We start from the raw sequence: 115,343 nt of genomic DNA on the forward strand, positions 1-115,343 counted from the left end.
CCGACAACGGCAAGATTGTGTTGGCCTCTGAGCGCCCTTACGGCGCTATCCGAGGTATCGAGACCCTGCTTCAGTTGGTTGAAACCGACAGCACGGGCTATTTTGTGCCGGAAGTGACGATTGAAGATGCGCCGCGTTTCCCGTGGCGTGGTGTGTCCTACGATACCTCGCGTCACTTTGTTGAAATTGATGTGATTAAGCGCCAGCTCGATGCGATGGCATCAGCCAAGATGAACATTTTCCACTGGCATATCTGGGATGATCAGGCGATCCGTATTCAGTTGGACAGCTATCCGAAGCTATGGCAGATGACGTCTGACGGTGACTACTACACCAAAGATGAAATCCGTGGTGTGGTCGACTATGCCCGCAACCTCGGTATTCGGGTGATACCGGAAATTTCATTGCCGGGACACGCCTCAGCGGTGGCTCACGCCTATCCAGAGCTGATGTCTGGCGGCGAAGGACAAAGCTACCCGCACCAGCGCGAGTGGGGGGTCTTTGTCCCACTGATGGATCCGACTAACCCTGAGCTGTACACCTTCTTGGGTAAAGTGTTTGACGAGGTAGTTGAGCTCTTCCCGGATGAGTATTTCCACATTGGTGGTGATGAGCCCAATTACTCCCAGTGGACAGAAAACGAGGACATCCAGGCCTATATCAAAGAGAAAGGCCTAGACGGTAACCACGGTCTGCAATCTTACCTCAATGCCCGCGTTGAGAAGATGCTTGATGAGCGTGGTAAGAAGATGATTGGCTGGGATGAAATCTGGCATAAAGATCTGCCGACATCGATTGTGATCCAGAGTTGGCGTGGCCATGACAGTATTGGCCGTGCGGCCCAGGAAGGCTACCAGGGGATCCTATCTACGGGCTACTACCTTGATCAGCCACAGCCAACCAGCTACCACTACCGCAACGACCCGATGCCAACCGGTATCACGGTTGACGACAACCTGCATGATGGGGAAAAGTTTGCTACCTACGAGTGGGAAAAACCACGTACTAAGGGGGGCCCGCGTAAAGGCCTGATCACTATCATTGAAGACAAGGACGGTAACTTCCGCGCCTTTACCGACTATAACGGCAAGTCACGTGAAGAGGTGTACATCCTTGAGTATGTACCGGGCAAAGTGTTCCGTGGTCACTTCGACAACTTCATGTCGTACACCGAATTCAACTTGGTTTTCGCTGGCACTGAGCTGGCTGAAACGAGCTATCAGCTTATTGGTAATGTCCGCTGGCCGACCACAGGCAAGCTGATCGCAGGAACTGCAATCGAAGGCTCAGTGATCCCCGAGCCAAACGGCGGCTACCCGGCGGAGTTAACCGAGGAGCAGCAGAAACTGATCCTGGGCGGAGAAATTACCGCATGGGCTGAAAACTATGATTCACTGACGGTTGAAAACCGCCTATGGCCACGTAGCTATGCGATTGCCGAGCGTTTCTGGTCGCCTGCTGAACTGACGGACGAAGACAGCATGTACAAGCGAATGGCAGCAATCGATCACTGGTCTGAAATTTCGGTAGGCCTTCAGCACCACAACAAGGCCATGATGATGTACAAGCGCTTGGCAAACGGTAAAGATGTCCAGCCGCTGGTGGCACTGGCCGAATACACCGAGCCGGCACAATACTATGCCCGTAACTGGGAAAAGTGGATCCAAACTCCGAACCATGGCGACCTTTACAACCAGTACGAGCGCCTGAACCGCTTCGTTGATGCGCTGCCTGTCGAAAGCCATGCGGTGTATGAAATGGAAAAACTGGTTGGCGAGTATGCTGACGGCAACAATGATGCGCTGGCTGAATTGAAGGCTCACTACGCGAAGGTATTGAATGCGGCACAAGCCGCCAAACCAATCTTGGCTGCCAATGTGGCATCGGTAGATAGCGTTGTGATTGCTGAGAAGACCATAGCTGTAGCGGAAATTGGCCTGGCTGTGGTGGCCAAGCTTGAGCAGGGTGAGACACTTAGCACAACAGAGCGAAATGCATACCTAGTAACATTGAGCGATACAGCAAGAATTTATGACGAGGCGATCGTCGCAATTGTCAAACCGACGGAAAACTTGGTCGTAATGAAGAAATAGCTCCATATAGTTTTATTAATACAAAAGCTTGAGCGCACCTAATGGGTGCGCTTTTTTTATTGCAGCAACAAGTAGTAACATTTTTTCTTGGTTGATAACTCTACGCAAGTGGCAATTCAGCAAAATGAGATTGACTTTGTATGCAGTATTTACGATATTTTATTCTTCATTTTTAAGAAGTAGATGAAGAATAATAATGAGCGATACAACATCGGACGTTGTCCAAATCAAAACCTGGAAAATGCCAGATACTCTGGTACTGATCTTTTTCATTGGTCTGCTGGCGACAGCACTGACCTATGTCGTACCGGCAGGTATGTTTGAAACCCAAGCCATTTCCTATATTGCTGACGGTGCCGAGAAGACCCGTACCGTACTCGACCCAGAATCGTTTACATACGCGACGGATGAGCATGGCGAGTTGGTCTATAACAGTGTCGGGCTGTTTGCCAGCGGAGGTGGTATTGGCCTGATGAACTTCGTGTTCGAAGGGCTGGTTTCCGGCTCGAAATGGGGTTCGGCTATCGGCGTTATCATGTTTATGCTGGTGATTGGCGGCGCGTTTGGCATCGTGATGCGTACCGGTACGATTGATAATGGTATCCTGCGCCTGATTGACCGTACCAAGGGCAGTGAGTCCCTGTTTATTCCGGTGCTGTTTTCCTTATTTTCTCTTGGCGGTGCAGTATTCGGAATGGGCGAAGAGGCCGTTGCGTTCGCGATTATTATCGCCCCGCTGATGGTCAGAATTGGCTATGACGGCATTACCACCGTGATGGTTACCTACGTCGCGACCCAGATTGGCTTCGCTGCTTCATGGATGAACCCGTTTTCGGTCGCAGTCGCCCAGGGGATCGCTGGCGTGCCGGTACTATCTGGTGCTTCGGTGCGTATTGGCCTGTGGATTATGTTCACCATTATCGGTATCGCATTTACCATGTGGTACGCCAACGGGGTGAAAAAAGATCCGTCCAAGTCTTTCAGTATCAAAGGCGATATCCACTTCAAAACACAGGAGGCCTCGGTAACGGCATCGCGCTGGAACCTGGGCGATACCCTGGTCATGCTGACCGTGGTTGCCACAATGGTATGGGTGATCTGGGGGGTAGTTGCCCATGCTTGGTACATTCCTGAAATAGCCTCGCAGTTCTTTACCATGGGCTTTGTCGCGGGCTTGATTGGTGTAGCTTTCCGCCTCAACGGCATGACCGTCAATGATATGGCTGATGCGTTTAAAGACGGTGCGAGCATCATGCTAGCACCGGCGCTGTTGGTCGGTAGTGCCAAGGGGATCCTATTGATCCTAGGTGGTGGCGGTGATGCCACCGAAGCCAGTGTATTGAACTCGATCCTCAGCAGTGCGGGTAACGTAATCGGCTCACTGCCGGAAGTGATGGCTGCATGGTTGATGTACGTTTTCCAGTCGGTGTTTAACTTCTTTGTGACGTCGGGCTCGGGACAAGCGGCACTGACCATGCCTTTGATGGCCCCGCTGGCTGACTTGGCCGGTGTCACTCGTCAGGTTGCGGTACTGGCGTTCCAGCTGGGGGATGGCTTTACTAATATCATCGTGCCAACTTCGGCATCACTGATGGCAACACTGGGCGTGTGCCGCATCGACTGGGGGGACTGGGCAAAGTTCTGCTGGCGCTTCATCGCTCTGTTGTTTGTGTTGTCGAGTGTGATTGTAGTAATTGCTCACATAACAGGCTTTGCGTAAGCGCAGAAAAATCGATTAGAGTGAATGGGCAGGAAACTGCCCATTTTTTTTGCAGACTATCAATTTCATAGACATAGGGATGGATGCGTATGGCGGAAATGAAAACCCGATATACCGATGACGTTTTGCAGGGACATCAGGTGATCACCCGGTTGGATGTCGATGAGCTGCCCGTGGGCTGCCACCGGTTTTGGTTTCGTCCCCAAGAAAATGGCATCGGGCAGAGCTGGCACTTGCCGGTGGTGGTCTACCGCGGCGAGCAGGGCGGCAATGCCCCAAAAGTGATGATCACGGCAGGCGTGCATGGTGACGAGCTGAATGGCGTGGTCACGGCTCAGAAAGTTATCCAATATCTTGCCGAACAGGCCGTGGCAGGCACGGTGGTCATTGTGCCGACGGTCAATGTGTCTGGCATGTTGATGCACACCCGGGATTTCATCATGTCAGACCCTGACGCCTCGCCGACCAATCTCAACCGGATTTTCCCGGGCAACCCGGAGGGAGACGCCGCCCAGCGTTATATTGCGTCAATATGGTACGATCTGCTTGCGCACAATGCCGATATCGCGGTCGATTTGCATACCCAGACTCGCGGTGCAGCTTACCCGCTGTATGTGTTTGCGGATTATCGTATTCCCCAAACCGTAAAAATGGCCCGGCTGATGAATCCGGATTGTATTTTCGATGATCCGGGCGATGAGGGGGTGCTGGAAACGGTTTGGAACCGCAGCGGTATTCCATCGATTACCGTTGAGGTTGGTGCCGGTAAGGTCTTGCAGCCGGATATGATTGCACGCTCTGTCGATGGGGTACTCAATATCCTTAAAGCTGAAGGGGTATTGGAGGGGGAGGTTAGCCAGCCCCAGCACGAGTGCTACGAAGGCAAGCAGATCTTCACCGTGCGAGCGACACTTGGTGGCTTTGCCCTGCCGCAGGTGGAGATTGGTGAGCGGGTTGAAATCGGCCAGTTGCTAGCGGTGCAGTACGACAGTTTCGGCGATGAGATACAGCGCTACCATGCGCCGACCCGTGGTTATGTGCTGAGTGTGAATCTCGATCCGATGCGCGAGCCCGGAACCCTGCTGGTGCGTTTGATTAAGTAAATGTTCCGATGCTCCTCTGTACAATAGCAAAACGCCACTGAACGATTCGGTGGCGTTTTGCTGTCGAGTCTTAGATGGCAAAAGGTTGCAATCGCAGTTGATGGATATGGCTATGCTGAACGTTGATTATCAGAGCCTTAAATGAATCTATCAGCAGCTGCAATGAGGTTAGCAGCCGGTAACTGGCATCAACATCATCGGCACTCAGCGAGAACTGCAATATTGACTCCCGGTCTAGTCCGATCAGGTAGCGTTGCAGCTCGAACAGTAACCTATCAAGTTGATACTGGTGCTCAGTAAGCGTCGGATTGACCGTAGATTCCTCCAGAATTGCGACTAGCGATTGAGTGATTTTCGCTATCAGTGCCTCAATGGCTCGGTGTTGCGATGCAGTTTGCCAATGGCGGTAGTTATCTTCGAAAGCACGATAGAGCAGGCAGGCCTTGTACGCACCGGTGATCACTGTGCCGACTTTTGCCGGTTCCAGCTCAGGGTAAGCCTGCCAGTTAATCCTGCTGATTGCGGTTTCTGCCATAGCGACAGAGCGCAGCGGATCTTGTCTTTTCAAGACGATGCTATGGCCAGCTTGCTGGTGCTTCGGCTTGGTAAATTGCTGCAGGTCGAGTTTGAGCCCGGTCCGCAAACGCCCCAATTCACGCAAGAATACAGATTCCGGCGTACCCGAAAAGACAGTGTGGTTCACCCAGAAGATGATCAGCATGACGATACCGATCAGCATAAGCTGCAGCAAGGCGGACTGAATATCGTAGACCGGCGTCAGCTGCATCGCACCACTTGTCATCATTATCAATAGTTGGGTACCCAGCATTCTTTGCAGTGCCTGCTGGGGCCGGCAGAACACATACCAGATCCCAAACGCATTGATAAAATAAAACGCCGACAGTTGCCAGATCTCGGTCAGCATCGGCATCAGCAAAACATACTGAGCCAGGACGAACAGTGACCAACCGAACATGGAAAATGACAATGCTTTTACGCTGGCAAATGGCAGTGACAAGACGACGCAGCTGAAAATGGCCCCGAGCAGTACGATCATTGCACCACCAGGCATGGGGACATAAAGCCATAATGCGATACATACCCAGATCACCAGGCAGGCTTTCAACGCCGCTACAGCGCTATCCGGGCGAAATGCCCATCTTGCGGTGAATGAACCTGGCGCTGAGACCGCTTGGTGGGGTTGATTGTATTTGGCGTTACCTTGATGACTTTGAGCAGTCAGCTCAGACAGGGTCGCCACGAGGTCATATTGCAGCTGATCAATCTTAGTCAGCAGTGAGCCTAACATCATCGTTGCGCCATGGTGGTCATCAATACTGCCAGCTTTTTCGTTATCTAATGGCTTTGATGGGAGTAGGGCAACGTTTTGCGGTAGGCGGCTTCGACCGTCGATGACGGCTCTCCCCTCAAGCAATGCTAGGGCATCTTGCGCCCGGCTGCTGAGCCGCTCCAGCAAGGAGGCAATAACTGCACATTGCTCTGGTGCCATTTTTTCACTGGTTAGGGCGCTGGCTTCTGCCAGATGGCCGCACAGCAGTGCCCACCGGTTGAGTTGGCTGAGCAATGTTTGCCACTTTGGGTAGTCATGGGCGATATGGTAACTGTCTGCGCTGGCCGCGTAGATGAGATCTTCCAACCGGGTTAACTGCTTCAAGCTATCACTTAAGGTGAGCGCTTTGGTGAAGGTGTTGTGGTCATTGAGTTCAGCCATGGCAATCTGTAGCTGCTTTGACTGATTATCAAAGTACAGCTTTAGGGTGGCAATGACGGTACGATGGCTGGATGTTGGCCATAACAAGCTAAATACCAGCGTAAAGCAGACAATTCCCAGCACGGTCTCCTGGAGCCGTAAAACGGCCACTGAGAAGGTCTGCTCCGGTAGCAGTTTGCCCATGACGACCACCAACGAGCAGACCATCAGGCAGATAGTCCACATATAGCCATTGCGTGGATTGCCCTGCAGATAGACGCAAAGTGCAGCAAAAAGGCTGTAGCAAGCAAGGAAAGGCAATGGCTGTTGGGCAAAAAGCCCAACCAGCAGGAAAGCCGCTAATACGCCTAGCAAGGTGCCGACAAGTCGATGACGGCCTTTTTTCAGCGAATGTCCCGACGTTTCGGTTGCAGCCATGACAACCACGGCAAAGCCAGCCCAATACGGACGTTCCCAGCCCAGCCATAGCGCACTGACAATGGCCAGGGTCAGGGCTAAGGCCACCTTCAGTGGCAAGATACAGCGCTGATTGAGCATAGAAGATCCTTACAGGGCAGCGTTTGGCTGGGATTTGTTGATCATTATCGATGCCGTCGTCCCGGCGCGGAGCTGGAGAGAGGCAGGCAAGTTATCGAGTGCAATCCGGACCGGTATTCGTTGGGCCAGGCGGATCCACTGGAAGTTGGGGTTGACGTTGGGCAGAAGCGAAACCCCTGTACTGCCATCTTGGTGGGCAATGCCGTATCCGATACTTTCAACCCGGCCACTGAGTGGCTGGTCATGATAGGCCATCAGGGTGACGACAGCGTGTTCACCGATGGTGACATCCTGAATGTCTGTTTCCTTGAAGAACCCTTCAACCCAGAAGCTGTTTTTATCAACCAGGGCGACAACCGGTTGATTCGCGACCACTTGGCTTCCCATTCTCAGGGTCAGGTTGGTGATAAAGCCATCCACCGGGGCGGTGACCTTGGTGAAGCTGAGGTTTAGCTTGGCTTCATCACAAGCGGCTCGGGCGACCATGACACCCGCTTGCGCAGACTCAACCGCATTGTTGAGCTGATTGAGTGACAATTGTGAAATTGAGCCTGGCTGGCGGCGTGACAGGGAACGCCCGCGCTTTGCTTCATCTTGCGCTTTTTTGAGCAGGGCTTGCGCTTGAACCAAGCTTGCTTCTGTCTTGGCCAGGGCTGCTTGGTAGGTACGGGGGTCTATTTCAAACAACACGTCGCCGGCTTTGACTTCACTGTTATCACGAATAGGCAATGCAATGATAGGCCCTGTTACTCGAGGGGTAACCTGGATCACCTGAGCGCGAATTTGGCCATCTCGGGTCCAGGGATTTTGTAGATACTGTTGGTATTTCCAGCCTATCGCGGCGATAGCCAATAGGAGTAAGCAAAGGGTGACGCTGAAACGTTTGATCAAAATAGGCTCCGTATTCGATTAAGAAGGAAAAACAAAGGTGCCGACAACGACGGTATATATGATGGTTAGTGAAAGCTCGACCAAGGGGGGGCTGGCAACGTGGCGAAACCAGCGCAGCCGGTTTAGCAAACGAACGGTAAGGGAAGTACAAATCAACCCGATCAGGGCTGCAACCAGCAGCGGGGGAAGGTAGAGATCACCAAAAGCGATTTCATGGGGAACGGCAAACGACACTGTTTTTACTCTTGATACTAGGACGCGAGGGTGCATGTTATGGCTAATGCTGCTGGTGATAAACCTACTTAGAAGGAATACAATCGAAACTCTTGGTTTCTAATTATGGTTAAAATAGAATCTAATGATTGCTAATCATGGAGTATGCTGTTGGACCGCTTAACCAGTATTGAAATTTTTGTGCGGGCTGTGGAGCTGGGCTCATTTGCGGCCGTGGCTGAAGAGCGAGGGATCAGTGCCCAGATGGTGGGTAAGCACGTGAGAGGGTTGGAGGCGTCAATCGGTGCGAAGCTGTTGGCCAAGTCTACCCGTTTTCAGAGCCTGACTGCGGTAGGTGACCAGTATTACCGGCGCTGTCTGGTCGTCCTCGGGGAGCTGAAAGCTGCTCAGGAGGACATTTACCGTAATATGAGCGAGCCCAGTGGCAGCCTGAAGATTGCTGCCGGGGTGAATTTTGGCATTAAGGCTTTGGCACCCATGCTGGCACAGTTTCAACAGCAGTACCCTCAGCTCGATATCGATCTTACCTTGGATAATAGCCCGCCCGATATGAAGAAAGAGGGCTACGATATTATCTTTCGAGAGCAGTTGGTCGGGTACGAATACCTGGTGGCGACGAAGCTGCGCAGCTATAAGATGATTGCCTGTGCTTCTCCTGCCTATTTGCAGCGATTTGGTACGCCGACCCACCCCGACGAGCTGGAGCGGCATCAATGTTTGCTGAGTAACCTGCCGCAGGCACCGCATAAATGGCGGTTCTATGATGGCCAAAAAGTCAGCACGCCAAAGGTGAGCTCGCGATTTACTATGAATAGCGGGCAGGCCATGATGGCAGCGGCCTTGGAAGGGGCCGGTATTACGTTACAGCCCATGTTTCAGGTTAGCGATGCCCTGTCCGAAGGCGCTTTAATGCCCATTTTGCAGGACTATACACTGCCTGAGGTTGAACTTTATATGATGTACCGGCCGTCGTTGCGTAATACCGCAAGGCTGACGGCTCTGCAGGAGTTTATCCGCCAGGCGTTCGTACAGGATTCATTGCACAACGATGGAGGCCGGGGTTTTAAATAGCTGCTCAGGGATGACAGATAGCCAACCGTTACAGCGGGCATATTCAATCAGTGAAGCTCGGTTGCTCACACCGACATCGGAGAAGCGACTGATTAAATTAGCGATTTGCTTTTCGACTGCCTTGGGTGTTCTATGGATCAACTGGGCAATCTGCTTGGTCTGACGGCCGCGCAATAACCAGAACAGCACGATTTCCTGAGAAGGCGTGAGCCTCATGCATTCCGGTTTGATGGTGCTAAATGAATTGTTGGTACTGTCAAGTGCCATGATTTCGGCAAAAGAAGCCAAGTTGACCAATTCCCTTAAGTTGGTCGCGCTAAATTGGATACCCCATGGTTCACCATTGATGATGACAGGACGTTTCTCGAAAGTGTAAGCATCAAAGCCGTGTGCGTATTTATGCACATCAATGGTTACAACTGTCTTGTTTTCCAATATCGCTTGTCTATCTTGCTGTACAAAATAAGATGCAAATTGGGCTGTGTCACATGGTAGATCACTATCTGTGAGGCCTTCTATATCACAAGGTGCATTGACTAAGTCACGGTATGCTTTGTTGGCAAAGGCGAAAATGCCATCCTTAGACTTTAATCCTGCTGGATGAGGGCTGTGTTCTAGCATGTGAATCAGAACGGATAAATATGTATGTTGGTCTATCTTCACCCGCGCATTCTATCACTCCGATCAAGGAAAGGAAGTAGGATAAATCCCCCTTTTTGAGTAGATTGTCACTAGTGGCAATTACCAGCTTCTATAACCGCAGGTATCTATATGGAAGCGAACGCCGCTGTAGAGCCCGAGTCCCATTTTGTTTTCTCGCCCAACCGAGTTGTAAATACTGTTGAGAATGTTATGCAGCTCAGTTCGAGATATATTTCGGGTAGGGACCAAATCTAGTGCGCAGAAATCGAGGTGCGAACTTCTCGGTGCACCACCTGCGTGCTGGTTATATTCTTTGCTTCGGTCACCGGAGACAGGGATCAGCAAGCCGGTTTTAGGCATGACATGCTGCTGAATAAACAGCAGGGTACGAACCATGTTATCCCAGTTTTTCTTGTCAGGCAGGTTGAAAACCGTGGTGTTGCTCAACCGCCAATCGGTGCCTTGTAATAGCACTAGATGCAGAGGTATGCCTTCTTTGACACCTCTGTCGAGAAAATACTTATATCCCTCCTGAATATCGGCTTGCTTCTTGTTCATCAATACCCAGCCTCGAAAGGCTGCCAGGGTTGGTACCTTGAATCCTTGCACCTCAATGACGAGATCGCTGTAGTCAAAGTCTGTATGTACTTCATAAAGTTTCGACAGATCAACGGCTTCTGCTTTGCCATAGCACGAAAAAAACAGAGAAAGTGACAACACAATCAACTTTGTCATGTGCTTCATAACATTACCTGAAGAATATGCGTCGAAATATACGATTAAGTGTAGGTGATTTGACTGTTCGGGTTTTGGTCCTTTCTTAAGCCCATATTTGTAATTTTCTATGAAAATCTGTCTGAATTGATGAGATGTAAAAATTCTTTCTGATTAATCTGTTAAAATTATCAAGGTGAGCCCGTCGTAAAAAAGTCGTGTTTTGCTAATGCATATGATCAAAAAAATACTTTTAATTTTGTTTTTTTCTTCCATTGCCCAGGCTGGAAGCCTCGATGATAACATTGAGGATCTTGCCCGCGAGGTGTATTCCGCGGCCTCATTAGATGGGGTGATGGACTATTCGTTGCTGAAAGAAGGGGTCGAAGCGTATATGACCGAAGGTACTGGGGCTAACCCTAACCTAGTGCTCATTGACTATCGCCGTCCTTCTAACGAAAAGCGATTTTATGTCATTAATTTGGCCGATAAGAAATTGAAATACCATACTTATACCACCCATGGTATTGAAAGCGGAGGTGCCTATGCCAGACGCTTTTCAAATACGCTCAATTCCAAGCAGACCTCTGTTGGCGTGTTCAAAACGGCCGAGACGTATTACGGAAAATATGGCTATTCACTTCGCCTAGATGGGTTGTCCGCCGGCGTCAATGACAATGCCCGCCGCCGCCATATCGTGATCCACGGTGCAAAATATGCCTCCCCGGATTTTCTCGCAACCAATAACTTCATCGGTTGGAGCTGGGGGTGCCCGGCTTTACCGCCTGAGAAGAACCGTGAAATCATCGACTTGATCAAAGGGGGAAGCATAATCCTGGCAGCCAATGACGAGATGGTAGGGCAGGACTCCTCCCCATCCTTGCTGGCATCCGCGCAATTTCAGGAATCGGTGGAAGGCGAAAACCGCATGGTGATCAGGCGCTAATCAGCCTGTAGATAATCATTTTTCAGTGATGAAAAGCCGGTGATATGGTCACCGGCTTTTTTATGCTGGTAGCAACTGCGTAGTTATTCGTGACCTTTCGTATTTTATGCCTTGTTAAAGATTTCTGAATAAAGGATTCAGGACAATCAACTAGACGGTCTGACTGAAAGTCTGGATATTCTAGCCATAGGCAACAGCACAGCAGTGAAGATAAACACTGTATAAATTATATTACTAAACAGAGAGATACGAATATGGCTTTTAATCTACGCCACCGCAATTTCCTTCGCTTACTGGATTTCACCGGTAAAGAGATTGAGCATTTGATCGGCCTTGCCCAGGATCTAAAAAAGGCGAAATATACCGGTACCGAGCAACCAAGACTCAAAGGCAAAAATATTGCGCTGATCTTTGAAAAAACCTCTACCCGTACCCGCTGCGCGTTTGAGGTGGCCGCCCATGACCAAGGCGCACACGTCACCTATATTGGTGGTGGCTCGCAGATGGGCCACAAGGAAAGTGTCAAAGACACCGCCAGGGTTCTTGGACGATTCTACGACGGTATCGAGTTCAGGGGCTTTGATCAGAAGGTGGTTGAAACCCTTGGTGAGTTTGCAGGGGTACCGGTATGGAACGGCCTGACCGATCAGTGGCACCCTACCCAAATCATTGCTGACTGGATGACGATGATTGAGCACGGCAACGGTAAGCGTCTCAATGAAATGAAACTGGCCTATATGGGCGACGCCAAGAACAACATGGGGAACTCGCTGCTGGTAGGGGCTGCAAAGGTCGGTATGGAAATCCGCCTGGTTGGCCCGAAAGAGTATTGGCCAGAGCCGGAGTTAGTTGCCGAGTGCCATGAGCTGTGTGAGATCTCAGGCGGTAAGATTGTTATTACTGACGACGTCCAAGAAGGGGTGGCTGGTGTCGACTTCATCTACGGCGATGTGTGGGTATCGATGGGTGAGCCGGCGGAGATCTGGGCACAACGCGTTCACGACCTATCGCCGTATCAGGTCAACATGGACGTGATCAAGATGACCAATAACCCCGAGGTGAAGTACATGCACTGCTTGCCAGCCTTCCACAACAGCGAAACTAAGGTGGGTAAAGAAATCTCAGAGCGCTTCTATCTTGAAGGTTTGGAAGTGACAGAAGAGGTCTTCGAATCACCGTATAATATTTGTTTTGATGAGGCTGAAAACCGTATGCACGCGATAAAAGCCATCATGGTCGCGACTCTAGGCGACTAATAACAGTAAGGGAGGCGTGTTGCCTCCCTTTTTTATTAAGCAATGACTTACAGGGCCGCTTCCAGAATGGCGCGGCTGTCTTTGATGGTAATATTGCCGCGCTCGCCCAGCGCTTTCATGCCATGTTTTTCAAGGCTGGCGACCAGGGTATCGATATCGGCAGTGCCGAGCTCAACATCGCTCAAGCTTGTCGGTACTTCCATCTGCTTGAAGAAAGCAATGGTCTTTGCAATTGCTTGGTCGATACGTTCGTCACTTGAACCTTCATTGATACCAAATACGCGCTCTGCATACTGCAGCAACTTCCCTTCCTTGTCAGCTCGGCGCTCTTTCATTACCGCAGGTAGAACAATACTTAGGGTGCGTGCGTGATCGATACCGTAGTTGCCGGTTAGCTCATGGCCGATCATGTGGGTGGTCCAGTCTTGTGGGACACCGACACCAATCAAACCGTTGAGTGCCTGGGTCGCCGTCCACATGATGTTGGCTCGAACATCGAGGTCATCAGGAGTCGCGAGGGCTTTGGGTCCCTCTTCGATAAGGTTCAGCAGCAGGCCTTCTGCAAAGCGGTCCTGAACCTTGGCGTTGGCCGGGAAGGTCAGGTACTGCTCCATCACGTGAACATAGGCATCCACAACCCCGTTGGCTACCTGGCGAGGGGACAGGCTCAGCGTGGTCGTAGGGTCCAGTACCGCGAACAATGGCTGCACTTTGGGGGACATGAACGCCAGTTTGTCTTTGCCGCGAGAAACGACCGAGCCCATGTTGCTCTCTGAGCCAGTTGCCGGCAGTGTCAGCACACACGCCAGTGGCAGGGCACTTTCTACCGGGTGCTGCTGAGCCAGAATATTCCATGGGTCTTCGCCCTGGTAAGCGGCTGCCGCAGCAATGAATTTCGTGCCGTCGATCACCGAACCGCCACCGACGGCAAGCAAGAAATCAAACCCTTCGGCTTTGATTTTTTCTACTGCTTTCATCAGCGTGTCGTACTGAGGGTTAGGCTCTACACCGGCAAACTCACCCCAGTTATGTTCGCTCAGGGCTGCCTCTACTTGCTCATATACACCGTTTTTCTTGATAGAACCGCCGCCGTAAATCACCAAGACTTTTTTATCTTGTGGAATATCGCTGGCAATGGCTGCGATCTGGCCTTCGCCAAAATGAATACGGGTAGGGTTCTGGTAAGTGAACTTGTCCATGAAGTATCTCCAGTGTGTGTCGTATTATGTCGTTAGGGAATACGCACAGTCTATGCTAATGCTTCTCAAACTGGCGTGCTCAAAACTGTTTAATGCTTGCCTAAAACTACTTTTTTATCAGGGGCGGAAAGGTAACCATTGTGGGAGTAGCCAAGATTGCCATGTTTCTTGCCAACTGGTTTTTTTGTCAAAGCTGTGGTTTGATCTAACGGTTCAGGTGCACAGAGCACGTAATTGGCGAGGTGAGGGTAATGGATTCTGTTGCAGGTTCTGTCTCTAAAAGGTGTCTAGAAAGAGGCGAAGAGCTGTGTGATTACTATGGCTTAGGAGCAGACTCAGGCATTGTCGAGCTGGAGGTTCCAGGGATCAGGCTGTTTAGGATCAACCAGTATCACAAGATGACACCACAAATGTACCAGCAGGGAGTAGTCGTCATCTTGCAGGGCAATAAAATTGGTCACTTGAATGATTACCGCTTTGAGTATGACACTGACCATTGCCTGATTGTGGCAACGCCATATCCTATTGCCTGCGAAACTTTTGCCTCGCCCGAAGCGCCGTTAATCGGTTTGGATATTGATTTTGATCTCACCATTATTCAAGAGCTTGTCGATGCACTCGAGCAGCACCAGCATAGCGAAATGCCAAAAGCTCAGGATAATGGCCGCGGTGTAGCGGTGACGAAAATCACCCCTGAAATTCGAGATTGCCTGTGTCGCCTTTTGGGGTGCCTGAAAGATCCGCTAGATGCCCGCGTGCTGGGCCAACAGTTATTGCGTGAGTTCTATTACCAATTGCTTAAAAGTGAGCAGGGGTATTTGCTGGCGCAATATTGTAAGCAAGATAGTGCGTTGTCACGGGTGAGCCGGGTGATCTCCCATGTCCAGTCACATTACGATCAGAAGTTGGCGATTAACGAGTTGGCAGACATGGCCGGGATGAGTGTCTCGGCCTTTCATCGCGCTTTCAAGCAGGTCGTTACCGATCCTCCGTTGCAATACATAAAGAAAATACGGCTCAACAAGGCAAAAACCCTAATGTCGCAAGAGGGTATGCCAGCCAATGTTGCTGCCTTGAGAGTAGGGTATGAGAGCCCAACCCAGTTCAGTCGCGAGTTTAAGCGCTATTTTGGCGTACCGCCAAGTCAGGCTTCTCATATCGGACTGTCTTGAAAAAGTTAAGTGTTTTCTTGCTTCCAGAAACAAATAATTACAAATAAAACAGTGTTTTCTATTTTCAGGTTGGGTTCAGTTTTATTGTGTACAGTGTTCATTATCCAAACGGCAGAGAGAACAGCTGCCGCGATATAACATTTAATTCAAGGAAATCACTCATGAAAAAGTATGCAGTAGTATCAACCCTTCTTCTTTCTACTTTTGCGGCTGCTCCTGTATTGGCTAACACAACAGATTGGTTTGTCGGTGGTGGTGTCGGTTATCAAAATGATGCGGTTAAGCAAGACTTTGGTAATTCGCAACTGACATCATCCAAGAATGCTGAAGGTATGACTTACCAGCTGCGTGGTGGTGTGGTAATTAACGATCAACACCGTGTGATGGGTACTTACAGCTACTTCAGTGATGATGTAAATGGCTTGCTGGGCGAGCGCAAGCAGACTCAAAACATGTTCTTGGCCTCGTATGATTATCTGATCCCTGTTCACCAAAATATTAATCTTTTTGCCGGTGTGTCTGCTGGTTTTGCGGATAATGAATTCAAAAACAAGGCTACCGGCTTTACGGCTGACTCTACAGACTTTGTTTGGGGTGGTCAGGTCGGTGCACAATATAAGATCAATAATAACTGGTCGACTGACTTAACTTACCGTCTACTTGATCAAGACTATGACAAGCTAGGTAATGAAGTTGACTACACTCAACAAGTTGTCTGGTCTGTAGATTACAAATTTTAATTTAAGCTGAACGAATAGCAAAAGGAGGGCAAATAGCTCTCCTTTTTTATTTTCAATAACTATTTCTTCCATATTCAGCTTTTGTTTTACTTTCTCAGTAAATTCATTTAAATACATGTTGTTATATTTTGTATCCTTATGTTTTTTAGTGATTATTAATCAAAAAGTAATTATTGATGAATATTTATCTTAATTTTTTAAGGGCTTTTATTGAGTGTTTACATTATTTGTTCAGCCTTGATTAAGGCAAAAAACAATGTTTTATATTTTAAGTTTACGTTCAGCAAATAGCAGTATATTAATTAGCGAACAGACAAATTATATAAGACTTATCCGGCACATTAGAAAATAGCGCATTAATGAAGCTAGGAAGTCCAAGGAGACAAACATGAAAAAGATCACAGCAATCTCGACGTTGGCATTGGCAGTTATGGCAGCATCTCCAGCATTCGCCGCTGATACTCAGTGGTTCGTGGGTGGCGGTGTGGGTTACCAGGAAGATAACGTAAAAGGTGCCAATGCCCAAAACGGTGAAGATGCAACTTACCAGCTACGTGGTGGTGCCATCATGAACGATCATCACCGTGTTATGGGTACGTACAGCTACATGGACAAGTCATCACAGAATATGTTCTTGGCATCATACGACTACCTTATGCCAGTTCACCAGAAGGTGAACCTATTTGCCGGTGTGTCTGCTGGTGTGTCTGACAGCAAGATCAGCGGTAGCAGCTCAACAGATTTCGTCTGGGGTGGCCAAGTGGGTGCAATGTTTGAAATCAATGACAACTGGTCGACCGACTTGACTTACCGCTACCTAGACCAGGATTACAGCAAGAACGACACCAAGATCGACTACTCTCAGCAAGTCGTCTGGTCGGTTGACTACCGCTTCTAATTGCGTGAGCGATAGCGCCTCCGTTTGAGTATGACAAAGGGGAAAGCGAGAGCTTTCCCCTTTGTGTATTGTTATGCCAGGCAAGCGGTAAGGATGCTGGGTTATAAATTCACTATCTTGTTGATATAGATGCTGCTATAACTAATTGTATTAGAGTGTATAAGTCAGGATTCAAGGATGAAACTTAAGGCTGTGGGGTTAATGTTGGGCTGTATCTTGGTTACGCCTGTATGCGCCGCCCAACTTGAAGGCGGTACCTGGTTGTGCCAACGCCCAGATACGCCGGATAACATGAGGGAGACCACCTCATATCAATTTATGCCAGACGGTACTATCCATTCCGAAGAGTGGTTAAGACGTTCAGAGAACAATCAAGTCCAGCTTGAGTTTAAGTTGGCTGTCGACTATAGCTTTTTCCACAACGGGCTGGATTATGTGTTGAAGCCGATTCATCTGTCTCGGGATCTTATGGTTGATATCAACAACGTTAATCCGTTTGATAGCGATGCACGGCGTGACTTGCTCGGCTATCGTATTTTTTTCCAACCCCAGTTTGAGAGTGATAATCGGGCCGACTTTATCATGCGCCATCATATCACTCCCGATCAGCGCTTTACTCTTAATTGCTCCCGCCGAACTTAGGTTGTCACCATTCTTTCAATACCCAGGTGCCATGGGGTCTTGGGTATAAGTCTGCCCGTTGTTTGCTACAGCCTTCTGCTGCGGCTTCTCTCCATCAGTTTTTCTTTATACTGGGTCGGTGTTTGTCCCCGCTGGCGTTGGAAGGCCTTGCTAAAACTTTGGACATTGTTATAGCCGAGCTCTCTTGCGATGTCCTTGATGCTTAAATCAGCTTGCATATATTTGATGGCTTGATTGCACAGAACATAGCTAGTGATAGTGCTGAAGCTCCAGCCAAACTGGTGGAGACGGCGCTGGAGTTGCTGTCTGGACAAGTTGAACCGCTGTGCAACAAAGTCTAAGCTAGGATACCCATAGAAACGCGAGTAGTTGATCATCTCATACATCATTTTGGCTGCGTCATGGGGCTGTGGCATATTGAGGAACTCATCGAGCTCAAGGTTAGTCAGCATCATCGGACGAGTAACTTCAAATGGGAAGGTATTGCCGTGCTCCAAGATAGAGATATCTAACCATACCCGGGTTGATGGTGCATTCCAGCGGATATCGGCACCGAAAAACGTTTCTAACTCGCCGTTACCGCAAGGTGGACCGCTTAGCTCGACGGTTAACGGGTGATAACTCTCTCCCATAAAGTAGCGTAAGGTATTGGTGAACATCGCCGCTATGCGCAAACTGTCCTGAAACCGCCCTCGCCCGGAAGAGAAGTGGTTGTCATAGGTCCATTTGATGATCTTGCCCGATAATTCACCGTGAAAGCTCGCGCCAGACTGCAGGCAAGAAGTACCGTAATTGATCCGGCGAAAGGAGAGGGCAAGCTCCGGGGTTGAGAGAAACCATTCGCCAAGATGATCCATATTACTGAAATTGAGGTCTCTCGCCATTCGACTGAGGTAAGCCTGATCACCAAGCACCGCTTCTAGTTCTGCCATTTTTTGGTTGAGATCGGAAAATGGTACCAAGGTCATGGGCTCATTGAGCAATTTAAGCGGTACGCCCAAATCGTCGGGTGTTATCCCGTAATGCTTGTCAAGGGCACGAATAAACGGTTTGAAGAAAATAGAGCGAACAAAGGCTGCTTGGAATTGTGATTCAGGCAATGGCATCGGTACAGCCTTATATCTAAATGGATTGATTGTATTAAATGAAGCTACCTGTTGATTCAATATATCCAATGTTGTGATGCCTGTCACTATTTCTTACATAATCACACCCATAAAAACAAACTGAAAAAAAAAGCAAATCTCTTTCACAGCTTTGATATGTGACTGGGCACCTGCTTATTGATTATGCGTAAGTGAATTGGGGAACTGTAATGAGTCTCGTCAGCATGCCTTTTGTCGACAGCGGAGTCGATACTGCGCTTCACGTTGTTGCCGCTGTGGTTCTATTTGGATCCATAGCTGCAGCCGTGTATGGATTTTGGCGTATCCATGAATTGCCGATACAAAAAGCACACAAGAATGAACATCATCAGTTGGGGCTGATAACAGCGCTGACTTGGATTGGATTTATCTGGCACTGGGTATGGGTTGTCGCGGTCATTATTGCCTTTGTCGATGGCGAGCAAGCGCTTCGCCATATTCGCGATATCTGGAAAGAAAAAGATACCCAACAACCCTCAGGGCCGACTCCTGCGGTCTGTAAGTCTTCAGCGTCTGAGTCTGTGAACATGGCTAACGAGGAGGTTGAGAATGCTTGAGGGTTTAGCGGTATGGGCACTCTTTATCTATCTCCTGCGTCTCGTGGGGATGCCCTGGAATAAATTTACCAAAGCATTTTCCTATCTTGGTGGTGCAGGCTGGTTGGTATTTGTCTGGATTGGATTGATCACTTTTGCGCCGATGGATATGTCTGGCGGCTCGGTTGTTCAGTCACCGCATATTCAGCTGCGCCCGGGGTCGACCAAAATCAAAGGACATGTGGACGAGATTTTGGTTCGTCCCAACGAGAAGGTGAAGAAAGGGCAGTTGGTTTACACCCTGGATGACGAGCAATACCAGATTGCCCTCAATAAAGCCCAGACTCAGTTGGATTCGGCCAACGTCGCGCTGTCCATTTCGCAAGAAGATGTGCTCATCGCAGAGCAAAACCACTACGCGGCTCTTAAAGATATCGAGATCGCTTCCAATGAAATTGAAGCTGCCAGGGAAGATTTGGAATGGAAAGAAACGACGCTACGTCGCTACCAGAAACAGAACAAGGCCGTTAAGCACACTATTACCGAGACTCAGATGGATGAGCAGCAAACTGCGGTGGATGTTGCAAGGACCAAACTTGTGACGCTGCAATCTCAGCTCGATAAAGCCAAGGTGTCGGCACATCGTGCCAAGCTGGACTTCGAGAAAGCGGGGCTGTCTGTCGAAAGCCGCAAAGTGGATGTGGCCAACAAACTGGAAGATGTTGCCCAGGCGCAGTGGAATTTGGATAACACTCGGGTGTATGCACCTGCGGATGGCTACCTGACTAACTTTATTATGCGCGAAGGCCAGTATGTCGGTGTGATGCCGCGGATCCAGATGTATACCGACGAAAAGTATGTCTTGATGCGGGTAAACCACCAGGCGATCCGAAATGTGAAGGTCGGGCAGCAAGCGGAGTTTGCTTCTCCGGTCTATCCGGGCAAGGTGTTCAGTGCTGAGGTTGAGGGCATTATTGAAGCGACTGGCGAGGCCCAGGGGAGCTTGCTGGCAAGAGATGACAATGTTCGCCAGATGACAGGGAAAAATGCGCTGAATAAACACCATTTTGTCCGCTTGAAGCTGACAGAGCCTGGCGACTATGACATTCCGGTTGGCTCGGTTGGCCTAGCGTGGATAAGTGCAGAAAAGCCGATTGACTTCTTGGCTTTCTTAGATGTTATTCGCGGCATTATCATCCGCATGAAATCCCAGATTTACTTCATCTGGTCGATGTAACACAAGCTTTAACGGCGACATAACAAATACAAATGAGCTAAATACCGATTACCGCTCTGGGATAACAAGGTTCTCCGAAGCTGAGTTATCCCACTTTTTACTACGTTAATGCTGACCGTAGTGGCTGCAATTCTGCTAGGCTAAGGAATTGCAGCCTTTTTTTTGTCTGGTATATAATCGGGACGATACATGGAGTGTTGATCATGTCTTTTCTGTCCCTGGATACCAATATCCAATACCTTGCGTTATCCCGCATCAAGCTGTCCTGCTACCTGCTTATTCAGAGCGTGTTTTTTACTTTGTTCTCTCCTGCTGCCCTTGCGACGGTTTTACTTCACGATATTGATTTTGGCGACTCGGTCAGTCATGTCCGCTCGCTACCTCAGGGCTTTGATTGCTCAGCCTTATATCAGGGTAATGACGCCGAAAGTATCGAGCAGGAAGGCGATGCGTTTTGTTTTGATGAGACCTATTTGTTCAATGCCGAAGGTGGCTTGCTGACCGCCTTCATCGCTGACGGGGCCGTCAACCGGATGGAATATACCCTTGATATGTCATTGGCCAATTACAACGCGGTACTTGCAGGCTTGCGCCGCCAGCACTATGTCTTTGCCAAAGTAACCGTCGGTGATAAGACGTTGGATGTGCTAGCAGGTTTCAAGGAGGTGGATCAGCAGAAGCTTGATGACCAGCTATTCACCCTGGTCAATCAGGCGGATTTCTCCGCTGCCCGAACGTTTATTCTGGTTGATAACCGCAGTTTTCAGCGAGCCCTCAAAACAGGTATCAGCAGTGTTGACGGTTGGTTAGCGAACAAGGCGTTGCAGAAAGACTTTGCACGCCTAACCATGATACATATTACATTCAATACCGGCGGGATCGTGCTGCAGGCGACTAGGCCGTTTGCCGGCGGGAATGGCTCCGGGAGGGGGCAATGAGGCCGGCTAATCTTTGCGGAGTTTCTTGACCGTAGAGATTGGGGTGGGAAAGCGGTTTACCACCCAGTAGGTCGAGATGATAAAGGTGGTTATGGTGGCCATTTGGATAAACAGGGTGGCTTCTATCGACAATATGCCGCTGATCATGGCGGCATAGGCAACCAGAAAGGAAAACTCACTGGCTTGGCTGAGTCTAGCGCTCAGTTCATGTTGCATTGTGGGTTTTTCCCGAGCGAGCTTCAATGCAAAGGCGAACCCCCAGTATTTGATAGCCACCAGCAATGCGCCAAATGCCAGGCCAAAGAAGGTATAGATATTCCAGTCGCTGAAATTCATCCTTGCGCCAATAGCAAAGAAGAACAAGATCAGGAAGAACTCACGCAGCGGCTTTAAATGGACAGAAATCGCTTGGGATACCCGGCTGGTCGCAATCGAAATCCCGGCAATGAACGCTCCGCTTTCATAAGATAAACCCACCTGGTGGCTTAGTTCAGCCCAGAAGAAGCACCACGCGAGGGTTGCCAGGAAGCTGTATTCCTGTATCACGTCGAACCTTCTGAAAAGGGGAAAGATAATATAGCGCACGCCAATGAATGCCAACGTACAGATCGCGACGAACTTCCCCAGCATCAATAAAAAGCCGACCAACATGGCGTTGCCACTATTCATATTGAGAAAGATAATCACACTGATCGCGATGATGTCCTGGACCAGCAAGATGCTGGTGATCACCTCACCCATCCGCTGATGATGCAACGTCGTTGTTGGTATTAACTTCAAGCCAATGACCGTACTGGAAAACATCAATGCTGCTGCGCAGATCACTGCATCGAGCAGCGACAGTTGAATTGCCAAGCAGAACAAAAGGGTGATGGTAAAGAAGAAAGCGCAGGTACCGAGCGTAATGATCGCACTCTCTTTGAACAGGTTAAGTAGCTTGTTGGGCTGCAGGTTGAGGCCGATGAGGAATAGCAGCAAGATGACGCCAATATTGCCAATTTGGGTGATGTGCTCGGGGTGAGGGACTAGGTTGAAGCCGTGGGGGCCGATAATAACACCGGCTGCAATGTAGGCCAGGATAATGGGTTGGCTGGCATATAAAAAAAGCGTACCGAGGATAGCTGCGCTGATAATAATCGCACATAGTTCAAAGATTATCGGTGCTAGATCAATCGGCATACCGGTTCGACCCCATGAGAAAATCCCTACAACATGGTGTCACATAAGTTTGGCCTAAGTTGTTATGTTGCGCCTAAGCGTTTAGTTGCATTTAGTGCGGTGGATTGCAGTTGTTGATGGAAATGTGTGCGTTGACTTACTTGATTTATGGTACGTCGTTCTGTATTGTTGGTTGGGTAATGGTTCTAAGCAATATGGATGTTGCTTGATTAGGCTTAATTTGCAGCGGGCTGGTGCCCGCTTTTTTTTTCATTTCTCGTTAGCTATATGGTTCAAGAAATTAACGGCCTGGCAATTAGCGCCGTTTGGTCTGTATTTCGACAATGCCACGCTTGGTCATTCCTGCCAGATCTGTTTTTTTATTGCCGACACTTTTGTACTTGAAGGTAATTTGTCTCAGGTTACGGGCCTGGTGACGGGGGACTGAGATGGCGCGGCTGGTTTTTCCTTTCAAGAGAATGCCTAGGTCGTCGGTGACTATTTGACTGCCGTCCCGAAAGTGTAAAGTGATAGATTCCATATTAATAATGCCTTGCTTGGACTTGAGGCGCACCTGGCGAATATCGCGATTATGCCGGTTGATATTTACCCGGTCGGTATCCTCTCGGTAGGTAACACGGCGCTCGGCTAAATGCTCCCAGTCTTTGGCGAAGGCCGGTTGGCTGAAAGTAAGAATCAGGGTAAATAAAAGTAATAAACTTCTCATTGAAAACACCTTAGTGCATGCATGTAAATTAATGATTTTATTGGGTAATATACAACTTGCATTCACTCTATATATGTTGGTGCGAATTGAACAGGCAGCCCTGTCAGAGTTTGGTTAAACCGTACCTGGCCGTATTAAAAATCATCTAATTTCGCTTTGTTGGGGGCCGTTTTGTATTCAACCTCATCGCACTGTTAAAAACAGTGCGACTTTTATCTGTAGGGGTTGTTCATAGAGGTGTGTACAGTGATTGTTGTATGGATAATTGTGTCTTGTTTCATCAAAAATCAATCGAGGAGAAAGTGCCGAAGAACTTGAATAACCCTTCTAATTCTTCAAAGTTATCATCTCCTTCCGTTTGCTTCTGTACCAGAAACAGCAGTAACTCGATAAACAAGAACCCGATAGTGCGGCTGTGGAAAATTGAGTCAACATCACTGGGCAAGACATACTGCATGTTGCTGTATTTACCATACGGGTTGGACTGGGTGTTAGTGATCACAGTGACATGGGCCTGTTTACTGTTGAAGAACCGAGTGATATCGATAACCACAGGGTTGAACCGATAGTACGAAAAGGCGACTAAAACATCTTGCTGTTTAACCCCGAGAAGAGCTTTGGGTAATTCGCCCCTATCAAGTGGCAGCAATACGACTTCAGCGCGACTGTATTTCAATAGGGTTGAGAAATGAATAGCCAATGCTCGTGATGAAGCCGGGCCAACGACATAGATGGTTCTATTTTTATCCGCAATTAATGCGGCTAGGAGCTCAAGCTCCCTGACGTTGAGCTCATGGGAGAATTGCTCGATAAGCTTGCTGACGTTGCCAACGTAGCGCTGGACTTCATCTTTCGTATCTATCGGCAAAGTTGTTGCTTTGGATTTACTGGCTTTGCTGGCTTTGCTGGCTTTGCTGGCATCGATGGGGGAGACAATCGTATTTAAACCGGGATCTTTTTTGAGTGCTCTTTTGAAGGCAGCGTAGCCGGTGAAACCAAGCTTGTTCAAGTATCGGCCTATGGTCGCCTTGCTTATTTTGGCTTTTTGAGCGAGGTCGATGATGCCGTAGTAAGTCAGCTCTTCAAAATGAGTGACAATATAATTGTGAAGGTTGGTTTCTGATTCTGTAAAAGGCTTCAACTGCTCAGCGAGCTGCTTATATGTTTTCAGATCAAGGTTGTCTTTCATACTGTCATGACAAATAAAGTTCGATGGGAAATCACATTTCACATCGTTTCTCATCGCAATGCAAAGGCGGTGTCCTCATCGATAAACCTTTATATGTTTGTGTGATCTGGATTACAGTTTCACCGCTTTCTTCAGTGCGCTCACGGCAGGGATCAAGCTGGAAGCTCCTTGCGAGTCGAGCAAGGGGATGGCTATCAACATTAAAACGGGAAGATTATTAATCTTCTCACACTTTGGGCTGAGAATATTCACTTCCCATGTCGCTTTTATACCTGTCACGCCAAGATGACCTGAATGAATAATATCGAAAAAGGTTATGTCTATGGTTGCTCTACTCGCACTGCCCATTGTTTTTGGTGCAGGTTATTTGATAGTGAAGAAATACAACACTCAGGCTGTGCTGTTTGGCTCGGGTATCTTGATGATGATTATTGGCGCTGTTGCTGGCGGCTCTGAATTTTTGCCCAAAGGGGTCAATAGCTCTGGCGCCACAGTCGTGGACTTCTTCTTGGTGATCCAATCAATTAGCTCATCCACATTGGCCAAGTTGGGGTTGATCATCATGGCTGTTGGCGGCTTTTCCAAGTATATGGGCCATATCGGTGCGGCCAATGCGTTGGTGAAAGTTACTACCAAGCCGCTTTCGGCGATCAACAACCCGTATGTGATTCTGGCGCTGACCTACATCCTGGGGCAGTTCCTCAATGTGTTCATACCGAGTGCGGTTGGTTTGGCTATGTTGCTGCTTGTTGCCTTGTATCCGGTATTGGTAGGTATTGGCTGTACACCGGCATCGGTTGCCGCCGTGCTGGCGACGACCGCTTGTCTTGACTTGGGGCCAGCTTCCGGTGCATCGAACAAGGCGGCAGAAGTGATTGGCATTGATGCGGCTTCGTATTTTATTCAGCACCAGCTCTTTGTGGGAATCTGTACGGCTGTGGTTATCGCCGTGCTGCATTTTGTGTGTCAGAAATGGTTTGACAAGCGTGATGCAAAAAAAGGCGTTAACTACGAGCTTAATACCAAGGAAGATACCGCGCGCGAAGCTCCGCTGTGGTTTGCTATTCTTCCAGCCTTGCCTTTAGTTTTGCTGCTGACGTTCAGTAAGTTCGCGATCACCGCAATTAAAATCGATGTGGTGACCGCCATGTTTATTAGCTTGGCCGTCGCTATGCTGTGCGATTATATCTATTCGAAAGACGGTAGAGCCGTCGCTTCCTCTCTCAAGGTGTACCTTCAGGGGATGGGGGATGTGTTTGCAGGGGTGGTATCGCTGATTATTGCGGCACAGACTTTTGTGGTAGGTTTAAAGGCTATTGGGTTTATTTCCGGCCTGCTGGGTTTAGCGGCACACCTTGGCTTTGGGTACACTATGATGGTGAGTATGCTGGTTGCCATAATCGGTATTACCGCACTTCTGTCAGGCTCAGGCAATGCGGCCTTCTTCAGCTTTTCGAACTTGGCACCGGATGTCGCCACTCAAGTTGGTGTCTCTACTGCCGCTTTGGCACTGCCAATGCAGCTATCAGCGGGTATTTTCCGTTCCTTCTCGCCTGTTGCCGGTGTCGTTATTGCCTGCGCTGGAGTGGCTGGTATCCCACCAACGGAGTTGGTCAAGCGTACCGCAATTCCAATGATGGGGGGATTGCTGACCGTTCTTCTCATTACATTTATTGGCGCTTAGGATGAAGTATATGCCCGGTTCAAATGTCTCTGTTTTTGACTCAACCCTTTATTCCCCGCTTTTTACCCAAAAGGATATGAAGCGGATATGGTCTGACGATAACCTTATCCAAACTTGGCTAACTTTCGAGAGCAGTATTGCCAGGGTTCAGGCTGAACTTGGGCTCATTCCGCAGCAGGCTGTCACCTCGATAGAGCAGGTTTGTGTTACCGGCAATATCGACTGGGTTCGGTTGGCGCAGGATACCCAGTCGGTCGGCATGGCAATCAAACCTTTGGTTGATCAGCTCACAGAGCAAGGTGATGATTACGTTAAAAAGTACCTGCACTGGGGCTGTACAACCCAGGACTTGCTGGATACCAGCTTGGCAATGCGGGTAAAGCAAACGCTGGACTTGGTTCGTACCCAGCTAGTTAGTTTGGGCGATCAGCTTGAAGGCATGGCCCTTACCCACAAGCAAACCGTGATGGTGGCGAGGACCAATGCGATGGACGCCTTGCCAACCACCTGGGGGCTGCAGGTAAGCAGTTATTTGCAGGAAGTGACCCGGCACATTGTTCGTCTTGATGAGCTATACCCGCGTGCAATCACCGGCATGTACGGCGGGGCGGTGGGTAACCTATCGTCGATTGGTCCGCAGGGGCTGGCGGTGCGAAGTGGATTGTTTTCTGCTCTTGGTCTGACTGAGCCTAGAGGGCTGGCTAATGCCAGTTTGGATAATATTGCCGAGCTGATCCAGTTCTTTGCATTGGTGCACGGCACCCTGTGCCGGATCGCCAACGATACCGAAACCATGGGGCGGGCCTCGATTGCGGAGGTTCGAGAAGGCGAGGCTGGCGGTGGCTCAAGCACCATGCCGCACAAAGCCAACCCGCGAGCCGCCAATATGATCCAAACCCTATCGCGTATGGGCTGGATGTACGCTGGCAGTGCGCCAAACCTGATGGATCAGCATGATGTCCGTTCTGCCTCGATGCGGGTGCTGAACTGGAGTTTGGTGCCGGAGTCGTCATTGGCGGTCTCCACTGCACTGGAACGGGCCCTGCGGTTGGTAGCGAACCTTGTCGTCAACAAGCAGCGGATGCGTGACAACTTCGAAGCCTCCCGCAACTTTATCATGTCGGAAGCGGTGATGATGAAAGTGGCCGATAAAGCCGGCCGAGGCGAAGGCTATCGCAGGGTACAAGCCGCCATTGCGAAGGCACCCGCAGAGGGAAGTCTGGCAGAGGTACTGAAACAAGACGCGGCGGTTTGTGCCATGCTATCACCGCAAGAAATTGATGAGGCCTGCAAGCCGCAACATTACCTCGGTTGCAATGAGGCGCTTATCGACGAGACGATTGCACAATATCGTCAGGTAGTGGGTTAAGTTAGTCTATTAGTATTGCTAAGGAGCTTGTGCCTTCATGCAGGCTCCTCGCCTTGATTAAGCTCCTCAACTTTCATTTCACATTACGTGACTTGCATCACGCCCATTGATTTTTAGAGTTATTACTCTAAAATTGATATATCTAGCCACTGATACAGGCATATAGGTATTTCACAATGAGATTAACGCCAGCTGCGGTGCTTACCTGCTGGGCGATGATGGCGGTACCGGCAGCAGCCAGTGCCAATGACACCATTGATAATGACCCACATCTTTCATCTTTTGCTGTGGCAACGCCAGCAAAGGCCCAGCAACCTGTCAGCTTTCTTGAGGCTTGGCAGGCTGTCGTCAGCCAAAATGATGGCCTTGCTGCCGAGCGAGCCAATATTGAGCGAACCCGAAGCATGCAAGATGCCGCGCGGGATTTGTACTTACCCTCCATCAGCGCAACGGCGAAATACACCCGGCTCGACAAGCCGGTCGAAATTAAGCCTTCTGATCTAATCGAGAGCATGCCTATCGGCGATGTTGTTTCCGGCTTGCCAATTTTCGATCAGCTGTTTACGTCACAGCTGACCAAGCGTGAGGTTTTCACCAGCTCAATCCGTGCGGTATGGCCCATTTTTACCGGCGGCCGGATCACCGCGGCGCAGGATATTGCCAAAGGGCAAACGGAAGAAGCCACCCAGTTACTTGCGATGAAACAGCAGGCAACCTTTGAGGATCTCTCCAAGTTCTATTTCGGGGTGGCTTTGACCCAGCAAGTACTGGATACCCGTATCGAGGTAGAAAATGGTCTCAAGCAGCATTACGAGCGTGCCAAGAAGCTGGAGCAGCAAGGCCAGATAGCCAAAGTTGAACGCCTGCAGGCACAAGCGTCTTATGACAAGGCGCGGGTAGAGCGCCAGAAAGCGCAACGGGATATGGAAATTGCCCAAGTTGCCTTGACCAAATTGATCAAAGCCGAAGCTCCCGCGGTGCCGTCCTCTTCGTTGTTTGTCAACGAGTCGCTGCCTCCTATGTCGTCGTTTTTGAATAAGACGCTGGCTGGCTATCCCGGTCTGCAAATCCTCGATGCCAAGAAAAAGCAGGCCCAAGGCTTGATGGCGGCCGAGAAGGGCAAGTATTACCCAGAAGTCTACCTGTACGGTAATTACAACCTCCACGAGGACGATACGCTGGCAGCGAAAACGGCGCCGGACTGGGCGATTGGCGTTGGGGTCAATATTCCGCTGATTGATAGCTCGGGACGGTCAGGCAAGGTAAAAGCCGCGCACAGCGCGGTCACCCAGGTGAATTACCTCCGTGCGCAGGCGGAGCAGGATCTTACGGTACTGGTCGAGAAAACCTACCGGGAGGCGATGCAGTCACTGGAAGAATATAACGGGTTGGTGTCGAGCTTGGCTCTTGCCAAAGAAAACGTGAGCCTTAGAGAGAAAGCATTCAGCCAAGGCCTGTCGACATCGCTGGATGTTGTTGACGCAGAGCTGTATTTGGCAAGTGTGAAAACCCAGCGTACCGCAGCGGCTTACCAATATGTTATCTCTTTGGCCCGCTTGCTGGCGGTCAGTAGTGAAATCAACAGTTTTAATCAATATCAGCAATATCAGGGGTTAGAGGTTCAGTCATGAGAAACGGCAAATCACGCGCGACGTTGATCGCCACTGTAGTAACAGGTACCGCAGTGGTTGGCTGGCTAGGTTATCAGTTTTGGCTGGCCCATCAGCCGGCCCCTATCCGTATGCAGGGGCAAATCGAAGCCCAGCATTACAATATTTCATCCAAGGTGCCGGGACGTATCGAGCAAGTGCTGGTGCGCAAAGGCGATAAGGTTGCGAAAGGAGATTTGATCTTCACGCTCTCGAGCCCGGAAATTGATGCCAAACTCGAGCAGGCCCGTGCCGGTGAACAGGCGGCCGATGCAATGTCCCAACAGGCAGAGCACGGAGCACGATCCCAGGAAATCGCTGCAGCGCGGGACCAATGGCAAAAAGCCAAAGCGGCGGCCAGTTTGATGGCGAAAACCTACCGTCGAGTTGATAACCTCTTCAACGAGGGGGTGATGGCAGAGCAGAAGCGCGATGAAGCCTATACCCAGTGGCAAGCCGCCCGCTACACCGAGCAAGCGGCCTACCAGATGTACACTATGGCCAAAGAAGGTGCGCGGGTAGAAACAAAACGCGCGGCGGCCGAAAAGGCCAGGATGGCGGCTGGTGCGGTGGCGGAAGTAGAAGCCTACGCGGCAGATACCCAGATCTCTAGCTGGTTCGACGGCGAAGTGAGCCAAGTGTTGCTGCACGAAGGCGAGCTGGCCCCACAAGGGTTCCCGGTGGTGAGCGTTGTGGATATGGATGACGCCTGGGCGGTATTCAATGTTCGTGAAGACAATTTGAAGTACTTCCAGCAAGGCAGTGAGTTTGCGGCAACCGTGCCGGCTCTTGGTGACAAGGCCTATACCTTCAAGGTGACACATGTTGCGGTGATGGGGGATTTTGCCACCTGGCGTACAACGGATGCCGCTCAGGGGTTTGATATGCGCACGTTCGAAGTGGAAGCGCGCCCTGTTGAGCCGGTGGCTGGGCTGCGTGTCGGCATGAGTGTGATTGCAAGCAAATGAACAGACAACTCGCCCGTGAATGGCGGCTGATCCGGGAAGAGCGCTGGCTGCTGTCGCTGACAACATGGCTGCCCCTGGCGCTGTTCGCAGTCATTTGGGGCATATTCTCTGCGGGCATTGCCAGAGATTTGCCTATTGGCGTGGTTGATTTGGACCACAGCCAACTGTCGCGCCAGCTGGTGCGCTACTATGATGCTAACCCGACCTTGGCCGTGTCCAATGCCTATGCCTCCGTTGCGGAAGGCAGCCATGCCTTGAGGGGAGGGGACATTTACGCCCTGGTGGTGATCCCTGCGAACTTGGAGCAGGATACCAAACTGGGTAAATCACCAACGGCAACGGTGTTTTATAACAGCCAGTTCGTGCTTATTGGCAAGTTGGTGAACTCGGCAGTCACCCAGGCACATGGAACCCTCAACGCGCAAATTGACACCTTGAGGAATATGGTCGCGGGTAGCCGAGTGCCCCAGCAGGCATTGGGCCAAGCCGTCCCTGTTCGAAGCCAGATCACGCCGCTGTACAATGCCAACAGCCACTACGGCCAATTCCTGGTTTCGGCAACTATCCCGGCGATTTGGCAAATTGCAATAGTGATCACCACCATTATTGCCTTGTCGGCCGAGCAGCGCAGAAGTGGCCTCAACAGGTGGTTGGAGACCAAACCCCAGCGCCACTTAATCGCCAAACTGATGCCTTATACCTTGTTGTTTTTTATCCAAGGCAGCATTTTTCTCGCCACTATGTATGGTGTGCTGGATTGGCCGATGCATGGTCAGTGGTGGATTTTATCGCTGGCACAGTTGTTGATGATCTTGGCTTGCCAGGGTGTTGCGTGCCTGTTCTACTTGTTTACCCTCGACGCAACCAAAGCAATGAGCTTGGCGGCTGGCTTTACCGCACCGGCCTTTGCTTTTGTCGGTGTCACCTTTCCGGCTACGGACATGCCGAGTTTTGCCCTGGTCTGGCGGGCAATGCTACCCGTTACCCATTATCTCGATGTCCAGTTGCATCAGGTAAACCATGGTGTGGGCATCGCTTGGGCTGTGCCGCAGATACTGAGCTTAACGGCATTTTTGCTTACTTGGCTGCTGGCGGCTTGGCGGGTAGGCCAATTGAGTAAGAGACAAGAGGGGGGCGTATGAGTTGGCGTTCATTGTTTAAGTTTGAGCTCAAGGCCATTTTCTCTAACCCCTCGATTTTATTCACGGTGTTTGGCGGGGTGTTGATTTACTCGTTTCTCTATCCGCTACCCTATATCCACCAGTTGCCGCGGCAGCAGCAAATCGTGGTGGTCAACTTGGATCAGTCTGAATTAGGGCGCAAACTCGAGCGGATGGTCGATGCGACTCCCCAGGTTATGATTACTGCACGGGCGGAGTCAATTGATGCCGCCAAGGCAATGGTCAATCAGGGCAAAGTACAAGGGGTGCTGGTGATCCCGAAAGATTTCCAGCGGGATGTGTTACTTGGCAAAAGCCCGACCCTGGCCTACGGCGGTGATGCCGCTTATTTTCTGGTGTACGGCACTATTGCAGAAGGGCTCGCGACAGTCGCAGGGACCCTTGGTGCAGAGGTGAAAGTTGCCAGAATGGTGATGACTGGCAGTGACATGGCATTGGCCGCCGAGCGTTACACGGCGGTTAAGCTCAATGCCCAGCCAGTATTTAACCCGACGATGGGCTACGTGAATTACGTCGTGCCGGCGGTCTTTGTGTTGATCCTTCACCAAACGTTACTGATCGCTGTAGGGTTACTGGGCGGAGGCCAGAATGAGTACCTGCGCGCAGGGAAAATTGGCTACTGGGTGCATTACCCCGCAAGGCGGGTGGTTTTGGTCAGGGGGATCGTGTTTAGCCTGATCTACCTGCCATTGGTTATGTATTACTTTGGGTTTAGCTTCAGCTATTACCATATCAGCCGGTTGGCATCGATAACGGATCTGGCTTTGCTAACCCTGCCATTTTTGCTTGCGGTGATCTTCCTGGGCATGATTTTGGGGCAATTGATCCCCCGGCGCGAGTTGGCAACGGTGGTCGTATTGCTAAGCTCATTACCGCTAGTGTTTTCGACTGGCTTTATTTGGCCGGTTGAAATGATCCCTGCGCCTATCTCATTGCTGGCCCAACTGGCTCCATCTACCCCGGCGATCAATGCTTTTCTGCGGATAAACCAAATGGGAGCCGATTTTAATCAAGTCTTGCCCTTATGGGGACAGCTTTGGGGGCAGGCTGTGGTCTACGGAGTTATTGCCGCCAGACTGATGCTAAAAGTTAAGCGAGAAAATAAGCTTCCGGTAGCCAGATAAGGTGAAGAGTGATACTGAGCGTCAGTATCACTCTTCTTCTTTGGCCCTTAATATAAGGTTCAATATAACCGTTAAGGTGTTGGTGGTATTTCGATGTTATTCGACTTTCACCAAAATACTTGAGTCTGTGTGAGAAACCGACTGACCATAAATATCTAACAATGTGGTCTGAGAATAGGTCATCTTGTCATCTTCAATTTGAATACTCATGGTAAAGTCGGTCGTAGTTGCATTTTTTGCCATGTAGTCTGATTCTGCGATACCACGTTCTGAGGCAACCAAGGTCATTTGATTACCGGCTGCTCCTTCTGCCGTGACACAGGTATTTCTTGGTACACAAAATGAGTTATAGACTTTCTGGTTGGCTTTATCATAGATAAAGTAACCGCGCTGATCATGGAATTTGGAATCGTCGGCCTTACGGAAGACTTCCTGTTTGTAATATAGCGCAACGAGGTACTGGTCACTGGCATTGGTTGCATCTGCGGCGACTTCAAAGGTGATGGTTTCGTAGAAGGGCGTTACCGCTGGTGAGCCTGCTGCAACATCTAACTCCTTTTGCGCCGGGGCAATATCAACACCACCGGCTTCGGCGGAAATCCAAGTCCCTACCAGTTGGGCGAGCGGGCCAAAGTCCATACCATCAATAATTGTGCTTTCAATATCGTTGGCAATTGCCGGGAGGGAAAGTGCTGCCGATACACCAAGAGCAATAATTGTGTTTTTCATATTGAGCTTCCTTTTTAGGTGAATTAATTTTTATGGCGGTTACTTTATATGAATTAATCTTGGTTGATTATTGATCTGCGATAATTATTGTTTGTGTAAATTTTATTTGTTTTCATATTTTTAATGTTTGTTATTTGGATTAATTGATTGTTACATCGCGAAATAGATTGAATCGTTTATTATCATCTACTGATTGAAATATAGGCGGCAGGGATGGATTTAAAAGTAAATAATAGCTTGCCCTGGGGAAGCCATATGGTTTTTATTAGAAGCCATTTAAAATAAAATGGCTTCTTTATGGTGTCAGAACAACTTAAGTACGGCTAGTTGAGTAGAAAAGGAAAAAATTGAAATATTTTTGCTAGAAAGTACACGGTTTATGCTGTTCGACTCAGAAGAAAAATCAACCTCAACCGTGCAAGTGCCGAACTCTGATTGCAAACTGTCAAGGGTCGTGTCAAAAAGGGTGCTGATCTTCTTGTTGTAATCGCCAGTTAATACCCCTTCACCATTGCGAGAATGGATATTCCGTACTACTGCTGTCATATCGTCAATATTGTATTGGCAAGTTAGGCTTTCTAGGAGGTACTCGTAGGTATGGTCGGCGTTCTTATGGAGTGAGATGGAAATATCATCACCGTTAACAGTCCCAGATACACCAAAAGCTTGAGGTAGGGAGTCTAAGCTGCCTTGGGCGACAATCGTACCATTTCGAGTGTATTGGAATTCATAACTGCTGGCATTGATGGGCAGTGTGAAATGATATTGGGTACCCATATCGATAGAGAAATATTCACTGAGCGTGACAGCTTGGCCATCAGCAAATATCGCAATACTATCGCTTTGATCAACACGCAGCCCTGTCTGATGATCGGCGTAATTGTAAATCTTGGTGGTTGCACTAACCGAGTTGTCGCGGCTGTCAACAATGATGTTGGTATTGAAATTCAACTTGCTCGTGTTATGACCGCTACTTGAAGATATATCTTGGGACGTTGCCGGGAGGGTGACGATACTGCCAGTATTTTCTGAGTTGTTATTATTGTTTGAGCCTTTGCTTTCTCCACTTCCGCCACCGCCACAAGCTGTAATGAGTAATGTCGTTAAGGTAATGGCGATACTTTTTGATAAATAATTCATCTTAATTCCTTCTTCGATGTTTTTGAATTATCAATTTTAACAGCTGGTTGATGGCAGTTAGCTGCTTGTGTCGTATCATGTGTCAGATTTTATGAAGTGCTTCTAAAATGCACGGATTGGGATAATTTATGGTGACTGCCAGCGCATATTATTTTTTATCCGGCTGGTCAGTTTGGGATGGATTTGACCGATTTTGCAAGGGCGGAAACGCAGCAGGCGGTAATTGTGTTGAAGGAAAAGAAAAGGGGAACGTTGTATTTCCCCCTCTATGTTCTGTCCTGCTATAGGAGAGAGTTATTCAGCCGGTGATGGAGCTTGATACGCCTTGGTTCCCCATAGCGGCACGGTAGAAAGACTGTGCTTGAAGCTGCCCTCTGTTTCTTTGGTGGTATATGACACATACAGAAGGGTCTGATTCTCGGCATCATAAATACGCCTTACTTTCATGGTCTTGAAGAAAATGCTTTTGGATTTTTTGAAGACCACTTCACCCGATTTGGACTTGTCTATTTGTGCGATCATCTCTGGGGTAATGTCACCCGTCTGGCGACAAGAAATAGAGCTGTCACTTGGATCGGCAAGGCTCAAATTGGCCTCAATCGATGCAATATGGCAGGTAACACCTGTTACCACGTCATCTTTTAGGTGCCCGATTTTGATATCCTTCATGGTGAACATACCCAGGCTGACGTCACCGACTTCATCATCAGAGCAACCGCTCAGCGCCGTGGTTACGGCAATCAGCCCCGCAAGCAGTAGTTTTGATTTCATTGTTTTTTCTCCATCTTTTTTCACCATGATAGCAGCAACTTGGCGCTCATTTCTAATCCCTATCTTGCTGCCAACGCCTACCTATGCTTCTTCGTTTTCCTTGATATGGCTCAACTGCCATAATTTTTCTGCTTTAGTGCCGATGAGCCAGAAACTCAGTGCCAAAAGCGCGAAAAATACGGTTTTGTGCATCGCATCCCAGAAGTATTCAAAGTAGCGCGTATAGAGATTAATCAGCAAGAAGATGATCCCAAAGCTGCGGGTCAGCTTGTCGGCATGCTTGATGCCGTGATAGAGCAAGCCCAGGCATACTAGGCCGGATAGCAGGGCCCAAGGCAAGAACGAGACCTGAGAAACCTTCGACCACGTTGCAGCATTGGTATGGTTGCCGACCAGTGACACCAGCCAGAGTGCAAACATCAAATAAAACAGTCCGATGAATCGGGTAGGCTCTTGCAAATAGGCAAATTTATGGGGAGGTGTAGTTGAACTACCCTGGTTTGCTGAAATGGTTGCCCCGGCCATTTTTTGACGTCCGAACCACCAGGCCGTAGCCAGTACCAGCAAACCAATCACGACAAGGCGCCATGCCATATTAAGCCCCAAAAAGTAAGCAGAAGGCTCGGCAAAGTAGCTCGTTTGCTCTAATCCCCAAGCGGCGAAGCTGAGGAGGGCAAAAATCCAAACCAACATGCTGGAGAGGCGAAAACCAATCACGCCGTAGATAAGTGTCAGGGCCAATAAAAAGAAAGCAACATGGGTTTCGGTAAACCATGCGGTTTCCCGCAGGAACCCAACGGATACTGCAGTCCACAATACGCCAAAGAAATACATGGCTTCATTGCTGAAGTATTTTTCTGGATAGCGACGACGGCGTTTTACCCCAAAGGTGAACGATCCCGCGGCCAATACCGCACTGATGACCGACAGGACGCTGGCTGGCGTATCTATCAGGGTTGCCAGCAATGCCATCAGATAGTCGTCTGCCAACAGTACACCTATAGAGATAACAAAGCAGGTGATGGCGATCCAGAATGAGTAGACGGCTAGCAGTTTCCAGTCAAAGCCAACGACCACATAGCTGTTGCGCAGTGACTTGGCGGTATCAGCATTGATCCGCTCGTCTTTCTCCCATTGGGTGATTGCCTCATTGAGGGTTTTGGCTTGTCGCTTGTTTATTTTCATAACTAGACGTAACTCGGTCATCTAAAACGACGCGCAGCCAGAGAGGCTGCGCGAGGGGTAGCATTAAAGTGGGTTGGCACTTACTGGCCGTCTTCGTCAGCTACTTTTTCAGGTGTGAAAGTTAGAATATGCTGCTCTGAGGTCAGGGTAAGAGTATCGTTCTCCAAAGCAGCATTATTCCACTCTTGAAGCGATTGCGTCATGATGGCCTCGATTGTAGCCTGATCATCTTGAATGCAGGCCATTTTGGTCGAGCCCATGCCGGTCAGGCGAATTCTATTTGCATCAGCCAGTTCAATTTGGCCAAAGAATCGATTGCATCCGCCGAAACCTGATACCTTGAGATCTGCATCGATGGCCATTCCCGGCACCGTGCGAGGTTCTGTAATGGTGATATCTTTGCCATCGACTTTTGTTAATACCCAGCTTTGTTGAAGGTTCTGGGCCGAAAAACCCGTTTCTAACTTAGCGTCACAACCCGTGAGAAGAAAGAATAGGGGTGCCAAAATCAGTAGCCACTTGTTCATATACATTACCTCAAAGGTTTGCCTTACTTGGGCTTACAATCAACCAAATTGTTGAAAAGTTGTTTTGAATAATAGTAGCACTGCCAACCAGTTACCTAGAACTATCAATAGTGGCCCCGGCCAAAAAAGTTGACTTCGCCTTGCTTGTAGTGGAAGCCACTGTCTTTGTCTACTTCAAACTGCATCAGTGCTCGTTGTGCATCGCAATAGCTGCCGTGCAATGCAAATGCCTCACGACTAGTATCAATTGCTCTCTCTGCTAGCCGCCGAACTTCGGGTGTTGCTTGGCTATCGCTGAACAGTATCTGCTGCTGGCTGAGTAAGGTTTCCATCTTTCTCATACAGATCCGTTCATTGTCGGGCAGCACGTTGCTTGCTGTTGCAAACAGGGGGACGAGAGCAGATATAATACAAAACAATACTCTTACTACAGTCATTTCAGTATGCCAAATTTGGTTCGAGTGAATTATAATACACTGTTCATTAAAAACAAGCTAACAATTAAGTTCATGTTTTTATTGTTCATTTTTCCAATGAATGAATCTTGATGACTTATCGGTGGTGTGGATGTTTAGCGAGGTGGTAGCTTCTCTAAACATTGACGACATAGGCAAGTGCCCGGCGGGAGCCCAGAGGTATCCCGCTTGGCTAGCTCGAAGCACCAGCAGGTGTCTTTGCCGGCACTGATCTCACAGTAAGCCGGTTTGCCGCATTGGCTGCAGGTGTGTGTGGACTGCTGTCCTTGGATCTCATCAATTTTTTGCTGTTGCTCAGAATCACTCATGGCGGGCCACGCGGCTAGTTCAGGCATCGTTCGGTGGCATCCGCTACAGATGCCGTCATTGTTTTTACATTTTGCTACGCAAGGGGTTTTCACGGCTGATATGACTTTAATGTTGGCTAGATGTGCACAACATAACATATACCCAAGTGACTTCAAGTTGCAAAAGGGGACGATTGAACGGGGCTATATCACCCCGTTTGTCAATGGTACCTTCTTTCGCAGGGCTGGATGCGTCAATTTTAGCTAGAGGAAAAGTCGCGCTCTTAATCCTAACACGAGAGTGTTGTCCTCACTGGATGCCGCTGGCTTATTGATGTATTGGATATCTGGTGTAATTTGCAAATGCTTACCTACCTGCATGTTGTAATATAGCTCTGCGGTGAATTGTTCATCGCCGCCAAAAGCAACACCATTTGTTTCTGCCCAGTTCACGGCTAACCCAAGGGTGTTTTCAGGCTTACCAAGCCCAAAGTAGCCAACTCCCATGCTGATAGATTTATCATACATTGCAACATCACCATCGGAAAATCCGCCTCTGATAAATGGCATTATATTATCGGTTGCAAACCAGCTTGCGGAGAAGTTGACCCCTTTCCCGCCTTCACCGGTTGCATTGCTATGCCGTGTATCCTTTCCGAAATCCCAAACTGTGATATGAACATTATCGGTATAGATTCGGTCTTGTGAAACAGCCCACCCTAGTTCGAGCGTCGAAAAGTATGCGCCGTCGTTGAATGCAGTATTGAAGCCATCAAAAATGTCTTCTGACTTGCCATTTGCATCGGCGATGGAGCCAACGATATAAACGTTATCCGTAACCATGTGGCCTGCTGATAATGCCAATACACCTTCGTCTGGAATCCCCATAGCCCCAGAACCGGTAGAGAATGCAAGGTTGTTAAAGCCGTCGACAGGGTTTGCCAAGGCATAAGCATCAACGAAATCAGTAACGTCTTGCCAGCCAAGCTTGACAGAGGTCCTACCGCCGTTAAACCTTTGCCTCCAATGCAGGTTAGAGACCAGAAACCCGACATCCGTATAGATAGATCCAATCGAGCCAACATAACCGATCCCTTCGGGGCCGCCAGTCACATCATCTGCAAAAGCAATATCAGCAACCGGCGTGTCAGTATAGCGGTGGCGATGGCCAACCTTAAAAATAAGCCCGCCATTAGTACTAAATGGATTCCATTCACCGTATAGCTGCACTACGCCAGATGCTCGATTCACATTATTGCCGTTTGCGCCATGAGGCGATATTACGCCAAGCGCAATGTACTCAAGGCCAAAGTTAGCAGAGCTTTCCTCCAGCCTGTTCTCAACTGCGCCAGGCCCACCAAAATCCCCGCCCAAAGACGGGGTGATGGCAAACAGCGACGATGATAACAGGCATATTTTTGTTAAATGGGTGTTCACTTGTGGTGCTCTTGTCATCTAATTAAAATTCGCAAGATTTTACAACTCTCTAAATTCTCGGAATTATCATTTCGTGACAGTTGGGCACTATAGTATTAATGCTCAAAGCTAACTCATCGGTTATCCATGAACATATGTTCACTACCTCATGTCGATCGGTGACGCCAAATCGTCATTTCCGACAGGCTATGCTGGAACTTGCGTTTGGTTTCCCGGATCACGAAGGGTATTTCCTTCACGGCGACAAGCTCGAAGTGGGGAATGAGGGTTTCGGTTAGCCCGTCAAGGGTGGTGAAGTTCTCGCCGTTAACTTTGATGCCGCCGAGCCAATTGGCCTTGTCGGTATACTCTTCGAGCCAGGTGTATGGCGAGGCGATGACGAGATAGCCGCCAGGGTTTAGCCGCTGGTGGATGGCACTGAGAAACTGTTTGGGATTACTCAGACGGTCAATGAGGTTCGATGCGTAGATTAAGTCGTACTGGCCGAACTGCGGCTTGAGGTTGCAGGCATCTCCTTGGACAAAATTGATTTTGTTGGCGATATCCTGGTAACCAAGCTCGGCCAGAGTCACACATTTGAACTCGACCAAATCACCTTCTGTTCTGATGGTGTAGCGCTTTTCCCCTTGCTCGGTGAGCGAGTAGGCTTGCTGAATAAAGCGTGCTGAAAAATCAATACCGTCGACGTGGTCAAAAGTCTTGGCAAGCTCGAAGGATGCTCGTCCGACCGAGCAACCAATGTCTAGTGCGCGATGGTGCCGGGTGAGTTGAATCTCCCGTAAGCAGGCTTGCACGCCATGAATGCAGAAGTTTGGTACTGCAAAGTACTCAGGGCCATAGTGAAATTCCAAGTATTGTGAAATCAGCTCGTCGGTTTCATAGATATTCAAGCTGGCCATTGTCTCAGGAGCCTGGTGGGATTCGACATACCGGAATCCAGCATGTTGGTAGAAATGGCGACGGAATGCATACCTTGAGGCTTTGATGGATTCATTGCCGGTAGAGATCCAGGAGCCGCCCTTGATCAGGTTATGCTTGCCATCAAACGTGGGGGTAGAAAAATCATCATAAAGCGGATGCACTTGGAACCCCTGGAAGCCGTCGATGCTGGTTTCAGTCCATTGCCATACGTTACCTATGATGTCGCAAAACCCTTCATGTTCGAACCGGTCGACAGGGCAGGAAGAGGCGTAATAGCCCAGCTCGATATTGCCCGGGGCCTCATCCCAATGCGGTGAATCTGCGTCGATGTTCTGCCGCAGTAGATACCACTCAGCCTCTGTTAACAGCCGGATAGGGCACTGGCTTTGCTCCGCTTTCCAGTTACAAAATGCCTTGGCTTCTAGTTGGTTGACCTCGACAGGCCAGTTTAGGGGCAAAGGTATTTCTTCCGTGAGGTTGCGCTGTAACCATTGACCATCTTTTTTACGCCAGAAGCGTGGCATGGTTGCTTGGGTAAAGGCAAGCCATGCCTTGCCTTCATCATTCCAATAGCGCGGGTGGCGGTAGCCATCGGCTTTTACAAAGGCGAGAAACTCTTGGTTGGATACCAGATATTTCGAGGCCTTAAAGTCAGATACCTGGTAGGTTTGGCTGCCGTATTCGTTATCCCAGCCGTAGGTGTTTTCCTCATCGGTTTTGCCAAGGGAGATATGGCCGCCGGCCACACTCAGCAAGCGATTGTCGGGGGCGGCATTGGTATCGGTACAAGCTGGCCAGAAAGGGGAAGGCGTGACATCGGCAAGGGGCAACTGGCGAATGATCACCGACGAGGTTTCAAGGTGGATGCGTTCGTGTTCGATTCCCATCAGGATGATCCAGGCTGGATCCCCCTCGCTGATCGGCAGTGATAACGGAAGCTCATCTATGACGGTATTGACTAGGCTTTTCACATCATCCCGGTATTTTTTGACATCGGCTACGCTAGGCCACTGATAGTGGGTCTCGTCCAGATCGTCCCATGACATTTCGTCCACACCGATGGCAAACATGGATTCAAAATGCGGATTGACTCTTTGCTCTATGAATTTTCCCAGCTTGAGCTTGTTGATGTAGAAGGTGGCCGTATGGCCAAAATAGAAGATCAACGGATGGCGGAGGGGCTCAGCTTTGACAAAATAAGCCTGGTCATTGTTAATCACACTAAAAAGAGATTCATAGAGGTCCCAGGTGTGATTAAAGGCCAGTTTTAGCTCTTGGCGCTTTTGTTCGATGCCATGGCCAGTCAGAGGAACGGTACGAGTCGCATACATTGGAACCTTATCCATTGAATCGCTTTCCTTTTAGTTTGTTTCGACAACTTGAATTTTAAAGATAGACAATGAAATCCGCGGCCATCAAATTAAAATGTGGCTATATAAACAGTTGTCACAAGGAGAAATATTGGTTTTATTTTGCCGACATAAAAGTGCAAATATTTTTGCCATAATTACTGGGTGATAACTTTAGCTGGTGAAGTGGAACAATGAATGAGACAAATTTCATTTAATAAATGGCTGGTGCCAACGTGGACGCTTGTTGCGGTGGGGCTATTGTTTAATATTGTCTCGGCGCTGCTGACCAATTTCTATATCGATGATATAAACCGTCAGACAAATGAGATTGCCCAGCTCCAACAAAACAATGAAAAGCTGATCCAGTTGACTTGGCAGCAGGTAGAAACCGTTGAGCGCAAGCGAGAGCACCTACTGGAGGTTTTGAATGCTGCTGTAATTATGGGTACCTCTGTCCCCGATGAGATATCGGCACACCTTGCAAATGATATTGCCTATTGGTTACCGGACACCCCCATAGTCCTTGATATTCAGGGGGTACCCGCTCTGATGGCGGCGCTAGATGCTGTTCAGGCGGAACAGAGAGAGAAAATCAATGAGTTGTACCTGTCTAATCAAGCACTGATTGGTGAAAACGCGAAAAAGATCAAGGCGGTTTCCCGACTGAGAAATTTGGCGCTGTTTCTCCAGGTGCTAGGCTTAGCGCTGGTCTTGGCTCGGGATCTAAATTGGAGCAATCATCGTTAACGGTAGCGCTATAGCCTGAATTTTGCGCTGTCGATCACAAAAGTAAAAGCCCTCTTAAGAGGGCTTTTGCACAACAGGTTGCCATCGGCTATTTGTTAGTAGAGTGGAATGCGAATCGAGAAGATTGTTTACCACCCTCTGTAGTTGCTTTGTATTTGATGGAGCGAGAGTTTTCTAGAGTCAATGGAATGAAAACTCGGCCATTTTCATCAGTTTTGTAGCTTTGGCGTTGTTGAGGTACGTTGGCAACAGAAACGGTCGCATTGGCTGCGGGCTGACCATTTTCAGTTACTGTAACCCATGCACCGTTGTGGGTATCTGCCACACGGATATCAGCAAAGGCTGAAGAAGACATTACAATCACAGCGGTTGCAGTTAGTACTTTCAAGCTAGACATAATCTTCACCTCGTTATCTATGGCTTTGGCCATATTGTTGTTTGTGTACTTGTAATCACTCTAAGTTCACGTTCAACCTATAAGACCCGCCTTCAAATCGTATCTTTCATCAGATTTATTGTTTTTTTTATTACTACTTTAAATTCATTGCGTTAACAGTTAACCTTTTTTTTCCTTGAGCATTAAATGTAGCTTGTTGCAAAAGTAAATTTGTTTCTCTTATGCGAACAAGCCTATTAACCTCATTTTCAGTATAGCTAGTGGATTCCATAAAAAGGCACAAATTTTGTGGTGACTTAAGCTATTTCAATGATATTAAAAGAAAAAATAAATAAATTTTACACATTTGTAGGCTGGCGCCATGCCAGGCTTGTTTTGTATACTGTCTGGGAAGTGAATTGGATCAGCCAAATAATTTAAATATAAAATAAACTCAAATTCGCTGAATTTTATAAAGAAAACACTTACTGTGTTTATCCCACGAAAGAACAGAAACTCTGCTGGCATGTACCTCTAGTCACCTGAAAAAAAACATTGTCTTACATTGGTTTATGTGTTGTCTTAGAAGCTGGTGTTCAGCGCAAAAGGAGTATGCCTATGCCAATATCTATTAGGCATGTTGAGAAGGAAGATATCCCTGCCATTCGTGATTTATTCGCAGGGCGCAATGCTTACAGCGGTACATTGCAGTTGCCTCATCCATCTCTTGAGTTATGGGAGCGGCGCCTAGAGAACCTACCTTCAAATGTGTATAGCCTGCTTGCTGAAATGGATAGCAGGGTTGTCGGGCAAGCGGGGATGGTGGTTGAACAAAACCCTCGCAGGCGCCACGTTGCAAGCTTTGGTATGGCGGTACATGACGATCACCAGGGCAAAGGGGTTGGTAGTGCACTGCTATCGGAGCTGATTGAATTGGCTGAGAACTGGATAGGGATCACCCGTATCGAGCTTACGGTGTATACAGACAATGCTCGCGCAATCGCGCTCTATGAGAAGCTTGGTTTTGTCATCGAAGGGACAGCGAGAAACTATGCCTTGCGTAATGGTGAATATGTTGATGTTTACCATATGGCAAGGCTGCGCGAGTGACAGGTCGCTGGGGTGCCAGCAATTAGCTAACAGGGAGTGCTTGGGGAGATTGAATTTCGTAGTACTCCATATTTTCGGTGATCATGTTTACCCTGACGGCATCGTTTTTGGTCATGACATGCTTCATGCCGATTTTTTGCATGACTTTTCCTGGATTGGTTTCGCGGCTGAAATGCTGACCATAGATAGTCTCAAGTTTTAATCGTTTGAAGCCAAATTCGACAATGCGTTCTGCCGCTTCGGTACAGAAGCCCTGCCCCCAGTAGGGGACACCAATCCAATAGCCAAGCTGAGCTTTATCATTTTGAATGTTGTGAAGGCCGATACAGCCAATTAATTGTTGGGACGACTTTAGGGTAATGGCATAGATGGCGGACTGACCTTGATGCCAGCCTGCGAGGTGCTTTCCTATCCATTGGCCGGCGACACCATCGGTGTATGGGTGGGGAATGTTAAGCGTACCGTTGGCTATCTGCGCTTCGCCTGCGAGTGCTTGTACCCGCTTGGCATCAGACAACTGTAGTGGGCGTAAGAGCAACCGCTTGGTCGTTAATAATGGTTGATGTGGCATAGTAATCCTCTTTGGTGGCTACTGAATGCTATTAGTAAAGCCCTTATAGGCCTTTGTGAATAGCGACTGGATCAAATTAGAGGATAAATATGAAACAATTAGAGCATTAGTGTGATAATTCAGTGATTTGGAAGGATAATGTTATGGCTGCCAGTGCTCTTCACTGTAAGACGCTAAATTATCTAAGGCTTTTTTTAACTGTTTTTCAAACAGGTATTTCATAATCCAACCCGTTCCTCTCACTTTTGGGGTGAACTTGACTCGGTAGTGGATCATGCTGTCATGGGCATTCAGAGAGTTGAACTTGATCCAGCCTCCATGTTCATCCACTGGGGCGCCTTGGATGATTTTGTAATGAAGGTGCTCATTTTCTTTGTAATCAATAACTTGCTCTTGAACGGTAAATAAGCCGTTTGATACTTCTCTGATTGCACCGATGCCGTTGCATTCCGGCTTGCCCTTTTTTATTAGGCTGTATTGACCATCAAAGAAGCGGCCCAGTTTGTCGTGGTCAGTAAGTAGCTGAAATAGAACTTTCTTTGGTACTTTTGCGGTTTTTTCTAAGGTTATAGTGTGCATGCCCATGGTAACCTCCCCGCGCGGACTATTATGCCATTCTATTGGTTGTTATGGTTTTGTCAATATTATGTTTTTGTTGTGTTGGTGGTGTGGTTTTGCTATTGACTAGTGCATGAATTTCTTTATTTTGAAACCATACGCTTGGGGGATATCTATTGACAGAATTATATTTTAGCTAGTTAAATCAATATCCTATAATCGTTTATTTTGAACGCTATGTAAGTATTGTCGAAAATAGATGACGTCTATCACAAAAAAAATGCCAAAGAGTATTGCAAAAGCCTTGGTAGCCTCTTATATTGGAATCTGTTGATTGCAATACAGAGGTAGAAATTCCATACAGGGCTCCTTAAACCGTTAATTAAGGTCAAGTCAATCTCCTCTAGCTATATCACAGTTCTTTAATTCCTCGGTTATTCCAATGTTGGCATAAGATGTGCTTTTACATTCATGTGTATCTTATCCGTTGGATTGCGATGAGGTTTGACGTTTTACTTTTACTGAATTGTCATAAGGATGTCACAGGCTGTAGTTTAAAGTAAAACGGTTAGGATGAGTAAGAACGGTATTATTAAAGAGAAATATCAACCTTACTCGTTTAGGAAAATGAGAGGTGTATTATGTCAAACAGAAACCGTCGACAGTGGTTCTACCATCAGTCACAAACAAATAACCTGAAATCAAAATCTAAGTAATTTCATTGTTGCGCAAACGCGCTAATGCTATGATTTAAAATCAGTTATTTCGAAGAAAAGCCAGAAGCACCAGTGATCCAGTGTTTCTGGCATATATTTTCTATAGGCTCCAACCTTATTCCCGCTATATTTTATTATTTACCGCCTCACGCAAACGTTTCCCTTGTTGCTCATATGCTACGTTTTCTCGAAGTTATTTTCTTACGCTTACTAAAACAAGTTTATTTTATTTTTGAGGCAGCATTGTACTGATTAACACATCTGAATTTATCTTTGCTTATTGCCGGTGCAAATCCCTGTCCAAATAGATGACCTGATTTGATGCGTATATGCACCATAGCGGTTCGTTTTGTACGTAATAATTCCAGTCGATGGTTAAGCGTCATTCTGGTATCTAATCTGATAGTTATTTCTGTCATTAATAGTGCGATTAGTGGTGAATCTGTCCATACGCCACCCCTTTAGGGTTAGGTGGCACACCTGTTGCAATAGTGAGACTGCACAATAAAACAGAAGCTTATCTCTAATGGTAGACAGGATGTCCAATATGAAAAAAGTTATAAATAGTGTTTCTATATCTTTGCTTGTTTCTGCTCTCATGGTATCGGGTAGTGCGATGGCGACACCGGATTCAGCCGGAGCGACATTGAAAAAGGTAAAAGAAGCCGGAGTGTTAAAGTGCGGGGTGAGTACAGGGTTACCGGGATTTTCCAGTACCGATGCCAAGGGAAACTGGGAAGGAATCGATGTTGAGTTCTGCCGAGCTGTCGCCGCTGCCGTATTGCAAGATGCCAGCAAGGTACAGTTTGTCCCCTTGACAGCCAAGGAGCGTTTCACCGCCCTACAGTCTGGCGAAATTGATATTCTCTCTCGCAATACGACATGGACCATGCAGCGTGACAGTGCACTGGGTATTAACTTTGTTGGGGTTAACTACTATGACGGCCAAGGGTTCATGGTGAGCAAAGAATTGGGGATCGCCTCGGCCAAAGAGCTAGATGGCGCTTCTGTGTGTATCCAGTCGGGTACGACAACTGAGCTGAACTTGGCTGATTACTTCCGGATGCATGGAATGGCGTTCAAACCGGTTGTTTTCGATACTTCGGACCAAACAGTAAAAGGCTTTGAAGCCGGCCGCTGTGACGTATTGACTTCTGATCAGTCTCAACTCTATGCACTACGCATCAAATTGGCCGATCCCTCATCGGCGGTTGTGCTGCCTGAAGTGATTTCCAAAGAGCCGCTGGGGCCTGTGGTTGCCCAGGGGGATGATCAATGGTTCAACATCGCCAAGTGGACATTGAATGTGATGGTCAATGCCGAGGAGTACGGGATCGATCAGACCAATGTCGACAGCATGAAAAAGTCTACTGATCCTAATGTGCTGCGCTTGCTGGGGGTTGACGGTCCTAAAGGGCAGGGACTGGGACTTGCAGATGATTGGTCGTATCAGGTGTTGAAGCAAGTGGGCAACTACGGCGACAGCTTTGAACGAACTGTCGGTACGGGCTCACCGCTCAAGATTGCGCGGGGCTTGAATGCGTTGTGGAATGACGGCGGGATTATGTATGCCCCTCCTGTGCGCTAATGGCTAGGTTGGCTGGAATGGGGGCCAGCTGAGGCTGGGAAGCTGGCCCCTTTTTTTGATATTGCACAGGGAATTAACGTATTGGTAAAGGTGCATAGATGTCTACAAGTAACTTAGAGTTGGATTCGCGACTTGATCTTGCCCAAAAGCCGGCAGGCAGCAAGGTAGCCGCATCAGAATTATCGACTGATATAACCCATAACTTCCTCCCCAAAACGGTAAAGCGGGTGCTGTACAACCCGTCTGCGAGAGCCGTGTTTTTTCAGGTGCTGTTGTTAGTCAGCGTCGGTCTGTTGGTCTACGTTGCCATCAACAATGCCCTGGCTAACCTGTCGCAGCGGGGGGTTTCAACAGGGTTTGATTTTTTAGGCCAAACGGCAGGTTTTGGGATCGGAATGTCGTTAATCCCCTACGATGAGACCCATACTTATGGCGCAACATTTGTTGTCGGCTTGCTCAATACTGCCTTGGTGGCCGGGCTTGGTATTGCCCTGGCTACTGCTCTGGGCTTTGTAATCGGTGTCGCGCGGCTATCCAAGAACTGGCTGCTTAGCCGAATTGCTGCGGTTTATATTGAGGTGTTCCGGAACATTCCTCTGCTGCTGCAGATCCTCTTTTGGTATACGGTCGTACTACAGGCACTCCCTTCCCCCCGTGATAGCTTGTCGTTAGCCGATGCCATATTTCTTAATGTCCGTGGGCTGTTCTTGCCTGCCCTTGAATTTTACCCCGGTGCGGGCTGGGTTCTTGGAGCCGGACTGCTAGGTTTGTTCATTGCTGTTGCTATCCACAGGCTCAGCCATCGTCGGCAACAGCATACAGGACATTGTTTACCGGCATGGCGCTTGAGCGCGTTGGTGATGGTGATATTGCCCGCAGCAGCTTTCTATTTGGCCGGGCAACCGGTCGGGGTCGAGTATCCGGCCTTAAAGGGGTTCAACTTTCGTGGCGGTATTGATGTTATGCCGGAGCTATTTGCTCTGTTGATCGCTTTAGCTATATATACCGCTGCCTTCATAGCCGAGATAGTTCGTTCAGGGATCGCGGCTGTCAGTAAGGGGCAAACGGAAGCCGCGAATGCCTTAGGCTTGCCGTCAGGAACGGTGCTCAAGCTTGTCGTGATCCCGCAGGCAATGCGAGTCATCATTCCCCCCTTGACCAGTCAGTATTTGAACTTGGTGAAAAACTCTTCGCTGGCAATGGCCATCGGGTACCCGGATTTGGTGTCGGTATTTGCAGGTACCACATTAAATCAAACCGGGCAGGCGATTGAGATCATCGCTATGACCATGGCGGTTTACTTGGCGTTTAGTTTGTTGACCTCGCTGTTGATGAATATCTATAACCGAAAAATGGCATTGGTGGAGAGATAGTATGAAAGTTTTTCATTTTTCCCCTTCTGAGGCACCTCCATCCAAGATGATCGGTATTTCTGCCTGGCTGAGGGAAAACTTGTTTTCATCAGCTTTGAATACCTTGATCACCGGAGCGATCGCTGGGGTGATATTTGCTGCGGTGACCAGCCTTTTTCAATGGGCGTTCCTCGATGCTGACTGGGTTGGATTAAGCCGTGAAGATTGTGGCCGTGACGGCGCGTGTTGGGTGTTCGTCCAGGCTCGGTTTGACCAGTTCATGTTTGGTTTTTACCCAAGCGATGAGAGTTGGCGCCCCATGACATTTATGTTGGGGCTGGCAGCTACTATAGCAGTACTTCTGTTGGGCAAAGGCTCAGTGAAAAAAGCGGGGCTGGTGTTTGCCTTGACCGTGTTTCCCGTTCTATCTGTTGTCTTGCTTTACGGCGGCCTGCCGGGCTTGCCTGTCGTGGAAACCCACCTTTGGGGCGGGCTGTTGATTACGTTGGTTATTGCCCTGACGGGTATTGTGGTGTCATTGCCTCTTGGCGTGGTTTTGGCGCTTGGCCGCCGATCGTCAATGCCGATAGTGCGAAGCATGAGCACGGTTTATATCGAGTTTTGGCGTGGTGTCCCCCTGATCACTGTGCTGTTTATGGCCTCGGTCATGCTGCCGTTATTCCTGTCGGGAGGGACCGAGATCGACAAGCTGATCAGGGCCTTGATTGGCGTAGTGCTATTTAATGCGGCGTATATGGCAGAAGCTATTCGTGGTGGCTTGCAATCTATTCCCAAGGGGCAGTTTGAGGCAGCGGAAGCGCTTGGTCTGAGTTACTGGAAATCAACGCGGCTGATCATTTTGCCCCAGGCCCTGAAGATTAGCATCCCTTCTATCGTCAATACTTTTATCGCACTGTTGAAAGATACCAGCCTGGTATTGATCATCGGTATGTTCGATGTTTTGGGGATTGCACAGTCAGCCAATAGTGATCCGGCTTGGCTGGGGTTTTCGACCGAGAGCTTTGTTTTCGCCGCATTAGTTTTTTGGATTATGTGTTTCGGGATGTCGCGTTACAGCATTTACCTGGAGGGTAAGCTGAACACCGGGCATAGTAATTGATACAAGGAAGTGAGTATGTATACAAAAACGGTTTATCAGTCGGTACCGGAAGATTCGGTGATCCGCTTGCAGAAAGTCAATAAGTGGTACGGTGAATTCCATGTTCTCAAAGATATTGATCTGGAGGTAAAAAAGGGCGAAAAAATCGTGATTTGCGGGCCATCTGGTTCTGGCAAGTCAACCATGATCCGCTGTATCAATCACCTTGAAGCCCACCAGCGCGGGCAAATTAAGGTGGCGGGCACAGAGCTGACAGAGGATCTGAAAAATATCGAGTTGGTCCGCAGGGAAGTCGGGATGTGTTTCCAGCATTTTAATCTTTTCCCGCATTTGACGGTGCTGCAAAATTGTACGCTGGCTCCTGTCTGGGTGAAGAAAATGCCTCAGCAGGAGGCGGAGGCGCTCGCGATGGAGTATCTAAAGCGCGTCAGAATTGCCGATCAAGCCCATAAGTTTCCGGGGCAGCTATCAGGCGGGCAGCAGCAGCGGGTCGCAATCGCCCGTTCCCTGACGATGCAGCCGCAGGTGATGTTGTTCGACGAACCGACTTCAGCGCTGGATCCTGAAATGGTCAGGGAAGTGCTTGATGTGATGGTGGAGCTGGCCGCCGAAGGGATGACCATGCTTTGCGTGACCCATGAAATGGGATTTGCCCGCGAGGTTGCCGACAGAGTGATCTTCATGGATGCAGGGGAGATTATTGAGGAGAACGCGCCGGAAGCCTTTTTCAGTCATCCGCAGTTCGACCGTACCCAAGCCTTCTTGCAGCAGATTATTCATTAGTCAATCTCCTTTGTGGACGACGAGACCACGTAGTGTCCGTTTTAACCTCCCTTGGCGCCCTTCAGGGCGCTTTTTTTCTTTGCCGTTTTTTGTGCCGCAAACTAGGCCCAGTTTCTGTCTATCCGGTCTTGGCGGACCGTTCAGAATGTGAACTTGCCCGGGCCCTTTACTGGTAAATAGTCCCTTCTATTTGTGCATGCTCGGGAATGCGGGGAATGGTTATGCCACCCAGATAGATGTTGCCTTTGACAATCAGGAAAGGTGGCAGCTCGGTAATCATGGAGTTGGCAAGGTAGAGATCCCCACCGACATAGAGCCGGGCCGGCAGTTTGGTTAACTGGGTCCCCATAAGGCTGAGGTCGCCGTTGACTTGTAATCCTTCGCTGATGGCGATTATTTTCGAGTGGGCAAGGTTGAGATACCCACCGATATGCAGCTGGGCAGGCAAGTACTCAATATTACTGTAGGCGAGGTTCAGGTTGCCGTTGACCGTCAAGGCGTTGGGCAGTTGACGGATCTGGCTATTTTCGAGGTTAAGGTTACCCGCGACAACCAAAGGATCGGGCAAAACCAGTTCGGCAGAACGGCGCAGGGATACATTACCGTAGGAGTCGGTATGGTTGAGTAACTGCTGGGGGATAATAACAGACTTAGCGACGCTATGGTTTACGGGTAGCAAGATCAGGAGTAGCCATATGGACATATGGCGAAATGCCACGGTTGTTTGGGTCTGGTCTGTTGAGGCTCTTGTCTTTAAACGAGTGCTGAGTGAGTTTGCATTCATAACCAATGCCGTTATGGCTCCCTAATGATCTCTTTTGGTGCACCGTGCACGTTTTGTAATCATCTGAATAATAAATAAGAGATAGATTATTACTATACAAAGCGATGTATTGACAACGGCAACGCTAAAAAAAACGCGATAAGCGGCCAAAAGCGTTATTTATAGTTTGAATGATAGAGATTCCTGATAACAAAACGAATAAAGCTTGTATTTTTTTGATGTTGGTAGACGGATGATGAAACTTGGCATTGCCTTTGCAACGTTACTTGTGCGTTTCGGGTAACAAGCTTGGTAGCCATCACCTCCCCTGGGACATTGCGTCCTTTCCTTGGATACCGAGTTTGGAAACGATGTAAGCAATTAGCACAACTTCCTTTGGGCGCTCTTCCAGGCGCCCTTTTTTTCTTTGTCAGTCTACACTTAATGCAACCATAAAAACCTATATGTTGCATGTAGGCTGTTGTCTTGTAAGAGTTTTGGCGAATGCGGCTTATTCGCAGCTTGCTATTTCCATTCCCAGCGAGAGGATGTTTATGTCAGGGGTCAAGAACAAAGTGCTTATCCTTTTTGCCCATCCTTCTGTCAACCGCTCTGAAATCAACTGGCCTTTGTTCTGCTCGTGCCAAGGCATCGAAGGGGTAACCACGGTTGACCTCTATCATGAATATCCTACCTTCAGGATCAATATCGACAAGGAGCAGCAAAGGCTGAGGGAGCACGATATCGTGGTGTTCATGTTCCCCATGTACTGGTATTCCACCCCGGCCATCTTGAAAGAGTGGCAGGATTTGGTGCTGGAATATGGTTTTGCTTATGGTTCAGAGGGAACGGCTCTACAGGGTAAGAAGTTCCTCTGCGTGATGTCCGCGGGGGGGCCTGCCTCAGCCTACTGCGAACAGGGCTTTAATCATTACACCATCAGAGAATTGCTGCATCCACTGGAACAAACAGCGGTACTGACGGGGATGCACTATCTCGCGCCCTACGCATTGTTCGGCGCTCGCACCGCTGCAGAGGAGAAGCGGGTGGGCAAGCACATAGCCGGTTGGCAGCGACTGCTACTGGCATTGAGGGACGACCGAATTGATTTTGAGCAGGCCGGTGAAGTTGCCAAGCTCAACGATCATCTCGACAGTCTGATCACGGAGGAGCCAGCATGACGGTCTATTTTATTCAGGCATTTATATATCTGTGTGCCGCTGTGGTCGCCGTTCCGATAGCTAAGCGGCTTGGCCTAGGTTCGGTGCTGGGGTATCTGATAGCCGGTGTGGTTATTGGTCCCGTGGTGGGCTTGGTGGGTGATGAGACGCTCGCCATTCAGCACTTCGCCGAATTTGGTGTTGTGATGATGCTTTTTTTGGTCGGGTTGGAACTAGAGCCTAAAATGCTATGGGATATGCGGCATCGACTGCTTGGTTTGGGCGGGCTGCAAGTCGGGCTTACTACCGTTGTGGTGATGGCCATTGCGATGGCGTTGGGGCTGGGGTGGACCCTGGCGCTGGCGATTGGATTGATCTTTTCCCTGTCATCAACGGCGATTGTTCTGCAGACCTTCAACGAGAAAGGGCTAGCCAAAACGGAGGGAGGCAGAAATGCCTTCTCGGTATTGCTGTTCCAGGATATCGCTGTGATCCCAATGCTGGCGTTGATCCCGTTGCTGGCACTGCCTGAACTGGTAGCAAAAGCCCAGCAATTGGCGCAGCAGGCGGCCGAACATCATGAGGAACTGAGCCTGGTGGAAGGCCTGCCGGGCTGGGGGTATGCGCTAGTCGTAATAGGGGCCATCGCTGCGGTGGTAGTGGGTGGTCACTTCTTAAGTCGTCCGCTGTTTCGGTTTGTGGCCAGTGCGGGATTGAGGGAGATTTTTACGGCTACCGCGCTCATGCTGGTGATTGGTATTGCTGCCTTGATGAGCCTGGTCGGATTATCACCGGCCTTGGGAACCTTCCTGGCCGGTGTTGTGTTGGCCAACAGTGAATTTCGCCATGAGCTGGAGTCGAACATTGAACCGTTCAAAGGGTTATTGCTCGGTCTGTTCTTCATTACGGTTGGCGCAGGCATCGACTTTTCTGTTTTGTTCAGCAATGTCGGCATGGTGGTAGCGATCACTCTAGGGGTGATGGCTGTCAAGGCGACAGTCTTGTTTGCTCTAGCATTGATTTTCAGGGTAAAGGGAAGCGATCGCTATTTGCTGACATTGAGCTTGGCCCAGGCCGGTGAGTTTGGTTTTGTTTTACTGAGCTATTCAGTGCAAAACCATGTGCTGCCGGCAGGTATTGCGCAAGTATTATCCTTGGTTGTTGCTATCTCGATGTTCTTGACCCCGGGACTGTTTATTTTCTTTGAGAAAGTGGTACTACCGAGGTTTGAAGCGAAGAGTAACGAGCGCGAAGCCGATAAAATTGATGAAACGGGAGCTGTGATTATTGCTGGGATTGGTCGTTTTGGACAGATAGTTAACCGCTTGCTGGTTGCAAACGGCGTCAAGACAGTCGTGCTCGATCATGAAGCCGGTCAAATTGACAACATGCGAGCCATAAAAATCAAAAGCTACTATGGGGATGCCACCCGTCCTGACTTGCTGCACACCGCAGGTATTGAAGACGCCAAGTTGCTGGTTATTGCAATTGATGACCAAGAACGGGCGGTCGAGTTGACCGAGTACGTGAAACACACCTATCCCCATATCCGGATTTTGGCACGGGCCTACGATCGGGGACACCATTACGCGCTGCGTTTTGCGGGAGCGGATTTTATCATCAGCGAAACCTACCATTCTGCACTGACATTGGGAACTCAAGCCATGAAGGAGCTGGGTATCCATCCATTCCGAGCCGAGCAATTGCGGCAAACCTTCGTCGAAACCGAAGCTAAGAGTAAGGAAGCGCTCTACCAAGCGTGGAAGGACAATACCGAAGAGAGCAAATTCAATGCAACGTACCGCGATCTGTTTATGCAGCTTGAAGAAGCGCTCAGCAACGAAATGAAGGCCGACAGGCATGATAAACATGCGTCATCCGAGCGGGGATGGACTCCGCCACCGAAAGGCTATATCGATGTCATTACAGAAATGCAAAAAGATCAAGACTAGTCTTGGCCAATAGCGAAAACAGCAAAAGCCAGAGATGCGCAGCAAGGCAATTCTGTAGCTTGGGTTGCACGCATTCTGCTAGATATCAGAAAAGCAATGGAAAGGAAAGCGCCCGAAAAATAGTAAACGATTGCTTTTTTTTGCTTAAGATTGACATCTGGAAATCTTTTCTTACATTTGCTGAATCTTTGCCCAATTAAACACAGATCACGAAAAAATCACCCTTTTGGGTTGTTAATGTGATCTATATCTCTATATACTCCGCTTCCGGCCAGAGCCATAGAGGCTCAGCCACCTTAGTTACAAGCTGTCACCATGGACATGTGAATGACCCACGGAGTTGGACCGGCATTACTTAGCTTGTTAATTAGGTGACTTGTATGTTTTACAAATGGACGGACAATTCCACATTTTCTGGGCTCTTTTGCTCAGGACCTTCCTGTTCAGCTTTCTCCCCGAAGGCGATGTCCCCATTGGTATTGCAGGCAGTAACACCTTCATTTTTCGATTTCCCAACACATAGTCAAAGCAACAGGACGAAATAATGCAGTTGTTAATTAGTTTGGCCGGTATCTTGGTACTGGTATTGTGCGCGTACGCGCTATCTGAAAACCGTAAAGCAATCAACTGGCGCACGGTTGGTGGGGCGTTGTTGTTACAGGCCAGCTTTGCTGCCTTGGTCTTGTATATTCCCGTTGGGCAAAAGATGCTGGGGGCAATGAGTAGTGGTGTTGCTAGCGTATTGGGTTTTGCCGATGAAGGGATCAAGTTCCTGTTTGGTGATCTAGCTACTTCCGGTTTTATCTTTGCTATTCGCGTCCTTCCTCTTGTTATCTTCATTAGTGCTCTTATCTCCCTTCTTTACTACCTCGGTGTGATGCAATGGATCATCAAAGTGATTGGTGGTGGTATTCAGCGTGCGCTGGGTACAAGCCGTGCCGAATCACTGGTTGCCACGGGTAATATTTTCCTGTCGCAGGGTGAATCGCCGCTGTTGGTGAAACCGTTCCTACCGCAAATGACTCGTTCAGAACTGTTCGCCGTCATGACTGGTGGTATGGCGTCGGTTGCCGGTAGCGTATTGGGCGGTTACGCGGGCCTTGGTGTTGAGCTTAAGTATCTAATTGCCGCGAGCTTTATGGCTGCGCCGGGCAGCTTGATGATGGCTAAACTGCTGGTTCCAGAGCAAAGCGTTGCTGTTGAGCAAACTGATATTGAAATGGCGAAAAGTGATCACAGCAATGCGATTGATGCGCTAGCTGCAGGTGCCATGAACGGTATGAAAGTCGCGGTGGCTATCGGTACTATGCTGATTGCTTTTGTCAGTGTGATTGCGATGGCGAATGCCGGCCTTGAAATGGTAGGTTCTTGGGTTGGTTTCGAAAGCCTGACGCTGCAGGGTGTTCTTGGTTACCTATTCTCGCCGTTGGCCTTTGTGATCGGCGTTCCTGCTTCTGAAATGCTACAGGCTGGCGCGTTCATCGGTCAGAAAATGATCCTGAACGAGTTTGTTGCCTTCCTGGATTTTGTCAGCATTAAAGAGACTCTTTCACAGCATAGCCAGGTGATTATCACGTTTGCTCTGTGTGGCTTCGCTAACATTGGTTCAATCGCTATCCAGATTGGCTCTATTGGCGTGATGGCCCCTGAGCGTCGCGGTGATGTGGCAAGCCTAGGTATTAAAGCTGTACTGGCTGCGACACTGGCTAACCTGATGAGTGCGGCGTTGGCTGGTATCTTTATCAGCCTGTAATTAACCTTACAGCCATAGCTAATCCAACCAAGCCGCCCAAATGGGCGGCTTTGTTGTATGGGGTATTACAACTTGCGTTGTTTGATAGTTATTCATGGCATAAGTACTTTTGACGGTAAGCGAAAGCTTTGCTGAACAGGGTGACCATGAAGGCAACGTAGATAAAGCCTAGGCTAAAAGTAATGCGTTCATTCGCTAACAGTTGGTAACAGCAGAAAACAAATACCAGAATCGTCACAGTTACATTAATTACATGGATGAAAGGTCGATCTTTCGACAAGCGGGCATAAGTTCTAATCATTTTTATCTCATGATTATTTGATATCCTTTGGTTCAATATGGAAATAATTTACTTCATTAATTCTTTATGAAAAGCAGAAAGAAGTCGAAATGTGAATCTAGCAACAATTATAAAAATATTAAGCATATTTAAGTTGTGAATAATTCTTCATCTAAAATGTTTGAGATGTTTTCGGTTCATGGTTTTTTACTATGGTTGTCTAGCAATGATGCCTTAATTCGGGTTTATTAGATTTTTTTTGTTATTTTGATTATGTTTGAATTAATGTGAATTAAACACTTTTTACTATGATTAATGGCTTTTTGCTCGTACCTTGTAATTACATTTTGAACACTGTTTTTTACTAAAGAGGTACGCAATGAAATCATTAGGTCTAATCATGGCATCTGCAGTCTTGCTGTCTGGCGCTGTTTCCGCCGCTGAATATGAGACTTTTGTGGGGGTGGGGGTAAGTGATGGTGTGATGTACAACGGAGGCCATCAGTTTGAACCTAACCTGCGTGTGGGTACGGTTATTAACGAGAAGCATCGATTGACAGGTACTTATGCTTATGCGACGGACTCCAAGGATTCAAATATATTTGCTTCGTATGATTATTTGGTAAGTATTTCAGACAATCAAAAGTGGAACTGGTTTATTGGTGGTAGTGCGGGTTATGCCGTATTCAAGGATGCGGGTAATGATTGGAGCCTCGGTGCTCAAACCGGTGTGCAATATCAAATTAACGATAAGTACAGCATGGAAATGGGGTATCGTGTCATTGATACCTGGGATGATTGGAAAGACCGAAATATGTCACAGCTCGATTCGTTTTATCTTGCAGTGGATATCAAGCTATAAGTTGATATTATATTAATACCTTAAGGGGATAATGGGGTGTCTGCTCTTATCCCTTTTTCATTTCAATAGTATTGCCTGTTTCGGTTAATTTGATATTTTTGTGATGTTTTCGTGGAATTAATTGCCTCGTGTGCAAATCACCCTTCCGTATCGGATTGCGGTAAAACCGCATTCAATATGACCGTGACGATAGTGCCGGTGGCAATGCCTGAGTGAAAAAACGTTGCCAGTTCATCGGGTAACTGGTGCAGCAGCCGCGGCTCAAAGATAACGGCCAAACCCGAGGCCAGGCCAATACAGACTATCAGTGCATTGCGTTTGGTGTCTTGGGCTTTGCTTAGGATTCGGATCCCGGTATACGCGATCATCCCAAACATCACCAAGCCAACACCGCCAATCACTGGTTTGGGAATGGTGACTGCAAGGGCGGCAAATTTGGGGAAAAGGCTGGAGAGGATTAGCAGTCCGCCAGTCATTGCCACGACAAACCGGCTGGCAACGCCGGTAATACTGACAATCCCGACATTTTGGCTAAAAGAGGCGAGAGGCATGGCGGTGAGTAAGGCGGCAAGGCTGCTGCCAAGGCCGTCCCCGAGTAAGCCGCGTTTGAGATCGTCACCAGAGATTTCCGTGTGGCAGTTTCGGCCTAGCGCAATGAAGTCACCGGTGGCTTCCGCAATCACAACGATGTATACCAGACTCATGCTTAAGATTGCGCCCCATGAAAAATGCAGGCCGTACTTCAGGGGAACTGGCCGGCCGAACCAAGGGGCCAGTGTGACGTGGTGCAGTTCGACCATTCCCAGCCCAAGAGCAAGCAGGTAGCCGCCAGCAAGTCCGAAGAAAATGGCGGCAGCGGCCAAACTTCCCCTTCCGAAGACAGTAACCAAAACCACAATGGCCAGCGAGAGAGCCGCCAATAGCAGCTTGCTCAAGGAGGCAAACTCAGCGCTGCCCTCTGCAGTACCGCTTATCCATTTGATAGCAACAGGCAAGATGGTTAGCCCGATGAGAGTGACCACTACGCCGCTTACCACCGATGGAAAGAGCCGACGAATTTTGTCCATATAAAAGCTGGAGGCAATGACCAGCAGCGATCCGACAAGTGCTGCGCCCATAATGCTGGCGATCCCTTCTTCCTTGCCGATGGCAATGGCAACCCCCAGAAAGGCAAAACTAGACCCCATAACAACCGGTAAGCGGATCCCGACAGGACCAATACCGATGCACTGGACAATGGTCGCGACGCCAGAAACAAACAGCGAAGCATTGATCAGGGCAACCACTTCCGCCGAGGGGAGTCCGATGGCGGTGCCGACGACCAGTGGTACGGTCACAATTCCGCCGATAGAGGCCAGCAGGTGCTGGATAGCCAGTATCAGCGACAGCCCCAGAGGGGGGCGCTGGTTGAGGGTATAGAGTAATTTCATTCTTGCTTGTTTATCTGGTGGGGTTGGTCGGCCTGGTAGTTGGCAATGAGCTGGGCGGCAATGGATATTGCAATCTCTGCCGGATGTTTCCCCCCAACTTCACTCAGCCCGACAGGACAGATCATCCGGTTGATGTCATGTTGGCTAAAGCCTCGCTGGCTTAGCTGGTAGCAGAACCTTTTGCATTTGGTGGCAGAGCCTATCAAGCCAAAATAAGCAGCATCAGGGCGTCGGAGAATGGCTTGTGCCAGCATGAGATCAAGCTGGTGGCTGTGGGTCATCACCAGATAATAGCTGCCGGCAGGGAGCGCCCTGACTTCCGCGACCGGGTCATCACTGATGATCTTTGTAACCCTGGATGGAAGTTGAGCCGGAAAGATTGACTCGCGCTGGTCGATCCAACTGATCTCAAAGGGCAGTGAGGAGAGGGTATTCACGACCGCTTTTGCGACGTGGCCGGCACCGAACAGCGCGAGATGGTAGTGGTGCTGTACAATGGGCTCGAAGCAAAGCGTGGCTATTCCCCCGCAGCACTGGCCGAGCCGAGCGCTGAGGGGGAAGCGTTCGGTCTTCAGCTGGGAATTTCCGGCAAGCAGCATCTCTCGGGCTATCTCAACGGCTTTATACTCCAGGTGGCCGCCTCCGATAGTGGCAAAGACTTCATCGCGGGTCACCAGCATTTTTGTTCCGGCAGTGCGCGGCACCGAGCCTTGCTCATCCAGCATGGTGACCATCACGCAGGGTTCACCCAGTTCATCAAGGCGGGCCAGTTCATGGATCCAGTTATCGCCACTCATAGAAACAACCTGCTGGTTTGCTGCGCACTTTTGTTTTCACCTGTCCTCCGCCGCACTATTGGGAGCTCTTTGTCGGGCTGGCGATATTCGCTAGTGTTGGACTCTGGTTGTTTTCTTGGAGGCGGCTGAGCGCCCTCAGCACCCGTTCCGGGGTGACTGGTGTGTCAAGTTCGGGAACCGTACCCTTCTCCGACGTCGATGAAATAGCGTGTTTTAGTGCCCCTACTACTGAAATTGCTAGCATGAACGGGGGCTCTCCGACGGCCTTGGAGTGAAAGATGGTTTGCTCTGGGTTGTGGTTGTTTTCCAGAAGGTTGACGCGAAAGTCGATAGGGGTATCGGCAATTGTCGGGATCTTGTAGTTGGATGGGCCATCCGTTATCAGCTTGCCTTTGTCGTCCCAGATGAGCTCCTCGGTCGTTAACCATCCCATCCCCTGGATAAAACCGCCTTCGACCTGTCCTCGATCGATAGCCGGGTTCAAGGATGAGCCGACATCATGGCAGATATCGACCCTCAGGACTTTGTACTCGCCCGTCAGGGTATCGATAATGACTTCGCTGCAGGCCGCGCCGAAGACGTAGTAGAAGAAGGGGCGGCCGCGAGCTTGGCTTTCGTCGTAATGGACTTTCGGAGTGCGGTAGAATCCCGTACTTGATAGTGCGATCTGGTTGAGGTAAGCCAGCTCGATAAGGTCTCTGAATGATAGAACGTTTTCTCCGATATGGACGGAACCGTTGCGAAAGGCAATTTTCTGTTCCTGTGTGTGGAAGTGCTCGCTCGCGAAGGTGATCAGTCGCTGCTTGAGGGTTCTGGCGGCATTTTGCGCCGCTTTGCCATTTAAGTCGGCACCGGAAGAGGCAGCTGTCGCCGAGGTGTTGGGGACCTTGTCGGTTCGGGTGGCACTGATTTGGATCTGGGCGATATCGACCTGGAATTCCTCGGCCACCACTTGGGCGATTTTAGTATTTAGCCCCTGTCCCATTTCGGTGCCGCCGTGGTTGAGGTGAATACTGCCGTCCGTATAGAGGTGGATCAGGGCACCGGCTTGGTTGAGGAAAGAGGCGGTGAAGGAGATACCAAATTTTATCGGAGTGATTGCCAGTCCTTTCTTCAGGATCGGACTGTTCCGGTTGAACTGCGTGATAGCCTGACGGCGAGCATGATAGTTGCTGCTGGTTTCGAGTTGCTCGGTGACAGTATGCAGAAGGTTATGCCGGACGGGTTGATAGTAGTGGGTCGTGTTGCGTCCGTTATCGTCGTGATAGAAATTACGCTTGCGAACTTCCAGCGGATCTTTGCCGAGGTAGCTGGCGATTTGGTCCATGATTGTTTCTATGGTCACCATCGCCTGAGGCGCCCCGAAGCCACGGCAGGCGGTATTGGAAGCAATATTGGTCCGGCAGCAATATCCATCAATACTGACATCACCAAGGTAATAGGCATTGTCACTGTGGAACATGGCCCGGTCCATGATGGCGGCCGAGAGATCGGGTGAATAGCCGCAGTTGCTGGCTAGGGTAAGTTCTATTCCCTCTATGACGCCGCTGTCGTCAAAGCCGACAGTGTAGCGGTTGTAGAAGGGGTGGCGCTTGCCGGTCATCAGCATATCTTCTTGGCGGTAGAGGCAGATTTTGGCCGGACGCCCGGTGAGGTGGGCGACAACCGCCGCCATACAGGCCGGTCCTGCGGCCTGGGTTTCTTTCCCGCCAAAGCCACCGCCAATGCGGCGGGTATCGACCACGACATTGCACATCTGGGTGCCGAGGACCTTGGCGACTTGTCGCTGGACATCAGTCGGGTTTTGGGTCGACGCATAGACGGTCATGCCGCCGTCTTCTGTCGGCACGGCTTGGCTGGCCTGGGGTTCCATATAGAAGTGTTCTTGGCCTCCAATATTGATTTCCCCCTCGATTTTATGGCGGGCCCTGGCGAGGGCGGCCTTGGCGTCGCCCCTGCGTTGCCAACGTTTGTCGCAGACTAATTGCTTTTTTTCCAGCGCTTGCTTGATGCCGAGTGTAGCCGGTAATTCCTCATATTCGATGATAGCCGCCTGTGCGGCCCGGTAGGCGGTTTCCGGCGCATCGGCGGCCACGATCAGCACTGGCTGGCCGATGTATTCCACCACGGCGTCGGCAAGCAGCGGGTCTCCGGGAAAGATGGTACCGATATCTATTTCGCCTGGAATATCCTTGCTGGTGACCGCGAGTGCAACGCCGTCGAACTCATAGCACGGGCGGACATCCAGTGCGGCGATCCTAGCGTGGGCGTGGGGGCTCAGCCGGGCATAGAGGTGGAGCTGATCCTGCAGGTCGAGGCGGTCATCAACAAAGACGGCTTCGCCGGTGGCATGTTTCCTGGCACTTTCGTGTTGGAGGCTATGGCCAATCCCCGAGTGTAAGTCAGACCCTGCTTTCGATACATCGGTGTTGGCAGGACGGTTTTGATTAGCCATAAGTGGTCACCCTAGTGTCGATTTGACCGTTTTGCTGTTCGATGAAAAATCGGTAAAGCAGGTTGGCGGCTATCTGGCGACGATAGCGCGCGCTGGCCCTGCAATCCGATAAAGGCGTGAAATCTGAGTCCAGGGCGAGCATCGCGTCTTCGATGGTGCTTTTGTCCCACGGGCTGCCCAGCAGGTGCTGTTCGCAGTGTGCCGCTCGCTTGGGTATCTCGGCCATGCCGCCGTATGCGATCCGCGCGGAGGTGACCACCCCATTGGCAATGCCGATATTGAAGCCGGCACAGACAGTTGAAATGTCGTCGTTGAGGCGCTTTGAGACCTTGTAGCAATGGAAAATCAAATCCCCTGGCTTGGGTATGCTAATACTTTCGATAAACTCGGAAGGCTGCAGAGCGGTTTGCCGATATCCAGTAAAAGCTTGTTCAATTGGGAGGTGACGAGTCGTGCTGCCCTGACGCAGGTTGAGGCAGGCATTGAGGGCTATTAACAGCGGTAAGGTGTCACCGATCGGTGAAGCGGTGGCGATATTGCCGCCAAGGGTTGCCTGGTTGCGGATCTGCTGTGAGGCAAAGCGACCGAGCAGATCGCCGAAGTCCGGGTAGTATTGTTTAAGGCGATCACGGCAGTCGCTGAGCGGTACGTTGGCGCCGATGATCAGCCTATCGTCATCTTCACTGATGGTTTTCATCTCTGATACGTGGCTGATGTCGATAAGGGCATCAATCTTGTTATGTTGCTGGGTCACTTCCATTGCCATATCGGTGCTACCGGCAATGAGTCGGGCCTGCGGTTTGTCCTCCAGTAGTTTGGCCAGTGCATCGGTTGTCGAGGGAATATCGCAGGTTAGGCTCTCGACCGACAGATAACCCGGCTCATGGCGGAGGCTGGTGAGCTTGGCGATAGTGGATTGCTCCTGCTCGCTAAATTGATCCTTGATCGTTTGGCTTTGCGCCAGCGACAGGGCGGCATTGAGGATGGGTTGGTACCCAGTGCAGCGGCAAAGGTTGCCCGATAGCGCCTCGATAGCCTGCTGGCGGCTTGGCTGGGAAGTGTTCTTGATAAGTGAAAACACTGACATGACGATTCCAGGCGTGCAAAAACCGCATTGTGAGCCATGGCAATCTACCAGTGCCTGCTGGACGGGGTGGAGGGCTCCGTCCTGGTCTTTTAACGCTTCGACGGTGATCAACTGCTTGCCATGCAGCGCCGAGACAAATACCGTGCAGGCGTTGACGGCACGGTAGAGCAACTGGTCATCACCGGTTAACTCGGCCAGTACTACGGTGCAGGTTCCGCAATTGCCCGATCCGCAGCCTTCCTTGGTGCCGGTTCTGTTGACACAAGTGCGTAGGTAATTGAGCACTGTCATATTTGGCGATAACAGCTTTTCCTCGCGCAACTCCTGATTGAGTAAGAACGTGATCAAGGCGACTCCTTAATTAGATGAAGATGAAAGGAGATTTGTATAAGTATGGCAGGGGCTTGTGCAAAAGGGAGAAGATCTTATCGAGGATCTTGGTTTGTTCTAAGTGGCGGCCAGAGCGTTGTTGAGAGGGATGGCGGGGTGAATTTTTGCTAGTGGCTTAAATGGGGTACTAGGCTACCGGAAGGAGCGTACGAGGAGGTCATTGACATGAGTATTCTCCCCGTAGGCTCCTTTAAGGTCAATCAGTCCTGCTGTGACTTATCGGGTGGCAACAGCAAGATGCGCTACCCAAACGGGCCATTTACTTATCAAATTGTTTGATAAGCACCGAAGTATCCGCGCGGTTGAAGCCACGCTGTTGTAGTTCGGCATACTCTTGGTCGACTTGCTTGGCAAGGGGGAGATCAATACCGAGTTTCTCGGCAGCGTCAAAGCAAATGCCCAGATCTTTTCGCATCCAGTCGATGGCAAAGCCGAAGTCAAATTTATCTTCAGCCATGGTTTGAGCGCGGTTTTCAAGCTGCCATGACCCGGCCGCACCATGCTTGAGGACTTCGGTCATCTGGGCGATATCCAGTCCTGCTGCTTTCGCCAAGGTAATAGCCTCGGATAGGCCCTGCAGAATCCCTGCAATACAGAGTTGGTTAGCCATCTTGGTGATTTGACCATAGCCAACCCCGCCCATCAGGGTTGCGGCTTTGGCAAAACAGTCTATTACCGGCTTGGCTAGTTCAAACACCTTGCTATCCCCGCCCACCATCACCGTCAGGCAGCCATTTACGGCACCGGCCTCTCCCCCGGAAACCGGTGCATCAAGGAAGCTGAGCTGGCAACCTTGGGCCTGCTCGGCAATTTCTTTGGCGACCTCAGCAGAGGCGGTCGTGTTGTCGATAAGAATGGCGCCAGGCTTTGCTGAAGCCAGGATGCCATCTTCGCCACAATATACTTGGCGTAAATCATCATCGTTGCCGACGCAGGTAAAGACAAAATCGGCCCCTTCGGCCGCGGCTGCAGGTGTTAATGCATAGCTGCCGGCGTAGGTTTCAACCCATTTTTCGGCCTTGGCAGTGGTGCGGTTAAAAACGGTTACATGGTGGCCAGCATTGGCAAGGTGTCCAGCCATCGGGAAGCCCATGGTGCCCAGTCCAATAAATGCGATTTTGTGTGATGTCATGAATTTGCTTCCCTTATGATGACCGTTGTACCGTAACGGTGATGATGAACAGTGTTGTATTGTAACGTCTGTATCTCGATGAAAGAACAGAATATTATTGAATAACCACGAGATATAGCACAATTGGGGCTGTCAAAAAATAACTAAAAAAATGTGGGCAAGCGCAATCTTTTCTTGTGGTTCACTAGCGGTAGCCCTATTATGCGCAAAGTTATTCTGATAATGGCTGATTTATGCTGGCTTCTGTGCTGAGAACTTTGATGCTGATAGTATGTTTGGGATTTGTATGGCCTAGCCATGCAGGCTCAGCCATGCCTGTATCAAGCTATACTCCAGCACAGGATCATAGTGTGGGCCATGGTGTCGATAGTACGTCCAGTGACTATCTGCCAATGGCGTTTTCTAAGCAGTTGGCGCAATCGGCATCTTTTGACCGTTTTTTTGCCACCGCCCACGGTATCCGTTTGCAGCAGCCCGATGAGCAAACTCCATCGCTGCTTTCCGATGCTGCTAGCGGATTAGAAAGCCTGCTCGACGGGCCTCAGTCTGCACAGCTCCAGTCCTCGCCCTCAAAGGTTTCTCAAACTGATCTCTCTGCTTTATTTAAGATGGATCAGGGTGATTTGACTGAGGCAGGACATAATTTCGGTCATTCCCATTCCAATGACAACCAGCACTCCAATCACAGCCGTAGTTTAGATCTTGCAATCGCGGCATCCAGCCGATTTGCCAACTTGCTTCGTCACGACCCAGAAGAGATTGAGCCGGCCTATCAACTGGCTATTGAACTGCCTGTCGAGCCGGTCCCCAGTTTTGTTAAGGGCTACCAGGTCGACATGCTGCCGTCTTTGGATTGGATGCTGAATACCACTCCTCCTTCGGGCCGGATTTCCGGTTGGAAGGAGTCCAACCTCATCTATACCGTTTACCACCATCGCTTGCCAATGGCGTAGTCCGCCATCGATCTAATCTGGCCTGTTAGTGGCCAGGAATGTTGAACCTTGCCTGTTAGCACTCCATCAATGCCAGTGCTTAATTGCTGAGTATTGCTGTGAGAATGGGCAGGGGCGGTAATTGATACTGTTATCCAATTTTCGGAAAACAGGCGCTGCTCATTTCAATGAGATGGGCAAGCAAACCAGTGGTATAGAATATGAGAAAAAAAGCCCCTCAGCGGTTAATCAACCATTACCCCGCTTGGAAGTATGTTGTCCTAATTGTCACATTGGTTGTGATGATGCTAAGCGCTATTCCGACCTGGTACGGCGAAGATGCTGCCGTAGAGGTTTCGGCCAAAGGAGTGCCGGTACCTGATGTTGTTCAACTGCAACACACCTTGAAGCAGCATGACATTGCGGTTAAGCGTATCGACCAGCAATCCGATAACACCTTGGTGGTGCTTGCCGATGAATCTCAGCAGACAGCTGCCCGTACTGTGCTGGCCGAGGCAATGGGGCCTAACAGCGATTCGCAGCTGACCTTGGCTATGACACCGGCTGCTCCGGTATGGTTGCAGAGCATGGGCTTTGCGCCGATCAAGCTCGGCCTCGACCTTCGCGGCGGCGTGCAGTTCTTGCTAGATGTGGATATGAACCAAGTCTACCAGGCCCAGGCTGAATTGTTGCAAGATGAGCTGCGCCAGGAGTTCCGCCAGCAGGGGATCCGTAATACCCGCATCGAATCGGTCGCTTCGGATACCTTGCTTGTGCGCCTTCCAAACAGTGAGGCCAATGGCAAAGTTCGTCAGTTCATCCGCCAAAACTACCCTCAATGGCAAGTGACCAACGAGTCGGGCCATGGTGTGAGACTCGCCTTGAAAGCTGATGAGCAAACTCAGCTCAGAAACCTAACTGTTCAGCAAAACTTGCAAACGATGCGTAGCCGTATTGAAGAGTTGGGGATCACTGAAGCCTTGGTTCAGCGTCAGGGGGAAAACCGTATCCGCATTGAGCTGCCGGGGGTTCAAGACCCGGCTGCGGCAAAAAGTGTTATCGGTGCGACCGCCAGCTTGGCTTTCTACCCGGTCCGTGAACTGGGCAGCGGCAGTACGATGACAATCAATGATGAACACGGCAATCCGGTACGCGTAGCACGCAAGCCAATCCTGAGCGGTGATCATATCGTCGATGCCCGTGCCAGCTTTGGCGAAATGGGTATGGCCGAGGTGAACATCAACCTCGACAGCGCTGGCGGCAAGATCATGTCTGACTTTTCGCGTCAGAACATCGGCAAGCCAATGGCGACCGCGTTCAGTGAATACAGCCGCGATAGCGAGGGCAATGCGGTACAGGAAAGCAAGATCATCAGTGTCGCGACCATCCAGAGCCAACTGGGTAACCGCTTCCGTATCACCGGTGCAGGCTCTATCCAGGACGCTCAGCAATTGGCATTGCTGCTGCGTGCCGGCTCGCTGACTGCTCCTGTTACCATTGTTGAAGAGCGAACTATCGGCCCAACTCTAGGGGCGGAGAATATTGAGAATGGTTTTGCGGCACTGGCACTGGGCATGGGCCTGACCTTGATTTTCATGGCACTGTGGTACCGACGCCTGGGCTGGGTAGCGAATGTTGCGCTGATCTTCAATATGGTGATGCTGTTTGGTCTGCTTGCCATGATCCCCGGAGCCGTGTTGACGTTGCCGGGTATCGCTGGTCTGGTGCTGACCGTCGGTATGGCGGTTGATACCAACGTACTTATTTTCGAGCGTATTCGCGACAAGCTCAGGGAGGGCCGTAGCCTGGCCCAGGCCATAGACCGTGGTTTCAGCAGTGCTTTTAGCACTATTTTCGATGCCAACTTCACCACGATGATCACTGCCGTTGTGCTATACGCCATCGGTAATGGCCCGATTCAAGGCTTTGCCCTGACTCTGGGGCTCGGCCTGTTGACCAGTATGTTTACCGGTATTTTTGCTTCCCGCGCCATTATTAATCTGGTGTGGGGTCGTGATGCTCGACGTGAGGTGCGAATTTAATATGTTGATTACTATGAAAAATGCAACAAAATGGCGCCACTTCACGAGTGTCGTCTCGATTATTTTGCTGATTGGCTCTTTGGTCGCTATTTCGGTTAAAGGCCTGAACTGGGGGTTGGATTTCACCGGTGGTATCGTCACGGAAATCCAAACGAACAGTGCGCTAACCAGCCACGAAATCAACCAGCAGCTTGATACCGAGCTGGGTCAGGATGTCAGTGTCATCGCGGCCGGCGAGCCGGGACGCTGGGTCTTGCGTTATGCCATTCCCGAGCAAGGCGAAGCGCCGGATGTTTCCGCCGCAATGCACAGTCTTGATGCGCAGCTTCAGGTGCTAAATACCAGTATTGTCGGCCCGCAGGTTGGGCAAGAGTTGGCGGAGCAGGGCGGCCTGGCTCTGCTGATTGCAATACTGTGTATCCTTGGCTACCTGAGTTATCGCTTCGAGTGGCGCCTGGCGTCGGGTTCGGTGTTTGCCCTGGCGCATGACGTTATTTTCGTCCTGGGCTTCTTCGCCCTGACCCAGATGGAGTTCAACCTGACGGTGCTGGCCGCTGTTTTGGCTATTTTGGGTTACTCGTTAAATGACTCGATTATCATTGCCGACCGTATCCGAGAGTTGTTGATGTCAAAACCGGACAAGCCGATTGAAGACATCAATAACGAAGCGATAGCGGCGACGATTTCCCGCACCATGATCACGTCGGGTACGACACTGCTGACTGTCGGCTCTCTGTGGCTATTGGGAGGTGGGGCGCTGGAAGGGTTTGCCATTGCGATGTTCATCGGTATTTTGACGGGCACCTGGTCTTCGGTCTCGGTCGGCACCGCGCTGCCAGAGTTGTTTAAACTCAATGCGTCACACTACAAGCTGGAGCCGGTTTCACAAGAGCCGTAACAAGCCGTCATTGAATATTCGACAAGGGCCTTCGGGCCCTTTTTTACTGTCATTTCTGTTGCTTATTTCCTGGCAAGCCACTTGTATCCAACAAGCTGGAACTATGGTAACGTCAAATGAATGGAGACTAGCGCCAAGATTGAAAGGAAAAGACGCGAGATGGGAAAAAAATCACTAGAGACCAAGATCGTTACCGCAGGACGCTCTGAGCAATGGACACAGTCACTGGTCAACCCGCCAGTTAGCCGGGCATCGACCATTGTGTTCGAATCGGTTGAGCAGATGAAGCACGCAGCGGCTCACCGTACCAACAAAACCCTATTCTATGGCCGACGAGGTACCAATACCCACTTTGCATTTCAAGATGCCATGGTCGAGTTGGAAGGTGGTGTCGGTTGTGCACTCTATCCGTGCGGGACCGCAGCAATCACCAGCGCAATTCTGTCGTTTGTAAAAGCGGGCGATCATATTTTGATGGTTGATGGTGTCTATGAGCCGACCCGTGATTTTTGTGACAAAATGCTTGATAAGATGGGAGTGGAAACCACCTATTACGATCCACTGATTGGTGAAGGGATCCGTGATCTGATCAAACCCAATACCACGGTACTTTTCCTCGAGTCACCGTGCTCGATTACCATGGAGGTCCAAGATGTTCCGACCTTGGCACGCATTGCCCATGAGCATGATTTGGTCGTGATGCTGGATAATACCTGGGCCTCTCCGATTAATTTCCAACCATTTGAACACGGCGTGGATATCTCGATTCAAGCGGCAACCAAGTACATTGTCGGCCATTCCGATGTCATGCTGGGAACCGCAGTAGCTAATGAGCGTTGTTGGGATCAACTGCGTGAAAACAGCTACCTGCTCGGTCAGTGCACCTCTCCGGACGATGTCTACCTGGCGATGCGGGGTCTTCGTACCCTAGGGGTTCGCCTGAAACAGCATGAGCAAAACAGCATCAAAGTCGCGCAGTGGCTGGCGGGACGTGAAGAAGTTGACCATGTCCGTCACCCGGCATTTGAAAGTTGCGAGGGCCACGAGTTTTACAAGCGTGATTTCAAAGGCTGCAATGGTTTGTTTTCTGTTGTGTTAAACCGCGGGAATACCGAGGCACTGACAGCGCTGCTAGATGGCATGGAGCACTTTAGCATGGGGTACTCCTGGGGGGGCTTCGAGAGTTTGATCCTTGCCAATGAAAACATCAACTCGCTGCGTACGGTCGCCAAGAAGGACTTCGCCGGGCCGCTACTGCGACTGCATGTTGGCCTGGAATCTCCGGACGATCTGATTGCTGATTTGGAGCGCGGTTTCGAGCGTTTTAACGCGGTATTGAATCAATAATCGCGGCAACGCGAATCCAATGACAAGGCCAGCAATGCTGGCCTTTTTCGTTTGCGGTTATTGTCCGGCCTCGCCAATTTCATGGCCCAGCTGGCGGAGAAACCCTTTCATATATTCTGTCCGCCGCTCGGCTTCCTGCCTGCCTGCTTGGGTATTCATCGTGGCTGATAGTTTGAATAGCTTGGTGTGGAAGTGATCAATGCAATAGGCCTTGTCATTGAGTTCTCGGTGCTCGGCAAACGGATCGTCAGTTGCGTAAAGCGCGGAATTGAAACCGGTACTGACCTGGATGCACCGTGCAATGCCGATAGCACCGAGCGCGTCAATGCGATCGGCGTCCTGCACTATTTTTGCCTCTAAAGTTTCAGGTGTGATATTGGCGCTGAAGCTGTGGGCTTCTATTGCATGGGCGATGGCACTGAAATAGTGTTCTGGGTATTGGAGGCTTCGCAGGAGCGCCACAGCTTTTTTGCCCGCCATTTTTGATGCTTGGCTTCGCTTAGGGTGATCCTTGGGCAGAGATACACAGTCATGGAGCCAGGCTGCCGGAATGATAACGTCCAGGTTGGCTTTCTCCTGTACGCCTAATTGCTTGGCTGCGGCGACAACCCGCTTGATGTGGCTTAAGTCATGGGCCAGGTCAGCAGTTTCGAGAGAGCGGATATAGCTTTCGAGAACTTGTTCTAATTTCAGGTATTGGCTGGAGGTCATGCAGGACTCTTCTTTAATTATCTTTCTTGAGCACCGGTGTGCGCAGGTTTTGGCTACTATTTAGTAAACGCCATACTAAAGGGGAAGTTATGAAAAAGACAGGGTATTGGGCTGCTATTGTCATACTCCCAGTGACAATACTTGGTTGTTCAAGCTCAGAGCTGGAAAGCTACCAGCTTTTTCCTGATGACTTTGTATACGATGTGCCTTATGACAGTATCTACCATTATGGCTATAACCAAGGGTGTGACAGTGCGCTTGGCGTGACGGGGAATTACGGTAAGGTCTTTGGTAAAGATGAAACCTTAGATGGAAGCGATACGAAATTCAATCAGGGCTGGGATGACGGTAATCAAGCCTGTCAGTCGGGCACGCGGGTACTGATGCCGACATCGTTTATCCATGCCAATTAGCGTGCCACAGACCCCGTCCACATAAAAAAACAGACCGCGAAGGTCTGTTTTTGGTTAAGTCATTATCATTTTGTGTTTCAGATTTACCTAGCCATGTATCGTTATTAATCGTTCGTCACAAAATGTTATGTCTTATTTAGTTTGGTCTAGTCAGTGATTGTACTTGTCCGTCACGGAACGAAACCGGTACAACAGCATGGACTTCTGGCAGCAATAAAAATGCATCTTCATTTGATTCATTATTCATTTCCACCACAACTTGGAGGTGTTTGTTCAACGCCCGCTGCAGAGACGGTGTTGAAATTTTGTTACCTTGCTTGCTGAATTGACTGTATTGACCTTTACTGGAATATACCCAAACGTTAAACGGGTCATTCCCTTTTTCTAGTTGCTCGATAAAATCGGCGATGTTTCTCATAAAAGTCCTTTTCCCTAACCAATAACTGCGTATTGATTTTCCCATTATGGAATGAAGTTGTTATTTTTCAATTTGATTTACATGTCTTATCTAGGGTTATGTGACGTACATTGCAAAAAATTGAAACTCGTATGCATATCCAAAAATCAAATTAACTTGTCCTGTCACTTTAATCCCAAGTAATCGATAAGCTTGTCAATAAACAACCCCAGATTAATTCCTTGCGGGAATATTATCAAGAAGATGAATGTGATGAAGAGTGTTATAAATATAAGTCTATTGTAAAATTCTTTTTCTGAATAAAATTCAGGATTATCACAGCATATTATGTCACAGAGTAAGGGCCATAGATAAGGAGGGGTGATGGAGACGGGTGTGTGCGATTGGGCGATGAAGCAGCCTATCGAGCGGGAATACCATGATCGAGAGTGGGGAAGAGTAAATAAATCAGATAGATACTTGTTTGAGTTTCTAACCCTTGAAGGAGCCCAGGCGGGACTCAGCTGGTACACCATACTCAAAAGACGTGACGCTTACAGGCTGGCTTTTGAGGAGTACGATTTGTCTAAGCTGGCAAATTTTGATGAAGATCACGTGGAAAAAATTATTTCCACCTACGACGTTATTAAGCACAGAGGGAAAATTAGCTCGGTATTTAATAATGCACGTGCTACACAAGCACTAATTAACGAGTACGGATCCTTGGCTGACGCATTATGGCAATTTGTCGATCACCAGCCAGTGATCAATCACTGGCAGTCAATTGACGATATTCCCACCTCTACCGATACTTCAAAGAAAATGAGTCGTTTTCTCAAAAAGAGAGGGTTCAAATTTGTTGGGGAAACGACCTGCTATGCCTTTATGCAAGCCGTTGGCATGGTTAACGACCATTTAGTCTCCTGCCATTGCCACCAACAAGTTATCAAAGAGCAGGAATGATTCGGCATCGATAGCTTTAGCCTATTGCAGTAATAGGGAAGAGAAACTGGTTTGTCTGTCAGAGGACGCGTATTATATGCCACTTTCGTTTATCCTGGCTGTGTGAGGTGGCTTGGGTAATTTAACCTTGTAAGAAGTTGGGATAATGGCTGAAAATCCGGTAAAAATAATTCACCGTGCAACGTGGATTGGATCAATCGTCAATGTCAGTTTGGCGGTTTTGAAGATCACAGTAGGTAAAATTACAGGCAGCCAGGCGTTGGTTGCCGATGGCGTGCACAGCTTTTCTGATTTGATCACAGATACCGCCATTTTGATTGGATCGCGTTACTGGACAGCTCCTGCCGATGAAGGCCATCCTTATGGCCATGGTCGGTTCGAAACTTTTACCAATATCTTTATCGGTATTTTGCTGCTAGTCGTTGGTATTGGTATCGGCTGGGATTCGTTGTCTGCACTGGGGCATGAAGCCAATGCGACCCCGGGTATGCTGGCTTTCTGGGCGGCGATCGCCTCAATTGTCGTCAAAGAGTTACTGTACCGCTGGACAGTTATTCAAGCCAAGAAAATCAATAGCCGCTCTCTCCATGCCAATGCCTGGCACCACCGGACCGATGCGCTGAGTTCTCTGCCTGTCGCCGTCGCTGTTGTGGCGAATTATGTTTTTCCTGATTTGCATTACCTCGATCAAGTTGCGGCACTCATCGTAACGGCGATGATCCTCAAAGCGGCGTTTGAAATTCTGTGGCCTGCTATCTTGGAGCTGACCGAGGCACAGGGAGATGATGGTATTGAGGCTAAGATCCAAGGCTATGCCAGCGAAGTACCTCAGATCAAAGAAGTGCATGCTATCCGCAGCCGACGCACTGGTAGTACAATTTTGCTGGACTTCCATATGTTAGTGCACCCAGATATGCGAGTGGAAGATGCCCATACCGTCAGTGAAAAATTCAAGTCGCACATATTGTCTCAGATTGATGAGCTGGTTGATGTCATTATCCACATTGAGCCATACACTTGTGCCGAACGGGTGATCAATCCGTGCTGTGAAGATAAGAGTTGTGATTAATTGGGCACTCAACGGATAGATAAAAAAGTGCTAATTCTCAATATTGAGAAGCTCTAGCAACAACGCACTTGGCTATCTTCTTTAATGTGACCTCGGTCAAATTAGCGAGCAGCGATTTTGCTGCTCGCTATGGTCTTAAAGGAGAAGCGCTATGCCGTTAATCAGAATTAAGTCTTTGCCTTTTGCCCAGGAAGTGAACATTCCCTCTACTTTAGGTGTGCTTTCCAAAGCGGTATCAGAAACCAGCGATATCGATTTAAAACATGTTATGGCGACCTGGGACTACCTTTCTCCCCATCACTATGCCCACAACGGAAAAGTGGTCGACTGCCAGCCGGATAGCACTCACCCTTTGCTGGTTCATCTCGTTGCCCCCAGTTTCAATACCGAAGATCAAATTGCCAATATGCTGGAAGTGATTGCCAATACTTTGGCTGATGTTTTGCCTGTGGCGAAGGAAAATATCTTCATCAACTTCTCTCCGGCATACAGTGACGGTGTCTATGACTCTGGACACGTTGTTGAGTGGGATAATTAGACATATTTTATGATCCAGCGCACATTTTAATCAAAAGGCCGCTGGTTTAAAGCCGGCTTTTTTTGAGTCTAAAGCGCGTAAATATGTTCATGATCTTAGAGAACGCGGATATGACGCCTTTATTTCAGGAAAGTTCCCGCAGCCAGGACCTCCCTGTGTTTGCATAGCCATGCCGTAAGGAGCCATTTCTATCTTTTTGGCAGTCCTGACTAGCACTTTGTGTTGAGCTTGTTATAAATGTGGTGGTTTTGTTATTGTTTGGCTGTGGTAATCAAACATGGAATGTCTATGAGCGCAGTTGAAGCAAATTTCGATGGCCTAGTTGGCCCTACTCACAATTACAGCGGGCTGTCTTTCGGTAATGTCGCTTCGGCGAAGAACCAAGCGACCCCCTCGAACCCTAAGCAGGCTGCCCTGCAGGGACTGGCCAAGATGAAGGCCCTGTCCGATATGGGGTTGGTACAGGGGATACTTGCACCGCAGGAGAGGCCTGATATTGCCACATTACGCCGTTTAGGCTTTAACGGCAGCGATCAAAGCGTATTGGCCGAGGCGGCGAGACAGGCACCGAAAGTGCTTGCTGCTTGCTGCTCCGCTTCAAGTATGTGGACGGCCAATGCGGCAACGGTTTCGCCTTCGGCTGACACCATGGACGGGAAAGTCCATTTTACACCAGCGAACCTAATCAATAAGTTCCACCGATCAATCGAGCATGAAGTAACAGGCCGGATCCTGAAAGCGACTTTTGCTGACGATAACTATTTTGTTCATCATCCGGCCCTGCCGAGTGTCGAGCATTTCGGTGACGAGGGGGCGGCCAACCATACCCGCTTTTGTCATGATTATGCCCAACCGGGGGTAGAGTTCTTCGTCTTCGGTCGCCATGCCTTCGACGGTCGTTTTCCCAAGCCGACAACGTATCCCGCCCGCCATACCTTTGAAGCCTGTGAAGCGGTAACAAGATTGCACCAACTGGATAGTGACAAGGTGGTGATTGCTCAGCAGAACCCAGAGGTGATAGACCAGGGGGTGTTCCACAATGATGTGATTGCCGTCGGTAACCGTAATGTGTTGTTCTGTCATGAGCAGGCATTTTTGGACCAGCCGGCTGTGTATGATGAGCTCAAGCTTAAATTGTCGGGTGATATGCGCATTATCGAGGTCCCTACTAAGAGCGTTTCGATTGAAGATGCCGTCACCAGTTATTTGTTCAACTCCCAGCTTGTCACTATGCCTGACGGCAAAAATGTACTGATTTTACCTGAAGAGTGTCGCAACAATCCGCGAGTTTGGGCCTACCTGGAGCAACTTTTGTCCGATAAGCAGGGCATTAACGATATCAAAGTGTTCGACTTGAAGCAGAGCATGGCGAACGGCGGTGGACCTGCCTGCTTGAGGTTACGTGTTGTATTGACTCAACCGGAGTTGGCGGCGGTGAACCCAAGCACCCTGATGTCCGATGCGGTGTACGGCCGGCTTTGCCAATGGGTGGAGGCGCACTATCGCGATCGGTTGGTTGAGGCTGACTTGGCAGATCCTTCTCTGCTGGTCGAATCACGCACGGCCCTTGACGAGCTAAGCCAAATCCTTGGCTTGGGCTCGGTCTATCCTTTCCAGCAATAATGCGTAATGAAGCAGCACATTTTTGTGCTGCTTTTTACAGCCCGTCTCCTGCAAACTCTTACACATTGTTTTGAAAAATTTTATCTATCAGGAATATCCATTTTGCATCTTCTTTTGCAGCAAATGAGTTAACTTGCAAGAGAAATGGTTTTAATGGTTTTTAAGTTACTGATATAGAGCAAAAATAGAGTTGGCATGAAACATGGTTGAGTTGCCCTGTTGATGATATGGGGTAAACGAGATGAAGTATTGTTATCACTTATTGGTTTTGTTGGTTCTCGCAGGATGCGGAGGTGGGGATGACGGCACTTCGTCTCAATCCCAGCAAGAAAAGCCAACCACAACACTGCTTGGTGAAAATACAGTGCCTACGGATGCTAGATTTCAGCAGTTTGAAACTTATTTATTTGAAATAAACCCTGCAGACTTTGAATTCTCCGGCAACCGGCTTTACCTCAAAGTTTACCTCTCTTCCGGCAATACCTTGTACCTGGGCCAAATTGACAAGCAAGATCTGTTCGCTTTTCCGATTTCTGTGCCGATTAAGGAACAGGCGGTTAGGTATGACTTGTTCAGCGACTTTGCGGGTGACAAAGCTGTCACAGGGGAGAGCACGCTATGAAAAAAGCACTATTGATGTATTTTGCAGGGGCGATATCGATGCTGTCTCAAGCGATGGCCGCCGAGCAATCCATCTTGCTCAAAGATACCGTTTCGACTCAGGGAAGTGGTAGTATTGATTTGTTTAAAGCACAGATACCGCAAAATAACCCGACGGCTGCAACCTTGGAAAACTTGCGGGCTGAGAACAATAATAGCTTGGTATTGGCGGTTGATGTCAATGAAGCAGCAAACGGCACAGAGAAAGCCTCAAGCCAAGGTGTCGCCGTTGAGTCAGTTACTTTGACGGTCGTTTCTGACGGGAATACCTTTACCTTTACTGATTTTTCCACCCCGACTCAAAGCTTGTTGGCGAAAGCCGGGCAAACGGATCGGACTCTTTTTTATACCCTGATTGGCAGAACGGGCTCCTCTTCCCTGACGTCGAATACTGGATGGGAGGGGACGTCGTTTGACGCGGTACTGACGATTCCTGTTAACGTCTCGCTGGAGAATGCCACGTCAGTAGTGGTGGAGATTACCTTTCTGGAAACCAATACTTCTTTGGGTGACCCTGAAGCCTTTTATGATTTTACGGCAGGGCCTGAAGATCTTGCTTTGCTGAGTCAAACAGATGCGGCAACCCTTTCTGAAGAAGCCCCTGGACAAGATGAGGCGCCTTTGGTGATCACCCAGAATCAAATAGGCAGTGAGACGGATTCGTGGGTGTATTACCCTTCTTCCGTGGAGTATTACGTGGCAGCCTATGAGGATAATTACCCGGTTAAGAGCGACTATGATTTCAATGATTTGGTCGTGGGCTATCGCGTGGGTTATGGGATGACAGGGCAGCAAGTGACCTCATTGATTGTTTATGGTTATATGATTGCGAGGGGATCTGGTTATACCCACGATTGGCATTTGCACATTGGCTTGCCGGATGCCGCATCGGGCACTGGTACCCTGAACCTATTCAAGCCGGACTCTGCCGAACAAGAAAGTGGCTACCCGCAAACATTTTCCCTTACGGGAAGTTTTGACAAGCGCCTGCTGCAGGGGACGAAGTCGTTAATGAGGAGCCCCAGCTCGGAATTTGCCAATACAGAAATCGATATCGACTTGATAAAAGGCCATAAGTTTAGTGTTGCCTTTGATTTTGATACCCCTATCGAGATTTCAAGCATCTCTTTACCACCTTATGACCCTTACTTGTATGTACAAAACACCGGTTATGAAATTCACTTACCCGAGTATGCTTCTCGGTTAGGCAGTTCTGTGAATAACGCAGAAGCCATTGGTGGTTTCAAGAACGAGCAGGGTTACCCATTTGCCATTATTATTCCTGAAGATTGGGAGCCGCCCCTCGAGCGGGAGGATTTGGGCGGCGTATACACGACTTTCCTAGAGTTTGTTACCAGTAATGGCGAGCAAGAGGACGCCTGGTATACCGCTCCGGCACAAGACAAAATCAAGCAGATCGGCAAGGCCTTTTGGAAATGGGATTAAAATACGCTTTTATGGTGGAAATTGTCCAATGACTTGACCTTAAACTCATTGCGCAGGGATAATATGGCACAATCAATAGGCTAAGGGTTTAACTTGGCCTGCTGGTTTACCTGTTTAACTAAGATTGCCCGTGACGGAGTCGAAATGGCGAAACTATCCCTTCAAGAGCAGATGCTAAAAGCTGGTCTTATTGACAAGAAAAAACTGAAGAAAGCGGGCAAGCAGTCCAAAAAATCCCGTACTCTGCGTAATGAAGCCAAAGCGGCTGTTGAAGCCAACAAAGCAGCCCAGTTGGAGCAGGATAAAGAGCTGAACCGCCAGAAGCAGGATGAGGCGAACAAGAAAGCCATCGCTTCTCAGGTCAAGCAGTTGATCGAAATGAACAAACTCGAATTGGCTGATGGCGATATCGGTTATAACTTTACCGACGGTACTTTGGTTAAGAAGATTTATGTCGATAAGCCGACACAAGACCAACTGGTGAGTGGTCGTTTAGCGATTGCCCGTTACCTTGAGAGCTATGCCGTGATCCCTGGCGTGGTTGCAGACAAGATTAGCCAGCGTGATGAAGAGACGATTATTGTCAACAATACTGTGTCTGAGCAGGAAGTTGATGAAGATGATCCATACGCAGATTTCCAGATCCCAGATGATCTGATGTGGTAACGGTTTGATTCTTAGTGATTGATAAAGCCCAGCATTGCTGGGCTTTTTGTTTTCAGCCCTAAACCACCTACTTCAGTAGGTGGTTATCATCCAGCGAGGCTTTGCCTGAAGTACTACTCATGCTAAATGCTCTCTTGATTTTTCGCGAAGTCAAAGAGGACAAATAACATGAGTAGATATAACCAAGCTTCCCACGTATTTTGGCGATGTCAATATCACATCGTATGGACGCCCAAGTACCGCTTCAGGATTTTGAAGAACAATGTGGGTAAAGAGGTTTATCGGTGTATCCAGGTCTATTGTAATCAACTTGGATGTGAGGTCATTGAGTTGAATGTACAAGTTGACCATGTACACCTTGTCGTAAAGGTTCCGCCAAAGTTATCAATATCCAAGTTGATGGGGGTATTGAAAGGCAAAATAGCCTTGAAGTTATTCAGTAAGTTTCCGTATTTGAGAAAGAATAAGCTTTGGGGAAATCACTTTTGGCAAAGAGGCTATTTTGTCGATAGCGTTGGAATTAATGAAGAAATAATCCGGCGATATGTAAGGCATCAAGAGAAGAAAGAGCGTCAAGAACAGGGAGAGTTAGCGCTGAACTAAACAAAGGCCCCCTTCGAGGGGGCTCATGCAAAGCCACCTTCTTTAGAAGGTGGATCTTTTACTTTTAGCTGTTTCCTCACAATCATCATTGTGGGTTAAGGAAGTCAGAGATATGCCGGTAAGTCGCTGCGCAATGCTCTGAGACCAGATCCTCCAAGTTTAGGAACGCGTGTGTCATGTCGTCGAAATGGTGATGGGTACTTTCTACCCCTAGTATCTGCAAGCGTTCGAAATACCGCTTTCCCTCGTCTTGTATCGGGTCAAATCCGGCCGTTATGAGTGTGGTTGCAGGGTGGTTACTGGGTAACGCCCCAAACAGTGGCGAAGCTTCATGGCGGTTTTCACCAAGCTGGAAATATTGGTCGAAATACCATTGTATTTTAGCGGTTTCCAAGATAAAGCCTTCACGGTAGTCAATTAATGACTCGCAGGAAAAGGTGTAGTCGAGGCTAGGGTATATCAAGACCAATTTGTCTACGCTATCAGGATTGCGTTGGGCCAGCGTTGCAGCCAATGCCCCCCCTGCTGAATCGCCTGCCAGAGAAATAATTGGCTCAAAGGCGATAGGTAAGGGCTTTAGCGTGTTAATCATTTCTTCCAGGCCCATGATGCAGTCTACCAGACCTTTGGGGTAGGGGTGTTCGGGTGCGAGCCGATAATCAACCGTCACAACAATGTGCTGGCTATGGTGGGCGAGACGGCGGCTAATTGGATCATAGACCTCAATGCTGCCACACATATGGCCGCCACCATGGAAAAAAAGCAGTATCGGCAACTCATGCTCTGGCGATGGGTGGTAAATTCGGCATGGAATTGACGTGCCGTGGATATGGGTATCAATTACTCGGCTGATATCCACCATCGTTGTAACAAATTGGTGGGTAATGGTTGCTAGTCCCAGCCTAGCCATTTCTGGGGTTGGCGGTATGCCAAGTTGTTTAGCCTCTGCAAGCGCATCATTGAATGATTTTAGCCATACCTGAAGGTTTGTTGGCATGTCGGCCATGAGAGCTTCCTTGTTGTTTTAGCCGTTTAATTTCGGGGACTCGCTCAATCAGGTAATCCTTGAAATTGGCGCAGCGAGCTGGCATATACTTTCGTGGTTTGAAATAGAGGTTGAGCTCAAATTGGCTGCTGACGTAATTCTCCAAAACCGGCTGCAAGGTCTGTCGGGTGAGCTCTTGGGAGATCAAACTGATCGGTAAGTAGGCGATCCCACCACCGTTAATCGCGATATTTTTGAGGATCTCGCTATCATCGGCTTCAACCGTTTGGGCGATCTCCACCGTTGAATACTCCCCGTCTAGTTCGAAGATCCACCGGTTGCCACCAACCAGCGTGCTGGCATACAGGCAGCGGTGATGTTTGAGATCATCGGGGACAACCGGCTTGCCGTTTTTTTCTATATAGTCCGGCGAGCAGCATGCCATGAGGGGCTCCCTTAGCAGCGACCGCTTGACCAGCAGGCTGTCTTTGTCCTGAAACCCGCGGTAGGTGGCATTGGCGCGAATGGCAAAGTCGACATCGTGGACATGATCAACCTCGAAGGCCGTTTCCAGGACGACAAAGTTTATCGAAGGGTGAAGCTGGAGGTATTCGCCGATGATTTGGCTGAGGTAGTGCTTGGCAAAGAGCGGCGTACTGGCAATTTTGATGGTCCCTCTGTCTTCACTGCTCATGTTTTGGACTTCGTTGAAGACATCATCTATCTGGGTGTGCAATAGGCTGAATCTGTCGAATAGCCGTTGCCCAGCTTGGGTAGGGGTGATTTTCCGTGTTGTGCGCTTGAGTAAACTCACCCCCATTTTCTCTTCCAGTTCATTCAACCAGCGGCTGGCGGCGGAAGGAGAGATGTTGTTGTGCTTGGCCGCTTCGCTGATCGAACCGGTTCTTACAACATGAAGAAAGAAGACAACCTTGTCCAGCATGTGCACCCCCAAAATCCATTTACCCCCATATAGTTATAGCAAAAAAGTGCCAAAAAATGATGACAGCATAGTTATATCGCCAAATGACGTCCCATATTCGCAAATGTGATTTGCATCAATGTGAGTAATTGTTTGGGGGGAATCTTCTAAAATACCAGAATACAGTGAGTTGTGTTGCCCGTCACAACTGCAGGCACTCGCTAATACCAGTTCTAACCGTTTAGATGTCAACAGTTTGGTATTCATTAAGGGGAATATAAAAATGCTAGAAAATAAAGTGTGTATCGTGACAGGTGGTGCCCAAGGTATTGGCCGCTGCATTGTTGAAACCTTTGCCAAGCAGGATGCGCTGCAAGTATATGCTTGCGACATGAACTTAGCTGCAATGGCTGACTTGGAAGCAAAATACCCGAATGTAAAAGGGGTTGAGTTGAATGTTTGCGATCGCACCAATATTGCTCAATTTGTGGAAAAGGTGAAGTCGGAACACGGCAAAATTGATGTTCTGGTTAATAATGCGGGTGTGACACGAGATAACCTGATAGAAAAAATGACTGAGGAAGATTGGGATCTGGTCTCGGATGTCAACCTCAAGGGCGTGTTCAACATGACCCAGGCCATTGCACCCGTGATGATTGAAGGTGGCTCGGGGTCAATTATAACCATGTCTTCAGTGGTCGGTACTGATGGTAATATTGGCCAGTCTAATTATGCGGCTACTAAAGGTGGCGTGATTGCCATGACCAAAGGATGGTCGAAGGAGTTTTCTCGCAAGGGGGCCCAGGTCAGGGCCAACTGTATTGCTCCTGGGTTTATCGAAACTCCAATGACTGTCGATTTACCGGATAAAGTGCTGGACTTCATGCGGCAGAAAACACCGTTAGGCCGGATGGGCAAACCGCAAGACATTGCCAACGGTGCCTTGTTCCTGGCGAGTGACAACTCGGCCTTCATTACCGGCCAAACTTTGAAAATTGATGGTGGGTTGGTGATCTAACTTATTCGCTTCAGGTAACGTCACAATCCCCTGCGGTACGGCAGGGGATTTTTTATGCGCGGTTATTAAATCTGTTGTGCCGGTAATGCCGTGTCGCCCGCCGTTGGGCTATTTCAGATCAAAAGTGGCAGCTAAAGAAATCATTCTCCCATTGATTGGATAGGGATGAACGGAGCAAGCGAAGTTTAATCCAGTGCGTAATGCTATTTAGCATGATGTTGTCCTTTAGCCGGGTTGAACGGGCTGTTGGGTTGAGAGCCAAAGATATACCGTGAAAACTTGGCTTACAGTTGTACGCTGAATGGGGCGCTTGGTCAATAAAATAGTGTTCATTATTTATAAACAGATCATTTAACTAATATTAATCACTATCAAAATGGTAACGGCGGATGCCTAATTTGACGGGCGGGGGAGTAGGAAGCGGAAATAGCGACTTGCAGGAGAAGTTACCAAGCAAAAGAGCCCACGAGACTGGGCTCCGTTGTTAGTGTTGAAGGTACATTAGTGAACGCGCTTGACGCTATCGCGTTCTACCAGTGTCGGTTCGAGTTGGATCACCGTGTTGGTTTCGTGCTTGTTCTGGATCTTGTCGAGCAGGATATCGACGGCTTGTTGTCCCAATCGGTGTTTGGGCTGGTGGATTGTCGTTAGTGACGGGGTAATGTACTTGGCCAGCTTGATATCGTCGTAGCCAACAATTGATAGATCTTCCGGTACGCGAATACCTTTTTTGCTGGCGGTATTGATTACGCCCATCGCCATCATGTCATTACAGACGAACAGGGCTGTTGGTAGTTCACCCCTGGCAAATACTTCATTAAAGGCGATTTCCCCGCCTTCACACTCGAAGTTGCCCGAGGCAATCCACTTCTTGTTGACTTCCAATCCGGCTTCTTCCATCGCCTGCACATACCCCGACAAGCGCTGCTGGGCGGTGAGTTTATCAAGCGGGCCGGTTAGGCAGCCAATTTGGGTATGTCCTTGGTCGATGAGGTGTTTGGTCGCCAGATAACCGCCATGGTGCGAGTTATCCTGGATTTTATCGCTCGGGAAATCGATCGGGCCCCAGTCCATCACCACGGTTGGGACCGGTTGGTGGCGAGAAAATAGATCGAATGCCTGACCGTCAACTTCGCTGCACATCAAAAGCAGTCCATCGACCCGTTTTTGCAGCAGGATATCGAGGCTGTCACGCATACGGGCTAGATCGCCTTCGGTATTGCACAGGATCAGGTTGTAGCCTTGCTCGTAGCAACGGCGCTCGACCCCTTTTACCACCTCGCCGAAAAAAGGGTTGGTCGAGGTGGTCACGAGCATACCGAAAGTACGGGTGTGGTTAACCTTAAGGCTTCGCGCCAAAGCTGACGGGGCATAGTTCAGCTCTTTCACTGCCGCCATGACACGGGTAGAAATGTCTTCACTGACAAAGCGGGTTTTATTTAGGACATGGCTAACCGTAGAAGTCGAGACTCCTGCGAGCTTTGCTACATCTTTGATTGTCGCCATAGGCTCTCCCTGAACCGTGCCCAGGCGGGCACGGTACCAATTACTTACTGGTGCTCAATAAGAAAACGTTCCACTTCACGGCGGTGTGGAATAGAGGTTTGAGCACCCATTCGAGTGACTGAAATCGCGGCAGCAGCATGGGCAAAACGAATGGCGTCATCCATCGCCTTGCTTTCCTGCAGGCCGGTCAGCAGCGCACCGTTGAAGGTATCGCCGGCAGCCGTGGTATCTTTGGCATCTACACGGAAGCCCGGTACTTGTCGGCCTTGGCCGTTCTCGCTTACCCACACACCTTGGCTGCCCAAGGTGATCATAACGTGCTTGATGCCTTTCTCGTGCAGGGCATCGGCGGCCTGTTGGGCGCTGGTAGTGTCTGTCACCTTGATACCGGTTAGCAGTTCTGCCTCAGTCTCGTTAGGCGTAATCATATCAATATGTTGCAATAAGTCATCCGATAATGGCTGGGCAGGGGCTGGGTTTAGTACTACACGAGTCCCAGCTTGCTTTGCCACTTTTGCTGCCGCTTCGATGGTCGCCATCGGGGTTTCCAGTTGCATCAGTAGCGTATCGGCCTGCTTGATCAGGTTGTGGTGAGGCTCGATGCGAGCCGGGCTCAGGCAAGCATTGGCTTCGGCCGATATAGCGATACTGTTTTCTCCGGTTGCCGCCACTTGGATCATCGCAATACCGGTAGGCATATCTTTCTCAATCATCACGCCATCGGTATTCATGCCTTCTCTGGCAAAGGCGTCACGCATCTCGTGGCCGAAGCTGTCGTCACCGACACAGGCGATAAAGGCGATATCGGCACCCAGGCGGGCGGCCGCTACTGCCTGGTTTGCCCCTTTCCCCCCGGGGATCACACAGTAACTGTGGCCATGCAGTGTTTCTCCCGGACGAGGAAACGAAGCAACTTGCAGAACATGATCGGCGTTCACACTGCCAAGAACGACTAATTTATTCATATTGGGACCTTTTTCATTCTCATTGGCCAAAATGTATGGCTTAGCAGTTGGGTAGAAGTAGGTTGCTAAGCGATAGATTTTGCACCCTTTTTAGGGTTAAAACTAAGGCGCGAAAGCTGAAGTCATATCGACGCCTTAGTTTAAGTGTTCCTAGATCCTAGAATTTAGGCACTAGGTTCTAGGTCCTGTCTCTTATTCAGAAACCACTTTCAGAGGAACAGGGATGTTTGCTTCAACCTGCTCGCCTTTCAGCATCTTGTCGGCGGTTTCCACACCCAGTGCACCAATTAGGTCTGGCTGCTGGGCGATAGTCGCTCCCAGTTTGCCGCGCTTAACCGCAGCGATACCGTCATCAGTGCCGTCAAAGCCAACGATCAGGACATCTTTGCCCGATGCCTGTACGGCACGCAGGGCACCCAGCGCCATTTCGTCGTTTTGGGCAAATACTGCTTGTACGTCAGGGTTAGCCGCCAGCATGTTTTCCATCACGTTCAGGCCTTTGGTGCGGTCGAAGTCCGCTGGTTGGCTCGCTAGTAGTTCCATGCCGCTTGCATTAACCGCTTGCATGAAGCCTTTACCACGCTCACGGGCTGCAGAGGTACCGGCAATACCTTCTAGTTGGATAACGCGGGCTTTTTCACCCACTTTTTCCATGATGAACTTACCGGCCATTTCACCACCGGCCACGTTGTCAGAGGCAATGTGGCTGACTACTTCACCGCGGCTGGCACCACGGTCCAGGGTTAGGACAGGGATGTTAGAGCGGTTGGCCATGCGGATAGCATTGGAAACCGCATCGGAATCGGTCGGGTTGATCAGAATTGCCTTCACGCCACGAACTGTCAGATCTTCCACATTGGAAAGCTCTTTGCTTGGATCGTTTTGTGAATCAAGAACAATCAGGTTATAGCCCAACTCTTTCGCTTTGGCTTCTGCCCCTTCTTTCATGGTAACGAAGAATGGGTTGTTCAGCGTGGAGACAACCATTGCCATCGTGTCCTGCGCGGCAGCCGTAGAGCTGAATGAAGCTGACAGTACAGCGGCAGAGATCAGGGTTGCTAACTTTTTCATTCTATTTTCCTTTCTACATATGTCGGGTGGAGGCGGGCAGGGGGCTACCCGCGAACAGAGGTTGTGTTACTTATTTTTGTTATCTACTAGGACTGCCAGCAGGATAACCACTGCTTTCGCAATCATTTGGTAGTAGGAGGAGACATCCAATAGGTTTAGGGCGTTGTTCAAAAAGCCGATGATCAGTGCACCGATCAGGGTACCCATAATGCGGCCTTTACCACCAGCAAGGCTGGTACCGCCAAGAACAACCGCAGCGATAGCATCAAGCTCGTAGCCCATACCCGCTGTCGGCTGTGCCGAAGACAGGCGAGAGGTCACGATGATGCCGGCAAGCGCGGCGAGCAGACCACAGATGGCATAGACCCCAATCTTGACGCGATCCACATTGATACCAGAAAGACGAGCTGCTGATTCGTTACCGCCGAGGGCATAGATGTAGCGACCGAAACGGGTGTGGTTCAATAGGTACCATACCGCGGCAAAGACAATCACCATCAGCCAGATTGGCACTGGGATACCCATCGCGTAGCCGGTGCCGAACCAGGCAAAGCTGTCAGCAACGTCGGTGAAGCCAGTAGAGATAGGTCGACCATCGGTGTATACCATGGTGACACCGCGTAGCAGGGTCATGGTGACTAGGGTGGCAATGAAGGCCTGGACCTTGCCCTTGGCAATAATGACACCACTGATAGCACCGAGAGCTGCACCTGCCAGCAGGGCAGTAGGCACGGCAATCATGACTGGGACTTCCATCGCAATCAGTGAGGCGGCAAAAGCACCACATAAAGCCAGTACCGAGCCGACGCTCAGGTCAATACCGGCGGTCAGGATAACCAGTGTCATACCCACCGCAATGATGGCATTGACCGAGGTTTGACGCAGGATATTCAGGATATTGTCGACAGTGAAAAAGTTCGGGTTCAGAAATGACACCACGACAATGAGGAATATGAGCGCAATCAGAGACTTCTGCTCGATTAGCCACTCTTTGCTAAATAGCTTGGCGCTACCTGAGTTTTGTTGTTTGGTCATAGCGTTGCTGCTCATGCTGCTACCTCGTTGATTTGTTTACCCACAGCGCAGGCGAGAAGTTTTTCTTGGTCGGCCTCTTCAGCCATGAATTCACCGCTGATTTTGCCTTCGTGCATGACCAAAATGCGGTCACTCATGCCGAGTACTTCCGGCATTTCAGAAGAAACCAGGATGATGCTCATTCCTTCTGACTTGAATTGGTTGATTAGCTGGTAGATTTCTTTCTTGGCACCGACATCGACTCCGCGGGTTGGTTCGTCCAAAATTAATACCTTAGGTTTGGTCATCAAGCCTTTGGCAATGGCCACTTTCTGCTGGTTACCGCCAGAGAGGTTACCGATGATCTGGTTGTGGGTCGGTGTCTTGATGTTAAACAGGCGAATAAAGTCCTCGACGGCAGTGACCTCGTCGTAATGCCGAAGCTGGATGCCTTTTGACAGCTGCTCGAGCGAACAGATCGACATGTTCTCCTTCACCGATAGGCCAAGGATCAAACCATCCCCTTTTCGGTCTTCGGAAATATAGGCGATGCCGTTGGCCAGGCCGTCTTGCGGGGTCAGCGGGTTGATCACCTTGCCATCGAGGACCACATCACCTGACTCACGTTCAAGGGCACCGTAAATCACTTTCATGAGCTCAGTGCGGCCCGCACCCATCAGGCCAGAGATCCCCAAGATCTCACCGCGATCCAAAGTAAAGCTGACATCGTGGACGCCCGGGCCGTTAAGGTTTTTCACTTCGAGGCAAGTGGTACCGTGTTTGACGTCGATCCGCGGGTACTGCTCATCGAGGCGGCGGCCAACCATCATTTCGATCATGGTGTCTTCATCGATATCGGCAACTGCACGCTGGCCGATGAACTTGCCGTCACGCAACACCGTGATGTCGTCACAGATCTCGAAGATCTCTTTCAAACGGTGGGAGATATAAACAATACCCGTGCCTTCTTCACGCAATTCATTGATCACCTTGAACAGGGATTCTGTCTCGGTGTCGGTCAGGGCGTCCGTCGGTTCATCCATAATGATGACTTGGGACTTGAACGACAGGGCCTTGGCAATCTCGACCATCTGCTGTTCGCCAAGGCTCAGGTCGCCCAGCAAGGTACGTGAACTGTGCTTCACATTCAGCCGGGCGAGTAGGGCATCGGCTTCCTTGTACATCTGTGACCACTTGATACCGCCGAACGCGTTGGTTTTCTCGCGGCCAAGGAAGATGTTTTCGGCGATGGTCAATTCCGGGATCAGGTTCAGCTCCTGGTGGATGATACTGATCCCAGCCTCCTGCGAATGGCGGGGGCCATTGAAGTTAACCGTCTGGCCTTGGTAGCGAATCTCGCCAGCGTCCATGTGGTAGATGCCAGTCAACGCTTTCATCAGTGTTGACTTACCAGCACCGTTTTCACCCATCAAGGCCATTACCTTGCCCGGGTAGACATTCAGGCTGGCCTTGTCCAGCGCCTTTACGCCGGGGAATGCCTTTTCGATGTCTTTGAGTTCTAAAATTGGCTGAGTCATAGGGAGTCCTTGCAACTGGTCTCTGCAACTACGGGTGCGCTTAAAACACGACGCCGGCTTGGAAAATGACATTGGCATATGGGGTGCATTCGCCAGTACGGATCACCGCTTTACTGTTCTGGGTATGTACTTTGAATGCCTCGTGAGGCACATAAGCAATGTTGAAGGTTTTCCCGCACATCGCTTCTTCTTCTCTGACTAGGGCAATCAGCGCATCGTGGTGCTCTGGGCTGACTTGCTTGAATTCTTCTGCCATCACCACGCCTTCAATCTGCATCTCGCCCAGCAAGGCTTTTACTGTCTGGATGAAGGTGGGAACACCTGGGATAAGGGCAAGATCAATGCGTTGGGTTTCATCTGGGATTGGCAGACCCGCGTCACACACAGTGACTTCATCGGTATGGCCAAGAGTGGCAACCAGATAGGACAATTCTGAGTTGATGAGTGCGCTCTTTTTCATGCTTGCACCTTAGTTATTGATGGTGGTGATGCTTCTAACGTCGTATGCCAACCTTGGCCGTATCATCCGTGTCTTAATTTTCCATCGAAACGATTACGCAATCGTTTCGATGGCGATAAATGTAAAAGCAAACGTTTCGATGCGCACTAATTATGGTTGAAAAATGTGATTGGGCTCAGAAGAAATATCCTTTTGGTGAATGTTTTTTGTGCATTGGGAATCATGGCGGCAGGGGCTATGTGATTTTTATGTAAGGTTTTGCAAAGGGGGGGAGTTTGCTTTGAAATTTGGCGGGCGAAAGGCTTATTATTGCAGCGTATATACGCCTGCAAATAGCTCGGGCGCAGATCTTTAATCACCGAAATGGACTGATCGTGATGGTAACCGTACTCCAGCTTCAACCTGTCTTGCTCAGTATTGCCCCAGTTTCAGTAGCTGTGATGCTATATGCGATGAAGAGGAAGAAATTGTGGTTGATGCGGGTGTCATTGCTTGGAATGGTGCTGTCAGTGTTTCTACTTTTTGCCTTTCAATACCTGGATTATCGCTATCTAGAAAGTTGCCTCCAGCAAGGGGAGGTCTACAATCCGTTGCAAAACTCTTGTATCAAATTCAATTAGCGATTTTCAGACTAGCTTAGCGTTGCCAAGATAACCTGTGCACTGGGAAAGACAGCGTAGGCCTCGTCCCCAATATTGAGCCCCGTCACGTCTTCGCTTCCTTTATCAATCAGGGCACAAATCTCATCGTTTTGGTTGAGTGTCAGGGTTACTTCGACCGAATTGTCGTCGGCATCGATCGCTTTGACTCTTCCCATTATCCAGTTATGCCCCGAGGTGGTATCGTGCGTGTCTTGATCGGGCTGGGCCTCAGGCATTGACGAGGGAAGTTTGATATCGATGGCCGGCCCTTTGATCAGGGCTACCACATCTTTCCCCTGATGCAGGTTCAGCCGAACTGTGCTGCCATGGGTGATAGTGGCGGTGAGCTTTATGCCTCCCTGCAATACGACAGTGATCAGATCATGTAGGGCATGGTTTTCTATCTGCTCAATGGTGCCAAAGAGCTGGTTTCTGGCGCTGGTTTGCAGCGACAGCTTGCTCATGACACCAAGCAGGCTGTGCAGCGGTACACTTTCGTCGTTGAGCGCTTCCAACCCCATCGATTGGATTTGTTCCAGCAGCTCATACATTTGTACCAGCCGCTGGCCATGATTCGTCAGCAAAGCGCCACCACCGCCTTTTCCCCCTTTTTCAGATTCGATGAGAGGAAGTTCAGACTGGTGGTTCATTTCCTTTACGGCATCGTATGCGGCTTTGTAGCTGATCCCTGCGAGCTTGGCCCCCTGGCTGATCGAACCCGACGAGGCAATGGCTTTTAGCAGGGCGATGCGGCGGGGATTGGCGAACATTTTGCCTTGTTGCGACAAGGTAAGCGTTGCGTCGAAATCCATAGTGTTGTCCGTCCCTTTGTGCCAATGTGTGCCAGATCATACATCGTTGCGGTGTTTTTCCGTAGAGTATACCTGACTTTTAGTAGTGATTGATTTATAAAACAAAAAAATCAAGATATGAAGGAAAGCGGAACAATGAAACCAAAGCAAACCCTACTGTTTATTCTAAACGATGCACCCTATGGCTCGGAGCGCTCTTTCAATGGCTTGCGGCTGGCGATTAATCTTGGTGAGCAAAGTGAAGCCGAGACTGAAATCAAAATCTTTTTGATGTCTGATGCCGTCAGCTGTGCACTGCCAGCCCAAGCGCCGGGAGAAGGGTACCATGTCCAGCAGATGCTGGAGATTCTGATCGCCCAAGGTGCCGAAGTGAAACTGTGCAAAACCTGCTGCAACGCCCGCGGACTGTCGTCATTGCCACTTATCGAAGGTGCCGAAATTGGTACATTGGATGATTTATCACTCTGGACGCTACAGGCCGACAAAGTCGTGACATTCTGATCAGAGCCAGGGCTGATGGTATTCAGCCCTGTATGCCTTCGGTCAGTGGATTGATAGGCGTTAGCCGGTATAGCTGCTCGCACGGCTCAGCAACTGAAAACCGATGTTGACACTGCCAGCCGAGCCCGCAGGTGTGTCTCTATCCTCAATTTTCCCAACTAGCAGCTCAGATGCCTTGATCGCCATGTCTGGATAATCGACGTGAATAGCCGTGATACCAGGGTAGCTTTGCTGGCAATAGTCAGCCCCGTCAAGGCAGGTTATCGCCATCGATGTCGGTACTTTAATCACCCTGCGTTGGCACTCGAACAGTGCACCCATGGCAATGTTTTCATGGGTACAGATCAATGCATCTAGCTCCCGCTCTCGCAGTAGCAACTTTGCGAGCCCTTCTGCACCTAACTCGATGCTGGCTTGCCCGTGGGAGGTCAGGAAATGATCTGGGGTCAAGTAGCCTTCGAGCATCGCTGCCTGCCAGCCTCTGAGCTGCTTGTTGAGGATCGCCTGGTCACCATGGCCACCGATAAAGCCAATGTTCTTGAATCCTTGGGCGATTAGCTGCTGGGTCAAGACTTTTGCCGCTTGGTAATGATCGACACCGACATTGAGATCTATGGCCAACGGGGTGATTTCATTGACTTCGAGTACGGGAATATTACAGGCTTCGAGTAACTTCCGTCCTTTTGCCGAACGCTCACTGCCAAACAGTACGATAGCCGCTGGGCTACTGGCCAGAATGTTGGTGAGGATTTTCTCTTCTTGCTCTAACACACCGCCGGTATAGCTAATTTGCAGTTGGTAATTACGCTTAGCCAGGTGGGATTGAAACGGCCCGATGAATTGGCCGCAGGCACTCTCCGTCATCGACGGAATAAGCATGGCGATCGTATCGCTCTGGCCTGAAGCGAGCGCGCCGGCGGCTTTGTTGGGAATATAGCCAAGCTCATCGACGGCTTGTTGGATTTTTTCGCGCAGTTTGTCAGAAACCTGCTCTGGGGTACGCAGTGCCCGTGATACTGTCATCGAGCCCACACCTGCGAGTTTGGCAACATCCGCGAGTGTTGCACGACCTGTGCTGCGACGTTTTCGAGGCTCAGCCATCGAATCTCCCTACATCATAAAATAGCATTGCTAATTCAAGTTGGTTAGCAATGCTATTTTCATTTAAAAATCAGATGCTTAATTTTAACATCCTGATCGCGTTATTGTGAAACATGCATTTTAACCTTGTTGATACCAAGGTTCCAATTGGTTTGCCAGCTCTGTGAGATTAAAAATGGTAGCGCTATCACAAATTTTGGTAGCGCTATCAGGTAGCGCTACCAAATGTGATTTTGATCGCTTTATTTATCCAGTCCGATCGTTAAAGTGGCCCCAACGACACAAGTTACCCATTGAAGAAACGAGAAGAGCGATGCTGAAAGAACTGCTTACCCAAGATGTAATTAGCCTTCATGATTCGGCTGAAAACTGGCAACAGGCGATTGAGTTGTCTTGCCAACCGCTGATTGACAATGGTGCGATCGAACCAAGCTACGTTGAGGCAATTTTCAAGTCACACCAAGAAATGGGGCCTTATTACGTCATCGGTCCAGGGATCGCAATGCCGCACGCTCGCCCCGAAAACGGTGTAAACCGCCTGGCGCTGGGGCTGACAGTGATCCGCAACGGTGTGAACTTCGATGCCGATGAAAATGATCCGGTGAAAATGTTGGTGACACTGGCTGCGACCGATAGCAACAGCCACGTCGATGCGATTGCCCAGCTCGCAGAGCTCTTTATGAACGAAGAACATGTGGCGCAAATCTGTGCCGCGCAAGATGTTGCCGCTATTCGCCGCATCATCGAAACCTATTAATTCAAATGGCTTTTGCCAAACAAACAACGGCGAATTGTTCGCACACTAATAACGCTTAAAGTAGTAGAAAGGTAGAATATTATGAAAATCATGGTTGTATGTGGTCACGGTCTAGGCACTTCTCTGATGATGGAAATGAGCATCAAGGGCATCGTGAAAGACTTGGGTGTAGCGGCAAATGTAGACCATATTGATTTGGGGTCGGCGAAAGGCACCGAAAGCGATATCTTTATCGGTACTAATGATATTGCTGAGCAGCTGGTCGCTCAGGGTATCGACGGAAAAATCGTTGCTCTGGACAACATGGTAGATAAAAACGCGATGAAAGACCGTCTTTCTGCAGCCCTACAAGAGCTTGGCGCACTATAAGAGGCCACTATGGAATTCTTTCGCTTTTTAATGAACGACGTGCTGGCCGAGCCAGCCGTCCTGGTCGGTCTGATAGCGCTTATCGGTCTGATTGCCCAGCAAAAACCAGTGACCGAGTGTATCAAGGGTACGGTCAAGACCATTATGGGTTTTGTGATCCTGGGGGCCGGTGCGGGACTGGTTGTCACCTCTCTGGGCGATTTCTCTGCCATCTTTACCGAAGCATTCGGTATTTCCGGGGTAGTACCTAATAACGAAGCCATTGTGTCGATTGCTCAGGAAGCCTTCGGCAAAGAGATGGCGATGATCATGTTCTTCGCCATGCTGGTGAATATCCTGATCGCCCGTTTCACGCCTTGGAAATTTATCTTCCTGACCGGCCACCACACCCTGTTCATGTCGATGATGGTGGCTGCGATTCTGTCGTCGAGTGGCATGAGTGGTGTGCCGCTGATTGTTCTTGGCTCGCTGGTCGTTGGTTTTGTGATGGTGCTGTTCCCAGCCATTGCCCATAAGTACATGAAGCAGGTGACAGGCTCTGATGATGTGGCCATTGGCCATTTTTCCACCATGTCGTATGTGCTGGCGGGGTTCATCGGTAGCAAATTTGGTAACAAAGAGCACTCTACCGAAGATATGGATGTGCCAAAGAGCTTGTTGTTCTTGCGTGATACGCCGGTGGCGATCTCCTTCACCATGAGTATCATCTTCTTGATCACCTGTTTGTTTGCTGGTGGTGATTTTGTCCGTGAAGTGAGTGGTGGCAAGCACTGGTTCATGTTCTCGCTGATGCAGTCAATCACATTTGCAGCCGGTGTTTACGTTATCCTTCAGGGTGTGCGTATGGTTATCGCTGAAATCGTACCGGCATTCAAAGGGATCTCTGACAAGCTGGTACCTAATGCCAAACCTGCGCTTGATTGCCCGGTGGTGTTCCCATATGCACCAAACGCGGTTTTGGTTGGCTTCCTATCCAGCTTCACTGCCGGCCTGTTCGGTATGTTCCTGCTCTACATCATGGGGCTGACAGTCATTATCCCGGGGGTGGTACCGCACTTCTTCGTTGGCGCTGCTGCAGGGGTATTCGGCAACGCAACCGGTGGCCGCCGAGGTGCAATGCTGGGTGCGTTTGCCCAAGGCCTATTGATTACCTTCCTACCGGTATTCTTGCTGCCGGTACTGGGTGACCTTGGCTTTGCCAATACTACCTTCAGTGATGCTGACTTTGGTATCGTCGGTATCTTGCTAGGTCTGATTGTCCGCTAATCACGCCTGATAGAGGCGATTTCTATAAATGCAAAGAGCCCGCAACCTCATTGGTCGCGGGCTCTTTTGTATCTGCAACATACCACGTTAGCTCTAATTGGTTCTAACGGCTGACGACGAAAAATCCACGGCTTGTTTGATTGTCAAACTATGATCTTGAGCTGAAACTGACATTAAGTATCATCGGTTTACGTTGGCTTACGTACCTAGACAGTGGTTTACCTATTTCGTATTAGATTAAACATTCAACGGATGTGTCTTACCTAAGTAATTGAGTTGAAAATTATTTGGCAAGTGAATGCCAGTGGCGCTCAAAATTTCTAGGAATGATTATGAGAACGAAATATATCGTACCCATGCTGTTTTTATCTGTGTGTTTAATATGGGGAACAACCTGGTTTGCGATGGAAGTCGCAGTAACTACAATCCCGCCGATCATGGCGACAGGGCTGCGCTTTCTGATTGCCGCCCCATTGCTGGTAGCGCTTGCCAAGTATTTCGAGCAGCCGTTGTTATTTCCTAAGGGGCGCGGTTACTGGGTGCCGATAGTTGCGGTGTTCTACTTTGCACTTCCCTTCACCCTGATGATTTTTGGCGAGCAATATATCTCATCTGGACTGGCGGCAATTATTTTTGCCAATATGCCTATCGTCGTCATGTTGGCCTCTTTTGTATTCTTGCGACTCAGGTTAGTACCCCACCAGTTGCTGGGCTTGCTGTTGGCGGCCATCAGCCTGAGTTGGATTCTGGTCAATGAAATGGCGATAGGGGGAACAAGCTACGCAATTGGGATAGGCGCTTTGTCCGGCGCGGTGATCATCCATGCAGTGATGTATGTCATGGTGCAAAAGCACTGTAAAGATATTCCGGTATTGACCTACAATGCGCTCCCTTGCCTATTGGCTTCTGTTCTTTTGCTGTTCGTCTCGGGTTTGGTAGAAAGCGTCGATATGTCTGGATTTGCTATATCATCCTTGGCCGCGGTCGTCTTTTTGGGCGTTGTAGCCAGTGTCGGGGGGATTGTGGCCTACTTTAAATTGAATCAGGTGTCGACGCCATTTACTGCATCCTTGTGTTTCTTTATTTTCCCTATCGTGGCCTTGTTGATTTCTGCTGCGGTCAATAACAGTGGAATTGGTTTGCAGTCTATGCTTCTGTTAGCGCCACTGTTTATGGGGATCCTACTGTCGAAAGCAGAGCCGGCATTATGGCGAAAAGGTTGGAGAAAGTTGACGGTTAGGCCGGTGAAGAAATGTCCGGCTTGCCTGGCCGAAGAGCTAGTTTAGCGCGTCACAATAGCTTCAAAACTGTTGGGCTTAGGCATAAAAAGGCGGGAGGTATACCTCCCGCTTTATCATTATCTGTGGGCTAATTGTAGCTAATCTTAATGTGCTAAGGCCGGCTCACACACTTTAACTTCGGTCTCTCCTTGTTTCGCCACACTTTCAAGGTTGGCGCTCAATGGTTGGTCCGTGAACAAATAGGTGGCTTCCTTGATATGGCCTAGCTCGATTGATCCTTTCGGAATGAATTTCGACGAGTCCAGCGCGATGATGACATGGCGCGCTGATTTCATTACTGTCTGGGTGATCACCGTTTCGTTCAAATCGTATTCCAGCAACGTCCCGTCCACATCCATCGATGCCGCACTGGTGATCAGGTAGTCGAAACGGAAGTGAGAGATGAAATCCAATGCTTCGGTCCCGACGATACCGCCGTTAAACGCTTTGATCTTGCCACTGGGGATTAGCACATCAATGCTTTTGTTGTTATGCAATACGTTGGCAACACGTAAGCTGTTGGTAATGACCTGGAGGTTTTTCTTATCTGCAAGGTGGCTGGCTATAACCTCGGCTGTGGTGCCGATGGTAATGAACACCGTTGATCCATCTGGGATCAGGTCGGCAATCGCCTTGCCAATAGCATGCTTTTGCTCGGTTGCAGATACCTTACGGACTTCATAGTCCAGGTTGGTTTTACTGGCCGGGGAGCTTGCCCCGCCATGGTGACGGATCACTAAGCGCTCTTCGCTGAGCTTTTTGATATCCCTGCGAATAGTTTGCGTAGATACGTCAAGCTTTTCAGCCAGCTCTTCTACGGTGTAATAGCCCTTGTCTATTACAAGTTTTATCAGTTTGTCTTGTCTTGGATTCGTCACGTTAAACCCTTTACCGCTTATAGTTACCGCTATTTATTATGTAGTTGGCTATCCACTTCCGATCTTGTCGGAATGCCTTCTCGACCACCGCGCTTTGTACATTTTATTGCGGCGACAGTGTTTGAAAAAATCACCGATTTACGTGCTGGCATCGCTTCAGCAACAGCGACTGCCAATGCACCGTGAAAGACATCACCCGCTCCGGTGGTATCGACAACGTCGACTTTGACACCTGGCTGGTGGCAGAGTTCTCCACTTTCGAACCAGTAACAGCCTTTTGAGCCGACTGTCACATATACTTTGCCTTTTGTCCGTTTCTGAGCGATTTTGAGTCCTTCTATTGGATCACTGCTTCCGGTGAACTTTTCAAGGCCCGGTTCAGAGAATGCCACATGGTCGGCCAGTTTGACCAGATCATCGATGGCATCCGGTGTGATATCTGCGTCCAATACCGAAGGTATGTTGTACTTTTTGGCTTGCTCGAGGGCGTATTTTGCCCCTTCTACCCACCTTACATCTGTGAGTACTGTCTTATAGATAGAAAAATCAATTAATTCAAGTGGTTTTGTATCACGTTTTAAAGACGTATCTTGATAGTTGATGATCATTCGCTCGCCTTCGTCATCGACAAGCACAGCAGAGAACGCCGATGAGGCATCAGCAATTTTCACGACTTTATCGACATTCACATTGTAGCCAGCTAACTCGGTCAGCATGGTATCTGCGATGGCGTCTTGGCCAACACGACCAATAAAATCAACATCGTGGCCTAACTTTGCGACCGCAACGGCGGCTGTTGCTGCCGGCCCGCCGCCTACTTCGAAGTAATCCTTGGCGACAAATTTACCACCTTGGGTCGGCAGGCTGTCTATTCGCTGGATCCTATCAAGTACCGTAATTCCTAAACACGCAATAGTCATAGTTATTCTCTTATTTAAATCCGTTGTCTGACGTTATTGGCAATGCACTCACTAAGTACATCCTTATATCCACAGTATATCCATTATTGACAAAATGATTGGGATAGTAATCACAAAACAACTTAAAACGACAAAAAACAACAAAATGTGACATTTGTTGTGGTTGTTTTGTTTCTTAATGTTTATATTGATTGCAAATCAACAGCGAGAGTAAGGATAAATACATGTCATCAATTGGTTTTATCGGATTAGGACAAATGGGCAGCCCAATGGCGCTGAATCTTATCAAGGGCGGGCACTCACTGCGTGTTTTCGATATCAATACATCAGCTGTTGAGGCACTTGTTGAGCAGGGCGCGACAGCGGCAAGCTCTCCGGCCGATGCGGCACTGGATGCCGAATTTGTTGTAACCATGCTGCCAAATGGCACTCTGGTAAAAAACGTTCTGTTCGGTGAGTCAGGCATTGTTGAGTCGCTAGATAAGAATGCACTGCTAATCGATATGTCGACTATTCATCCGTTTGAAACCGATGCGCTGATTAAGCAGATGAGTGACAAAGGCTTCTCGATGATGGAAGCGCCGGTAGGGCGCACTTCAGACCATGCAGTGAAAGGGGAGCTGCTGATCCTTGCTGGTGGTACCCAAGAGCAAATCGCGCGCGCACAGCCACTGTTTGACTGTATGGGCTCAGAGACGGTTGATGCTGGTGGTGCGGGTAAAGGTATCCGAGTCAAGATCATCAATAACTACATGAGTATTGCGCTTAACGCACTCTCTGCAGAAGCTGCGACGTTGTCAGAAGCGATTGGCCTTGAATTTGAAACGGCGCTTGAAGTAATGAGCGGCACACCTGCAGGCAAAGGCCACTTTACAACGACATGGCCAGGCAAAGTCCTTGCCGGCGACTTGTCACCAGCCTTTATGGTTGATCTTGCGCACAAAGACTTGGGTATTGCCTTGGATCTCGCCAACCAGGTGAATGTGCCTATGCCCTGCGGCGCGGCATCGCGTGAACTGTACAGCATCACCCGTGCTGCCGGTCGTGGTCGCCAGGACTGGACATCAGTGTTTGAGCAGCTACGCGTAACATCTGGCCTGGAAGCTAAAATCAAATAAAAAAACCAAGGACAATAACGTGAAACTAACCAGTGAAAGCTGGGGTGAAGTTGAAGGTCAATCGCAACCCGTCAAGTTGTTCACCCTCGAAAATAGCCAGGGCATGAAAGTCCAAGTCACCAATTACGGCTGTATTGTTACGTCGATAACAACGCCTGATCGTGACGGTCAACTTGCTGAAGTGGTATTAGGCTATGAGAGCCTTGAGCGATACTTAGAAGGACATCCATTTTTCGGTGCCATTGCTGGTCGCTATGCCAACCGGATCAAAGATGGACGCTACGAATTGGACGGCGAGGTATTCCAGTTGGAAACCAATGAGCCACCCACGGCACAGCACATTCATGGTGGTAGCAAAGGGTTTGACAAGTATGTGTGGGACTTCGCCGTAGAGCAGCAACATGAGGCGGTTTACCTTCATTTCAGCCGGGTATCACCGGATGGGGAGTCTGGCTATGGCGGTACTTTGCATGTAACTCATACGATTGGGCTGGATGAGCATAACCAGTTGCACTTCAACTTCAAAGCGACAACGGATAAGCCAACGGTGGTTAACTTGGTCAACCATAGTTACTACAACCTTGGCGGGCATGATTCGGGCTTGGTGGACGGGCATGAATTGACGCTTTACGCCGATTTCTATACGCCGGTGAACGAGAATATGATCCCGACTGGCGAAATCCTTGTCGTTAAAGGAACAGGGCTCGATTTTACCTTGCCGGTGGAAATCCGCGATAACAAGGGCAAGGTGCCGGGTGGCACATTTGACCACAACTTTGTGATCAACCAAAAGCGAAAGCTGGGGGAATATGCCTATGCCGCTGAGCTTTATGAGCCACTGACTGGCCGAGTGATGACAGTGCTGACGACTCAGCCTGGAGTCCAGTTTTATAACGGGGCTAAATTGTCGAACAAAGCTTGGTTTGGCCGTAATGGCTACAAGTATGAATCGTTCGATGGGCTATGTCTTGAGACTCAGCATTTCCCGGACAGTCCGAACCAACCACATTTCCCGAATGTGCGTTTAAACCCCGGTGAAGTGTTTGAAGAGAAAACCATCCACCGCTTCTCCGTGAAATAAAGCTTCTCCGTGAAGTAAACCATCTGCCAATAACGTCGTAGGGGCGGGCCATCGCCCCTAATCAGGAATTAAATATGGATATGACCGTAGTTTTGGTCTCCCTGATCATTGCATTAGGGGGCTTTACACAAGGCTTGACCGGATTTGGCTTGGCTCTTGTGTCTGTTCCACTGCTTTCTATGGTGGTAGATGCAAAAATGGCAGTGCCTATTGCTGGTATTTTTGGTTGGCTAGTAACCTTTCCAATCGTTTGGAAAATGCGCCACGCTATTCAATACAAAGCTGGCCTGATCCTTGTCGCTGGGTCACTGCCTGCCTCCTTTGTTGGTGCCAAGCTATTGGCCAGCCTGCCGTCACAATACATTCTCATCACCATGGGGATTGTACTGATTGTCTCGAGTATCCACTCGATGCGAAGCAGCAAACCCGCCTTTTCAAAGACCTCAGTGCCTGTCACTGTCGGGACGGGGTTTGCCTCTGGCGTACTGGGGGCCAGTGTGGGCGAAGCTGGGCCTCCAGTGATTGCGTATACATCCATGCAGCCGTGGACTGCTGATCAAGCTAAATCAACGCTGGTGTTCTTTTTCATGCTGCAGATGATTGGCGCCATTGCCAGCTTCTGGAATGAAGGGCTCTTTACCCCGGATGTAAACAGCCTGGTTGCTTCTGCAATGCCTGCATTTCTTGTGGGGATGACCGGCGGCATGGTGGGATACCACTTCCTGCAGAAATATAAGATCAACTACCACCATATTGTACACGGCCTGCTTTTGGTCATCGGTTGTGTACTAGTGCTCAAGAATGTCATTTTTTGATTGTTTTTGTCGAAAAGTGATAGATAACTAACAGAATTGAACGCTGCTGCCTGCTAATTTCAGTAGCAAAAGAAAATAACGAGGAAACACTTCATGAAATGGATTAATACCCGATCTCATAACTCTTGGCTAGAAACAGAAACCGATCGAATCTTTGAATTCGGCAGAAAATCGGTCGTACCAAACGGTTTTGGCTGGGTTGGTAACAACGGCAACATTCGTGAAGAGATGGGCACTCGCCTGTGGATCACTGCACGCATGCTGCACTGTTATTCGCTGGCTGCACTGATGGGGCGTCCTGGTGCTTACGATCTGGTTGAGCATGGTATCGCGGCATTAGAAGGTCCTTTGAAAGATAACACTCACGGTGGTTGGTATGCGACTATCGATAATGAGGGTAGCGGTATTGTTGACGCGTCCAAGCAGGGTTACCAGCACTGTTTCGTTCTGCTGGGTGCAGCCAGTGCGGTGACGACAGGCCACCCGCGTGCCCAGGCGCTGCTGGATGAAGCCATCAACGTGTATGAGAACCATTTCTGGTGTGAAGAAAAGCAGATGTGTTTCGAGTCTTGGGATGATACCTTCTCAGAGACGGAAGACTACCGCGGTGGTAATGCCGCGATGCACTCTGTTGAAGCTTTCCTGATTGTTTACGATGTGACGAAAGACCAAAAGTGGCTAGATCGTGCCCTGCATATCACTGAGTTTATGATCAACAAGACGGCAAAATCGCTCAACTACCGCGTCAACGAGCACTTTGACTCAGACTGGAACCCGCTACCAGACTACAACAAAGAAACCCCAGCCAGCCACTTCCGCGCATACGGCGGCACCCCTGGCCACTGGATCGAGTGGGGCCGTCTGATCTGCCACCTACGCGCCACATTGCTTGCAATCGGTGCCGAGTGTCCGGATTGGCTATTGGAAGATGCTATCGGTCTGTTTGATGCCACTGTGCGTGATGCATGGTCGGTCGATGGTGCGCCAGGCTTTGTTTATTCCGTTGATTGGGACGGCAAACCGGTTGTGCGTGAACGTATTCGTTGGGCGCCAGTGGAAGCGATCGGTACCGCTTATGCGCTGTACACAGTTACAGGGGACGAAAAGTACCAAGAGTACTACCGTACCTGGTGGGATTACTGTCGCACTTACCTGATTGATTACGAAGGTTGTTCTTGGTGGCAGGAATTGGATACCAATAACCAAGCAGGAACCAGCAAAGTGTGGGATGGCAAGCAAGATATCTACCATCTAATGCATTGCCTGGTGATCCCTCGTCTACCTCTGACTCCGGGCTTGGCGCCCGCTCTGGCTGCAGGCTTGCTGGATAAGAATATGGACTAATGCCTTAAAACTACTACCCTCTGACTTGTAGTTTTATGCATAAAGATGACAGCTTTCGGGCTGTCATCTTTTTTTGTCTCTACCTTCTGCAATGCTTGCTGACGTTATCTTCCCTTAAATGAAATAAGATGTGCTCTAGCACTCATTTTTGTCTATTTGTGTCTGTTTTTGTATCTTCTTGTTGGAAAGTGATACGTAACTAACAGAAATGAACCGTTCTGCCTGTTACTTTATTTACAACAACGAACAAACAAGTGAACAAAGAGGAACACTTAACATGGCTTACATGTCTGGTAAAACAATGATTCAGGAAGCGTGGAACAATGGTTATGCGATCGGCGCCTTTACTGCACACAACCTAGAAACAATCAAAGCGGTACTGCTGGCTGCTGAAGAAGAACAATCACCAATCATGATCCAGATTGGCCAGAAAGCCATCAACGAGATGGGCATGGAGCCACTGAAAAACGCGGTAGATTCACTGATGAAACACCACAACATCACAGTGCCAGTTTGTATCCACCTAGACCACAGCCGCCAGTTCAAGCAGACCATGGAAGCGGCTCGCTGCAACTTCAACTCACTGATGTTTGATGGCTCAGCGCTGCCATTTGAGGAAAACGTGCGTATTACCAAAGCCGTGGTAGACGTTGCAAATGCACTTGGCCTTGGCTCGGAAGGCGAGATCGGCAAAATCGGCGGTACTGAAGATGACATTACCGTAGATGAGAAAGATGCCATGATCACGACGGTTGAAGAGGCTCTGGATTTCTCCGAGCGTACTGGCGTTGACTACCTGGCCGTGTCTATCGGTACAGCCCATGGTGTCTATAAAACAACACCAGAGCTAAAATTTGAGCGTTTGTCAGAAATCAAAGAAGCCGTGAAGAAGCCGATTGTATTGCACGGTGGTTCGGGTGTGCCAGATGATCAAGTTATCGAAGCTGTTAAGCGTGGTGTAGCTAAGATCAACGTTGATACGGAGCTGCGTCAAGGCTTTATTGACGGGGTTCAGGCTCACTGGCGTGCGAACGAGGAAGACTACATTCTAGCTGATGTTATGAACAGCGGTATCGCAGCGATGAAAGAAGTGGTACAGCATAAGATCCGTTTATTTGGTTCAAATGGTAAAGCTTAAATCTTATAAAGTGTCCATTTTTGGCACATAAGATACATAAAAATGACATGTTTTGTCCGTATGTGAAAATCGTCACGGATTACTGCCACTAATTAAGTTATCAATAGAGCGAATTTATCGGACAGCATGTCATTTGCGAAACACATGAATGGACTAGAACAAAAGGGATACACAATGACGTCACTGAAACCAACAAGCTTAATCATGACTCTAGCTCGCATCAGAAGGGGGCATGACCTACAAGGTTGCAGTGAAATGGATAAACGTTCATTGGTGTCTCCAACAACGCGTCCAGTCAAAGGCTTCATGGATAAAACATACACAAAAGCTCTCCAGCACCGCACTGTGACTCATCAAGGTAAACGCCCTGGTGCTGCAGCGCTCTCGCTGGCTTAACCCTACTTTAATTGGGAGCCTTTGGTGGCCCCCTAATAACTATGCCCTCATTCACATTGGATGGTGATTCTATGCTGCGTACTATTGAGAAAGCATTGAATATTGTGACAACACCCTTATCACGCCTGTTGCGTCATGTTGCCGGAATATTACTCTTATTAATGACAGCCATTGTTGTTGCCCAGGTTTTATTTCGCTACGTATTTAATATTCCTCTAAGCTGGACTGATGAAACTTCCCGATTCTTAATGATCTATATGACTTATCTGTGTTTACCTTTTGTGTATTTAGCCGATAAAAATATAGCCATGACCTTCCTGACAGAAATATTAGAGAAAAAAGCACCACGTGTTTATTCCTTCTTATTATTGCTAGGTCATATCTCTGCCATGCTGGTTTTCACCGTGTGGATCACCTTTGGTTGGAACTTCTTCCAAACTGGCTCTGTGATGGCCGATAGCCTGCCTATCCCGATGTATTACGTGTATATCATGCCGCCGGTAATGATGGCAGTCACCATGCTCTATGCCTTACAAAAAAGTATTGCCTCTATTCGCGGTATGCTGGGCGATTTTGAGGATGTTTCAAAAACAAGCCAAACAGCAGAAATGCTCGAATCTGGCAAGCCTGTAGAAGATTCGGATGATACCGAACAACTTGAATTAAAACCTGCGGCGTAAGGGGGCAAAAATGGTTTCTCCAATCTTCCTGTTATATTTCCTAGTCTTACTTATTATTGGTGTGCCGGTATTATTTACCCTTGGTTTGTCACCAATTATTACCCTGTTCCAAAATGAACAGATGCTATTTGCCAATATGCTGTACCAGCGCCTTTATTCTGGCTTGGATAGCTTCTTACTGCTGGCGCTACCGTTTTTTATGTTGGCCGGCGAATGTATGACGGCGGGTGGTATTACCCCACGCATTATCGCGTTTGCCCAAACCATGGTTCAGCATCTTCGCGGTGGCCTAGGGCATGTGGTCATTCTGGCGGCAACCATCTTCGGTGCCTTGACGGGCTCAGCCGTTGCCGCCACGTCTGCTATCGGTGGCATGCTGATCCCCGAGATGAAGAAGTATAAGTATGATGCTGGCTATTCGGCAGCGTTGACCGCGGCGGCGACGGTACTGGGTAACATTATTCCACCGTCAGGTATCATGCTTATCTATGCCTTTGTGATGAACACCTCTGTGGCGGCGATGTTCCTGGCAGGCGTCACACCGGGCATCATCTTCTGTATTGGTTTGATGATCATGAACCGTTACCAGATCCGCAAGTACCCAGCGGTTCAGCCCATGGAGCGAGCGCCAGCGATGGAGCGCCGTCAGGCATTCAAACTGGCGATCCTGCCCCTGATGACTCCAGTGATTATCCTGGGTGGCATCTATGGCGGGATCTTTACCCCGACAGAGGCTGCCGCAGTAGCCGTTGCCTACGCCATCGTGGTTTCGCTTTACATTATTCGCGCAACCAATGTGAAAGCGACCTACGCCTTGTTTGCCAAGGTCGCGGTCAACGCCGCATCAATTCTGATTATCGTTGCAGCAGCGAGTGGTTTTGCCTCATTGATCAGCCTGTCTGGCGTGTCCAGCATGGTTGCAGACTTCATGAATGGCATTACCGACAATCCGTATCTCCTGTTCGCGATTATCAATGTGCTGCTGTTTATCATCGGTATGTTCCTTGATGCTGGCCCGGCCATCCTGATTTTTGCGCCAATCTTTGCCCCAATCATGATCAGTGCTGGTATCGATCCTGTTCACTTCGGTGTCGTGATGTGTGCAAACCTGTCAATTGGTTTGGCGACGCCACCAATGGGATTGGTACTGTTCGTTGCATCGGGCGTATCCAAAGTCTCGGTGGCGGAAATCTCGAAGAAAATTATCCCTTTCCTAATGGTTGAAGTGGCATTGATTTTCTTGATTTCCTGCTTCCCACAGTTGGTGATCGGTTTACCTCAACTGTTCGGCATTATGTAGAAGAAATTAAAAACTAGTGCTTAGCACAACATCTAAATTTCCTATAACGGTATAATTATTATGAAAAAAACACTTTTGACATTAGCTACCACTGCAGCACTCATGGCATCTGGCACCGCGCTTGCGGCAACTGAATTCAATGTGGTTCACCTGACTTCGCCAGATAGCTACAACCACCAATCGCTATTGGTATTCAAAAATCATCTGGAAACGCGCTCTAATGGTGAGCTGACGGTTAAGATTTATGGTTCAGGTCAGCTTTGTGGCTCGGGTAAAGAATGTATTGCTGGAGTTCAGGCTGGGATGTTCGATTACTTCCCGACTACCGTGTCTGAGATTGCTTACTATTGGAAGCCTGCTGAATCATTCGATTTGCCATACCTACTGCCTAACGACCGTGTTGCTGAATGTGTGTACGGTAATGATCAGTTTATTGCCGATGTTCGTGGCAATGTACTGAAAAAGGCGCCGAACGTTCGTTTGATGATGGTGGCTAATTCGGGCGGTTGGCGAAACTTTGCCACTACCAAAAAAGCAGTGAAAACTCCGGAAGATGTCAACGGTATGAAGATCCGTACGGTACCGGCTAAGGTCCAGCAGGATCTGGTTAAGGAGCTGGATGGTTCGCCGACACCAATCGCTTGGCCTGAAGTGTACACAGCGCTATCAACCGGTGTGGTTGAAGGAACTAAAAACGGTATCGTTGACATTATCCAGAGTCGTTTTCATGAAAGCCTTGATTATCTGACCCTAGATGGTCATGCGTACATGGGCGGTGCCTGGTTGATGTCTGACATGAAATTTAAGTCTCTGTCACCAGAGTTGAAGAAAGTGGTACTGGATGGTATTGCCGCTCAGCAACAATACCTGATGTCTTACCCGAAGCATAACGAATATGCCTCGTACGAGGAGTTCAAGAAAGCCAACGGTAAGATCTATAACCCTTCAACGGAAGAGAAAGAAGCGTTCAAGAAAGCGACCCAGCCGGTAGTTGATAGCTGGGCAAGCAATGCTGATGCCGAGGGCAAGAAATGGCTTGAGCGTTTCCAGAACGAAATCAAGACCTGTCAGGCGAAGATTGATGCGTCATACCAGTTGTCGATGTAATTGATTATTGGCAATGACATGTTTTTTAGAGCCAGCTGATTTCGGCTGGCCTTTTTTGATGGGAGAGAAATAGGGTCATGATTAATGACAAGGGCAATTTGACCGCCAAGGCGCAGAAGATATTGCACGGGCTTGGTGGACTCGATAACTTGGTCGAGGGGCAAATTGATAACTGTGCCACCCGGCTTCGTATTCAAGTAGTAGATATCGAGGCGGTGGATGAAAATGTGTTGCGCCGTCAGGGGGCACTCGGTTTTATCAAGTTGCCAGAAAACCAAGTTCAGGTGGTGTTCTTTGATGTCCATGCGATTACGGAAGCATTGAGAAATGTCATCGCCGCCGAAGTGGCTTAGGCTTTTGTTTTGAGGCAATTGGCGAAGAATAAAAAGCGAGGGGAGAGCCCTCGCTTTTCCATATAACCATACTGAATTGTTTATTGTGGAACGCGTTGAAAAGACTACGCAGTTTGCGCGTCTTTCGCTTCAGTTTCTTCGCTAACGTCGGTTTCGATAAGCCGGTTGAGGCGCGGTGCCAGGTAGACACAAACCAAGCCAACAAGGGTCGACGCGATAGCCAAGGCATAGAAGTAATTACCATAAGAAACCAGGCTTTCGACCGGGGTCATCTCTGCTTCGCCAGTTGCAGACAGACCTGCCACCCAGGCTCCCGCAACCGAGGCCAGTGCCAGAGTCATGTTCCATGCACCATAGATGAAACCGCGGATCCGGCTCGGGAACAGTTTGGCGATGGCAGATAGACCAAGGGCAGAAATTAACAACTCACCGATGGCGAACAAGAAGTGCGGCGCGGCAATCCAGAACGGGTTGAGCATGCCGTTTTCATCACCGAAGTACTGTGAGAAACCAGCCAAACCAAAGGCGGCAGCACAGATCAGCATCCCCAGGGCGAACTTGCCCGGCATGGACAGATCTTTGCCTTTCTCGCCCAGCGTGGTGTAGATGTGGGCCAGTACCGGGCTGAGGAAAATAATCCACAGCGGGTTGAACGACTGGTAAGAAACCGGGTTGATGGCAAAACCAAAAATCTCTGCTTCAACGTTATTGATCGCGAAGAAGTTCAAGGAGGTCGGCATCTGGTTATACAACACGAAGAAGGCCAATGCCTGTCCCATCAATACCAAGCCGACGATCATGCGCTTGCGGCTGATCGGGGCTTCTTTCTTCATTTCCTTGGTGATCAGGAACAGGATGACCAGAGCCGCCATGGCCAGGACGAACTGGGCCAACGGTAAGTTGGTGAGCAAGTAGCTGGCTAGGGCTACGGCAATCAAGGCCGCAGATAAGAACAAGCTGTTGGTCTTGAATGGGATGGCATGCTTGTCGGCTTCGGTCGCCTTGGTGATTTTCTTGTTGAGCATCAAATAGGTAATGACGTTAACCGCCATACCGACCCCCGATAGGATAAAGGCTGAGGTCCAACCGATACTGTAAGCCATGATCGGTGCGCCCAGTTGGGCGACAAAGGCGCCGATGTTGTTGACCATGTAAAACAAGGTATAGGCGCCGTCCAGGCGAGGGTCATTTTTCTCATAGGCTGAGGCTATGATGGTTGGCGGTGCAACACTACCGATACCACGGCCAACGGCGACAGTACCTAAACCGACGAAGACGAAGTGCGGCTGGGCAGTGATCGCCGAGTAGGCAATGATGAAATAACCGAGGCCTTGGAAAAAGAAGCCCCAGACCAAGGTACGTTTGGCCCCAAGGATCTTATCGGCCAGCCAGCCACCGACAAACAGCATCGCTGCGCCGAGGGCGGCAAATGCGCCGAAGGTGGCAAACGAGGTCTTCTGGTCGATACCGAGTTCTTCACCGAGGAACACCGGCAAGATCGCCCATAAGCTGTAGAAAGAGAGCGCCCACCAGAACTGGCATGAACACAGGATATAGAAGGTTATCGGATGTTTCTTTTTCATGTGCGGAATTCCATTTTCTTAAGCGTTATCACAGGGCTTGGGTGTAGAACGTCTTGTAAGCACGGTACAGTTCGAAAATGTCAAACTTGGAAGACAACTCGAAAGGCGAATGCATGGAAAGCAATGCAGCACCGGCATCTATGGTGTTGATGCCGTAGTGGGCAAGGTACTTGGCAACCGTACCGCCGCCCCCTTCATCCACTTTGCCAAGTAGGCCGGTTTGCCAGCTGATTTCATGTTCGTCGAAGATACGGCGTAGCGCGGCGACATATTCAGCATCGGCGTCGTTGGAAGCGACTTTGCCACCATGGCCGGTGTACTTGGTGAGTACCAGTCCGTAACCCAACTTAGAGGCATTCTGTGCATCGTGGACCGACTCAAACAGCGGGTTAAGGCCGGCATTCACGTCGGAAGACAGCGCATAGGATTGCCATAGGCAGCGGCGAAGCAATTGGTCGTTGTAGGTATTGCCAGCTTGGCGGATCAGCAGTTCACCCACGAAGTATTCCAGATAGCGAGACTCCAGGCCGGTCGCACCGGATGAGCCGATCTCTTCTTTATCAACCAAGAAGCACACTGCGGTTTGCTCTGGGGTAGGGATATCAAAAATCGCTTCCAGAGAGGTGAAGGCACAGATGCGATCGTCCTGGCCGTAAGCACCGATCATGCCCTGATCGATACCGACATCACGGGCGTTACCTGCAGGAACCAACATCAGTTCTGCAGAGATGAAATCGGTCTCGCTGATCTCGTATTTCTCGAACAGCTTGGTGAGTACGTGATGTTTTACCTTGTCTTTGACTTTCTCATCGTCGAAAGCCATTGGAACCGAGCCGACAATAATCTGCAGCTCTTCACCTTTGAGGACTTCGTCTGCCTTGCGGTCACGCTGAACTTTGCGGTCGAGGTGGGGAAGCAGGTCGGGGATAGTGAAAACAGGATCGGATTCCTCTTCACCAATTGCGATATCAACACGACGGCCGGATTTCGTCACCACCACACCATGCAACGCAAGAGGACGGGATGCCCACTGGTACTTTTTGATACCGCCGTAATAGTGGGTACGCATCAGGGCCAGTTCATTTTTTTCGTACATTGGATTGGGTTTTAGATCGAGGCGTGGTGAGTCAATGTGCGAAACGACAAAGCGGATCCCATCTTGAATTGGTTGCTGGCCGATAATAGCCAATACAACATTTTTGTTTCTGTTGACGAAGTAGGCTTTGTCGCCAGGTTGTAACTGCTGGTAGTCTTCTATTGGGCGGAAGCCGTATTGTTTGGCCTTCTCAATGGCGACATTCACGCATTGGCGTTCGGTTTTACCTTTATTGAGGAAGTCTTTGTAGTCTTCGCAGAAATGATTGATGTCATTGATTTGGGTATTGTCGAGATTTAACCAACCATTCGTATATTGCAGCGTTTCCATTGCTTATCTCCAAAAGGGCGATTGTTTTCGCTGTGAAGACTATCATTCTGCATATTTGCTTTAATGTGAGTTTGATCTGCTTACATGTATAAACTATATGGTTTTTAATTCTAATTTATTGACCATTATGTAATTAAAAGTTCTTTTGTTTGTGTTTTCTTGTGTCTGGCGGAAAAGTGCTTGGCTATGGTTGTGAAAACCCTGTTTTGGTTGGTTGGAGTCTTATTTTTAGGGCGGTGGGAGGGGGGGTAAATATAAATAAAATAGACTGTGTTAATCGCATTTTATATAGAAAGATGATGAAAAGGATGGGTTCGATTTAATTTGAAAATATCTATTTTGCTCTGGAAGGGAATGCAATACTTTTATTGTGTGCTTTGATAAGTTTTTCTAATGAAAGAGCGAGAGCGGCATGATCTGACCTATTTATAAAATTTTGTTGAACTATGATCACATCTGTTTCCTGTGTGAGTATAAATTCACTATAAGTAGAATATTTACGTAATAATTCACTATAGGAGCTGTTTTTGTGTCTTTTTTGTAGCGGTTAGGTTGGGTGATCTTTACAAAGCAGAGGGCTTGATAAGCATTAATATGACTTGTGTATCATAATAATACGAGATGTAGAGTTTTGTACTGGAATTGGGCTTTGCTCACAAAAAATATGACATTACTAATTATAATCATCCATAAGTTTTATGAACAAGAAGCAATCACTGGGTAAAAGTTAAATTATAAAAGAATTATCTACCCAAGAGAGATACGGCAGTCCTTTTGGTAACTATAGATATTGAGGCTTGATATTTGGTTCTCATGTAAATGAGAGGTCTGCGAAAACTGATTTGTTCTAAATGCACTCTTTATGCGGCTAAGTATTCAGAGTGTGGTGTGAAATAGCAATCGGTGAAAAATATGTCAGAACTTTACGATGTCATTATTATCGGTGGCGGTGCTGGTGGAATGTCTGCTGGTGTCTATGCTGCTCGCGGTAAAATGAAAACCCTGATCATTGAGGATAAAAGGAATACCGGTGGTCAGGCCGCAACAACAAGTGAGATGGAAAACTATCCGGGTATTCTGGAAGCCACCGGCCCACAGTTGATGGATATGTTCCGTGAGCACTGCAATAAATTCGGTGTCGAATTCGTCCGTGGTTTGGTAACCGGTATTTCAATCGCCGAAGACGGTTTTATTAAAACCTTAATGACCAACAAAGGCGAAACCTACCAGACAAAAAGCATTATTGTTGCCACAGGGGCAACACCGCGCATCCTTGGAATCAAAGGCGAGTCTGAGTTCCGTGGTAAAGGGGTGTCTTACTGCGCCACCTGCGATGCCGACTTCTATGAAGAGTTGGATGTGGTGGTGGTTGGTTCTGGCAATACTGCGGTGGAAGAGTCTGTCTTCCTCACCAAGTTTGTCAATAAAGTCACCATGATTGTGTTGCATGACCAGGGCATTTTGGATGCTGACCGTACCGCCCAGGAGCAGGCTTTCGCTAACGACAAAATCGAGTTTGTTTGGAACTCGGTGGTGGAAGAGATCACCGGCGATGAGTTGGTCAACGGCGTGAAGCTGAAGAACCTGAAAAGCGGCGAGATCAGCGAGCTAGCCGCCGACGGGGTGTTCATGTTCGTCGGTACGGTGCCAAAAACCGACTTTGTCAAAGAGCTTATAGAGCTGACACCACAAGGCTACGTCATTACCAATGACAAGCAGGAAACCAGCGTCCCCGGTATTTTTGCCGTGGGTGATGTGACCGACAAGTTCCTTCGTCAGGTTGTTACCGCTGCCGGTGATGGTGCCGTGGCTGCTGTTGCTGCCGACCGTTATATCGAAGAAGAAGAGAACTGGCGTAAGTCTGTAGCCGAGTTTGGCGGCACTGCAATGGTGGCCTTTTGGAATCCGCTCAGCAAAGAAAGCTTGGATGTGATCAACCAGCTTGAGCTTAATTGTAAAGATCATCCAGAGCAGCGTGTCGTCACCATCGATACCTACAAGAGCCAGAACATTGCCAGCCGTTTCTCTGTGTCCGAAGTGCCGGTCGTGATCCGATTTGACGCTGGGCAGGAAGCCAAGCGAGTAGATGTAAAGGATATCTCAGAGTTAGAAACGCTGTATTAAGGGAAACACAATGATCGAATTGAACAAAGAAAATTTCGATGCGGAAGTGAAGGTCGACGGCATTGTGCTGGTCGATTTCTGGAGCGAGAACTGCGGCCGCTGTATTGAGCTGATGCCGGACGTGATCAAGCTGGCTGAAAAGTACGGTGAAGAGATCAAGTTCTGCAAGCTCAACATTCAGGGTAATCGCCGTTTGGCGATGGCGCAGAAAGTGATGGGGCTACCTTCTTTTGTTTTCTACCGTAACGGTGAGAAAGCAGAGCACCTTTCCGGTGAAGAGTTAGAAATCGAACATGTAGAAAGCATGATCGAAAGCTTGGTGGCTGAAACTGCCTAAAGCATAAAAGAATTTGTATTGAATGGGTGAAAGCCCGTTGGCACAAATAAACCGGTGAGCAATCACCATTAGTAATAACTATGTAATCCGTACCCTTGGAGTGAACAATGCTCAAAGATAAGAAAGTGATTATCTTGGGAGACAGGGACGGTGTACCGGGTCAGGCAATTGAAGCCTGCATCAAATCTGCCGGTGCGCATGTTCTTTTCTCTACAACTGAGTGTTTCGTCTGAACCAGCGCAGGTGCTATGGATCTGGAAAACCAAAAGAGGATTAAAGGTTTCGCTGACGAGTTCGGCCCAGAGAATCTGGTTGTCGTCCTTGGCGGTGCTGAGGCGGAAGCTTCGGGCCTAGCGTGTGAAACCGTGACTAACGGCGATCCTACTTTTGCCGGACCATTGGCCGGAGTCCAGTTGGGACTCTCTTGTTATCATGTGGTTGAGCCGGAAATAAAAGACAATGTCGACGCTGCTACCTATGACGAGCAGGTCAGCATGATGGAAATGGTACTTGATGTCGATGCCATCGTGGCGGAAGTCAAAGAGTATCGTGAGCAATTTGGAAAGTATGTTTAATCGGGAGCAGAATTGTGTTCGCTAACAAAACAGTGATCATTCTGGGAGACCGTGACGGCGTACCTGGGCAGGCAATCGAAGCTTGCATGAAGACAACAGGTGCTCACGTTGCTTTCTCCACCACAGAATGTTTCGTCTGAACAAGCGCTGGCGCAATGGATCTTGAGAACCAAAAGCGGATTAAAGCCCTAGCCGATGAAAAAGGCGCCGAGAATCTGGTTGTGATTCTGGGTGGCGCAGAAGCGGAAGCTTCTGGCCTAGCGTGTGAAACCGTCACCACCGGTGATCCGACTTTTGCAGGACCATTGGCGGGAGTCCAGTTGGGACTCTCTTGTTATCACGTGGTTGAAGACGAAGTTAAAAATGCCGTCGATCCGGTTGTTTATGATGAACAAGTTGGAATGATGGAAATGGTACTTGATGTCGATGCTATCAAAGCGGAAATGCAACAATACCGCAGCGAAACTGCATTAGCATAAGTATATCTCAATGCTGGTTCGGATCTGTTTTCAAACAGGCAGGTTCGAACCTCTTATCCGGCTCGGATGCAGGAGTAACAATGGGATACGCAGTAATCAAAGGCGTGAGCTATGTGCTCGCCCATACCCCAGATGTGTTGATCCAACACGGTTCGGTGCAAGTTCAGACCAGGGCAAAAGACCCATCAGACGCTTACTTGCAGCAGTTGAAAGACCATCTTCGCCCCTTCGAAGAAGTGGTATCTTACCCCGCGAACCAGTGCTACATCGGAAACCTGACCCCACAGCAGTTGGCTGATATTCCCCTACCTTGGTATGAAAACCATGAGCACAAGGCCCATGAAGGTAAGTTCGGTGAAATTTACAGCCAGCCTCAATTTTATGCCATGTTGAATCACGTTGACGTGTTCAACTTGGTCCACCTTACCCAGGAATTCATTGATAGCTATCAGTCTAGTGCTGGCCACCATCCGCTATACGGCGAGGTTGATTTATTGGCAGGCCATCAGCTGATCAGCAAAGACGAAATCCTGGCGTTGGTTGAACATCATCAGGCCGAAGTCCTGATGATGAACGGCGAGTTGGTCGGCTGTGTGAAAGCCGCCCACGACGAAGACGAAAATCTCTCAGCCCATATCATGCTGGAAAACCTTTGCACAAAGGCGTCTGGTGTGATGGCAGCAATGCACCTCAAGCAGCAGGGCATTGAACTTGATAACGTTGACTACATCATTGAATGTTCTGAAGAAGCGTGTGGCGATATCAACCAGCGTGGCGGCGGTAACTTCGCCAAAGCGATTGGGGAAATCATCGGCTGTAACAGCGCGACGGGCTCTGACGTCCGCGGTTTCTGCGCCGCACCGGCTCATGCGATGACACTGGCTGCAGCTTTAGTGAAATCAGGCGTGTTCAAGAACGTGATGGTGGTTGCAGGTGGCGCGGTTGCCAAACTGGGCATGAACGGCCGTGACCATGTGAAGCAAAACATGCCGGTATTGGAAGATTGCCTGGCAGGCTTTGCCTGCATGGTGACAGAAAACGACGGTGTCAGCCCGGAAATCAATACTGATATTGTCGGCCGTCACCAGATCGGGACGGGCTCATCGCCTCAGGCCGTTATGACAGCTCTGATTGCCAATCCGCTGAAAGCAGCGGGCATGAAGATGACCGATATCGACAAGTACTCGGTGGAAATGCAAAACCCTGAGATCACCAAGCCAGCCGGCGCCGGGAATGTGCCCGAGTCCAACTACAAGATGATTGCGGCACTGGCAGTGAAAGAAGGCCAAATGGAGCGTACTCAGCTTCCCGCCTTTGTTCAGCAGCATGGCATGACAGGTTTTGCGCCGACCCAGGGCCATATTCCATCAGGGGTTCCCTTCCTTGGCTTTGGCCGCGAGATGATTATCAACGGTGAAATCAACAATTTCATGATGGTCGGCAAAGGCAGCTTGTTCCTCGGGCGTATGACCAACTTGTTCGATGGCCTCAGCTTTGTGGTGCAGAAGAACAGCGGCAAACAAGCACAAGCCTTTGACGAAAATCAGGTTAAACAAGTCGTTGCGCAGGCAATGCGCGATGTGGCTGAGAACCTACTGACCCCTAAACAGGGTGAGCAGTAACCGGAGGCTGAGATGGCGAATATCAATCAACAACTGGCCGATACTTTCAATGCCATGGCTGATGGCTTGATGAGTGGACAGTTTGGCAAAAAACTTCGCATCGGCCTGACCCTAATTGGCAGCGAGCACGGGTCTGAAGAATTACTGCGCGGGGCACAGATGGTTGCCCGCCAGTACAGTGATATCGAACCTGTCCTGATTGGCTGTGATGGACCAGATTGTGGCTTCGAATGTTATCCGGCAGCGGATCTGCATGAGTGCCACAAGGTGATGGAAAGCCTGTTTGCCGAGCAGCAGCTCGACGGCTGCGTCACCCTTCATTACGCTTTCCCATTAGGAGTGAGCACCATGGGCAAGGTGGTAACACCGTCAACGGGGCGTGAAATGATCATCGCTTCTACGACAGGGACCACCGATACCCAGCGTCAGGCAGCCATGCTGAAAAATGCGATTTACGGTATCGCGCTGGCTAAATCAACAGGGATCGAAAAACCGACTGTCGGTGTGCTCAATGTGGATGGCGCCGCAGTGTGCGAACGGGCACTGCGTGAGCTGAAGCAGGGTGGTTACGATATCCAGTTTGCCGAATCCGGACGAGCTGATGGCGGTATTGCCATGCGCGGCAACGATCTGTTGCAGGGCACACCGGATGTAATGGTGACCGATAGCCTGACTGGCAATCTGCTGATGAAAATGTTCTCGTCATTTACGACTGGTGGTAGTTATGAAGCCTCTGGCTTTGGCTATGGACCGGGGTTAGGTGAGGGCGCGACGAAACAACCTGTGAATATCATCTCACGGGCGTCAGGCGCACCGGTTGTGGCAGGAGCCATGAGGTTGTGTGCTGACGCAGCGAGAGGAGAGGTTATGAAGCGCGTTGACGAGGAATGGGAAGCCGCCACCCTGTCAGGGTTAAACAGTGTCTTGACCAGGTATTGCACGGCCAAGCCTGCTGCGGAGCAGACTGAAACGGTGGTTGCACCACCGGAGAAGGTGACCGACGCAGAGATAGGCGGGATAGATATCCTCGCTATCGAAGAGGCCTGCCAGGCACTGTGGAAAGCGAACATTTTTGCCCGCACCGGGATGGGCTGTACGGGTCCTATCGTGCTAGTGGCAAAAGATGATTTGGAACAAGCAAGAACCAGGTTAGTTGAGGCAGACTATATCAGCTAACATGGATTTCTGCTTTAAATCCAGATGATTACACTATTCTGTCCGATTGGAATAGTTCATCGGGGCCTCAGTTGC

At 49.3% G+C, this 115,343-nt stretch carries 107 protein-coding genes and 1 pseudogene (1 of these 108 only partly in view); 63 read left to right on the forward strand and 45 right to left on the reverse strand.

Annotated elements, in window-relative coordinates; genetic code table 11:
• The 3 genes from PTW35_RS18995 to PTW35_RS19005 all read left to right on the forward strand — a co-directional run.
• On the forward strand, positions 1 to 2,093 hold the 3' portion of the coding sequence (locus tag PTW35_RS18995; protein WP_281028518.1) for a family 20 glycosylhydrolase. Its footprint begins 355 nt before the window's first position; only the last 2,093 of its 2,448 coding nucleotides appear in the window; its start codon lies beyond the left edge, outside the window; it ends in the stop codon at positions 2,091 to 2,093.
• A gap of 241 nt (positions 2,094 to 2,334) precedes the next feature.
• Positions 2,335 to 3,813 (forward strand): putative basic amino acid antiporter YfcC, encoded by a 1,479-nt coding sequence (gene yfcC / locus PTW35_RS19000; protein WP_281029103.1) that lies wholly within the window; start codon positions 2,335 to 2,337, stop codon positions 3,811 to 3,813.
• A 98-nt stretch (positions 3,814 to 3,911) separates the two neighbouring features.
• On the forward strand, positions 3,912 to 4,916 hold the full coding sequence (locus tag PTW35_RS19005) for a succinylglutamate desuccinylase/aspartoacylase family protein (protein WP_044621975.1): 1,005 nt from the start codon (positions 3,912 to 3,914) through the stop codon (positions 4,914 to 4,916).
• A 70-nt stretch (positions 4,917 to 4,986) separates the two neighbouring features.
• Here PTW35_RS19005 and PTW35_RS19010 read toward each other — a convergent pair whose 3' ends face one another.
• Genes PTW35_RS19010 through PTW35_RS19020 form a run of 3 tightly spaced genes read right to left on the reverse strand, consistent with a single transcriptional unit; the run spans position 4,987 to position 8,310 of the window.
• Positions 4,987 to 7,185, reverse strand: coding sequence for an FUSC family protein (locus PTW35_RS19010; protein ID WP_281028519.1), 2,199 nt, complete (start codon positions 7,183 to 7,185; stop codon positions 4,987 to 4,989).
• Positions 7,186 to 7,194: 9 nt separating this feature from the next.
• Positions 7,195 to 8,076: an HlyD family secretion protein gene (locus PTW35_RS19015; protein WP_281028520.1), complete on the reverse strand. Its 882-nt coding sequence runs from the start codon at positions 8,074 to 8,076 to the stop codon at positions 7,195 to 7,197.
• 18 nt (positions 8,077 to 8,094) lie between these two features.
• The gene (locus PTW35_RS19020; protein WP_197078554.1) at positions 8,095 to 8,310 is read right to left on the reverse strand and encodes a DUF1656 domain-containing protein; all 216 of its coding nucleotides are present in this window, start codon (positions 8,308 to 8,310) and stop codon (positions 8,095 to 8,097) included.
• 150 nt (positions 8,311 to 8,460) lie between these two features.
• Here PTW35_RS19020 and PTW35_RS19025 point away from each other — a divergent pair, with 150 nt between their 5' ends.
• Positions 8,461 to 9,381 (forward strand): LysR substrate-binding domain-containing protein, encoded by a 921-nt coding sequence (locus tag PTW35_RS19025; RefSeq protein ID WP_281028521.1) that lies wholly within the window; start codon positions 8,461 to 8,463, stop codon positions 9,379 to 9,381.
• Here PTW35_RS19025 and PTW35_RS19030 read toward each other — a convergent pair.
• Both PTW35_RS19030 and PTW35_RS19035 read right to left on the reverse strand, forming a co-directional pair.
• The gene (locus PTW35_RS19030; RefSeq protein ID WP_281028522.1) at positions 9,346 to 10,002 is read right to left on the reverse strand and encodes a PAS and helix-turn-helix domain-containing protein; all 657 of its coding nucleotides are present in this window, start codon (positions 10,000 to 10,002) and stop codon (positions 9,346 to 9,348) included. The genes PTW35_RS19025 and PTW35_RS19030 overlap by 36 nt on opposite strands.
• A gap of 120 nt (positions 10,003 to 10,122) precedes the next feature.
• On the reverse strand, positions 10,123 to 10,758 hold the full coding sequence (locus tag PTW35_RS19035) for a D-Ala-D-Ala carboxypeptidase family metallohydrolase (protein WP_348637747.1): 636 nt from the start codon (positions 10,756 to 10,758) through the stop codon (positions 10,123 to 10,125).
• Positions 10,759 to 10,972: 214 nt separating this feature from the next.
• Between PTW35_RS19035 and PTW35_RS19040 the strand changes: the two genes are divergently transcribed.
• Together PTW35_RS19040 and argF are read left to right on the forward strand one after the other, a co-directional pair.
• Positions 10,973 to 11,683 carry a murein L,D-transpeptidase catalytic domain family protein gene (locus PTW35_RS19040; protein WP_281028524.1) on the forward strand — a complete coding sequence of 237 codons (711 nt, stop codon included), beginning with the start codon at positions 10,973 to 10,975 and terminating at the stop codon, positions 11,681 to 11,683.
• Positions 11,684 to 11,937: 254 nt separating this feature from the next.
• The gene (gene argF / locus PTW35_RS19045; RefSeq protein ID WP_281028525.1) at positions 11,938 to 12,939 is read left to right on the forward strand and encodes an ornithine carbamoyltransferase; all 1,002 of its coding nucleotides are present in this window, start codon (positions 11,938 to 11,940) and stop codon (positions 12,937 to 12,939) included.
• A 47-nt stretch (positions 12,940 to 12,986) separates the two neighbouring features.
• Here argF and PTW35_RS19050 read toward each other — a convergent pair whose 3' ends face one another.
• Entirely contained in the window at positions 12,987 to 14,138 is a 1,152-nt protein-coding gene (locus tag PTW35_RS19050) for an iron-containing alcohol dehydrogenase (RefSeq protein ID WP_281028526.1), read from the reverse strand.
• A gap of 251 nt (positions 14,139 to 14,389) precedes the next feature.
• On the opposite strand from PTW35_RS19050, the gene PTW35_RS19055 reads away from it, so the two are divergent.
• From PTW35_RS19055 to PTW35_RS19070, 4 genes are all read left to right on the forward strand, one after another.
• A complete protein-coding gene (locus PTW35_RS19055) occupies positions 14,390 to 15,310 on the forward strand; it encodes an AraC family transcriptional regulator (protein WP_281028527.1) in 921 nt (306 codons plus the stop codon).
• Positions 15,311 to 15,471: 161 nt separating this feature from the next.
• On the forward strand, positions 15,472 to 16,050 hold the full coding sequence (locus PTW35_RS19060) for a porin family protein (protein ID WP_281028528.1): 579 nt from the start codon (positions 15,472 to 15,474) through the stop codon (positions 16,048 to 16,050).
• A gap of 388 nt (positions 16,051 to 16,438) precedes the next feature.
• The gene (locus PTW35_RS19065; RefSeq protein ID WP_039464367.1) at positions 16,439 to 16,948 is read left to right on the forward strand and encodes a porin family protein; all 510 of its coding nucleotides are present in this window, start codon (positions 16,439 to 16,441) and stop codon (positions 16,946 to 16,948) included.
• A gap of 177 nt (positions 16,949 to 17,125) precedes the next feature.
• The gene (locus PTW35_RS19070) at positions 17,126 to 17,590 is read left to right on the forward strand and encodes a hypothetical protein (RefSeq protein WP_281028529.1); all 465 of its coding nucleotides are present in this window, start codon (positions 17,126 to 17,128) and stop codon (positions 17,588 to 17,590) included.
• A 65-nt stretch (positions 17,591 to 17,655) separates the two neighbouring features.
• Here the strand turns inward: PTW35_RS19070 and PTW35_RS19075 are convergent, their stop codons facing one another.
• Positions 17,656 to 18,696 (reverse strand): AraC family transcriptional regulator, encoded by a 1,041-nt coding sequence (locus PTW35_RS19075; protein ID WP_281028530.1) that lies wholly within the window; start codon positions 18,694 to 18,696, stop codon positions 17,656 to 17,658.
• A gap of 209 nt (positions 18,697 to 18,905) precedes the next feature.
• On the opposite strand from PTW35_RS19075, the gene PTW35_RS19080 reads away from it, so the two are divergent.
• From PTW35_RS19080 to PTW35_RS19090, 3 genes are all read left to right on the forward strand, one after another.
• Positions 18,906 to 19,292, forward strand: a complete 387-nt coding sequence (locus tag PTW35_RS19080; RefSeq protein WP_044621495.1) for a hypothetical protein — start codon at positions 18,906 to 18,908, stop codon at positions 19,290 to 19,292.
• The gene (locus PTW35_RS19085; protein ID WP_044621494.1) at positions 19,285 to 20,508 is read left to right on the forward strand and encodes an efflux RND transporter periplasmic adaptor subunit; all 1,224 of its coding nucleotides are present in this window, start codon (positions 19,285 to 19,287) and stop codon (positions 20,506 to 20,508) included. The genes PTW35_RS19080 and PTW35_RS19085 overlap by 8 nt, the downstream gene beginning before the upstream one ends.
• Before the next feature lie 203 nt (positions 20,509 to 20,711).
• Complete coding sequence (locus PTW35_RS19090; RefSeq protein ID WP_281028531.1) at positions 20,712 to 21,446, forward strand: hypothetical protein; 735 nt, start codon at positions 20,712 to 20,714, stop codon at positions 21,444 to 21,446.
• 6 nt (positions 21,447 to 21,452) lie between these two features.
• Here the strand turns inward: PTW35_RS19090 and PTW35_RS19095 are convergent, their stop codons facing one another.
• The 3 genes from PTW35_RS19095 to PTW35_RS19105 form a co-directional block, all read right to left on the reverse strand.
• Positions 21,453 to 22,625, reverse strand: coding sequence for a cation:proton antiporter (locus PTW35_RS19095; RefSeq protein WP_039461792.1), 1,173 nt, complete (start codon positions 22,623 to 22,625; stop codon positions 21,453 to 21,455).
• Between the two features lie 295 nt (positions 22,626 to 22,920).
• Positions 22,921 to 23,331 (reverse strand): hypothetical protein, encoded by a 411-nt coding sequence (locus PTW35_RS19100; RefSeq protein WP_044621492.1) that lies wholly within the window; start codon positions 23,329 to 23,331, stop codon positions 22,921 to 22,923.
• 280 nt (positions 23,332 to 23,611) lie between these two features.
• Positions 23,612 to 24,562 (reverse strand): MurR/RpiR family transcriptional regulator, encoded by a 951-nt coding sequence (locus PTW35_RS19105; RefSeq protein WP_281028532.1) that lies wholly within the window; start codon positions 24,560 to 24,562, stop codon positions 23,612 to 23,614.
• A gap of 280 nt (positions 24,563 to 24,842) precedes the next feature.
• Here PTW35_RS19105 and dcuC point away from each other — a divergent pair, with 280 nt between their 5' ends.
• The 6 genes from dcuC to PTW35_RS19135 all read left to right on the forward strand — a co-directional run bounded on the left by dcuC (position 24,843) and on the right by PTW35_RS19135 (position 32,495).
• Positions 24,843 to 26,204 (forward strand): C4-dicarboxylate transporter DcuC, encoded by a 1,362-nt coding sequence (dcuC, locus tag PTW35_RS19110; RefSeq protein ID WP_281028533.1) that lies wholly within the window; start codon positions 24,843 to 24,845, stop codon positions 26,202 to 26,204.
• Between the two features lie 10 nt (positions 26,205 to 26,214).
• Positions 26,215 to 27,573, forward strand: coding sequence for an adenylosuccinate lyase family protein (locus PTW35_RS19115; RefSeq protein WP_281028534.1), 1,359 nt, complete (start codon positions 26,215 to 26,217; stop codon positions 27,571 to 27,573).
• Positions 27,574 to 27,749: 176 nt separating this feature from the next.
• The gene (locus PTW35_RS19120) at positions 27,750 to 29,204 is read left to right on the forward strand and encodes a TolC family protein (RefSeq protein ID WP_281028535.1); all 1,455 of its coding nucleotides are present in this window, start codon (positions 27,750 to 27,752) and stop codon (positions 29,202 to 29,204) included.
• Positions 29,201 to 30,190 carry an efflux RND transporter periplasmic adaptor subunit gene (locus tag PTW35_RS19125; protein WP_281028536.1) on the forward strand — a complete coding sequence of 330 codons (990 nt, stop codon included), beginning with the start codon at positions 29,201 to 29,203 and terminating at the stop codon, positions 30,188 to 30,190. The genes PTW35_RS19120 and PTW35_RS19125 overlap by 4 nt, the downstream gene beginning before the upstream one ends.
• Complete coding sequence (locus PTW35_RS19130; RefSeq protein WP_281028537.1) at positions 30,187 to 31,332, forward strand: ABC transporter permease; 1,146 nt, start codon at positions 30,187 to 30,189, stop codon at positions 31,330 to 31,332. Before PTW35_RS19125 ends, PTW35_RS19130 begins: the two co-directional genes overlap by 4 nt.
• Positions 31,329 to 32,495, forward strand: coding sequence for an ABC transporter permease (locus tag PTW35_RS19135; protein ID WP_281028538.1), 1,167 nt, complete (start codon positions 31,329 to 31,331; stop codon positions 32,493 to 32,495). Before PTW35_RS19130 ends, PTW35_RS19135 begins: the two co-directional genes overlap by 4 nt.
• Positions 32,496 to 32,591: 96 nt before the next feature.
• Here the strand turns inward: PTW35_RS19135 and PTW35_RS19140 are convergent, their stop codons facing one another.
• From PTW35_RS19140 to ovoA, 9 genes are all read right to left on the reverse strand, one after another.
• Positions 32,592 to 33,224 (reverse strand): heme-binding beta-barrel domain-containing protein, encoded by a 633-nt coding sequence (locus tag PTW35_RS19140; protein WP_281028539.1) that lies wholly within the window; start codon positions 33,222 to 33,224, stop codon positions 32,592 to 32,594.
• 303 nt (positions 33,225 to 33,527) lie between these two features.
• Positions 33,528 to 34,364: a hypothetical protein gene (locus PTW35_RS19145; protein WP_281028540.1), complete on the reverse strand. Its 837-nt coding sequence runs from the start codon at positions 34,362 to 34,364 to the stop codon at positions 33,528 to 33,530.
• Between the two features lie 294 nt (positions 34,365 to 34,658).
• Positions 34,659 to 35,135 carry a CreA family protein gene (locus tag PTW35_RS19150; RefSeq protein WP_281028541.1) on the reverse strand — a complete coding sequence of 159 codons (477 nt, stop codon included), beginning with the start codon at positions 35,133 to 35,135 and terminating at the stop codon, positions 34,659 to 34,661.
• A gap of 81 nt (positions 35,136 to 35,216) precedes the next feature.
• On the reverse strand, positions 35,217 to 36,320 hold the full coding sequence (locus tag PTW35_RS19155) for a hypothetical protein (protein ID WP_281028542.1): 1,104 nt from the start codon (positions 36,318 to 36,320) through the stop codon (positions 35,217 to 35,219).
• A gap of 80 nt (positions 36,321 to 36,400) precedes the next feature.
• Positions 36,401 to 36,847, reverse strand: coding sequence for an META domain-containing protein (locus tag PTW35_RS19160; protein ID WP_039461816.1), 447 nt, complete (start codon positions 36,845 to 36,847; stop codon positions 36,401 to 36,403).
• Between the two features lie 104 nt (positions 36,848 to 36,951).
• Positions 36,952 to 37,188: a hypothetical protein gene (locus tag PTW35_RS19165; protein ID WP_281028543.1), complete on the reverse strand. Its 237-nt coding sequence runs from the start codon at positions 37,186 to 37,188 to the stop codon at positions 36,952 to 36,954.
• A 230-nt stretch (positions 37,189 to 37,418) separates the two neighbouring features.
• Positions 37,419 to 37,724: a DUF1289 domain-containing protein gene (locus tag PTW35_RS19170; protein WP_044621968.1), complete on the reverse strand. Its 306-nt coding sequence runs from the start codon at positions 37,722 to 37,724 to the stop codon at positions 37,419 to 37,421.
• A 150-nt stretch (positions 37,725 to 37,874) separates the two neighbouring features.
• The gene (locus PTW35_RS19175; protein ID WP_281029104.1) at positions 37,875 to 39,005 is read right to left on the reverse strand and encodes a carbohydrate porin; all 1,131 of its coding nucleotides are present in this window, start codon (positions 39,003 to 39,005) and stop codon (positions 37,875 to 37,877) included.
• A gap of 188 nt (positions 39,006 to 39,193) precedes the next feature.
• On the reverse strand, positions 39,194 to 41,299 hold the full coding sequence (gene ovoA / locus PTW35_RS19180; RefSeq protein ID WP_281029105.1) for a 5-histidylcysteine sulfoxide synthase: 2,106 nt from the start codon (positions 41,297 to 41,299) through the stop codon (positions 39,194 to 39,196).
• Between the two features lie 216 nt (positions 41,300 to 41,515).
• On the opposite strand from ovoA, the gene PTW35_RS19185 reads away from it, so the two are divergent.
• A complete protein-coding gene (locus tag PTW35_RS19185) occupies positions 41,516 to 42,067 on the forward strand; it encodes a hypothetical protein (RefSeq protein WP_281028544.1) in 552 nt (183 codons plus the stop codon).
• Positions 42,068 to 42,155: 88 nt separating this feature from the next.
• On the opposite strand, the gene PTW35_RS19190 is transcribed toward PTW35_RS19185, so the two are convergent.
• Positions 42,156 to 42,464 carry a hypothetical protein gene (locus PTW35_RS19190; protein ID WP_039461980.1) on the reverse strand — a complete coding sequence of 103 codons (309 nt, stop codon included), beginning with the start codon at positions 42,462 to 42,464 and terminating at the stop codon, positions 42,156 to 42,158.
• A 597-nt stretch (positions 42,465 to 43,061) separates the two neighbouring features.
• Here PTW35_RS19190 and PTW35_RS19195 point away from each other — a divergent pair.
• Positions 43,062 to 43,553: a GNAT family N-acetyltransferase gene (locus PTW35_RS19195; RefSeq protein ID WP_281028545.1), complete on the forward strand. Its 492-nt coding sequence runs from the start codon at positions 43,062 to 43,064 to the stop codon at positions 43,551 to 43,553.
• A 22-nt stretch (positions 43,554 to 43,575) separates the two neighbouring features.
• Here PTW35_RS19195 and PTW35_RS19200 read toward each other — a convergent pair whose 3' ends face one another.
• Both PTW35_RS19200 and PTW35_RS19205 read right to left on the reverse strand, forming a co-directional pair.
• Complete coding sequence (locus PTW35_RS19200) at positions 43,576 to 44,124, reverse strand: GNAT family N-acetyltransferase (protein WP_281028546.1); 549 nt, start codon at positions 44,122 to 44,124, stop codon at positions 43,576 to 43,578.
• Positions 44,125 to 44,265: 141 nt separating this feature from the next.
• Positions 44,266 to 44,709, reverse strand: coding sequence for an SRPBCC family protein (locus PTW35_RS19205; protein WP_281028547.1), 444 nt, complete (start codon positions 44,707 to 44,709; stop codon positions 44,266 to 44,268).
• 1,227 nt (positions 44,710 to 45,936) lie between these two features.
• Here PTW35_RS19205 and PTW35_RS19210 point away from each other — a divergent pair.
• From PTW35_RS19210 to PTW35_RS19225, 4 genes are all read left to right on the forward strand, one after another.
• Positions 45,937 to 46,986 (forward strand): amino acid ABC transporter substrate-binding protein, encoded by a 1,050-nt coding sequence (locus PTW35_RS19210; RefSeq protein WP_281028548.1) that lies wholly within the window; start codon positions 45,937 to 45,939, stop codon positions 46,984 to 46,986.
• Between the two features lie 98 nt (positions 46,987 to 47,084).
• Positions 47,085 to 48,359, forward strand: a complete 1,275-nt coding sequence (locus PTW35_RS19215; RefSeq protein WP_281028549.1) for an amino acid ABC transporter permease — start codon at positions 47,085 to 47,087, stop codon at positions 48,357 to 48,359.
• 1 nt (position 48,360) lies between these two features.
• Positions 48,361 to 49,458 (forward strand): amino acid ABC transporter permease, encoded by a 1,098-nt coding sequence (locus tag PTW35_RS19220; RefSeq protein WP_281028550.1) that lies wholly within the window; start codon positions 48,361 to 48,363, stop codon positions 49,456 to 49,458.
• A 15-nt stretch (positions 49,459 to 49,473) separates the two neighbouring features.
• Positions 49,474 to 50,241, forward strand: a complete 768-nt coding sequence (locus PTW35_RS19225) for an amino acid ABC transporter ATP-binding protein (protein WP_281028551.1) — start codon at positions 49,474 to 49,476, stop codon at positions 50,239 to 50,241.
• Positions 50,242 to 50,407: 166 nt separating this feature from the next.
• Here PTW35_RS19225 and PTW35_RS19230 read toward each other — a convergent pair whose 3' ends face one another.
• Positions 50,408 to 50,944, reverse strand: a complete 537-nt coding sequence (locus tag PTW35_RS19230; RefSeq protein WP_281028552.1) for a hypothetical protein — start codon at positions 50,942 to 50,944, stop codon at positions 50,408 to 50,410.
• A 614-nt stretch (positions 50,945 to 51,558) separates the two neighbouring features.
• On the opposite strand from PTW35_RS19230, the gene PTW35_RS19235 reads away from it, so the two are divergent.
• The 3 genes from PTW35_RS19235 (at position 51,559) to PTW35_RS19245 (ending at position 55,869) form a co-directional block, all read left to right on the forward strand.
• A complete protein-coding gene (locus PTW35_RS19235) occupies positions 51,559 to 52,185 on the forward strand; it encodes an NAD(P)H-dependent oxidoreductase (RefSeq protein ID WP_281028553.1) in 627 nt (208 codons plus the stop codon).
• Positions 52,182 to 54,116 (forward strand): monovalent cation:proton antiporter-2 (CPA2) family protein, encoded by a 1,935-nt coding sequence (locus PTW35_RS19240; RefSeq protein ID WP_281028554.1) that lies wholly within the window; start codon positions 52,182 to 52,184, stop codon positions 54,114 to 54,116. Before PTW35_RS19235 ends, PTW35_RS19240 begins: the two co-directional genes overlap by 4 nt.
• Positions 54,117 to 54,660: 544 nt before the next feature.
• Positions 54,661 to 55,869 carry a NupC/NupG family nucleoside CNT transporter gene (locus tag PTW35_RS19245; RefSeq protein WP_039461861.1) on the forward strand — a complete coding sequence of 403 codons (1,209 nt, stop codon included), beginning with the start codon at positions 54,661 to 54,663 and terminating at the stop codon, positions 55,867 to 55,869.
• 88 nt (positions 55,870 to 55,957) lie between these two features.
• On the opposite strand, the gene PTW35_RS19250 is transcribed toward PTW35_RS19245, so the two are convergent.
• Positions 55,958 to 56,170 (reverse strand): hypothetical protein, encoded by a 213-nt coding sequence (locus PTW35_RS19250; protein WP_044621466.1) that lies wholly within the window; start codon positions 56,168 to 56,170, stop codon positions 55,958 to 55,960.
• A gap of 358 nt (positions 56,171 to 56,528) precedes the next feature.
• Between PTW35_RS19250 and PTW35_RS19255 the strand changes: the two genes are divergently transcribed.
• The gene (locus tag PTW35_RS19255; RefSeq protein WP_281028555.1) at positions 56,529 to 57,011 is read left to right on the forward strand and encodes a hypothetical protein; all 483 of its coding nucleotides are present in this window, start codon (positions 56,529 to 56,531) and stop codon (positions 57,009 to 57,011) included.
• Between the two features lie 152 nt (positions 57,012 to 57,163).
• Here PTW35_RS19255 and PTW35_RS19260 read toward each other — a convergent pair.
• From PTW35_RS19260 to PTW35_RS19280, 5 genes and pseudogenes are all read right to left on the reverse strand, one after another.
• Positions 57,164 to 58,441: pseudogene (locus PTW35_RS19260) on the reverse strand (nucleobase:cation symporter-2 family protein); the annotation flags it as partial.
• The gene (xdhC, locus tag PTW35_RS19265) at positions 58,438 to 59,238 is read right to left on the reverse strand and encodes a xanthine dehydrogenase accessory protein XdhC (RefSeq protein WP_281028556.1); all 801 of its coding nucleotides are present in this window, start codon (positions 59,236 to 59,238) and stop codon (positions 58,438 to 58,440) included. The pseudogene PTW35_RS19260 and the gene xdhC, both read right to left, overlap by 4 nt.
• 55 nt (positions 59,239 to 59,293) lie before the next feature.
• Positions 59,294 to 61,693: a xanthine dehydrogenase molybdopterin binding subunit gene (xdhB, locus tag PTW35_RS19270; protein ID WP_281028557.1), complete on the reverse strand. Its 2,400-nt coding sequence runs from the start codon at positions 61,691 to 61,693 to the stop codon at positions 59,294 to 59,296.
• Positions 61,686 to 63,128: a xanthine dehydrogenase small subunit gene (gene xdhA, locus PTW35_RS19275; RefSeq protein ID WP_281028558.1), complete on the reverse strand. Its 1,443-nt coding sequence runs from the start codon at positions 63,126 to 63,128 to the stop codon at positions 61,686 to 61,688. Before xdhA ends, xdhB begins: the two co-directional genes overlap by 8 nt.
• A 301-nt stretch (positions 63,129 to 63,429) precedes the next feature.
• Positions 63,430 to 64,302: an NAD(P)-dependent oxidoreductase gene (locus PTW35_RS19280; protein ID WP_044621461.1), complete on the reverse strand. Its 873-nt coding sequence runs from the start codon at positions 64,300 to 64,302 to the stop codon at positions 63,430 to 63,432.
• Positions 64,303 to 64,613: 311 nt separating this feature from the next.
• Here PTW35_RS19280 and PTW35_RS19285 point away from each other — a divergent pair, with 311 nt between their 5' ends.
• From PTW35_RS19285 to PTW35_RS19300, 4 genes are all read left to right on the forward strand, one after another.
• Complete coding sequence (locus tag PTW35_RS19285; protein WP_146149083.1) at positions 64,614 to 65,255, forward strand: hypothetical protein; 642 nt, start codon at positions 64,614 to 64,616, stop codon at positions 65,253 to 65,255.
• A 200-nt stretch (positions 65,256 to 65,455) separates the two neighbouring features.
• Positions 65,456 to 67,276, forward strand: coding sequence for a protein translocase subunit SecD (secD, locus tag PTW35_RS19290; RefSeq protein WP_281028559.1), 1,821 nt, complete (start codon positions 65,456 to 65,458; stop codon positions 67,274 to 67,276).
• A 13-nt stretch (positions 67,277 to 67,289) separates the two neighbouring features.
• On the forward strand, positions 67,290 to 68,174 hold the full coding sequence (gene secF, locus PTW35_RS19295; RefSeq protein ID WP_281028560.1) for a protein translocase subunit SecF: 885 nt from the start codon (positions 67,290 to 67,292) through the stop codon (positions 68,172 to 68,174).
• Between the two features lie 159 nt (positions 68,175 to 68,333).
• Positions 68,334 to 69,521, forward strand: a complete 1,188-nt coding sequence (locus PTW35_RS19300) for a cystathionine beta-lyase (protein ID WP_044621458.1) — start codon at positions 68,334 to 68,336, stop codon at positions 69,519 to 69,521.
• Between the two features lie 57 nt (positions 69,522 to 69,578).
• On the opposite strand, the gene PTW35_RS19305 is transcribed toward PTW35_RS19300, so the two are convergent.
• Positions 69,579 to 70,232: an HD domain-containing protein gene (locus PTW35_RS19305; protein ID WP_281028561.1), complete on the reverse strand. Its 654-nt coding sequence runs from the start codon at positions 70,230 to 70,232 to the stop codon at positions 69,579 to 69,581.
• A gap of 89 nt (positions 70,233 to 70,321) precedes the next feature.
• On the opposite strand from PTW35_RS19305, the gene PTW35_RS19310 reads away from it, so the two are divergent.
• Positions 70,322 to 70,645, forward strand: coding sequence for a hypothetical protein (locus PTW35_RS19310; RefSeq protein WP_044621457.1), 324 nt, complete (start codon positions 70,322 to 70,324; stop codon positions 70,643 to 70,645).
• A gap of 136 nt (positions 70,646 to 70,781) precedes the next feature.
• On the opposite strand, the gene PTW35_RS19315 is transcribed toward PTW35_RS19310, so the two are convergent.
• Positions 70,782 to 71,063: a hypothetical protein gene (locus tag PTW35_RS19315; RefSeq protein WP_039461888.1), complete on the reverse strand. Its 282-nt coding sequence runs from the start codon at positions 71,061 to 71,063 to the stop codon at positions 70,782 to 70,784.
• A 360-nt stretch (positions 71,064 to 71,423) separates the two neighbouring features.
• Between PTW35_RS19315 and PTW35_RS19320 the strand changes: the two genes are divergently transcribed.
• The 8 genes from PTW35_RS19320 to tnpA all read left to right on the forward strand — a co-directional run bounded on the left by PTW35_RS19320 (position 71,424) and on the right by tnpA (position 78,610).
• Positions 71,424 to 72,005, forward strand: a complete 582-nt coding sequence (locus tag PTW35_RS19320) for a DNA-3-methyladenine glycosylase I (protein ID WP_281028562.1) — start codon at positions 71,424 to 71,426, stop codon at positions 72,003 to 72,005.
• A 145-nt stretch (positions 72,006 to 72,150) separates the two neighbouring features.
• Positions 72,151 to 73,074 carry a cation diffusion facilitator family transporter gene (locus PTW35_RS19325; RefSeq protein WP_044621455.1) on the forward strand — a complete coding sequence of 308 codons (924 nt, stop codon included), beginning with the start codon at positions 72,151 to 72,153 and terminating at the stop codon, positions 73,072 to 73,074.
• Positions 73,075 to 73,225: 151 nt separating this feature from the next.
• On the forward strand, positions 73,226 to 73,612 hold the full coding sequence (locus PTW35_RS19330) for a hypothetical protein (RefSeq protein WP_281028563.1): 387 nt from the start codon (positions 73,226 to 73,228) through the stop codon (positions 73,610 to 73,612).
• Positions 73,613 to 73,900: 288 nt separating this feature from the next.
• Entirely contained in the window at positions 73,901 to 75,235 is a 1,335-nt protein-coding gene (astB, locus tag PTW35_RS19335; RefSeq protein ID WP_281028564.1) for an N-succinylarginine dihydrolase, read from the forward strand.
• A gap of 241 nt (positions 75,236 to 75,476) precedes the next feature.
• Positions 75,477 to 75,857 carry a hypothetical protein gene (locus PTW35_RS19340; protein WP_281028565.1) on the forward strand — a complete coding sequence of 127 codons (381 nt, stop codon included), beginning with the start codon at positions 75,477 to 75,479 and terminating at the stop codon, positions 75,855 to 75,857.
• A complete protein-coding gene (locus PTW35_RS19345; protein WP_281028566.1) occupies positions 75,854 to 77,341 on the forward strand; it encodes an LruC domain-containing protein in 1,488 nt (495 codons plus the stop codon). Before PTW35_RS19340 ends, PTW35_RS19345 begins: the two co-directional genes overlap by 4 nt.
• 144 nt (positions 77,342 to 77,485) lie before the next feature.
• Positions 77,486 to 78,007, forward strand: a complete 522-nt coding sequence (locus PTW35_RS19350) for a DUF2058 domain-containing protein (RefSeq protein ID WP_281028567.1) — start codon at positions 77,486 to 77,488, stop codon at positions 78,005 to 78,007.
• A 168-nt stretch (positions 78,008 to 78,175) separates the two neighbouring features.
• Positions 78,176 to 78,610 carry an IS200/IS605 family transposase gene (gene tnpA, locus PTW35_RS19355; RefSeq protein ID WP_039460255.1) on the forward strand — a complete coding sequence of 145 codons (435 nt, stop codon included), beginning with the start codon at positions 78,176 to 78,178 and terminating at the stop codon, positions 78,608 to 78,610.
• An 85-nt stretch (positions 78,611 to 78,695) separates the two neighbouring features.
• Here the strand turns inward: tnpA and PTW35_RS19360 are convergent, their stop codons facing one another.
• Positions 78,696 to 79,616: an alpha/beta hydrolase gene (locus PTW35_RS19360; protein WP_281028568.1), complete on the reverse strand. Its 921-nt coding sequence runs from the start codon at positions 79,614 to 79,616 to the stop codon at positions 78,696 to 78,698.
• Positions 79,567 to 80,538 carry a LysR family transcriptional regulator gene (locus PTW35_RS19365; protein WP_281028569.1) on the reverse strand — a complete coding sequence of 324 codons (972 nt, stop codon included), beginning with the start codon at positions 80,536 to 80,538 and terminating at the stop codon, positions 79,567 to 79,569. Before PTW35_RS19365 ends, PTW35_RS19360 begins: the two co-directional genes overlap by 50 nt.
• A gap of 262 nt (positions 80,539 to 80,800) precedes the next feature.
• On the opposite strand from PTW35_RS19365, the gene fabG reads away from it, so the two are divergent.
• On the forward strand, positions 80,801 to 81,535 hold the full coding sequence (fabG, locus tag PTW35_RS19370) for a 3-oxoacyl-ACP reductase FabG (protein WP_281028570.1): 735 nt from the start codon (positions 80,801 to 80,803) through the stop codon (positions 81,533 to 81,535).
• A 501-nt stretch (positions 81,536 to 82,036) separates the two neighbouring features.
• Here fabG and PTW35_RS19375 read toward each other — a convergent pair.
• The 7 genes from PTW35_RS19375 to PTW35_RS19405 all read right to left on the reverse strand — a co-directional run bounded on the left by PTW35_RS19375 (position 82,037) and on the right by PTW35_RS19405 (position 89,542).
• Complete coding sequence (locus PTW35_RS19375; protein WP_281028571.1) at positions 82,037 to 83,041, reverse strand: substrate-binding domain-containing protein; 1,005 nt, start codon at positions 83,039 to 83,041, stop codon at positions 82,037 to 82,039.
• 44 nt (positions 83,042 to 83,085) lie between these two features.
• Complete coding sequence (rbsK, locus tag PTW35_RS19380; protein WP_281028572.1) at positions 83,086 to 84,006, reverse strand: ribokinase; 921 nt, start codon at positions 84,004 to 84,006, stop codon at positions 83,086 to 83,088.
• A gap of 192 nt (positions 84,007 to 84,198) precedes the next feature.
• The gene (gene rbsB / locus PTW35_RS19385; protein WP_044621446.1) at positions 84,199 to 85,077 is read right to left on the reverse strand and encodes a ribose ABC transporter substrate-binding protein RbsB; all 879 of its coding nucleotides are present in this window, start codon (positions 85,075 to 85,077) and stop codon (positions 84,199 to 84,201) included.
• Between the two features lie 66 nt (positions 85,078 to 85,143).
• Complete coding sequence (gene rbsC, locus PTW35_RS19390; RefSeq protein WP_044621445.1) at positions 85,144 to 86,127, reverse strand: ribose ABC transporter permease; 984 nt, start codon at positions 86,125 to 86,127, stop codon at positions 85,144 to 85,146.
• Positions 86,124 to 87,629, reverse strand: a complete 1,506-nt coding sequence (gene rbsA / locus PTW35_RS19395) for a ribose ABC transporter ATP-binding protein RbsA (protein ID WP_281028573.1) — start codon at positions 87,627 to 87,629, stop codon at positions 86,124 to 86,126. The genes rbsC and rbsA overlap by 4 nt, the downstream gene beginning before the upstream one ends.
• Positions 87,630 to 87,669: 40 nt before the next feature.
• Positions 87,670 to 88,089, reverse strand: coding sequence for a D-ribose pyranase (gene rbsD / locus PTW35_RS19400; protein WP_044621443.1), 420 nt, complete (start codon positions 88,087 to 88,089; stop codon positions 87,670 to 87,672).
• A gap of 631 nt (positions 88,090 to 88,720) precedes the next feature.
• Positions 88,721 to 89,542, reverse strand: a complete 822-nt coding sequence (locus tag PTW35_RS19405; protein WP_281028574.1) for a TOBE domain-containing protein — start codon at positions 89,540 to 89,542, stop codon at positions 88,721 to 88,723.
• A 135-nt stretch (positions 89,543 to 89,677) separates the two neighbouring features.
• Here PTW35_RS19405 and PTW35_RS19410 point away from each other — a divergent pair, with 135 nt between their 5' ends.
• A complete protein-coding gene (locus tag PTW35_RS19410) occupies positions 89,678 to 90,043 on the forward strand; it encodes a DsrE family protein (protein WP_039461939.1) in 366 nt (121 codons plus the stop codon).
• 60 nt (positions 90,044 to 90,103) lie between these two features.
• Here PTW35_RS19410 and PTW35_RS19415 read toward each other — a convergent pair whose 3' ends face one another.
• Entirely contained in the window at positions 90,104 to 91,144 is a 1,041-nt protein-coding gene (locus tag PTW35_RS19415; RefSeq protein ID WP_281028575.1) for a LacI family DNA-binding transcriptional regulator, read from the reverse strand.
• A gap of 313 nt (positions 91,145 to 91,457) precedes the next feature.
• On the opposite strand from PTW35_RS19415, the gene PTW35_RS19420 reads away from it, so the two are divergent.
• The 4 genes from PTW35_RS19420 to PTW35_RS19435 all read left to right on the forward strand — a co-directional run bounded on the left by PTW35_RS19420 (position 91,458) and on the right by PTW35_RS19435 (position 94,822).
• Positions 91,458 to 91,901 (forward strand): PTS sugar transporter subunit IIA, encoded by a 444-nt coding sequence (locus PTW35_RS19420; RefSeq protein WP_281028576.1) that lies wholly within the window; start codon positions 91,458 to 91,460, stop codon positions 91,899 to 91,901.
• A gap of 81 nt (positions 91,902 to 91,982) precedes the next feature.
• Positions 91,983 to 92,270 (forward strand): PTS sugar transporter subunit IIB, encoded by a 288-nt coding sequence (locus tag PTW35_RS19425; RefSeq protein WP_281028577.1) that lies wholly within the window; start codon positions 91,983 to 91,985, stop codon positions 92,268 to 92,270.
• Between the two features lie 9 nt (positions 92,271 to 92,279).
• Positions 92,280 to 93,536 carry a PTS ascorbate transporter subunit IIC gene (locus PTW35_RS19430; RefSeq protein ID WP_044621437.1) on the forward strand — a complete coding sequence of 419 codons (1,257 nt, stop codon included), beginning with the start codon at positions 92,280 to 92,282 and terminating at the stop codon, positions 93,534 to 93,536.
• A gap of 332 nt (positions 93,537 to 93,868) precedes the next feature.
• A complete protein-coding gene (locus PTW35_RS19435; protein ID WP_281028578.1) occupies positions 93,869 to 94,822 on the forward strand; it encodes a DMT family transporter in 954 nt (317 codons plus the stop codon).
• A gap of 98 nt (positions 94,823 to 94,920) precedes the next feature.
• Here PTW35_RS19435 and PTW35_RS19440 read toward each other — a convergent pair whose 3' ends face one another.
• Entirely contained in the window at positions 94,921 to 95,694 is a 774-nt protein-coding gene (locus PTW35_RS19440; protein ID WP_281028579.1) for a DeoR/GlpR family DNA-binding transcription regulator, read from the reverse strand.
• A gap of 29 nt (positions 95,695 to 95,723) precedes the next feature.
• Positions 95,724 to 96,614: a PfkB family carbohydrate kinase gene (locus tag PTW35_RS19445; protein WP_281028580.1), complete on the reverse strand. Its 891-nt coding sequence runs from the start codon at positions 96,612 to 96,614 to the stop codon at positions 95,724 to 95,726.
• Between the two features lie 224 nt (positions 96,615 to 96,838).
• Here PTW35_RS19445 and yihU point away from each other — a divergent pair, with 224 nt between their 5' ends.
• From yihU to PTW35_RS19490, 9 genes are all read left to right on the forward strand, one after another.
• Positions 96,839 to 97,732 carry a sulfolactaldehyde 3-reductase gene (yihU, locus tag PTW35_RS19450; RefSeq protein ID WP_281028581.1) on the forward strand — a complete coding sequence of 298 codons (894 nt, stop codon included), beginning with the start codon at positions 96,839 to 96,841 and terminating at the stop codon, positions 97,730 to 97,732.
• A 19-nt stretch (positions 97,733 to 97,751) separates the two neighbouring features.
• Positions 97,752 to 98,813: an aldose epimerase family protein gene (locus PTW35_RS19455; RefSeq protein WP_281028582.1), complete on the forward strand. Its 1,062-nt coding sequence runs from the start codon at positions 97,752 to 97,754 to the stop codon at positions 98,811 to 98,813.
• Between the two features lie 74 nt (positions 98,814 to 98,887).
• Positions 98,888 to 99,628: a sulfite exporter TauE/SafE family protein gene (locus PTW35_RS19460; RefSeq protein WP_281028583.1), complete on the forward strand. Its 741-nt coding sequence runs from the start codon at positions 98,888 to 98,890 to the stop codon at positions 99,626 to 99,628.
• A 93-nt stretch (positions 99,629 to 99,721) separates the two neighbouring features.
• Positions 99,722 to 100,972 carry an AGE family epimerase/isomerase gene (locus PTW35_RS19465; RefSeq protein ID WP_281028584.1) on the forward strand — a complete coding sequence of 417 codons (1,251 nt, stop codon included), beginning with the start codon at positions 99,722 to 99,724 and terminating at the stop codon, positions 100,970 to 100,972.
• Between the two features lie 277 nt (positions 100,973 to 101,249).
• Positions 101,250 to 102,110, forward strand: coding sequence for a class II fructose-bisphosphate aldolase (locus PTW35_RS19470; RefSeq protein WP_281028585.1), 861 nt, complete (start codon positions 101,250 to 101,252; stop codon positions 102,108 to 102,110).
• Positions 102,111 to 102,577: 467 nt separating this feature from the next.
• A complete protein-coding gene (locus tag PTW35_RS19475) occupies positions 102,578 to 103,186 on the forward strand; it encodes a TRAP transporter small permease (protein ID WP_281028586.1) in 609 nt (202 codons plus the stop codon).
• A 10-nt stretch (positions 103,187 to 103,196) separates the two neighbouring features.
• Positions 103,197 to 104,486, forward strand: coding sequence for a TRAP transporter large permease (locus PTW35_RS19480; protein WP_281028587.1), 1,290 nt, complete (start codon positions 103,197 to 103,199; stop codon positions 104,484 to 104,486).
• A 60-nt stretch (positions 104,487 to 104,546) separates the two neighbouring features.
• Positions 104,547 to 105,593 carry a TRAP transporter substrate-binding protein DctP gene (dctP, locus tag PTW35_RS19485; RefSeq protein WP_281028588.1) on the forward strand — a complete coding sequence of 349 codons (1,047 nt, stop codon included), beginning with the start codon at positions 104,547 to 104,549 and terminating at the stop codon, positions 105,591 to 105,593.
• Positions 105,594 to 105,670: 77 nt separating this feature from the next.
• Positions 105,671 to 105,946: a PTS transporter subunit EIIB gene (locus PTW35_RS19490; RefSeq protein WP_281028589.1), complete on the forward strand. Its 276-nt coding sequence runs from the start codon at positions 105,671 to 105,673 to the stop codon at positions 105,944 to 105,946.
• 104 nt (positions 105,947 to 106,050) lie between these two features.
• Here PTW35_RS19490 and PTW35_RS19495 read toward each other — a convergent pair whose 3' ends face one another.
• Positions 106,051 to 107,529 carry an oligopeptide:H+ symporter gene (locus tag PTW35_RS19495; RefSeq protein ID WP_281028590.1) on the reverse strand — a complete coding sequence of 493 codons (1,479 nt, stop codon included), beginning with the start codon at positions 107,527 to 107,529 and terminating at the stop codon, positions 106,051 to 106,053.
• Between the two features lie 28 nt (positions 107,530 to 107,557).
• Positions 107,558 to 108,955 (reverse strand): aminopeptidase, encoded by a 1,398-nt coding sequence (locus PTW35_RS19500; RefSeq protein WP_281028591.1) that lies wholly within the window; start codon positions 108,953 to 108,955, stop codon positions 107,558 to 107,560.
• Positions 108,956 to 109,867: 912 nt separating this feature from the next.
• Between PTW35_RS19500 and trxB the strand changes: the two genes are divergently transcribed.
• The 6 genes from trxB to grdD all read left to right on the forward strand — a co-directional run bounded on the left by trxB (position 109,868) and on the right by grdD (position 115,268).
• On the forward strand, positions 109,868 to 111,079 hold the full coding sequence (gene trxB / locus PTW35_RS19505) for a thioredoxin-disulfide reductase (RefSeq protein ID WP_281028592.1): 1,212 nt from the start codon (positions 109,868 to 109,870) through the stop codon (positions 111,077 to 111,079).
• A gap of 10 nt (positions 111,080 to 111,089) precedes the next feature.
• Positions 111,090 to 111,416 (forward strand): thioredoxin family protein, encoded by a 327-nt coding sequence (locus PTW35_RS19510; protein WP_044621433.1) that lies wholly within the window; start codon positions 111,090 to 111,092, stop codon positions 111,414 to 111,416.
• Between the two features lie 107 nt (positions 111,417 to 111,523).
• A complete protein-coding gene (grdA, locus tag PTW35_RS19515) occupies positions 111,524 to 111,991 on the forward strand; it encodes a glycine/sarcosine/betaine reductase complex selenoprotein A (protein ID WP_082060501.1) in 468 nt (155 codons plus the stop codon).
• 14 nt (positions 111,992 to 112,005) lie between these two features.
• Positions 112,006 to 112,470 carry a glycine/sarcosine/betaine reductase complex selenoprotein A gene (gene grdA / locus PTW35_RS19520; protein ID WP_082060500.1) on the forward strand — a complete coding sequence of 155 codons (465 nt, stop codon included), beginning with the start codon at positions 112,006 to 112,008 and terminating at the stop codon, positions 112,468 to 112,470.
• Between the two features lie 80 nt (positions 112,471 to 112,550).
• Positions 112,551 to 114,092 carry a glycine/sarcosine/betaine reductase complex component C subunit beta gene (gene grdC, locus PTW35_RS19525; RefSeq protein WP_281028593.1) on the forward strand — a complete coding sequence of 514 codons (1,542 nt, stop codon included), beginning with the start codon at positions 112,551 to 112,553 and terminating at the stop codon, positions 114,090 to 114,092.
• A gap of 12 nt (positions 114,093 to 114,104) precedes the next feature.
• Positions 114,105 to 115,268 carry a glycine/sarcosine/betaine reductase complex component C subunit alpha gene (gene grdD / locus PTW35_RS19530; RefSeq protein WP_281028594.1) on the forward strand — a complete coding sequence of 388 codons (1,164 nt, stop codon included), beginning with the start codon at positions 114,105 to 114,107 and terminating at the stop codon, positions 115,266 to 115,268.
• Positions 115,269 to 115,343: the final 75 nt, after the last annotated feature.

It is taken from the genome of Photobacterium sp. DA100 (assembly GCF_029223585.1).
GTDB lineage: Bacteria > Pseudomonadota > Gammaproteobacteria > Enterobacterales > Vibrionaceae > Photobacterium.

Coding starts and splice junctions, on each gene's coding strand:
- PTW35_RS19285 (WP_146149083.1), top strand. CDS start 64,614: ATGCCTGTATCAAGCTATACTCCAGCACAGGATCATAGTGTGGGCCAT.
- astB (WP_281028564.1), top strand. CDS start 73,901: ATGAGCGCAGTTGAAGCAAATTTCGATGGCCTAGTTGGCCCTACTCAC.
- PTW35_RS19095 (WP_039461792.1), bottom strand. CDS start 22,625: ATGCCGATTGATCTAGCACCGATAATCTTTGAACTATGTGCGATTATT.
- PTW35_RS19090 (WP_281028531.1), top strand. CDS start 20,712: ATGTCTTTTCTGTCCCTGGATACCAATATCCAATACCTTGCGTTATCC.
- PTW35_RS19210 (WP_281028548.1), top strand. CDS start 45,937: ATGTCCAATATGAAAAAAGTTATAAATAGTGTTTCTATATCTTTGCTT.
- rbsK (WP_281028572.1), bottom strand. CDS start 84,006: ATGAATAAATTAGTCGTTCTTGGCAGTGTGAACGCCGATCATGTTCTG.
- PTW35_RS19315 (WP_039461888.1), bottom strand. CDS start 71,063: ATGAGAAACATCGCCGATTTTATCGAGCAACTAGAAAAAGGGAATGAC.
- PTW35_RS19420 (WP_281028576.1), top strand. CDS start 91,458: ATGCTGAAAGAACTGCTTACCCAAGATGTAATTAGCCTTCATGATTCG.
- PTW35_RS19155 (WP_281028542.1), bottom strand. CDS start 36,320: ATGAAAATAAACAAGCGACAAGCCAAAACCCTCAATGAGGCAATCACC.
- grdD (WP_281028594.1), top strand. CDS start 114,105: ATGGCGAATATCAATCAACAACTGGCCGATACTTTCAATGCCATGGCT.
- fabG (WP_281028570.1), top strand. CDS start 80,801: ATGCTAGAAAATAAAGTGTGTATCGTGACAGGTGGTGCCCAAGGTATT.
- xdhB (WP_281028557.1), bottom strand. CDS start 61,693: ATGGCTAATCAAAACCGTCCTGCCAACACCGATGTATCGAAAGCAGGG.
- secD (WP_281028559.1), top strand. CDS start 65,456: ATGAGAAAAAAAGCCCCTCAGCGGTTAATCAACCATTACCCCGCTTGG.
- PTW35_RS19145 (WP_281028540.1), bottom strand. CDS start 34,364: ATGAATTATTTATCAAAAAGTATCGCCATTACCTTAACGACATTACTC.
- PTW35_RS19030 (WP_281028522.1), bottom strand. CDS start 10,002: ATGCTAGAACACAGCCCTCATCCAGCAGGATTAAAGTCTAAGGATGGC.
- PTW35_RS19330 (WP_281028563.1), top strand. CDS start 73,226: ATGCCGTTAATCAGAATTAAGTCTTTGCCTTTTGCCCAGGAAGTGAAC.
- PTW35_RS19480 (WP_281028587.1), top strand. CDS start 103,197: ATGGTTTCTCCAATCTTCCTGTTATATTTCCTAGTCTTACTTATTATT.
- PTW35_RS19475 (WP_281028586.1), top strand. CDS start 102,578: ATGCTGCGTACTATTGAGAAAGCATTGAATATTGTGACAACACCCTTA.
- PTW35_RS19160 (WP_039461816.1), bottom strand. CDS start 36,847: ATGAACAAGTGGCTACTGATTTTGGCACCCCTATTCTTTCTTCTCACG.
- PTW35_RS19235 (WP_281028553.1), top strand. CDS start 51,559: ATGTCAGGGGTCAAGAACAAAGTGCTTATCCTTTTTGCCCATCCTTCT.
- grdC (WP_281028593.1), top strand. CDS start 112,551: ATGGGATACGCAGTAATCAAAGGCGTGAGCTATGTGCTCGCCCATACC.
- PTW35_RS19085 (WP_044621494.1), top strand. CDS start 19,285: ATGCTTGAGGGTTTAGCGGTATGGGCACTCTTTATCTATCTCCTGCGT.
- PTW35_RS19205 (WP_281028547.1), bottom strand. CDS start 44,709: ATGGGCATGCACACTATAACCTTAGAAAAAACCGCAAAAGTACCAAAG.
- PTW35_RS19130 (WP_281028537.1), top strand. CDS start 30,187: ATGAACAGACAACTCGCCCGTGAATGGCGGCTGATCCGGGAAGAGCGC.
- PTW35_RS19310 (WP_044621457.1), top strand. CDS start 70,322: ATGAAAAAGACAGGGTATTGGGCTGCTATTGTCATACTCCCAGTGACA.
- PTW35_RS19225 (WP_281028551.1), top strand. CDS start 49,474: ATGTATACAAAAACGGTTTATCAGTCGGTACCGGAAGATTCGGTGATC.
- dctP (WP_281028588.1), top strand. CDS start 104,547: ATGAAAAAAACACTTTTGACATTAGCTACCACTGCAGCACTCATGGCA.
- PTW35_RS19195 (WP_281028545.1), top strand. CDS start 43,062: ATGCCAATATCTATTAGGCATGTTGAGAAGGAAGATATCCCTGCCATT.
- PTW35_RS19190 (WP_039461980.1), bottom strand. CDS start 42,464: ATGTCTAGCTTGAAAGTACTAACTGCAACCGCTGTGATTGTAATGTCT.
- tnpA (WP_039460255.1), top strand. CDS start 78,176: ATGAGTAGATATAACCAAGCTTCCCACGTATTTTGGCGATGTCAATAT.
- trxB (WP_281028592.1), top strand. CDS start 109,868: ATGTCAGAACTTTACGATGTCATTATTATCGGTGGCGGTGCTGGTGGA.
- PTW35_RS19405 (WP_281028574.1), bottom strand. CDS start 89,542: ATGGATTTCGACGCAACGCTTACCTTGTCGCAACAAGGCAAAATGTTC.
- PTW35_RS19345 (WP_281028566.1), top strand. CDS start 75,854: ATGAAAAAAGCACTATTGATGTATTTTGCAGGGGCGATATCGATGCTG.
- xdhC (WP_281028556.1), bottom strand. CDS start 59,238: ATGAGTGGCGATAACTGGATCCATGAACTGGCCCGCCTTGATGAACTG.
- rbsB (WP_044621446.1), bottom strand. CDS start 85,077: ATGAAAAAGTTAGCAACCCTGATCTCTGCCGCTGTACTGTCAGCTTCA.
- PTW35_RS19135 (WP_281028538.1), top strand. CDS start 31,329: ATGAGTTGGCGTTCATTGTTTAAGTTTGAGCTCAAGGCCATTTTCTCT.
- PTW35_RS19125 (WP_281028536.1), top strand. CDS start 29,201: ATGAGAAACGGCAAATCACGCGCGACGTTGATCGCCACTGTAGTAACA.
- PTW35_RS19060 (WP_281028528.1), top strand. CDS start 15,472: ATGAAAAAGTATGCAGTAGTATCAACCCTTCTTCTTTCTACTTTTGCG.
- PTW35_RS19240 (WP_281028554.1), top strand. CDS start 52,182: ATGACGGTCTATTTTATTCAGGCATTTATATATCTGTGTGCCGCTGTG.
- PTW35_RS19200 (WP_281028546.1), bottom strand. CDS start 44,124: ATGCCACATCAACCATTATTAACGACCAAGCGGTTGCTCTTACGCCCA.
- PTW35_RS19465 (WP_281028584.1), top strand. CDS start 99,722: ATGAAATGGATTAATACCCGATCTCATAACTCTTGGCTAGAAACAGAA.
- PTW35_RS19080 (WP_044621495.1), top strand. CDS start 18,906: ATGAGTCTCGTCAGCATGCCTTTTGTCGACAGCGGAGTCGATACTGCG.
- PTW35_RS19040 (WP_281028524.1), top strand. CDS start 10,973: ATGATCAAAAAAATACTTTTAATTTTGTTTTTTTCTTCCATTGCCCAG.
- yfcC (WP_281029103.1), top strand. CDS start 2,335: ATGCCAGATACTCTGGTACTGATCTTTTTCATTGGTCTGCTGGCGACA.
- PTW35_RS19165 (WP_281028543.1), bottom strand. CDS start 37,188: ATGAGAAAGATGGAAACCTTACTCAGCCAGCAGCAGATACTGTTCAGC.
- PTW35_RS19150 (WP_281028541.1), bottom strand. CDS start 35,135: ATGAAATCAAAACTACTGCTTGCGGGGCTGATTGCCGTAACCACGGCG.
- PTW35_RS19100 (WP_044621492.1), bottom strand. CDS start 23,331: ATGAGAAGTTTATTACTTTTATTTACCCTGATTCTTACTTTCAGCCAA.
- PTW35_RS19425 (WP_281028577.1), top strand. CDS start 91,983: ATGAAAATCATGGTTGTATGTGGTCACGGTCTAGGCACTTCTCTGATG.
- PTW35_RS19445 (WP_281028580.1), bottom strand. CDS start 96,614: ATGACTATTGCGTGTTTAGGAATTACGGTACTTGATAGGATCCAGCGA.
- PTW35_RS19490 (WP_281028589.1), top strand. CDS start 105,671: ATGATTAATGACAAGGGCAATTTGACCGCCAAGGCGCAGAAGATATTG.
- PTW35_RS19070 (WP_281028529.1), top strand. CDS start 17,126: ATGAAACTTAAGGCTGTGGGGTTAATGTTGGGCTGTATCTTGGTTACG.
- rbsD (WP_044621443.1), bottom strand. CDS start 88,089: ATGAAAAAGAGCGCACTCATCAACTCAGAATTGTCCTATCTGGTTGCC.
- ovoA (WP_281029105.1), bottom strand. CDS start 41,299: ATGTATGCGACTCGTACCGTTCCTCTGACTGGCCATGGCATCGAACAA.
- dcuC (WP_281028533.1), top strand. CDS start 24,843: ATGGTTGCTCTACTCGCACTGCCCATTGTTTTTGGTGCAGGTTATTTG.
- PTW35_RS19250 (WP_044621466.1), bottom strand. CDS start 56,170: ATGATTAGAACTTATGCCCGCTTGTCGAAAGATCGACCTTTCATCCAT.
- PTW35_RS19430 (WP_044621437.1), top strand. CDS start 92,280: ATGGAATTCTTTCGCTTTTTAATGAACGACGTGCTGGCCGAGCCAGCC.
- PTW35_RS19415 (WP_281028575.1), bottom strand. CDS start 91,144: ATGGCTGAGCCTCGAAAACGTCGCAGCACAGGTCGTGCAACACTCGCG.
- yihU (WP_281028581.1), top strand. CDS start 96,839: ATGTCATCAATTGGTTTTATCGGATTAGGACAAATGGGCAGCCCAATG.
- PTW35_RS19340 (WP_281028565.1), top strand. CDS start 75,477: ATGAAGTATTGTTATCACTTATTGGTTTTGTTGGTTCTCGCAGGATGC.
- rbsC (WP_044621445.1), bottom strand. CDS start 86,127: ATGAGCAGCAACGCTATGACCAAACAACAAAACTCAGGTAGCGCCAAG.
- PTW35_RS19470 (WP_281028585.1), top strand. CDS start 101,250: ATGGCTTACATGTCTGGTAAAACAATGATTCAGGAAGCGTGGAACAAT.
- PTW35_RS19215 (WP_281028549.1), top strand. CDS start 47,085: ATGTCTACAAGTAACTTAGAGTTGGATTCGCGACTTGATCTTGCCCAA.
- PTW35_RS19300 (WP_044621458.1), top strand. CDS start 68,334: ATGGGAAAAAAATCACTAGAGACCAAGATCGTTACCGCAGGACGCTCT.
- PTW35_RS19140 (WP_281028539.1), bottom strand. CDS start 33,224: ATGAAAAACACAATTATTGCTCTTGGTGTATCGGCAGCACTTTCCCTC.
- PTW35_RS19035 (WP_348637747.1), bottom strand. CDS start 10,758: ATGACAAAGTTGATTGTGTTGTCACTTTCTCTGTTTTTTTCGTGCTAT.
- PTW35_RS19010 (WP_281028519.1), bottom strand. CDS start 7,185: ATGCTCAATCAGCGCTGTATCTTGCCACTGAAGGTGGCCTTAGCCCTG.
- PTW35_RS19365 (WP_281028569.1), bottom strand. CDS start 80,538: ATGCTGGACAAGGTTGTCTTCTTTCTTCATGTTGTAAGAACCGGTTCG.
- PTW35_RS19115 (WP_281028534.1), top strand. CDS start 26,215: ATGCCCGGTTCAAATGTCTCTGTTTTTGACTCAACCCTTTATTCCCCG.
- PTW35_RS19325 (WP_044621455.1), top strand. CDS start 72,151: ATGGCTGAAAATCCGGTAAAAATAATTCACCGTGCAACGTGGATTGGA.
- PTW35_RS19245 (WP_039461861.1), top strand. CDS start 54,661: ATGCAGTTGTTAATTAGTTTGGCCGGTATCTTGGTACTGGTATTGTGC.
- argF (WP_281028525.1), top strand. CDS start 11,938: ATGGCTTTTAATCTACGCCACCGCAATTTCCTTCGCTTACTGGATTTC.
- PTW35_RS19305 (WP_281028561.1), bottom strand. CDS start 70,232: ATGACCTCCAGCCAATACCTGAAATTAGAACAAGTTCTCGAAAGCTAT.
- PTW35_RS19120 (WP_281028535.1), top strand. CDS start 27,750: ATGAGATTAACGCCAGCTGCGGTGCTTACCTGCTGGGCGATGATGGCG.
- rbsA (WP_281028573.1), bottom strand. CDS start 87,629: ATGACTCAGCCAATTTTAGAACTCAAAGACATCGAAAAGGCATTCCCC.
- PTW35_RS19350 (WP_281028567.1), top strand. CDS start 77,486: ATGGCGAAACTATCCCTTCAAGAGCAGATGCTAAAAGCTGGTCTTATT.
- PTW35_RS19230 (WP_281028552.1), bottom strand. CDS start 50,944: ATGTCCATATGGCTACTCCTGATCTTGCTACCCGTAAACCATAGCGTC.
- PTW35_RS19500 (WP_281028591.1), bottom strand. CDS start 108,955: ATGGAAACGCTGCAATATACGAATGGTTGGTTAAATCTCGACAATACC.
- PTW35_RS19220 (WP_281028550.1), top strand. CDS start 48,361: ATGAAAGTTTTTCATTTTTCCCCTTCTGAGGCACCTCCATCCAAGATG.
- PTW35_RS19410 (WP_039461939.1), top strand. CDS start 89,678: ATGAAACCAAAGCAAACCCTACTGTTTATTCTAAACGATGCACCCTAT.
- PTW35_RS19510 (WP_044621433.1), top strand. CDS start 111,090: ATGATCGAATTGAACAAAGAAAATTTCGATGCGGAAGTGAAGGTCGAC.
- PTW35_RS19065 (WP_039464367.1), top strand. CDS start 16,439: ATGAAAAAGATCACAGCAATCTCGACGTTGGCATTGGCAGTTATGGCA.
- PTW35_RS19185 (WP_281028544.1), top strand. CDS start 41,516: ATGAGACAAATTTCATTTAATAAATGGCTGGTGCCAACGTGGACGCTT.
- PTW35_RS19280 (WP_044621461.1), bottom strand. CDS start 64,302: ATGACATCACACAAAATCGCATTTATTGGACTGGGCACCATGGGCTTC.
- PTW35_RS19460 (WP_281028583.1), top strand. CDS start 98,888: ATGGATATGACCGTAGTTTTGGTCTCCCTGATCATTGCATTAGGGGGC.
- PTW35_RS19075 (WP_281028530.1), bottom strand. CDS start 18,696: ATGCCATTGCCTGAATCACAATTCCAAGCAGCCTTTGTTCGCTCTATT.
- PTW35_RS19005 (WP_044621975.1), top strand. CDS start 3,912: ATGAAAACCCGATATACCGATGACGTTTTGCAGGGACATCAGGTGATC.
- PTW35_RS19050 (WP_281028526.1), bottom strand. CDS start 14,138: ATGGACAAGTTCACTTACCAGAACCCTACCCGTATTCATTTTGGCGAA.
- secF (WP_281028560.1), top strand. CDS start 67,290: ATGAAAAATGCAACAAAATGGCGCCACTTCACGAGTGTCGTCTCGATT.
- PTW35_RS19255 (WP_281028555.1), top strand. CDS start 56,529: ATGAAATCATTAGGTCTAATCATGGCATCTGCAGTCTTGCTGTCTGGC.
- PTW35_RS19435 (WP_281028578.1), top strand. CDS start 93,869: ATGAGAACGAAATATATCGTACCCATGCTGTTTTTATCTGTGTGTTTA.
- PTW35_RS19375 (WP_281028571.1), bottom strand. CDS start 83,041: ATGGCGACAATCAAAGATGTAGCAAAGCTCGCAGGAGTCTCGACTTCT.
- PTW35_RS19055 (WP_281028527.1), top strand. CDS start 14,390: ATGGATTCTGTTGCAGGTTCTGTCTCTAAAAGGTGTCTAGAAAGAGGC.
- PTW35_RS19360 (WP_281028568.1), bottom strand. CDS start 79,616: ATGGCCGACATGCCAACAAACCTTCAGGTATGGCTAAAATCATTCAAT.
- PTW35_RS19495 (WP_281028590.1), bottom strand. CDS start 107,529: ATGAAAAAGAAACATCCGATAACCTTCTATATCCTGTGTTCATGCCAG.